Source organism: Carboxylicivirga mesophila (assembly GCF_018271975.1).
GTDB lineage: Bacteria > Bacteroidota > Bacteroidia > Bacteroidales > Marinilabiliaceae > Carboxylicivirga > Carboxylicivirga mesophila.
Genome location: NZ_JAGUCN010000013.1, coordinates 1 through 115,343, shown reverse-complemented (window position 1 = coordinate 115,343; position 115,343 = coordinate 1). Strand labels below are relative to the sequence as shown.

Sequence of the window (115,343 nt, the reverse complement as noted above, 5' to 3'; positions counted from 1 at the left end):
AAACTCCAAATGATGGTGTTTTTGACTGGCAGTAAGCCAATTGATGGAGAAAGGAATATTGGTGGTGGTTTTAAAGTCTGATGAAACACCAATCCTGAACGACAAACGGTATAGTTTATCAAAATAACGTTCATAATTTATCGATGGGTAGCCAAAATTATATGCTGAAGGATTCATTATAAAGCCTTCAACGTAAACCACATTGCATTTAAAACCGGATAAATCCACATTATTTTGCTCGCTATCCTGCGACCACAAATTGGCTGTTATAAGTGTAACAAGGCCAAGTGCTAGTAATCTAACTTTCATACATTCAGGTTGTTTGCTCCGAATTTTATACTTATTATACCCTTAAAGGTTACAGTTACCTACTTATTTAGTTTCTTACTAAATAATTTACTGCAGATCATGGTGTGATAAATTTGTTGGCTACAGAATAATGATTAATTTTCTTAAATAATTTATTTAATCACAAAATCATATGGCAATCAAAGAAAGGTGTGCTTGGTCAAATGGCTCTGAACTCTATCAACAATATCATGATGCAGAGTGGGGTGTTCCTTTACACGATGATAACAAGCTTTTTGAGTTTCTCATTCTTGAAGCCTTTCAGGCCGGTTTAAGCTGGTCAACCATCCTCAATAAACGCGAAGCATTTCGTGCGGCTTTTGATGGCTTTGATGCTGTTATAATAGCTAACTATGGTGAAGATAAGGTACAGCAATTACTGCAAAATAAAGGAATTATACGTAACCGCTTAAAAATTAATGCGGCCATTAAAAACGCCCAGGTATTTTTGAAAATTCAAAAGCAATACGGCTCGTTTGATAAGTATATCTGGCAATTTACAAATGGCCAAACTATCCAAAATAAGTTTGTGGATGATAAAGAAATACCCGCCACCAGCAAAGAGTCTGACTCTATGAGTAATCAACTTAAAAAAGATGGGTTTTCGTTTGTGGGTAGTATCATCTGCTACGCTTATATGCAGGCAACCGGTATGGTCAATGACCATGTTACCAGCTGTTTTCGTCACAAAGAGTGCTCAGAGATGCAATAAATAAATGCCTGATAGGACAGAATAGCAGTTGTTTAGTCAGGTACAACTTGATAATTCTTTCTAATTTTAAGCCACTAACAAAATATATTTTCATGAACCAAAAAATAATTCTAGCATTATTGTTTATCGTATTTGGCTGTCAGGTGTATGCCCAGGATGCCGATTCGCTTAAAACACAGGTGTATACATTTAAGATATTCCGCGAAATTGGCAGCACCTCATGGATCCATACCCAGGAGGCTTTTGCTGAAGCAGAGGCTATGAAGGCCGATATGATTCTTTTACACATGAATACTTACGGCGGACAGGTTGTTTTTGCCGATTCTATCCGGACTAAAATTCTGAATAGTCATATTCCGGTGCATGTATTCATTGATAACAATGCAGCATCGGCCGGAGCTCTTATTTCCATTGCCTGCGATAGTATTTATATGCGGCCGGGGGCTAATATTGGGGCTGCCACAGTTGTGAATCAAAGTGGTGAGAAAATGCCTGATAAATACCAGTCGTACATGCGTTCAACCATCAGAGCCACTGCCGAGGCCCACGGAAAAGACACTTTAGTTGCAGGACAGGATACAACCTATGCATGGCGACGCGATCCACACATTGCTGAAGCTATGGTGGATGAAAGCATATATATCGAGAACATTGTTGATACTGGTAAGATTCTTACTTTTACGACCTTGGAAGCTATTGAACATGGTTTCTGTGAAGGACAGGCAAACAGCATAGATGATGTACTGAAGCAACTGAAGGTGTATGACTATGAAATTACCACATTCAAGCCTTCCTTTTATGATGGGCTGAAAGGCTTTTTGACAAGTCCAATTCTACAGGGGATTCTCATTTTGGTTATTATTGGTGGCATCTATTTTGAGCTGCAAACGCCGGGCGTTGGTTTTCCATTACTGGCAGCATCCATTGCAGCAGTTTTATATTTTTCTCCACTCTATATTGATGGACTGGCGGCCAATTGGGAGATAATTATTTTTATCATCGGGCTGGTGCTCATCGGACTTGAAGTGTTTGTAATTCCGGGTTTTGGAGTAGCAGGCGTTTCTGGTATCATCCTGGTGATGGGTGGGTTGACTTTAAGCTTGTTGGATAATGATTTATTTAACTTCGATGGAGTAGGTTTCAATAAGCTGTTGGAAGCTTTAGGAATTGTGCTCTCTGGTTTATTTGGTTCGTTACTGGGGATTATTTATCTCAGCAAAAAGCTACTGTCATCACCTACCTTTGGTGCAAGGATTGCGTTGCAAACCGAAGAAAATGTGGAGCTGGGCTATATTGGTGTTGAAGCATCACTAAAGAGCTTTGTAGGTTGCGAAGCTGAAGCCTACACAACCTTAAGGCCTTCAGGAAAAATTACTATTGACGATGAACAATATGATGCAGTGGCTGAATCGGGTTACATCGAAAAAGGAACAAAAGTAAAGGTTGTGCGCTTTTTACACGGGCAACTTTATGTAATGACAATTAAATGAGGGAGGCATTTGGCTGATTGCCCTCAAAACATTAATATTGTATAAGTATAAAATTTAAAAAAAATGAATAATCAACTGTTTCTTAAGTATTGGTGGCGTTGCTCTGCTTTTATCAAGGTGGAACAGTAGGTGTATACGATAAAGAATAAGTAATGGCCACAGGATTCCACCTGTGGCCTTTTTTATTATAAATGATTATTAACCAATAGTTTTAGTTTAGGTTAAAATAACTAGAACTTTAATAAAAGTAACAAATGGACAAATCATTATTGGCCAATGAAGTAATGCCTAATGGAGAGGGCTTTTTTGGTGAGTACGGTGGCCGTTTTGTGCCGCCAATGCTGGAGCCCATTATGCGGGAGATTACCGAGGCTTATGAAAAAATTAAGGATGATCCGGTTTTTAAGGAAGAATTGTATTACCTGCAAAAACACTACACAGGCCGCCCATCGCCGGTATTCCATGCCAAAAACCTTTCTGAAAAACTGGGTGGTGCGCAAATCTATCTTAAGCGCGAAGATTTAAATCATACAGGAGCACACAAAATTAACCATTGCTTGGGCGAAGCTTTGCTGGCCAAGCGCATGGGAAAAAAGAAAATCATAGCCGAAACGGGTGCCGGGCAGCACGGAGTGGCTCTGGCTACAGCTGCAGCATTGGTAGGACTGGAGTGTGATATTTATATGGGGGAAGTAGATATCTATAAAGAGCATCCTAATGTGGTTAGAATGCGCATTTTAGGTGCCAATGTCATTCCTGCAACACATGGGTTGAAAACCCTTAAAGAAGCTGTTGATACAGCATTTGAAGCATATCTGAAAGATCCTGTTAATCAATTATATGCTATCGGTTCGGTGGTGGGACCACATCCATTTCCAATGATGGTGCGTGATTTTCAGGCGGTAATAGGGCGCGAAGCCAAAGAGCAGTTTCGTGAAATGACCGGAAGTCTGCCGGATAATCTTGTGGCATGCGTGGGTGGTGGCTCCAATGCCATTGGCCTGTTCACTGCCTTTCTGGATGATGAAACTGTGAGTATCTATGGTGTTGAGCCTTCTGGTACCAGCTTTGAAACGGGTGATCATGCAGCCACGCTTACATTAGGTAAACCTGGTATGATTCATGGGTTTAAGTGCTACCTGCTGCAGGATGAAAATGGAGACCCTGCGCCTGTCAATACTGTGGCATCAGGATTAGACTATCCGGGGGTGGGGCCACAACACTCTTACCTGAAGGATATTGATCGGGTTTGCTATGAAACAATTAATGATAAGGAAGCCATTGACGCCTTTATGAAACTGGCACGTCAGGAAGGCATCATTCCTGCTCTTGAGAGTTCACATGCAGTAGCTTACGCCATGAAATTGGCTAAAACATTACCTAAAGACCAAACGATACTTGTCAATTTATCCGGGCGAGGAGATAAAGATATCGATTATGTGGTGGAGAAGTTTGGAAAAGATTATGGCATAGAAGAGTAGTAGCTAACTATATTATATGCTCTAACCTGTCAGGTCTTAATTACCTGACAGGTTTTTTGATTTTATTTCGCAAATCGGTAAGCCAGTTTAATACCCAATGTTCCCGAGATAATATCTCTCAAGTCATTTCTTGTATAGACCGAATAGAAAATTGAAGGCTGAAAATTGTTCAATGAATAATGAGCACTTACATTGATAGCATCAAACATCCGGTCTCTAAATTCATGAGACCTGCGATATCTATATGCATCTGTTTCAGTATGAGTTAGCTTAATAATCCCATTGTAGTCAAGACCAAAAGCAAATGATTTAATTTTATAACCAGTCCTAAGCGCATAGCTAAAATATAGGTCATTATCATCTCCAACATAATCCGATTTGCCAATTAAAAGTTGCGCACCACCACTCAATGAGTAAAACCATCCAGTCTCGGGATTTGATGCATATGTTACTTTAGTTGCAATAGTAGTAACATCATAAAGGTATTTTTGATATTCACACAAATTAGTACCAGCTGCAATACTCAACGGATCATACTTATGAGGAGCAGTTGGCAGGTAAAGTTGCAAATCAAGGCTAAGTACGCGGCTTTTTTGTTGATAGTGATTTGTATTTACGCCAATCATTATATTCCCTATAAAATTGTCTTTTAAAGTAGTTGTTTTTGCTCCAGCATAACCTCCATAACCACCATCATAGCTATATGAATTATCAAGGTCGTATTTTGAAAAAATAATCGGTATAGACGCTTGTATATTCCATCTGTTATTGATTGGATAAGATAGTGTAAGATCATAATTACCATTCAACAATCCTTGGTTATCTGCTGATTCATAAAACGGATGCAGATATCTCAATTCTAATCTTGCAACAGAATCTGGTGGTGTAAATAGCTGTGCAGATTGTCCTTTAATAGAAACGGGCAGTAGTGATAAAAAAATGCCCAATGACAGGAGATGTGGAAGTTTGTTCATAAATTAATTGTTTGGTTAGCATGCGAGCGAAAATACAAATTAATTATACAATTAATTTCCTTTCTATTCAGTCAAGTATTATGTTCGTTGAAGTACAAATTTTTGCTGTATAAAATTGAGTAAGGATAGTTGCCATATTTTACCTTTTACTGAAGCTATGCTTCCGGATTTGTTACCAATTGCCTGTCAGGGACTTGGAGAAGGTTATTTTGTTAGCCAGTTAAAGCATTTGAAAGAACACTATACTCTTGACATTAACTGTGTTTTTAAGGCCGATAAACTAATTGGTTTTAGTTTGGCCTATCAGTGTACTATTGAGGGTGCTTTATGTGATTATGGGCTTGATGTTTCTTCTTATGCCGATCGGGACAGGCAGGTGTATGTGCTAAAATCAATGGTTATTGAAGAAAGTTATCAGCGGCAGGGATATGGTACAGAGCTTATGAAGAGTGCTTTGAATAAGGCTATAGCTAATCAGTTGGATGCAATTATTTTAGCAGGATGGAAAAGTGTCGAGGGAACAAATATCGAGCATCTGATGGATGACTTTGGTTTTGAAGTAATTTGTGAGATACAAGATTTCTGGCATGCAGAAAGTATCATTAACCAATATCAGTGTCCTGTTTGTGGCTGCCCATGTAATTGCACGGCAATTATCTACTCAAAGGATTTGAAGATGTAGTTTTTCGTAGTGATTTACTTACTTTTGCACTTTTAATAATAAAGCTGTGCATTTTAATCCCTATAACATAGATTTGCCAATTACTGACGTAATTGGCGATGTAAAAAAACACTTATCGGCGTCAAATACCTTGATTGTTAATGCACCTCCTGGTGCTGGCAAGAGTACCTTATTGCCACTAGTTTTACTTGAAGAGATTTGGCTTAAGGGTCAAAAAATCATCATGTTAGAACCTCGTCGCCTGGCCGCAAAAACCATTGCCATGCGCATGGCCGCATTATTAGGCGAAAAGGTGGGGCAACGAGTAGGCTATCGCATACGTTTTGATAATTGTATCGGTGAAAGTACACAACTGGAAGTGGTTACCGAGGGGATACTGACCCGCATGCTGCAGCAGGATAATGCACTGGAAGGTGTGGGACTGGTCATTTTTGATGAGTTCCATGAGCGGAGTTTGTTTGCAGATACCGCTGTAGCCCTGGCCAGAGAAGCCCAGCAGGTATTGCGTACTGATCTGCGCCTGATGATTATGTCGGCCACCCTTGACATGCCACAATTGACCCAATTACTTAAGGCGCCCTCTGTTGTAAGCCAGGGAAGACAATTTCCTGTGGAAATCCAATATGGTGATGATAGTGACTTAATGCTCTTACCGGAATTGACGGCTAAAACGGTGTCAAAAGCCGTGAAGGAGCAAACCGGGGATATTTTAGTATTTTTACCAGGAGAAGCCGAAATAAAAGCATGCGAAACATTACTAAAACGCTCTCATCCTGTTATATCTGTTCATCCGCTCTATGGTCAGCTACCACCCAATAAGCAGTATGCTGCTATTATGCCACACAAAGAGGGAAAACGTAAGATAATACTGGCTACTTCAATTGCTGAAACCAGCTTAACCATTGAAGGTATTAGCGTGGTAGTGGATTGTGGTTTTAGCCGCACCTTGCGCTTTAATCCTAATTCAGGCTTATCAAAGTTAGAAACCGTTGATATAACACTGGATTCAGCTGATCAGCGGGCTGGGAGGGCCGGACGCCTTGGCCCCGGGGTGTGTTACCGTATGTGGACCAAAGCAACACACAATCGGCTGCAGGCTCATCGTAAGCCTGAGATTGAGGAGGCAGATTTAGCTACTTTAGTCTTGGAGATGGCGCGTTGGGGTGTTAATGATATCAATCGTCTTACCTGGCTGTCGCCACCTCCTAAAGGGCATGTAGCCCAGGCAAGGGAATTATTGCATCAGCTTGAGGCCCTGGAAAATAATCGCATTACTGAACATGGCAAGGCGATGCATGGTTTGCCTTGTCATCCTCGATTGGCACACATGCTCTTATTGGCTGAAGAAGAGGGTTTAACAGCTCTTGCTTGCGACATTGCAGCACTGTTGGAAGAGCGTGATCCCTTAGGGAAAGAAGCTGGCATTGATATCAATACACGCATTGAGGCTTTGAGACGCTTCAGACGTGGTGAGCTGAAAAACAAAAAGCTTAAGCGCATTGCCAAAATTGCTGAACAATACAGGAAGATCCTTAAAGTTGAAGAAGAAAATAACGCGGTAGATCCATACGAAACAGGCTTGTTGCTGGTATTTGCTTACCCTGAGCGTATTGCACATGCCAAGCCGGGGAATAATGCACAATTTAAACTGTCGAATGGGAGCATTGCGGCAGCTGGTCATCAGGATGATTTGGCGCACGAAGCCTGGTTGGCTATCGCCAATGTAAATGCCCGTGATGGTGTGGGCAAGATCTTTCTGGCTTCGCCTTTAAATCCGCAAGATCTGGCTCCAATGGTGAAATCAATGGAATCCATTACCTGGGATACTAAAAACGGTGGGTTTAAAGCAGTTACAGAATTACGAATAGGTAGTATCATACTGCAAAGTAAACTTTTACATGATTTTGATGAGGAATTAAAAATCAGTGCTATATGCGATGCCTTAAAGCAGGAGGGAAGCTGGCTCCTTAATTTTAGTAAAGAGGTGGAGCAATGGCAGAATCGTGTTCTGAGCCTGAAACATTGGGATAAATTGCATCATTGGCCAGATGTTGCTACAGAAACATTATTGATGACCTGTGAAGACTGGTTAAGTCCTTATCTTCATGATGTTAAAAAGCCGGCCGATTTAAAGAAGATTGATCTTAAACGTGTGCTGCAGCATAACCTGAGCTATGAACTGCAAGGTTTGCTTGATGAGCTGGCTCCGGAGCGTATTAAGGTACCCAGTGGTTCCAATATCAAACTGGAATATAGAGTTAATGCGGAGGCGCCTATATTAGCCGTACGCTTGCAGGAAGTATTTGGTATGCTTGATACGCCAAGAGTTTGCGGTAATCAGGTAAATGTGTTGATGCACCTGCTATCGCCTGGTTTTAAACCGGTACAAATTACCAATGACTTAAATAGCTTTTGGAATAAGGCCTATTTTGAGGTGAAAAAGGAGCTTAAAGCAAGGTATCCCAAACACCACTGGCCCGATAATCCTATGGAAGCAGATGCAGTAAGAGGGGTAAAACGCAAATAATTCTGAATAGTCATCATTATTTTTTCTGTTCACAATTTGATTTATTCAAAATCATTCATTTACTTTGAATTTCAAAGAACTTTTAAAATGAATACACAAGAGCATTTAAACCAGTTGACTGAAATCAAATCCTTAATGGAACGTTCCAGCCGTTGTTTATCATTGAGTGGCTTATCAGGTGTTGCAGCTGGCAGTGTGGCTATTTTGTGTGGTAGCTATGCCTGGTGGTATATTGGCAATGGCACCTTCGCTTCACCTGTTACCGTCACCAACCATTTTTTAGCTCTGCCTGTTAACAGTCAAACATTCCTCCACCTGCTTATGGTTGCTGCGTTTACATTGGTATTTGCCATTGGTTCTGCATTTTTCTTTACGTGGCAAAATAGTCAGAAGAAAGGGCTTAAGATATGGGATGCATCTACCAAAAACTTTTTGATTAACTTATTTTTGCCTCTGATAGCAGGCGGTTTATTTAGCCTGGCTTTAATTTATCATGGCGAATTATATCTGCTTGCATCTGCCACATTGGTGTTTTATGGTCTGGCCCTATTAAATGCCAGTCGTTATACGCACAAGGAAATTCGTTATTTGGGTATTTCCGAAATCATATTGGGATTAGTGAGTATGTATTTTATAGGCTATGGTATACTATTTTGGTTGGTTGGTTTTGGTTTATTGCACATCGTATATGGCCTGCTGATGTATGCCAAACATGAAAAAGTATAACTGACTGAATTGGGATAATGAAGCATATAATTGATAATTTAAGCAAACTATTTGACAGTCGTTTACGTCTGGGTATCATGGCCGTATTAATGGTCAATGACAAGGTCGACTTCAATGCTTTAAAAGAGTATTTGGATGCCTCAGACGGCAACCTGGCCAGTCATATCAAAGCACTTGAAAAGCACGACTTGATTATTGTGCACAAACAGTTTGTTGGACGTAAACCAAAAACCAGTTATGAAGCCACTCCATTGGGGCGTCAGTTGTTTCAGAAACATCTCGATGGCCTCAATAATTTAATTAGTAATGTAAAGCAATAATTTTTTTTATTCATACACTTTGAAATACAAAGTACTTTTAAATTATATATCGATGAAAACAAAACTTACTTTGGCACAGCAAATAGGGCTGACTATGATGTCCCTAAGTATGCTCATTTATTATTGGGTACCACAGAGCCAGAATACACTTAATGGATGGTCCTTAATCAATTATGCACTTGCCGTAGCTTACTTTTTTATTTCCTTCTTTGACAAACCGGCCAATTCCAACATATTCAGGCTGGTCAGACCACGCATGAACTGGCACATATTACTGTCCTTACTGCTAGTTAGTTGTTTTACGCTTAATAAGGATGTGCATGTTTTTGCCAAGGCACCACTTTGGTTGGAGTTGGGATTGATTCCTTTGCTGATTGCGTTTGTATTAACAGCGTATCCCAATGCTTTACAAAATTATATGAGGAAGGTTTTGTGGTTTTTGTCAGGAGTATTGTTTCTGATAATACTATATTATTCGATTGTTCTTTTGCCAACCATGCTGCTTGCGGTTTTTGGCCTTATTTTGCTGGGCATATCCATACACCTGGCGGTACCGATGATCATACTGATTACCCAATTGCGATATGTACTGGCCGGTAAATCACCCAATCGAATGCCTGGTTGGTTCTGGACAGGCTTTTTGTCAGCCGTACTGGTCGTTGGGATTTATATTGGATTATTTGCCTACCAGAGTGAGAAAATTACCAGTGCCCAGGGAGACATCATATTGAATGAAAACCTGGAGTTACCTGAGTGGGTGCAGTATGCTCAAAAATGCGAATCATCCTTTTGGGCCAGACGGGTTATTGGATTAGGACTGCTGTATGAAAAGTTTTCAGATGACTGGTGGGGCTTCGATTTTAACCGTGGTTCGTTCTCTGAAATACGTGTACACGATCCTTTGGTGGCCTTGGCCGGTGCGAGGGTAGGCGATCTAAATTTAAGCAAGGAGGAGAAGGTGAAAATCCTATCAACCAGCGCTGATACAAGGCATTATGCATATGAGAAACTGTGGTCAGGACGTGATTTACGGATAAACAAGAAAATAACGGATATGCGCGTTTATCCAGCGTACCGTTTGGCATACTCCGAACAAACATTTTGGATTGAAAATACCCATCATAATGAATGGAGTCAGCAGGAGGCCCTGCTAACCTTTTACTTGCCAGAGGGTGCGGTAGCTTCGTCACTGTCACTGTGGATAAATGGTAAAGAGGAGCAGTCGCGCCTCACAACCAGAAAAAAAGCAGCAACAGCCTATCGTCAGGTGGTTGGTGTTGAGAGTCGTGATCCGGTTGTGTTGCACTGGCAGGAGGGCAACCGGCTGACTGCTACGATTTTTCCCTGCACACCCGCTGAGCCTAGGCGTGTAAAGGTGGGTATTACCATACCGATGGCAGTTGATAATGGATCACTGGTGCTTGAAAACATGCAAATGGCAGGGCCTGACAATAGTGGTGCAACAGAGATGGTGCATCTAAAAATAGTAGGCGATTCAGAACGTCCAAAGGTACCAAGCGGATTTAAGCTAAAAGCAGCCAACCAATACCTCTACAGCGGACGCCCACTGAATAGCTGGCAAGTGAAAATCCCGCTGCAACCCCTAAGTAAAAAACACTTTGCGTTTAGCAACCAAAGTTATTGTCTGGAAACACTCACTGGCGAAACAAACTTCAATCCATCAGCTATCTATCTCGATGTAAACAGCCAATGGACATTGGAAGAGATGGAATTATTTCTTTTATCGGCACAGGACAGACCGGTGTATGTTTACACTGACCGGTTTCAGCAGTTGGAGCTCGCATCGCTTGATTCGATATATCAACAATTGGCCCGGTGTACTTTTAGTGTATTCCCGGTGCATAAGCTGAGCAATGCCAGCGGGGCATTATTGATTACGAAGGGCCAAAAGAATGCGCCCATTCCTTCGGAATTAACTGGTTCTGAGTTTTATGATGATTTAACCGCATCGTTGAGGCATTACCAGCAGCCAATAGCCTGTTTGGTAGTGGATGGTATGAAGTCAGACTATATTGCGAGTCTTGAGCAGTACAAATTATTGAATTGTCAGGTTTTAACGACGAGGCAGGCGAAAGAGCGCAGTATTGAATCCTGGTATAAATGCTATCCTGAGAGCGAGAATGCAGTTATCCTGGCTAATTCTGAAATGATGATTGTAAAAAGTCCGATTGCATCAGCACAAGCAGTAGATACCGGTGCTCCCTCACACTTGTTACGCTTATATAATTATCATGCGATCATTCAGCAAGCCGGCCATTTGTTTTTAAATAATGCGGATGAAATAGGCGACAATATTTACGAATTGTGCGATGAAGCTTTTGTTGTATCACCGATATCGAGCTTAATAGTGCTTGAGACGCTGCAGGATTACGAACGTTTTGATATTGACGAGAGTACCAATAGTTTGAAAAATGCCAGTCTGAAGGACTCAGGCGCTGTACCCGAACCCCATGAATGGGCACTGATAGCGGTTGTTCTGGCAGTCATTACATTGATGTATTTTAAATTTAAGTTGTAATATGATCTATCGTTTTGTCAGGCAGCTGGCCTTAGTACTGTGCGTTAATCATCCAGGTTTGTGCATCAAGCTGGCTAATACCATGGAAACCATGAGGCATCTTTGGCTAAAGGCATTAAAAATAAGCCATTACAAGGCTTATATGCTGATTGGTTTGCTAATACTGGCTGCCACACCTGTATTTGCTAATTATGGAGGGTTAAGTTTAGAGCAAATACTCTTTTTTGTCACCTTACCATTAACACTAGGTAACAACAGGGCGAGGCGATATACGGAATTTACGTTTGTAGCATCAGCCTTGTTTTTAGGTCTGTTTTACCTGACACATGTATATAGCATTTTTTATATGGGTTTTACCCTTTCTATACTACTCGCTTTAATGCTAACACCTAAACAACCGGGCCTGTTGTCCTATGTATTGGCGGGTATAAGTACTCCTGCTTTCCAGTATTTGTTTCAGGTGTTTAGCTTTTCAATACGTTTATTTTTAACCCGTCTGGCAGGCAAGGTATTAGCTCTTATATTTCCGGCCATCGAATTAGCCGGAAATAGCCTGGTGATGGATGGCGTGAGTTTTACTGTTGCTCCGGAGTGTATGGGACTTAATATGCTTTCTGCGGCTCTAATTGTGGCGATTAGTTCCTTGGCCTATATGGCCCGGCGATTTAATAAACGTATTGGTATTTTCCTTTGTATACTGTTTCTGCTGGCAACCTTGCTATTGGTGATAGGTGGTAACATTTCACGCATCATCCTTACAGTACTTTTCCGGGCCATGCCCGGCACCATTATACACGAGATTATTGGCCTGTTGGTATTTAGCATCAATATTTGCTTGCCTCTGGTTATGTTGGCTGTTTATATGCGGCCGTTGTATAGTGAGAAAAGGCATGAGGCGCCTGTCATCAAGCAAGTCACCTTTCGAAAGGTATTTTTTCTATTTCTACTGGTAGCAGGATCAGCCTTGGTGCGCCAAAATCATGTTCACAGCCAAGCTGGAACACCATCTCTTCACTTACCTGATATGCAACAAAGCATTACAAAAGATGGTGTAGTGAAGTACAGCAACAACCATGCTTTAGTGTATGTAAAGCCTCCGGCATTTTTCCTGGGTGCCGATCATCATCCGTTTATTTGCTGGCGCGGTAGTGGTTATCAAATAGCTAATGAAAATATGGTGCAAATCAATCATCATGAGGTATTCACTTTTGAATTACACAAGGAAGGAGAACCGGTGTTGTATTCGTGCTGGTGGTATACCAATGGCCTTCAGCATACCTGTAGTCAGTTTACATGGAGAATGGCAGCTATAAAAGGGGATGCAGCCTTTAGTGTGATTAATGTATCGGCCCCAAGCAGGGAGGCTTGTTTGACAATTACGAAGCAGCTGCTTAATTAACTGGTCTGAAATGGAAGCGAGTAATTAGAGTCAATGTCATTAAGTTAGGAGTCTCCCTCACACTCACCCTTTGCTTCCCTAAAGGGAACAACGCGCAGGGTAAGCCCCTTTAGGGGTTTGGGGTAGTATCTGGAAGTGATTAACGGCACGAAAACCCCTTAAATTAATGACATTGGTAATTAGAGTAGGCATGCAAATGCTTATAGAATACAAGCAGCGGAAATGAAATTATTTCGTGCATTAATAGTATATTCGTTTGATTCATACTAATTCTTGTCTAAAGATATGGCCAGGTTTTTAAAAGCAAAAAAAGAAGCAATTGGATTATCACCTTATGAGTTAAGGTTTCTGGGAGAGCAAAAACTTGATTTTGTCAAGTTGCGGCTCATTAATTACAGTGAAAACCAGTTAGAAGAACGGGAGCTGGCCTCAATATCAGAAATTAAGGACTTTCAGTCTGAAGAAGCTGTTTCGTGGGTTAATATTGATGGATTGCACGATACCAGGGTGCTGGAGGAGCTGATTGCTGAATTGAAGATAGATAAACTGGTGGTGGCGGATGTCCTGGATACGCACCGCCGACCTAAGCTGCAGGAATACGACAATTGCCTGTATGTATCGGTTAAAATGCTGCAGTTTGATGATGACGAAGACCAAATAACATCAGAAAATCTCGTGTTGGTTTTCAATAATAATTTGCTCATATCTTTTCAGGAGCGAGTGGGAGACGTGTTTAACCCTATAAGAGAGCGCTTACGCAAAAATAAAAAGCGTATTCGTAGTGCTAATGCTGATTATCTGGCGTTTGCCCTGTTGGATGTTGTGATTGACAATTACCTGCACATCATCAGCCGTCTGGGCGAAAAGATTGAGGATCTGGATGATGAGCTCATCGAAAAACCATCATCCGATAGTCTGGTGAAAATTAATACCTACAAGGTGGAAATCAGTTATTTACGCAAAATAATAAAGCCCTGCCGTGAGATGATTCAAAACCTCTGCAGGTTAGATTCAGAGCTGATTGATGACAGTATTCAGGTGCATCTGGATGAACTGAGGCATAATATTGAGTTGGCCAATGAAGCAGTTGATAACTACCGCGATATCTTATCTGATCAACTGAATATATTTCATACCACGGTGGCCTATAAACTTAATGATGTACTGAAAATGCTGACCATCTTTTCGGTAATTTTCATTCCCATTACTTTTATTGCAGGGGTGTATGGTACAAATTTCGACCACATACCCGAGTTGCATTATCAATACAGCTATTTTATCATGTGGGGCGTCATTATTATAACAGTGCTGGTAATGCTTTGGTATTTTAAGCGCAAGAAGTGGCTGTAGTGGCTGTTATGCAAGGACTAATTTATTGATTACACCACTCTTCGTTCAATGTCGCCAGGCAGATGTGCCAGTACTTCGTAGTTTAACTCATCACTGATATTACTAAAAGCAGACACTTTTATTTCTAGATCTCCTTGTTTACCGATGATAACAACTTCATCCCCCTCTGCCACATCCGGTACGTTCGTAATGTCAACAATAATCATATTCATATTAACCAAGCCAATAACACTGCAACGGTGGCCGCTGATAAGCACACGCCCTTTATTACTAAGTGAGCGACTGTAACCACATGCATAACCAATGGGAACCAAAGCCGTTTTAATATCCGATTGAGCCAGGTAGTATATGCCATAGCCAATAAATTCGCCAGTTATAACATTCTTAATAGCCATAACACGGCTCTTCCAGCTAAGAATGCGTTGAAGCGGATCCTCTTTGGTCTTTTGGTTTTGTATATAGTGAATAAAAGTTTCAGCACTAGACCAAAAGCCATACTGCATAATGCCAATACGCACCAAATCGAATCGGGCTTTAGGAAAGACGAAAGTAGCAGCCGAATTGGCCACGTGCTTATAGCGGGGAGTCAGCTGCTCGTTTTCCAGCATAGCCAGCATTTTACTATATTTTTTGAGTTGCTTTTGTATGCGCAGGTGATTAGAGATGCTTTCGGCGCCCGACAGATGGGTGCAAAAGCCGGCCAACTCAAAATGCTTGGGATCTGCCTTTATTATGGAGATGGCTTTTTTTAGCTCTTTCATATTCAGGCCCGAACGATTCATGCCCGTTTCTGCTTCCAGGTGTATCTTAGCACTACATTTTTGAGCTTTTGCTACATTAAATGTCAGCTGCAAGCGTTCAAGTGAAAAGACAAAAAACTCAAAGCCGTAATTAATAGCTCGTGCTAGGTCTTCATTTCCAATCCAACCCATTATTAATATGGTAGGAGCTAATTTTGTACATTGCCTTACTCTGAGTGCCTCATCGAAACTAAATACCGAAAAATGATCCACACCAGCTTCCTCTAACACTGGCACCAGGTGTTCAATACCATGGCCGTAAGCATTGGCCTTTACTACTGATGATAACTTGACTTTCGAACCAATTTTCTTTTTCAGAAATTGGATATTGTTTTTTACAGCTTCTGAGTCTAATGTCATCAATGAGGTTTTATTCATCTTTAAAGGTTTAGTTTTTTGTAAATCGATTTAAATATTTTGATTCCTGTAGAAAGTATATCGTCAGGAAAATTAAAATCAGGATTATGCAAGGCAGGCTGATCAACTCCAGAACCAAGACCAAAGAAGCCACCTTTAATATGCTCGGTATAGTAGCCAAAGTCTTCGGACCATTTAAAGGGCTGTTCTAAATGGCTGACCTCCAGGTTGTGGTCTTTGGCAGCCTGTTCGATCAGTCTTACGCATTCGGTGTGATTAACAGTGGCCGGAAACACCTCAGAAAAGCTGAACTCAGAGGTTAGCTGCTCATCTTTGGCAATTTTTTCGATGCGCGAGATGGCTTCCTGTGTTAGAATGTCCATATCCGCGTTTTCAAAAGCACGCAAGGTGATGCGTATTTCGGCCTCACCCGGCGAAGTACCAAAGGCTATCTCGCCTAGCTTGATATGAATAATTGTTAATAATATCAGGTTTTTAAAAAGCTCATTTTGCTCGCGCAAAAGGTGCATCGATTCAATGATGCGGGCCAGGGCGCCAGCCGGGCTTAGGCCGTTTTCCGGCTCGGCAGCATGCGATGTTTTTCCCGTCAGTTTAACGGTCATTCCCTGCGAGGCCGCCGAAAAACTACCAGGCCTAACAAGTACCTGATGCAGCGGATAGCCGGGGATATTATGCAGGGCAAAGATGTAATCAGGCTTAAGTTGCCTGAAAGCCTCGCTTTCCATTACATCGCGTGCCCCCTGTTCAACTTCTTCGGCAGGTTGAAACAGCAGCCCAACTTGTCCTTTGAGAGGTCTCTGTTTGGCTATCTGTTGGGCCAGTCCGGCCAAAATAGCCATATGTCCATCGTGCCCGCATAGGTGGGCCACACCTGGTGTCTGCGAGTTATATGGTAAGATGTTTGTTTCGCGGATGGGCAAGGCATCTAATTCGGCACGGAAAACAACTGTTGGGCCGGTCTCAGAACCTTTAAACAGAAAGATTTTACCTGTTGAGCCAGAATTATAAATGGCATCAGGCTGCAGTTCTTGTATAAATTTGCTAATATATGCAGCCGTTTCAAACTCCTGGTTCGAAAGCTCAGGATGTTGATGTAGATACTGACGCAGGCCAATAATATTAGTCATTGTCATGTGTGTTTAATTTTCAGATTCATAATGATTTGTCTATTGCTGTCATTGATAAATGACTGGTGAACTTACCTACGTGAATGGGTGACTTTATAGCTTTACCTACCACTTTATGGCAGGTAATTAATTAACATTACCGATTAATCAGGCCATCCATAGAAACAAGAAGTTTAAAACCTGTATAAAAAGCTAAAGCAATAAACAAAGATCATGATGGTATTCCTCCACCAATGAGTTTGGAAGATAGTAAAATAGAGAGTGAATCACAAAATGTAGTGCCAGGAAAAGGGAGATTCTAAATTTTCACTGAAATTTCTTTATTTCCAAGAGATTTAAATATGCATAATGATGTAATATGATCACACTATTAGAACAAACACAACGTGATGGAAACTATTGGTTTGTGTTTATGGGTGTCTATATTCTGATGCTTAAAATATTCTGTCTATCTTGATTAGAACCCAAGGCTCAGCTGGCTGCTAACTATGTAATATTCGCAACATTGTTATTAGATAGTTGATTGGCATATCCCAATGAAATTTATAATATTACAATGTATTACCCCGTGATCTGGTATGCATCTTAATCAGAAAAAATAGAATATGTCTGTATCTTATTGATGTGTTCAATACAATTGTTTTGAAGCGGGTTTTTAGCATACCGATGGCTATCTATTAGGCTTTAATAGTGCCATCAATTCCTATTTAGAACTAATGTGAAATACTATAAGTGTGTTATTATGAATTTAAAAAGTGTTTTTGTCAGCGTTTATCTGTTGCTAAGCATTCAATTGAAAGGTAATAATAAGCCAATGCTGTTGAAAAAATCGATAGTGCTATTGTTAATGGCTTTTCATACAGTCACTGGCTATGCCCAATCTGAGGATTTAGGCAACAAATCTATTGTGACGAGTGCTGAAGAAGAACAAAGCCAAAAACCACAGGAAAAGAAAGATATCAGTATCCTGAAACTGACCAGTAATGGATCCTGGTGTTGGTTCTCAGGGCCAAGGGCCATCTACCTTGATAACGATCGAAACGAGCTTATTACGGGCTGGATTACCAGTAATGGCTGCCTCGAAGCAGGCTTGTTAAATTACAATACAGGCAAGGTGCAATTCCAAAGAGTTGAATCAAAACTTGATAAGGACGATCATGCTAACCCTGGATTTGCTGAGCTGTCCAATCATGATATATTGATGGCTTATTCAAAGCATTTTGATCACAAAGTGCGCATCAACAAAACACCTGCTCCGTTAGAGACGCTGCAGTTTGGCCGAACCATCGAACACAACATCTACGATGCTGAAGAACTGGAACGCTATCCTAACAAGAGAGTGACCTATGCCAATCCTTTCCGATTGGAAAAGGAGAATAACCGCATCTACTGTTTTGGCCGCTGGACCGGTTATAAGCCCAATATCACCTGGTCGGATGATAACGGGCAGACCTTTGTCAAGAGTAAAGTGTTTATCACCAACATCCCCTTTGATAGTAATAACCGCCCTTATGTATGCTACTATACCGATGGTCAATCAAAGATTCACATCTTGTTTACCGATGGACATCCGCGCAACGAGCCCCTCAATTCGGTGTATTATGCCTGCTACGAAAAGGGGGCCTTCTGGCAAGCCGATGGCACTAAGATTTGTGATATGAACAACATCCCTTTTGAACCAGAGGATGCTACCCTGGTTTACAAAGCCACCAAAGAGAACGGCAGAGCCTGGATATACGACCTGAGTGTTGATAAAGAAGGTCACCCGGTAATATTATATGCCCGTTACCCCGAGGAAACGGCTCACTTCTATCATTATGCCGTTTTTGATGGCTGTCATTGGATTGATAACCGGATGTGTCATGCCGGCAAATGGTTTCCGCAAACACCCAAAGGCCAGGTGGAGCCCGAACCACACTATTCGGCAGGTATGTCGCTTCATCCTCTCCAGCCTGGAATCGTTTACTTGTCGCGCGATGTGGAAGGCACGTTCGAGATTGAGAAATGGGTAACAAGCGATAGGGGAAAAAACTGGGAAAACAAGGCCATTACCCAGAATTCAAAGTATGACAATGTGCGCCCCCTTGTACCTAAAAATATGAAAACTGATGATCCTGCTGTTGTTCTGTGGATGGTCGCTAAGAAATACAGACATTATACCGATTATAAAACACGCATAAATTACCTTATCGATGAAGAAAACTAAAAATCAACGGCTTGATATGCTGAATTTAGGCGCAGTGGGCTTTCTGCTAACACTCTTACTATTAATCAACGCCTGCACCAGTCCAAAACAAAAGTTTACAGAGGATAATCTGGCATTTGCGCAAATGCAGCTGAATGCAGCCTTAAACGCGATGAAAGAAGACAGTGTGGTAGGAAAGTTTCCACGCTCGGTCAAAAAAGATGGTTCCATTGCCTATGTTGGTCCGTATGACTGGACTAGCGGTTTTTTCCCCGGCAGCCTCTGGTACCTCTACGAGCTTAACGGTGACGCGCACTGGCAACAAGAAGCCATCCTAACCACCGAATGGCTGGATAAAATACAATACTACACCGGTAATCATGATGTGGGTTTCATGATTAATTGCAGCTACGGAAACGCTTTGCGATTGACCGGCAATACTGCCTATCAGCAGGTATTGATCAATGCGGCGGAGTCGTTGTCAACCCGCTTCAGTCCGGTGACTGGAGTCATCAAATCGTGGGGAGGTGGCAAAACACGCGATGGTCATGTGTGGCAGTATCCGGTTATTATCGATAACATGATGAATCTTGAATTATTGTTTAAGGCTTCTGAGCTGTCAGGCAACAATAAGTACCGCAACATCGCTATTCAGCATGCCAATACCACTATAAATAACCATTTTAGAGAGGACTACAGCAGTTACCACGTGCTCGATTACGATACCATTACGGGAGAGGTGAGAGGACGTTACACCCATCAGGGCTATTCACATGAGTCGTCGTGGGCCAGGGGGCAGGCCTGGGGGCTGTATGGCTTCACCATAACGCACCGGGCCACAGGTGACGAGAGTTACCTGAAGCAGGCCGAGCATATTGCCGATTATATCATCAACCACCCGAATCTGCCCGATGACAGGGTGCCATCATGGGATTACCATGTTAAAGATGCCGCCTATGCACCTTCGTGGGTGGCTGAGATGCCACAGCAGGAAGAGCCGAGCCGAGATGCTTCTGCAGCTGCCATTACGTGTTCTGCATTGTTTGAGCTAAGTCAGGTAAGCGACAAGGGTGATGTCTATTATGCATTTGCAAAAGAGTTGCTTCATAACCTGTCGGATCATTACAGGTCGGTTGACAATCCATACTTTATATTGGAGCACAGTGTGGGATACATGGCTGCCAATTCAGAAGTGGATGTGCCGCTCAATTATGCCGACTATTACTTTTTAGAAGCTTTGATTCGTTATAAGCATTTAAACAACTAGTTTAGAGGTTTTTACTTGTTGAATTGTATTGCAAAAAACCCCTTCGAACAGTGTTTGTCGAAGGGTTTTTTTATATTTAGGGATTAAAGCAATTGTTCATGGCAAAAAAGCCTGAATAATGTAAACTGTCGCTTTTGTCAAACCTATCTTACTTCTTTAGCGTGCAATTCAATTGGAGAAGTCTGTTTTAAAGATTGCTGCATAACAACCTGACATCTAAGACTACCTGGAAGCAATCTTAACCGGTTCGGCTTCCGATATAAGCTTAGGAATTGTCTGCCTCACAGCTTCTTTTTCATCCTTATCCAAATCAATGTATTCCTTACCAAAGGTGCTGATTGCAAAATCGTTGCGCATTTCATTAAATGCCCTGATAAGCTCATTCTGCACCATCAGGTAAACCTGGTATTTGGTGTCGTTGGCTGTTTGTAATGAGATAACACCTTTGCTTACCTGACGTTGCCCCAGCAGTGTAATTTTCCTTGTCTCCTTATCTGATAGTTCAGGCAGGTTGTTTGGATTCAATATAAACGCCTTAGTGGCTTCAGTCAGATGGGCAATATCCATTTCCTGTTTTTCTACCATCAGTTGGTTATTGGCATTCACCAGTATTTCAAATACATTTCGTTCGTTCTTCGCTTTATTATCAATAGGTGGTTCTTCTTCATAGGGCGGTAAAATAGTTCCAAGTCCCTTATCAGAATCCATGGTGGTGGTTACCAAAAAAAAGATGAGTAGTAAAAATGCAATGTCGGCCATTGAGCCGGCATTAACTTCCTGGGATTCTCGTCGTGCCATAATTGTCAATTTTTGAAGTGAATAATAATTGACCCTGCGTTTTATGGCTTCGAATAAGACAATTGTAAGATAGAAAAAAAATAGTAATGCTCATCATTATTATACATAAAAAAAATGAGGTGGTTTTAATTTTCTGCTTTAACGGTCAACAGATACTTTGATACAGCCCATCCGGTAGCCAGATAAAACTGATCTCAGAGCAATTTTATACCTGTTTGATGGCACCGAATTCAACGGCAGGAGTTCCGTTTTTACCATTTTTTGGCGTAACTTGACTTTTTGCCGCATTGAAAACTGGCATAAATTGCCTCTTGAATAAAAAACACTGAGTATGAAAATAGCAGTAACAACAGCAAGTGGTAACCTGGGAGCGTCTGTTATTAAACGACTCAAACAGGAGATAGGGGCTGAACAAGTCATTGGTATTGCCCGCACACCGGGCAGAGCTGAGCCATTGGATGTTGAAATACGAAAAGGTGATTATAATAACAAACAAGAGCTGAAGGCTGCCTTGAACGGCGTTGAAACCGTGCTGCTGGTATCAGGTATGGAACTGCCTGATAAGCGCATACAGCAGCATCGTAACGTCATTGAAGCAGCTAAAGCGAATGGTGTCCGCAAAATTGTTTATACCAGCATTTATGGGCCTGAAACTGGCAACGCTTTTAGTCCGGTTGTAGCCAGTAATCGCCAGACAGAAGAAGATATTAAACAATCTGGTTTGCAATGGACTATTGGCCGCAACGGTATTTACATCGAACCTGATTTGGAATACATTGAGCACTATATCAGAGAGGGTGGCATCATTAATTGTGCAGCCGAAGGTAAATGCGGTTATACATCACGTGCTGAACTGGCCTGTGCCTATTATCATTTGTTATGCAATGATGAGCTGAATGGAGCCATCTACAACCTGTTTGGCGATGCTGTTAACCAGCAGCAATTAGCCGATGCCATTAATAAAGCCTTTCAGCTAAATTTATTCTACAAAAGTATTTCGGTTGATGAATACGTGAAGGAGCGAAAGGCGGCATTAGGCGACTTTCTTGGTACAGTCATCGGTGGCATATATGAAGGAATTAGGACAGGTGATTTTGATGGAATATCCGACTACCAGAAAGTAACCAGGCGTAACCATAAAACACTGGATGAAATGATTCAGGCCTATATAAAGCAATCTCACTAAATATCTTTTATAATGACTCATTACCCGGAAGTATCAACACAAGAACTAACAGAACTCATCGGAAAACCTAATGTGCATATTGTAGATGTGCGCCAGGCCGACGCATACAATGGCTGGCCACTAAATGGTGAAGTACGCGGAGGACACATCAAGGGAGCAAGATCTTTACCCTTGAAATGGACCAGCTATATGGATTGGATTGAAATTGTTAGAGCTAAAGGGATATTACCACATCACACCCTTGTGTTATACAGTTATCATGATGATAACAGCATACAGGTGGCCGAATTGTTTGCGAAAGCTGGTTACACGCATATTCATATTTATAAAAACCTTGTAAAGGAATGGACAACAAATACAAGCCTTCCTATGGATGCTTTACCTCGCTATCAGCAGCTAGTGCCGGCATCGTGGGTTAAGCAGGTGGTTGATTGTAATACACCTGCCGGACTGAAGTCGGACAATGTAGTAATTGTGCATGCACATTACCGTAACCGCGATGCATATTTGTCGGGACATATTCCTGGAGCCATAGATATGGATACTTTGGCATTGGAGGCGCCCGAAACATGGAACAGGCGGTTGCCGGAGGAGCTGAAAAAAGCATTTGAATCTCATGGTATTACAGCAGATACTACGGTTGTGGTTTATGGTAAATTTATGTGGCCCGATAATATGGATGAATTTCCGGGAAGTGCGGCCGGGCATTTGGGAGCTATTCGCTGTTGCGCTATTATGCTGTATGCAGGTGTTAAAGATGTACGCGTGTTGAACGGTGGTTTTCAGTCATGGAAAGATGCAGGTTATGAAATCAGTACCGATGATGTGCCTAAACGTGCCGTGGCTGATTTTGGTGCTGAAATACCGGCCAATCCACATTTTTTTGTTGATACACCTCAAGCTAAAGAGATGATTGCCGATGCCGATGCCGATATTGTTTCGGTACGCAGCTGGGAGGAGTACATTGGCAAAGTGAGCGGCTATAATTACATCGAAAAGAAAGGGCGAATACCTGGTTCGATCTTTGGCAACTGTGGCTCCGATGCCTACCATATGGAGAATTACCGCAATCTGGACCATACAATCAGGGAGGCCGGTGAGATAAGTAATATTTGGCGGGAGGCCGGTATAGTAGCAGACAAGCGACTGGCCTTTTATTGCGGAACTGGCTGGCGTGGAAGTGAGGCCTTTTATAATGCCTGGCTGATGGGCTGGCCCACCGTATCGGTGTACGATGGCGGTTGGTTTGAGTGGAGTAACGCTCCTGATAATCCTTGCGAAACAGGTATTCCAGGTAAAAACTAATCTGCCTATGAATTATTTAGACGAGAACATTATTAAGATAGGTGAGCTTGAGATTGTTAATTACCTCCCTAAAAAAGGGATTGATACAGCCCGACAGGAAATTATTGAGGGCTTAACGGCATCTCCAAAATATATTTCACCCAAGTACTTTTACGATCAAGCAGGGTCGGAACTTTTTGAAGCGATTACAAGGCTGGATGAGTATTATCCCACACGATGTGAGATGGAGATACTGTCTACGCTTATTAATCAGCTGGAAATCGATCTTTATGATTTAGATATTATTGAGTTGGGGAGTGGTGATTCTTCCAAAATTAAAACACTGATCGGGCCAATTCCACCACACATTCTTTCAACCATTAACTATTATCCGGTTGATATTAGCCAGTCAGCCATCACAAAATCAATTGAAGATATTAGTCAGCTTCATAACTTTAAAAGCATTACGGGCATTGTAACTGATTTTCTGCACTCCTTCGATTATATGCCGCGCCGCCGGCATCGCTTGTTCTGCTTTCTGGGTAGTACCATTGGCAATCTTTCACCAGCCGAAGCCAACGACTTCATGCAAAAGATAGGCGAGGTGATGGATGGAGGCGATGCTTTATTGTTAGGGGTTGATATGGTGAAGGATATAACGGTTGTTGAAAAGGCCTATAACGATACCAAAGGCGTCACCGCTGCTTTCAACAAGAATATCCTAAAGGTGGTCAACCGGCATGTTGATGCCAGTTTTGAAGTGCATGATTTTGAACATTGGGCTTTCTATAATAAGGATGAACAGCGTATTGAAATGCATTTGAAAGCTCAGAAAGATATTAATGTTCAATTGAGAGCCGCCAACCAAGTGATTCAACTAAAAAAGGGAGAGACCATTCATAGCGAAAACTCACATAAGTTTACAGAGAACCACTTAGAAGCACTAGGCCATCATGGCGGTATGCAAGTCAAGAAAGTATTTACCGATGCCAAAGGGTGGTTTAGTCTGGCTTATTACTTAAAGTCTTAAAGCTATTGATCTTGAGAATTAGCACCTGCTTTATGGCCTTAGCATGTCGTTAGTAGGATATCGGCAGGTGTCAATTCAATACAAAAAGCCTTGTTACACTTAGCATCTGATGATAATTATTGGATTCTTGCAAAAAAAGACTACTTTTGCGCCCCATGACGCATAGTTTGCACGAACAAAATAACGAACGAGTTTTTACCGCATTTAATTTAGTATTCAAAAAACAGCTGGATAGATTCATTCCACCTGCACTTATCTGATACTTGTTTGAATCAACTAACATGGGTTTCTGACAACCCGTGTTTCGTCATTTATATTCAATTTATATTTATTTCTAAATAAAATTTTATGTATTTAAAATTTAGGATGGTCATGGTGTGCGCACTATTACCAATTGTTACTGTATTGGCTCAGGATAAACCTGAAGTAACCATTGGCGGTGCTTTACGCTATAATTACAATTACTCATCGTGGAAAGAGGGACATCAAAAAAGAGGAGGAGATTTTGGACTGGATGTGTTCAGGTTAAATGCTAAAGCCAACTATAAAAAGCTGAGTCTTGATGCAGAGTACCGTCTGTATTCTACTGACTTTGGCGGTGGCATGCTCAAGCATGGTTATGTGGGTTATGAACTGAATGATAACAGCAACCTGCAATTGGGATTAACCCAGGTACCATTTGGTATATTGCCTTACAACTCAAATAGTTTCTTTTTTAGTATGAACTACTATGTGGGTTTAGAAGATGACTACGATATGGGTATCAAGTACTCGTATCGAAAAAACAACTGGGAACTGGATCTGGGGTTCTTTAAAAATGCTGAGGAACTGCGTTTTGGTTCCAACACCGATACCGATCCCAGCCGCTACTCTTACGATGTAGGCTCCATTGTGATTGATGGCGAAACGGTGCTGCGCAATAAGGAGGTGAACCAGCTTAACGGCCGCGTAGGCTATAACTGGGGCAGCGATGCGGTGGCTCATCATGTCGGAACTTCAGCGCAATACGGTGGACTTTATAACCTGGATACTGAAGAGTTGGGTAATCATTATGCCTTTGAAGGGCATTATCAGCTAAAGGTTAATCGCTTTGGTTTAAAGGCCGGGGTAGCCTATTACAAGTACAATGCTGAAAACCCGCTGGAGCAGGGCAAGGACTTAATCGCTTTTGTGGCTTACGGAGCCTCCTATATGGTGGCAGCAGAAGCATACACCTATACAGCAGGCGCATCCTATACGCTACCGGTTAACTGGGAGCACATCTCAAGTTTTACCTTCTACAACGATTTTGGCATGCTTGATAAATGCAACGACGGTTTTGAAGATGCATTTATGAATGTAACAGGAGTGATGGTAAGCGCTGGTCCTATTTACACCTACATCGACTATGCAATGGGTAAAAACCAGCCTTGGCTAAGCCCTGAGTGGACCAATGGTTTGGGAGCCGGTAATCCGGATGCTGAGTGGGAGGCCCGTTTTAATATTAACATAGGCTATTATTTCTAATATGGATGCAGGAGATATTAAAATTGAAGTAAAAGAGCTGAGCCTGATTTTTGGGAAGAAAAAGGCGCAGGCTCTGAAGATGCTGGAGCAGGGAGCAGGTAAGGCCGAGATACTTGAGAAAACCAGGTGCACTGTGGGTGTAAACAAAGCCAACCTGCAGATTAAAACCGGTGAGATATTTGTGATTATGGGGCTGTCAGGAAGTGGTAAATCAACCTTGTTGCGTTGTCTGAACCGTTTGATTTCCCCTACAGCCGGTGATGTGATTGTCAATAAGGTGAACATTACCAAAGAAGATAACAAGGCATTACTCGAAACCCGACGTATCGAAATGAGTATGGTGTTTCAGAAGTTTGCCTTGCTGCCGCACCGCACGGTACTTGAAAATGCAGCTTTTGGGCTGGAGATACGTGGTGAAGACAAAGAACAGCGCTTACAGGTGGCACAGGAGGCTTTGGAGAGTGTGGGATTAAAAGGCTTTGAAAACCAGTTGCCATCGCAGCTTTCTGGTGGTATGCAGCAGCGCGTGGGCCTGGCCCGTGCACTGGCCAACAACCCGGAGGTTCTGTTGATGGATGAAGCCTTTTCGGCACTCGACCCATTGATTAAATCGGATATGCAGGATGAGCTGATTGAGCTGCAGGAGAAGCTTAAAAAGACCATCGTGTTTATTACGCACGATCTGGATGAGGCGATTAAACTGGGCGATCGCATTGCCATTATGAAAGATGGGGTCATCGAACAAATTGGCACTGCAGAAGATATTCTAAAGAAGCCTGCCAGCGATTACGTCAAAGCCTTTGTGGAGAAGGTCGATCGTAAAGCCATCATCACAGCCGGCTCATTAATGTTTAGGAAACCTAATACCGTAACGTTAGAGAAGGACGGGCCCGAATCGGTGCTGCGTAAAATCCGAGAGTCGGCGTTTGAGGTGTTGCCGGTCATTAACAAAAATAAGGTATTTGAGGGCTTCATCTGGCTGCCCGAGGTGCTGAAGGCTAAAAAGCAGAATGCCGAGAGCATCAAAGACTTCATCACCACAACATGCCCGAGTGTGTACCCTGAAGTAACTGTTGAGGAGATGTTACCGCTTATCACCAACACAAAATCATCCATTGCTGTTGTGGATGAAGCTACCGGGCGTTTGCTGGGGGTAGTGACGCAAACCTCGTTGGTTATTGAATCAACGCGTTTTAATAAAGAGGAAATTGTTGAACTGAAAGAGCAAGCAAGCGAGCAGTAATATGGAAAAGATAATAAATATAGGCGAGTACATTGAGTTAGCTGTTGATTGGCTAACTGATAATTTTGCACCGGTATTTGATCTGATAAAGAATGTTGGCAACACCAGCATCGAAGGCATTGAATGGCTGTTGGTAACCACACCGTTTTATGTGGTTATAGCCCTTATTGGCTTGTTGGCTTTGTTCAAAGCAGGGCGTGGGGTGGCCATTTTCTCGGCTTGCGGTCTGTTGCTGATTTACTTGATGGGTTTCTGGGTAGAGACCATGGAGTCGATGGCACTGATTGTCTTCTCAACAGTCATTGCTTTGGTACAGGCCTTGCCATTGGGTATATGGGCTGCCAAGAGTGAACGCGTGGAGCGTATCATTCGCCCGGTATTGGACTTGATGCAAACCATGCCGGCCTTTGTTTACCTGATACCGGCCGTTTTGTTCTTTAGTATTGGTAAGCTACCGGGCGCTTTTGCAACTGTTATTTTTGCCATGCCACCAGCTGTGCGACTTACTGCACTGGGTATTAAACAGGTGCCGGCAGATATCAAAGAGGCGGCCAGAGCTTTTGGTGCGACGAATAAGCAAATTTTATTTAAGGTGGAACTTCCGCTAGCCCTCAATACCATTTTAGCAGGGGTGAACCAAACCATTATGATGGCCCTGTCGATGGTGGTGATTGCCGGTATGATTGCTGCTGGTGGACTGGGCGAAAAAGTGCTGGAGGGGATTAATAACCTGGATATTGGATTGGGATTTGAGAGCGGACTGGCAGTGGTGATACTGGCCATTGTGCTGGATCGCATCACGCAGGCACTGGGACAATCCAACAAGAAAAAAGTCGTTTCACTTTCTAACATTTTTAAACGCAAATAATTAAACTATTTAATATGAAAAGTATACAAATTGGCTTAATGATGGCACTTGCAGTAATGCTATTTAGCTGCAATGGCGCCAAAAAATCAGACGATACCAAAAATATTACTATAGGCTATGTGGATGGCTGGGCCGAAGGGGTGGCCATGACGCATATTACCAAGGTGGTATTGGAACAAAATGGCTATAAAGTAGAAACGCAAAAGGCGGCTGTCGACCTTATTTTTGCCTCGATGGCCAATGGCGATACGGATGTATTTATGGATACCTGGTTGCCAGTTACACATGGAAGCAAGGTGGCTAAGTTCGAAGGTAAAATCGAAGGCGTTGGCGTTACCTATGGCAATGCTAAGATTGGCCTGGCGGTGCCTGCATATGTAGATATTAATTCCATTGAAGAGCTGAATGCGCATGCTGACAAGTTTGACGGCCGAATTGTGGGCATTGAAAAAGGGGCCGGCATCACAGCGAAAACAGATGTGGCTGTTGAAGAATACGCACTGCAATTGAAGCACATGAATTCGTCGAGCATTGCCATGCTAAGCGAATTGAAGAAATCTATTGACAAGCAAAAGTGGGTGGTAGTGACTGCCTGGGCGCCTCACTGGGTATTTGGTCGTTATGAGTTAAAGTTTCTTGAGGATCCCAAAGGTGTTTACGGGCAGGCCGAAAACATCGAAACCTATGCGCGCAAGGGTTTTAAGGAAGACGACCCGTTTGCGGCTAACTACTTTGCCAAATTTAAGCTGGATGAAGCTCAGATGGGACAGATGCTGATGTTTATGGAAGAATATAAAGATCAGGCAGAAGGTGCCAAGCAATGGGTGGCTCAAAATAAAGAACTGGTGAATAGCTGGTTGAAGCAATAAAAGCCATTAAATCAATGCATTAAGGGTGCTAATCAGCTTTGGTTGGCGCCCTTTTTTATTTCTGTTACAATGCTTCTGGTTCTTTAACGACCGATGCAGGGGCAATAATAGGTTCGGCCAGAAGCGTTGTGCTTAAGTTTGCCAGTCTTTGGCGTTCTACTTTCACCTGCTTCATGTGCCCAAGGTTCATCGATAGATAGACAATTGGTTTGAACCAGTTGCCCAATAGTCGCTTTAGTACTGATGTTCTGCTATAGAATTGCTTTCTGGCTTTTGTTTTTCCACGTTGCAGTTCTATAGGTGTCATATGTTTAGGGGTAAATACAACCGTATTGTGGTCATAAAACTTCCAGTCTGTTGTGATGAGACGGTTCTCGCTTTTGAGTTGCTCATAAACCCGGGTGCCCGGATAGGGCGTTAGCACGTTGAAAGAGACTGTACTAACTTTATTATCTATCAGGAATTGTACTGTTTCATCAAATATTTCTTTGGTGTCGTCATCAAAGCCAAATACAATGGATGCATGGATAAGAATTTTCATCTTATTGATTTTCTTGAAGGCACGTTTCAAATCATTGATCTCCTTAAACGATTTACGCATAGATTGGAGTTGCTTCACAGAAACACTTTCGATACCCAAAAAAAGCGACTGACAACCACTTTCTGCGGCCAGTTGTATCAGCTCGTCATCGCCAACCAAAATAGAAATGGAGGCCTGACCAACCCATTTGATTTTTAATGGTTTGATGGCCTTGAAAAGAGCTTTGGCATAGTTTGGGTTACCAATGATGTTATCATCTAAAAAAATAAAAACCTTGGCCTTCGATTCCTTGATATCACGTACCACATTCTCAACTGAGATATGACGTATTTTACTTCCAAAAAGGTTGGTAACACAACAAAAGTCGCAATTATAGGGGCAGCCGCGTGTAGTCATTATCGGAATGATATTGAACAAACGCTTCTGCGTTATTTTTCTGAAATCCTTACGCACATATTTTTCCAGGTTAGGTGCCGGGTTGTGATAAGTTGGTTTCAAAGCCTTGTTTTCAAAATCAGTGAGCAAGGTTTCCCAAACACCCTCGGCTTCGCCTATAACTACTACATCGGCATGCTGTAAGGCTTCATCGGGTAATAAAGTGGGGTGTACTCCGCCCAATATGACTGTTTTGCCCCTTGCTTTAAAAGCTTGGCATAGCTGGTAGGCGCGCGGTGCATTGGCCGTCATGCAGCTTATGGCGACTAAGTCACAGTTCTGATCCAGATCCACTGTTTCTGCTTCCTCTTCAATCACCTTTACTGTAAAGCGGGCAGGCGTTAAACCTTCAAGTATGTAGAGCGCCAACTGAGGTATCATCAGGCCTTTGTTCGTTCTTTTTTGAGCATCTACAGTGGGTGAAATCAAGAGGATGGTCATTATCAATGGTTTTAAATGTTGGAGAAATATCCTTATAAGGTACGAATATTTTAGAGTACAGTCATATTATTGATTAACTTCACATTCAATTAAATAGTTATCAGCCAATCTTCAATGGCTAATCAAAAATCATAACCTTATGAATACAAACCTGGCAGTACTAATCGATGGTGACAATATCCCATCAGCCAACGTCAAAGAAATGATGGAGGAAATTGCAAAATACGGCAACCCAACTATTAAACGAATATATGGCGATTGGACAAAACCAGATTTGAATAAATGGAAGAAGGTACTGTTGGAGAATGCCATCACACCAATACAGCAGTATGCCTATACGGCTGGTAAGAATGCCACCGATTCGGCCATGATTATTGATGCTATGGATATCCTTTACTCTGAGAAAGTCAACGGCTTTTGCCTGGTGTCCAGCGATAGCGATTTCACCAAACTGGCTACCCGCCTGAGAGAAGCCGGATTGCTGGTGATTGGGATGGGAGAGAAAAAGACGCCAACACCCTTTATTGTTGCATGCGATAAGTTCATCTACATCGAAATTCTTAAATCCAGGGCCAAGGAAAAAGAGGATGAAGACGATAAGGAGGATGAAAAAGAAACGTTTGATAAAATTACCTCAAAGGAAATTAAGCTGATAGCGGCAACCATCACCGACCTGTCTGATGACGACGGCTGGGCATTTTTAGGTGATGTAGGCAGCTTATTGCAAAAGAAACGCCCCAACTTTGACCCGCGTAACTATGGGTTTCAGAAGTTGACTCCGCTGATTGACTCCATCAATCGATTTGAGATAGAGCAGAGGGATAGCCCCAATAGCCGACACAAATTGATCTATGTGAAGAACAAGCTAAAGAAACACATAAAAAAATAAGGTGGCACAGGCGGTAATGATTAAAACGTATGGCAAACTGCTGCTAGGCTTATAATAAAATGCGCAATGCTTTGTAAAGACTCATCAGGTAGTGTTATTTTCCAAAAAATCATCTTCGCCGGGACTTTTAACCATGGTCAGAAAATCCCATATCTCATTTAATATGAGCTGTTCTTCAACCTTCGGTGGCTTATTGCCATCAAGGTATTGCACTTCAGCAACACTTTTAAAGAATTTATCAAAATTGGCATAATAGCCCTCTGCGCGCTTAAAGCGAACAAAAACACGCGGAAAACTTAGCTTGATAACAAAATCATAACCGGGGAAAAACAAATTGTTCGTGCCCAGATAGTAGTTTTTAAATTTTTCAGGAATCATATTGTACTTTTTCAGATTATTAAAAATCACAGTAGTGTGGCGATTGGTTTGAGCATGACAGTTGTGTGTTGCTATCCACTTAGTTAAAGATGTCGAAACGTTATTTGAGTTGACTTTGTATAACAGCTTATGCTCAAAGTTTTAGTAGACTGGAAACCGGCACCAGATACAAGTTAGTGAATTATAGTTGAAACAGGCAAAATATTAAGGTACAACAGTCTATATTAACTGGCGAAAGCTTGGTGAATGACCATCTGAAAATACCAGAAATTATGCATCTTTATGGGCCATTAAATATCACGTACAGACCAATGGCAATAATATGGATATATAACAGCATGAGATTAAAACCATTAATATTTGCAGCACTTGCGGCCTTGTTTTTCGCCTGTGTGTCGCCTTTGGAGCAGAAGTATTACGACGAGACCGCCGAAAAATACCTCGCAGCAATAAAAGTTGAGCTCGATTCGGCTGATTATGCCTTACTGGAAAGCGCATTGCTTCGATTAAAAGCAGAAAACAAGCGCCTGATAGATGTTACCTATGCCGATATATTATCGCAAGGGAAGGAGTGGGCGGCAGAGCAGCAGAGAATGGAAGCAGAGGAAGCCATTAGGGCAGAGGCAGCCAGGCAAGAGGCTTTGAAAACTGCGCGACTCAACCAGGTAGTAGAGGTGGTGTGTCTCGAAAAAGGGTATGAGGAGTCGCACTATCGGAATCAGCTAACATTTAAATTCCTCATCAGAAATAAGTCAGACAAAGGCATTACTGCCGTTATTGGCGATGTGTCGTTCAATGGGGTGTTTGATGAGCCTAACACCATCTATTTTCATTACGATCAGTCCATTAGTGCAGGGCATGAGGCAATATGGAACAACAGCACCGACTACATTGACTTCATGGGGATACACGACGACCTTAAAAACAAAAACCTGAAGGACTTAAACTATACCTGGAAACCCCGGCACATAATTTTTGATGACGGAACACTGCTGGAATAGTGCACTAATACTAAGCCAACAAGTGCCAGCCAATGGCATATTTTAGAAGCCTACAAAAAGGTTAAAACAGGAGCTGTTTAAAAAGTAAGCTTGGTTTTGATGCAAACCTAGCTTGGTCTTAAGTCATACCTGACTAGGTTTCAGGTAAAATCACGCTAGCTTTTCTTTCTTTCTGAAAAAACTCGTTTTGAGCCCGCATCAGTAAAAAGTAATTGTTTGGAAGCGATAAATAATTCATATAGATTTGATATGGTTTATGTTGTGACTACAAAATATGGTAGATAGTATTTAGACTAATTGTGTGTATTTGAACGAAATTCTAATAAAGAGAAATAACATGAGAAATACTAAATCTGCACTTGTTCTAAAACCATTGTTTATTATTTCGGTTTTAACCTTGTTGATAAATGATCATATTCTAAAAGGCTTATACAGCAATTGGATAACAGGAAAACTATCGGATTTTGCAGGTGTTTTTATTCTTACAGTTCTTATTTCATTTATATTTCCTCAACTTAAAAAATACGCATGTACAATTACAGCTATTTGGTTTATTTTTTGGAAAAGCCCCTTGTCTGATGGTTTGATTGATATAATAAATACAAATCCATTCTGGAGGTTTGGTCGAGTTGTGGACTATACAGATTATATTGCTCTGAGCATTTTACCTGCTGCCAAAACATATATAGAAAGAGACACAAAGATCTATTATTGTCGCCGATTATCTTTAATAAGATCATTCGCTTTAGGAGTTGCCCTTATAGCCTTAACATCAACATCATATTTGGGAACTTGCTATTCAGCAGAAGGTACTGTCTACATAGGAAAAACATACGATTTAAAAGTTCCAAAAGATACTGTACTTAAAAGGCTGGAAAAACTTGGTTACCAAACTCGTTTTATCCCTAAGGATTCAACTAATGGTTACTATTCAATTGAAAATATTATAGTTGAAACAAATGATAGAAAATTATGCCAGAATATTGATACAATAAAACAATTGACGTTCTTCTTTCATTCCTTAGGCGTAGGAAATGAGAAAATGTCTATAATGGAAGTTACTTTTTCGGATACTTTACAAATAACTGATTGGAGAAGATTAAAAGTTTTATCAAGGAAGTACAATAGAATTACAAAAGACTTATTCGCGAAAGAAATAACAAAATAATAAACCAACACACAATAAGTATGTCTTCAGACCGGTTTAATTCAAAGTTTGAACATCACGAGTAATTCAGGATTAGCCACAACAGGTTCAAAATTGACATCTATGGGATTGATATTAGTAGGGTAAGTCTTTTGATATCATTACCAGCCATATAAGACTCAATTCATATAGTCAAAATGACCATTAACACGCTGAAGGAACTCATGACCGCAAAAAAAAGAAACAATCATTACAATCTTCTATGAAGTTTGCTCCTTACTTTTAGTCTCAAATTTTAGTATAACATAGTATGAAAATAGAACATTTAGCCCTTTGGACAAAAGACCTTGAAGCTGTAAAAAAGTTTTATATCAGGTATTTTGGGATGCAGTGCAGTGAGAAATACACAAATACCAAAAAGAATTTTTATTCCTATTTTTTATCATTTCAGGGAGCTGAAACCAGAATAGAAATTATGAGCCGACCTGATATTGAAGAATCGGACAGGCCACATTCAGTATCTTATGGATTAACTCATTTTTCTATATCAGTTGGTAGTATAAGTAAAGTTGATAGCTTAACAGAAAGACTTCGTAACGATGGCTATAATGTAGTAGGAGAACCACGCACTACAGGAGATGGATATTACGAAAGTATTATTGAAGATTGTGAAGGAAACTGGGTTGAAATTACAGTGTGATGCAATTGTTATGCATTCAACACCAAAATTGTCACCAATAAAATACAAAAGCCTGTAAGTTTTTTAACTTACAGGCTTTAATGTGATCCTGAAGGGATTCTTTGTATTTTTTATAATTTGCTTATTTCCAAATTACTACAAAAGCACTTAAAACCAAGGTCTCTATATAGTCTCGTCTGATGTTTTATCATTTGTAAAAATAGCAATAAGTTTTGAAAGAACTTGGTTATGTTATTGACAAAATCATTATCTTTTAAATTCTAATAGGGTATATTACAATGCTTTGTTTAGATATGAAACCGCTACTCATTATTGTTCATAAAGGTCATCGACTCAAGTAAATCTTTTACATTGATGGTAGCTATTCCGGTTGATATATCCGACATGGCATATGGAATAATTAATTGTTGATGAAGCAATAGGCCGCCGCACGAATAGATAACGTTAGGCACATAGCCTTCCCGTTCCGTTTTTGTTGGTGTTATCAGTGGTTCATCCAGTCGGGCTATCACTTTTGTAGGATTATCCAAATCAAGTAATATCGCCCCAATGGCGTATTGACGCATGGCACCAACACCATGGGTGAGCACCAGCCATCCCTTATCTGTCTCAATAGGAGACCCGCAATTGCCAATCTGTATGAATTCCCAGGGCTTTGTTGGTTCCTGAATAATCTGGGATGATTGCCAGAAGTGCAAATGATCAGAAAACATAATGTGGTTGTTCTCGCCATCCTGCCGCGATAACATCACATACTTCCCATTAATCTTTCGTGGAAACAGTGCCATTCCCTTATTCTGAACAGCTTCTCCATTCAGAGTCATCACTTTAAAGCGGAGAAAATCCTTGGTTTCAATTAACTGGGGTAGGATGCTGAACCCATTATATGCTGTATAGGTAGCATAGTAGGTCTCTTCACCATTGTCATCCTTAAACATTACAAAACGGGCATCTTCAATTCCCCTGCTTTCGTTATCCGATGATGGAAAAATGACCCGTTCTGAAATACTACTGGTTTCATCAAACTGAAGCGTATAGTTGGAGTTGGCCACCCAGTAAATGATCTCAATAACTTTATCATTGCATTCAAAATCAGTATCTAAGTATAGCACACCTATGCTCACCTTTAGCTCCTGATAAGAAAAGGTGTCCGGAATCTGGTCAAATATGCGAATACTTGTTTCATCCCAGGCGTCCAAATCCTGCAGTTTCAATTGAAACAAGTGCTTGTCATAGGCTGAGTTGTGGCACACCGAGGCTTGCTCGACATACCTGCTGGTTTCGTCAAATGAAAATGAACCATCTGTATTGATCACCCCACTGCGAAAAACAATGGAGGAAATATGGCCTTCACCCGTGGCCCGCAAGCTCATAATAAACCTCAGGCAGCCATCTACCACATATTTTTGGTTTGGATGAGCAACAATGGAAGGGTTAAATAAAGCGGCTGATTCAATGGAGTATTCCATGGTTAAATAGGCGCCAATAAGCATCCGCATATTTTGGCTTAGCTGCACGCAGGCTGGAATATACTCTGAGACTTTATTAAAATGCTTAATCAACTGGTGATCCAGATTTCTATGTCTGCTTTCAAAATCACGATACACTTTTTGTAATTCCCGCTCAACCCCGCCATTAGTAAGCTTTAGTACCCTGTTGATGATGTTATTGATACGCGTTAATTCACCTGGGATATGAGCGCGTGTGATGACGCGAGAATCGTCTCCATGGATGATTATTTTCTGCCTTTGCACTAGTTCCGAAGCGTTTTTGTCCTCAATCTTAAATACTGTCATGGCCTTGTAATGTATTTGTTAATGATTCAGAATACTTTTATAAACATCAATATACCCTTCAACCATTTTATCTTGCGAAAAATTGGAGATAGCCCACTGCTTGCAGTCCCATCGATTGATGTTTGAAGTCTTATCAACAGCAGCAACGGCTTCATCAAGCGTATTGACTAAAAAACCGGTTTTACCATCAAGTATGATCTCGGACATTGATCCTCTGTTAAAAGCGATGACTGGAGTTCCGCAAAACATAGCTTCTGCTACACTTAATCCAAACGGTTCATTGAAACTAATCGGATGTAACAGGGCAAATGCCTGCCTCAGCAACTCATCCCGCTGTTTAGGCCCTGAATTACCAACATATACAATGTCTTCGTTATTGAGATGAGGTTTAACACGGCTGTAAAAATAATCTTCATCCTGAACCAATCCAGCAATAATAAGCTTGCGTTTTGTTCTTTTTGCTATCTGAATGGCCTCGTAGGTGCCTTTTTCAGGGTGTATTCTGCCAAAGAAGAGCAAGTAATCGTCCGGAATGCTATTAAAAGTGAAATCAACCGGATTAATGCCATTGTAAACTGTGGCGATATAATTGAGTTCAGGGCTTCGATCAGCATTGCTAATCGAAACATAAAAATTATGGTTGTTGTAGCGCTTAAAAACCGGGATAATTTTAGGTGATGAAAAACCATGAATGGTAGTAACCATTGGAGTTTTGATAAGTCTGGAATAGCTCAGTGGCAAGTAATCAAAGTGATTATGGATGATATCAAAATCATTGGCTTGTTCCATCAGGAAGCTGATGTGAAGACATTCCCACACCTTGGAAGCGATCGAATCGTCCTCGCCATAAGCGGTAGGCGAGATAGATTGCAATTTAGCATTGGTATTGGAGTTACCGGTTGCGAATAAAGTCACATCCAGCCCTTTGGCAACCAAGCCTTCGGTAATGTTAGAAGCGACCTGTTCCCATGGTCCATACCTTAAGGGAGGTGTTCTCCATGCTATTGGTGATAATATGGCTATTTTCATGGGCCTGTAATTTGTTTTATTATACTATACCTAATCTCGCTTCGGCGAGATGAAAATCGTTAAGAAAATTTCATCCTCAGTTGAAAAATTTTCTTGTGTTGGCTTCATGGCTTTACGTTTTAATTCTTGAGGCAGTATCAATTAACACTCCAATTAATCAGGCATTTAATGTGTTGTTGCCAAATGTCACTTGTTACGAAACTTAACTTTATTCTACTTCGACTACTGGCTTATAAAGCTTGTCTAAGATTACTAAGACAATGATCAACCAATTCGTCAATAACGGCTGTTCCAACACACATCACCTTATCAGCGCCTCCCCAGTACAGTTTTAATGTCCCATCGGGTTCAGGTATGGCCCCACAGGTAAAAACAACATTGTGCACATAGCCGGTTATCTCATACTCTTCTTCAGGCTGTAAGATCCATTCATCGCCAACTGCAATAACAACAGATGGATCTTCAAGCTTATGCAAGGCAACTCCTAAGCGGTAAACGCATCCATCCATGGTAGGAAATACACCATGGTATATATTTAACCATCCACGCGATGTTTTGATGGGGCTTGCTCCGGGGCCTATTTTCATTTCATCCCAATGGTATTGCATTGGACGCATAATCAGTTGTGATTGACCCCAATGAATTAAATCGGGCGAATAGGATATCCAGATGGACCAGGGAGATATTTCGGAGTGCGGACGATCTAATCGGGCATAAAGGTTATTGAACTTTTCGGGGAAAATTACCACGTTCCGGTAGTCGGCTTCGGTAATAAGCGCAACGCGCTGAATATGATCAAAGTCTTTGGTCTTTGCCAGTCCAATCCTTACACCATATTGGGAGTAGGCACTGTAAGTAATTAAATACTCTCCATCTATCTTTACAATGCGAGGGTCTTCAATGCCATAAGCTTCGTATTTTTTAAACGGTTGCTCCTTTGATTGAATCATAAAGGGGTGCTTATCAACAACAAAGTTAAAGCCGTCATAACTCACTGCTTTACCCAATATGCTACGTCCATTAAATTTATGGGATCTGAAAATCATGATGTACTTATTCTCATGTTTGATCATGCCGGCATTATGCACTGTGGCAACAGGATAGGGCACATCATCTTTCTGTAAAATCGGATTGCCTGAATATCTTTTTATTAACATCTCTAATGATTTAAAGGTAAGTAGGTGCATTTCGTCGTAATTGACATCACTTAAGGCTGTAAAAATCTTCATGTGCTTTTAACACCGTTAAGTGTGAAATAAGGTAGGCCAGGGTGCTTTCGGCACCTTGGTTTCGATTGATTCCATCACGCTCTAATCCATCGCAGCATCCATGGGTCTCAAAATCATAGAGTCGCATGCGTAAATCGTTTTCGCCAAGAAACCACATAAAAGAGGTGAATAATTTGCTTAAGTATTCTTTGTTTTTGGTGAGGCTATAGGCCTGATGAAACATCAGAATTATGGCCATAGCATCAACCGGTTGCTGACTAAACATAGCTTTGCTACCGTTTTTGTTAAACCATCCATCATTGCCTATTAGAGACAGGTAGCCATCACTCAAAGTGTGCCGAATCAAAAAGTTCATAGATGCAAAGGCAACACTCCTGATGCGTTCATCGTTAAGTCTTTCAGTTGCATGCAATAGGGCAAGAGGAAGCATGGCATTATCGTAGGTTAATAACTCTTCAAACCAATTCCAGTCAGCAGAGCTATTATTATCATAATGAGTAACCAGCTTATTGGCTAATCTTCTTAATACGGCCACCATACTGTCGTTATCCGGCGAATTATTTAAATAATGGCTTATTCCTATTATCGTATTGGCAATGCTGCGAATTGATTTTAGTTCTTCAAAAATTGGTGCCGCATTAAAGAACAAGGAATGACTTGCCTGGTAATAGGAATCATTGGGTGCATTAGCCATTAAGTAGCCTAGAGCCCAAATGGTTCGGCCAAAGGAGTCTTCTGAACCTACGTTGTCTATATAGTTGCGATTGAAGCTCAGGAAGTTTCTAAAGGAGCCATCCTCGTTTTGCATGTAATGGATATAACTCAGGTACACATGACATAAATTCAGTGCCTTTTTACTTTTTTTCTGGGTGTAGGTCATGAGTGCCATTAGAAGTGCTCTGGCATTATCATCCAGGCAATAACCATCTTTCAAATTAGGTATGCCATATTTAGCATGTTGAATAATACCGGTATCATCTGTTAATCGTTTAATATGTTTAAGCGAAAAAGCTGGTATCATCAATAAGTCAAACGGCTGGTCATTATCGTCATCCTCTTTTATGCATTCCTGAATAGTGTGAACCAGCAATTCGCTGTACTTTATACCGGTTATTGGCCAGGTAATTTCCTTACCATAGTTACCTGCATTTTTTCTAAAGGTGCTCAGCTCCTCAGGGTGCTCTAATAAATTAATCAATATGTCGCCCAGTTGTTCGGAATTGCCAAAATCAAACAGAAGCCCCCGGTTATTGGCAAGCAATTCAACAGCATGCCAATAGGGTGTTGAAATAACACAAGAACCCACACCGACAGCATACGAAAGGGTTCCGCTGGTTATCTGTGCCTCGTTGTTGTAAGGTGTGATATAAATATCCGATGCATACAAGTACATAAATAGCTCATTCTGGCTCATATACTTATGCGGAATAATCACATGGCTTTCCAAACCCAAAGTTTTGACCAGTTGCCTCAGGTAGATGAGATACTCTTCTCCGGAATAGCGCAGCACATTGGGGTGGGTTTTGCCCAATACAAAGTAGAGGCTATTGGGATGCTTTTCAATTACCTTTGGCAAAGCTTTAATGGCCACATCAATACCTTTGTTTCGCCCCAAAAAACCAAAAGTGAGTATCACATTTTTATTCTGAAGCTTTAAGGCGCTTTTTGCCTTCTGATGGTCAAGTTTGTATTGTGGCACACCGTGTTCAATCAGTTCTATTTTATCCTTAGGCACTTCATAAATTTCATCCAGGAAATCAATAGCCTTTTGAGTCATTACAACTATTTTGCAAGCCTTTTTACATATCTCCTGAAGTATTAACTTCTCGCTGTAGGACGGGGTGTTAAGGATGGTGTGAAGAGTTACAACAAGAGGTATTTTCAGGCGATGTATCAATGGAAGGATATACACTCCATCCTTGCCACCAAAAATGCCGAACTCATGCTGTAAAATACAAATGTCGGTGCCACTGTGGTTTATAAATTTTGCGGCATCAATGTAATCACGCTGGTAATCCTGCCGGATAATCTGTTCCACTTCATTCGGATACGAAAGCAATTTATCTGAATTGTTTAACGCAATAATGCTAACATGGTTCTGGTGATTTGCCCCAATAATCGATTCGTAAAGGTGGCGGGTGAATGTGCCGATGCCACATTCTCGGGGTGGGTACGTTCCTATTATTGCTGTTTTCATAATCTCATTCATATCATTATAAATCGTCGATCAATTAGTTGCAACAACTAATTATTAAAGTATGAGGTTATGGAAGCGCATTTCAAACCATAACAAGTTAGTGAAATAATAATGGAATAGATATAATATAATCATCTTTTACGGGAGAATACTAATGCATATCTATTTCTGCAGATAGAGTCTTGTTCTTTTAATAGTACGATATCGAAAACTGAAAGCATTAATTCTGACAAAGGCTTTAAATTCGACGATAGATAGCCCAAAACGGCTTTATAAAAAATTCGAATATCCTTAACTTTATACTGCGACTCCCATACTTCAGTGCCTTGTTTGTATTTGCTACAGAAGGAAGGAGTGGTATGAAGTGACAACTGAAAAGCCTAATATAAACACATGAAAGTCTACATCAAAAATATGGTATGTATTCGCTGCCAGATGGTTGTTAAGAGTGAACTGGATAAGCTGGGATTGGAATATACTGATGTAAAAATTGGGGAGGCTTGTATCATCGGGCCAGTGTCTGATGAAACCTTGAAAAAATTAGATGCGGCATTAAGAAAAGCTGGGCTACAGCTTATGAGCAATAAGAAAAGCATCCTCGTTGAAAAAATAACCAATGCGATTATTGAATTGGTGCATTATACCGAAGAACAAATAAAAGTGAACCTATCGGATTACCTGAGTGAAAAACTTTGCTACGACTACACCTATCTGGCTAATCTGTTTTCGGAAGTAAAAGGCATCACCATAGAAAAGTTTTACCTGAAGCATAAAATCGAAAAAGTAAAAGAGCTCATTGTCTATGATGAACTAAACCTTTCAGAAATAGCTTACAAGATGCATTACAGCAGTGTTGCACACCTATCCAACCAGTTTAAAAAGATGACGGGCCTGACACCTTCTCATTTTAAAAAGCTTAAAAACAAGAGACGTGACACACTCGAAAATGTGTGAATTTTGCAAAATTAAACAGGAAAAATGTAATGCCTTTTTTGACTGACTATACGAAATTTGCACCAATACAATTCTCGCAGACGCAATGGTTGCATTGTTTCTGATAAACAAACCATTTGCAAGCACTAAAGCTGTGAGGATACAACTCATTGGTGGGGAATGGGATTAGCTATGAGCAGGCTAAACTATATTGATTAAAGGTGATAATGAACATTTTACTTGTATATCCGTTATATCCCGACTCCTTCTGGAGTTTTAAACATGCGCTTAAGTTTATATCTAAAAAAGCGGCGGTACCTCCACTAGGCCTCATCACTGTATCGGCCATGCTGCCACGTGAATGGTATAAAAAACTGGTTGATTTAAACATTTGTGAACTGGAAGCTAAGGACATTCTTTGGGCCGATTTCGTTTTTATTAGTGCCATGCACATTCAAAGGCAATCCGTCAATAATATCATTGCGGAGTGTGTGAAACTGGGAACAAAAATAGTGGCAGGTGGTCCGCTTTTTACTCAGGAGCATCATAACTATCCACAGATTGACCATTTTGTCTTGAATGAAGCAGAAATCACCTTACCCTTGTTTCTGGCTGATTTGGCAGATGGCCATCCCGCCAAAGTATACAAAACAGACCAATTTGCCGATCTATCGCATACGCCAAGGCCTGATTATCACCTGTTGGAAATGAAAAAGTATTTCTTCATGAATATTCAGGTTTCCCGCGGGTGCCCTTTCTCATGCGACTTTTGTGAAATCACCTCCCTTTTAGGGCATAAGGTGAGAATGAAAAAGCCGCACCAGATTATTCATGATTTGGAGGAATTATACCGCTTAGGCTGGCGTGGACCTGTTTCAATTGTGGATGATAATTTTATTGGCAACAAAAAAGAAATTAAATACCAATTACTTCCTCAGATGAGACAATGGATGCAACAGCACAATTATCCTTTTGTATTTAATATCCAGAGTTCTATTAATGTTGCCGATGATCACGAACTCATGTCATTGATGGTTGAAACTGGCATAACGTCAACTTTTATCGGCATAGAAACACCCGATGAAACATCGCTTCATACCTGCAATAAACTACAAAACAAGGGTAGAAATTTGTTGCAATCCATTACAACCATTCAAAAGACAGGGTTGACCGTTTCGGGCGGCTTTATTGTGGGATTTGACAGCGATACGCCCAGTGTCTTTCAACGGCAAATTGACTTTATCCAAAAAAGTGGTATTGTTTCGGCAATGGTGGGCTTGTTAAATGCTCCCAGGCATACACAACTATATAAGCGCTTAGAGGCAGAGAAACGTTTAACCAAGGAAACCTCAGGGAACAATACCGATTTATCAATGAACTTTATCCCTAAAATGGATTACCATCAATTGTTGGATGGATATAAAAAGATAATCGCAGCTATATATGCCACCAAGCCATACTATAAAAGAGTTCGCCAGTTATTTTTGAATTATAATTACACCTACAAACAACATCAGCGAATCAACTTGTCACTGATTGTTGCCTTTCTTAAGTCCATGTATATCATTGGCATTATTGATAAGGGGCGTATCGAATTCTGGAAATTATTAGCATGGACCTTATTTAAAAAGCCTGCCTTGTTGACCGAAGCCATCACTTTTGCTGTTTATGGCTATCATTTTAGAACGGTATATGGCCTTAACCCGGGTTAGTAAAATGTGTGAATGATGTAAATGAAACTATCTAAAGTGTAACGAATTATGCAGTTTATAGAACTACCTTTGTTTTATAAGTAAAGTAGAAAATATGTCATCCACTGAATTAGAAAAATCAAAGACTCATATTTTAATTGAGATCATTGAATATGTTCCCAACTCTGTGGTAAGTAAAACCATTATAAGAAAAACCACAGGTAATGTGAGTGTAGTGGCTATAGACACTGGCGAAGCACTTGCTGAAAAGACCTCGCCCTTTGATACCTTTATGCAGGTGATTGAAGGTCAAGCAGAGGTGGTCATTGACCATCACTCTAATTTCCTTAAAACAGGCGATGGAATAATCATACCTGCCCATACATCCCATAATGTAAAAGCCAACGAAAGGTTTAAAATGATTTCAACCTTCATAAAGAGTGGCTATGAGGATGTAGCAATTTGAAAGTCATAAAATAGTCTGTATTTTGAGGAGAATAGTCCGCTAGTTAATCAATCCTATTTTAATTTGTAGGAATCACAAATACTGGAATACTTGAGCCAAGTAACACCTTTTGAGTAACACTGCCAATAGTTGTGTTTTCAAACCATTTGCGACTATGTGAACCCATAACTATCATATATGCGTTTAACTGATTAGCAACATCAATCAATGAATCGGCACATGAGCCATTGGCTACCATAACTTCAATATTCTTATCTGCAAGATGTAACATCGCCTTTTTAAGAAATTCCTGCGAAATAGCATCAGGGTCAATTTTTTCAGGTGCAATAGGTGTGTCATCTTTTAAATGACCTGAAAAACCAATAATTACCACTTTCCCCAACGAACTGTAATAATCTGCTGTAGCTTTTACATGCACTAGCGTAACCTTCGCTTTTAAAGCCTTAGCAAGGGCATAACCTTCCTCAGCCACCTTTTGGGCGCTGGGATCAAAGTCAAGTGCAATAATAACTCGTTTCATCAGATGATAGTTTAATTGTTAATTAACCCATGCAAACAATCATAATTCGTATAGGCTTAGAAAACAAGCCGGCCTAATAAAAGGTTCCTTTTAAGAAACCCCTCATTACTAACTTAATTATTTATCACTAGGCTATGCTAATTAATTTGTTACTCGCCAAATAAGCCTCATAAATATCACTAGTGCAGCAAATGCCAACAACCAATGCACGGTTCCTGAAGAATGAAATCCAAAAAAGATAATTCCCCATATGACTATTAATAGTCCTGCTATAACATACAATAAATTTTTCATGGTATTTTGTTTAAATAAGTATGCAAACAAACCAAATCTGATTAATTCAGCAGTTGGTTCATTAAAAGATGATACAGTATAATTGACTGGTTAACCAACTAATACTTCCACGCTAAAATCAAGGTTATTTCTTTATACGTGACTTAATGGTTCATTAAAAACATCTTTATTGAAGCAATCATCTTAGCCTGATCCTTATCAGATTGTAACTTAGCCAATTTATGCTTGTGGGTATTTTCTTATATGAACAAGTAGCGAAGCAATTATTCTATAAAGCCTTATCATTACCTAATTTATAAAGAAATACCTCCTGCCATATACAAAGTTACGATCCAATTAATGGGGAGTCCTTACACAAATCCATAAATATGTTACATAATTCACACATTGGACACTCTTAAAATAACAGGAGAATATCGTAATGAAGCCTGTTCAACAGCAGCATGCGTTATTCAAAACACAATATCATCGCACCGATTTGCGAAAAAGAAGAGATACAGTGGTCAATTATGTATTGAACCTCTGAATTTTAGTTTCACATAAAACACCCATTAATAGGGTCTTTTTAATTATTTCGTCAGATAATATTGCAAGTCTTTTGATCGTGAAAATTTGGAAATGTATTGCTAAGTAATAGCATCAACCTGCTAGTTGGTATTATGAAACTCTACTGCCGCAATAGATTAGTTTTTAAATTAGCCATCCTGCTGCTTTCTACTTTTACTTGTTTCATATGGCCTAAATTCATCGAAAGGTATACAAATGGTTTGTACCAGTTGCCCACTAATCGCTTCAATACAGACGTTTTACTATAAAACTTCTTCCTGGCATTTATTTTGCCCAGTTGCAGCTCAAGGGGTGTCATGTTTTTGGGCTTAAACACAACTGTATTGTGGTCATAATACTTCCAATCAGTTGTTATTAAGCGATCTTCATTTTTCAGTTTCTCATACACTTTGGTTCCGGGATAGGGCGTTAACACATTGAATGAAACGGTGCTCACTTTGTTTCGCACCAGGAATCGAACTGTTTCCTCAAATATTTCCTTTGTGTCGTCATCAAAGCCGAAAACAATGGATGCATGGATAAGAATTCCCATCTTTTTCACTTTTTTAAAAGCGTGTTCCAGATGTTGAATTTCCTTTATCGATTTGCGCATGGATAGCAGCTGTTTTACCGATACACTTTCAATACCTAGAAAGAGTGATTGACATCCACTTTCAGCAGCCAATTGAATTAACTCATCATCACCTACTAATAAAGATATTGAAGCTTGTCCAACCCATTTAATTTTTAGCGGCTTGATAGCTCTAAAGAGCGCTTTGGCATATGCAGGGTTGCCAATGATATTATCATCCAGAAAAATAAAAACCTTGGCCTTCGATTCCTTGATATCACGAACCACATTCTCGACTGAAATATGTCGTATTTTTTGTCCGAATAAGTTAGTGACGCAACAAAAATCACAATTATAAGGGCAGCCACGGGTTGTTAATATTGGAATGATATTGAACAGTCTTTTAGATGCTATCTTTCCAAAATCTTTGCGAACATATTTCTCTAAATCAGGATTAGGGTTATGGTATTTTTGCTTCAAAGCATTGTTCTCAAAATCACTCAGAAGTGTCTCCCAAACACCTTCTGCTTCACCTATTACCACCGCATTTGCATGCAATAGTGCTTCGTCTGGAAGTATGGTAGGGTGCACACCACCCAGTATGACCGTTTTCCCTCTTTTCTGAAAAGCATCGCAAAGCTGATAGGCCCTGGGGGCATTGGCCGTCATGCAGCTTATGGCCACCAAATCACATTCATGTTCCAGGTTAAGCTCTTGTGTTTCTTCCTCTATCACCTCTACATCAAATCGTTCAGGAGTTAATCCTTCAAGTATATAAAGGGCCAGCTGAGGTATCATAAGCCCTTTGTTCGTTCTTTTTTCGGCATCTACAGTTGGTGAAATCAAGAGGATAGTCATGATAAATAGTATTAATCATTATTGTTGGATGAAGCTCGTTTTAAGTTACGAATATTTTAGAGTACAGTCATAATATTGATTAACTTCACACTCAGATAAATAGTTAACAGCCAATCTTCAATGGCTAATCAAAAATCATAACCTTATGAATACAAACCTGGCAGTACTAATTGATGGTGACAATATCCCATCAGCCAACGTCAAAGAAATGATGGAGGAAATTGCCAAATACGGCAATCCCACCATTAAACGTATATATGGGGACTGGACAAAACCAGATTTGAGTAAATGGAAAAAGGTATTGTTAGAGAATGCCATCACACCCATACAGCAGTATGCCTATACGGCTGGTAAGAATGCCACAGATTCAGCCATGATTATTGATGCCATGGATATCCTTTACTCCGAAAAAGTAAACGGGTTTTGCCTGGTATCCAGCGACAGTGATTTCACCAAACTGGCAACGCGTTTAAGAGAAGCCGGATTGCTGGTGATTGGGATGGGAGAGAAAAAGACGCCAACACCCTTTATTGTAGCATGCGATAAGTTCATCTACATCGAAATCTTAAAATCCAGGGCCAAGGAAAAAGAGGATGAAGACGATAAGGAGGATGAAAAAGAAACGTTTGATAAGATTACCTCAAAGGAAATTAAGCTGATAGCCGCCACCATCACCGACCTGTCTGATGACGATGGCTGGGCATTTTTAGGTGATGTAGGCAGCTTGTTGCAAAAGAAACGCCCAAACTTTGACCCGCGTAACTATGGGTTTCAGAAATTGACTCCACTGATTGATTCTATCAATCGATTTGAGATAGAGCAAAGGGATAGCCCCAATAGCCGGCACAAATTGATCTATGTGAAAAACAAGCTAAAAAAACATACCAAAAAATAATGTGCCACAATCCGAACACTTCAGCTGTATGGCAAATTGCCGATAGACGTATAAAGAAGTACGCATTAAATAGTGGAGGCTCATCAGGGAGTATTGTCACTCAAAAAATCATCTTCAGTTGGACTTTTTACCATGGTCAAAAAATCCCATATCTCGCTCAATATGAGCTGTTCTTCAACTTCGGGTGGTTTAATACCATCAAGGTATTGTACTTCAGCAACACTTTTAAAAAACTTCTCAAAATTGGCATAATAGCCCTCTGTGCGTATAAAGCGAACAAATACACGTGGAAAGCTTAGCTTAACAACAAACTCATATTTGGGAAAGAATAGATTGTTGGTACCCAGATAATAGTTTTTAAACTTTTCAGGAATCATAATTTCTTGTTTTTTTGAATAAGGTCAGTTGCTGAACGGTAATCGTATTAGGTGCCCATAGTATAATTACCGTTACCATTACTTATGGCAAGGTAAAGTAAATTTAAATTCGCTGCCTTGTCCCAAATTACTTTCTACCCAAATTTTACCTCCTTCAATTTCAATAAATTCTTTACAGAGTAACAAGCCTAAACCGGTTCCCGGCTCTTGTGCGGTACCATAGGTTGAGTGAATGGCTTCCTGCTTAAAAATCTTTCGCAAAGCATCTTCATGCAGACCAATTCCATTATCTTTCACAACTATTTCAATAAAATCTTTTTTTGCAAGGGCAGTAACTTCAATAGTACCATTGTTATCTGAGAACTTTATTGCATTATTTATCAAGTTTCTGAAAACTGTGGCAATCATATGCCTATCTATATAGGCAACAATATCTTTGTCGATAAAGTTATAAATGGTTATGTTTTTTTTATGAGCATTTAATTGCGCAGAATTGATGGCTTCGGCTAGAATGGGTGATATGTTGATACGCGACGGTTTAAATGGCATCTTATCGTTTTGAACATTTAACCATTCTGATAAGCTAATAAGTAATTCGTATGTTATTTTAGACGACCGGTATAACATTTTCAGGAAGCTTTCAATTTCCTCCAATGTATAACTCCGAAAATCATTAATAAGCAACTCTACCAACCCCAAAATTCCATTAAAAGGGTTTCTTAACTCATGCGCGATTATCTTGTAGAATTTATCACGGGCTTTTATTACCTCCTCAAGATCATTTATTCTGCCGTTGACAATCTTTTCAATTTTTCGTTGTTGTTCGTTGACAATTAGCTTTAGATCGGCATTTTGCTGTTCTAGTTTTTGAATATAATCATCTGTGGAAAGACTTTTCATCGAATTTAGTTTAACCTCTGTTTCGATATACTTAATAAATACCTTACTAAAAACCGAGAGCTTGAAAGTAGTGCAACAAAAACATTTAAAAACTCGTTGACTTTACAGCAAGTTAGTGAAAATATGATGGAATACTCACAAAATAACATATTATACAGGCTACTTATCTTTGAAAACTGGTGTATTTCCAAATATTGAAGAAGCAACAAGAAAGTTAAGTGAATAAAAAGAAACCTTTAGCTCTCATTAAGAATTAATTAATTTCAATATTATTGCAACAAAGGTCAATAAGCCAATAAAAGTCACCCACCTTTTATTACATGCTTCATCAAATTTATTATGGGCCATGATTTGATACAAAAGAGTTCGGCATAAACGCGCCAAAATCAATCAAAGACATTTTACTTTCCATCGCACAAGCCCGACAGCAAAAAACTTGCTATTATTGCGTGCCGCAAAATACAAGCCCTTTGCTCTGTCCGCTCAAAATATCTTTGAATTTATTTTTCTTTCCATCGCACCATGCTATTTATTCCGCTTCCTTTTGCTAAACCATGACCTTTAAAATAGGGTGGCTTACGCATGTAAAAAAGCCTTAATGTATGTATAAAAAAGAGAAGTAGACGAAAAATTAATCAGAGGAAATCTCTAAATAGATATTAGTGTCTGTCTCTTAAGCGAAGCTATTAGCAAGTTTATGTTTTGGTGCGACCAAAACTTTAAAATGCATCCCGTCGGTCTAATGTTTTTAAGATGCAAGATGTGTTTTTCGGTACCCAAAAACCATATACTTGCTCTCCGAGAGGCACTAAAAAAACCTCGCCATTTGTTATCTAAACGACGAGGTACAAATCCAAACTGTTTTTACAGAAGCGTTTTCAGTTTCTTCATATCCATACTGATTTTCGAATCGATTATTTTCCCATAAATCTGAGTTGTCTTTAGTGAATTATGTCCGAGCATTTTAGAAACTGTTTCGATGGGAACTCCATTCGCTAAAGTAATAGAGGCAGCGAATGTATGTCGGGCCACATGCATCGAGAGTTTCTTGTTGATTTGACAGATATCCGCAATCTCTTTTAAATAGGCATTCATCTTTTGATTGGAGTTAATGGGTAATAACCTACCTTTCTCACTATTAATCGGGTAATCTTTATACTTCTCAATGATACTTTTTGCTTTAGATAGCAACGGAATACGACAACGAGTATTGGTTTTTAAGCGATCAGTAACAATCCACTCTTCACCATCATGACCACGGCTAAGATTATTTGGTGTAAGGTTCACTATGTCAGAATAAGATAGCCCTGTATAACAAGCAAATACAAACACGTCTCTTACAATGTTTATCCTCGTAAATGCAAACTGTTTGCGTTCAATTCTAGTGACCTCTTCCAGAGTCAAGTAATCCCGTTTCCCTTGAAAGCCTTTGATTTTAAAATTGACATAAGGGTTTTTTTCCAATAAATTCATGGCTATGGCATCATTCAGCACCTTTTTCAACTGTTTATGGTATTTTCCAGCTGTATGCCCGGACACCTTATGTTTGACTTTCAGCCAGGTATCAAATGAATTAATAAAGTTATAATCAATCCTATTAAGGGCAATATCTTGCCTGGTGTTCATTTCAATTAAAAAGAGTTTAAGGCGTTTGAGTGTGGTTTTGTAATGTTTGTAAGTACCGTATGAGTAACCATAACCGATTTTCTTTTCTATGGAATCAATAACAAGCTGAAAGACTTTAACCAGATAATTCTTTGGTGTACCACATAAGCGCTCTTTAATGGAGCGAATATCAAACTCTTCACCTAGTGCATCCAATTGATAGTAGGTCTCGGTCAGCTTATTGACAACCTTGGTAAGTCGGTTATTCAATAATTTAGAATTGGGATATCTGTTGCTGATTTTCTGTCCCGTTTTATCCCAACTGTCAAATGAAATAAAAACTCCGGTCGACAACTCGATACGTTTGCCATCCAAAGTAGCTCTGAGGTAAACAGGGTAGGTTCCATCACTTCTTTGTTTTGCCTTTTTTAAAAGGAGGTTTGTTGTAATTCTCATAACACACAGTTTTAAAAGTTAATATCCTGTGTTTTACCTGTCTCAAGGTATTAAAGAGAATTCCCAAAACAAAACTCAAAACAGGTCAAAACACATCAATGTAAATCTCAAAACATCAGAGTGTTGACTTATTTTATCGAGACCATTAGGATGAGAGTGCAACTACTTGTAGGAAGGGTCTCGATTTAGTCTCGATAAACCTGCATTTTAATGGCTATACTTAACATTTTTATAAAATAAAAAAGCACCTAAAGTGTTCACTTTAAGTGCTTTTAGTTTGAAATAATTATTCAATCAGTGATCCTGAAGGGACTCGAACCCCTAACCTCTGCGGCCGTAACGCAGTGCTCTATCCAATTAAGCTACAGAACCATTAATTTATATTGCTTTGTTTGTGAACCATTGTTCTCAAATGCGATGCAAAGAAAGGGTATTTAGTTGAAATACGCAAACTGAAAAACCTTAAAAAATGTAATAAAACTCAATGCTGGCGCACCTTGCAGAGCAAACTAGGTGGTAGGCTGATGGTTATGATTGTGCAGAAAAAATAAAAAAAAGCTTCAGGATAGAATTAGTCTTTATGACAAGACTTGTATCAAACAATAATATGTCATTTCAGAAAGTGTCCGGCTCGGGCATCAGCCAATGAACCATAAAACCAGATTGGTTGGACGGTTAAAAATCGTTTTATGTTTGAGCGTAGCGAGTTTAAACGATTTGAGTCAAAAAACCATAGTTTTATGAGTGAAGTGGGTAAAGCCTTGATTTTCTTTGCTGCGTTTCTGGCATCAAGGCAAGAATTAAGAATCGTGAATGCGATAAAAGGGGCATGCAAAGCAATGAACAAATGAAGTCGGGTTTGGGCGAAGCGCCAATTATACTATTAATTAAGATTAGCCTGATTCATGACTAAAAACTGGCTATACATCTCACAGATGCTTAACAAGTTCCTGAGACTTTCATACAAAAAATCGCACCTGCTAACAGATGCGATTTCTTATTTTATTGTTGCTTATTTTACCAGATAGTTGCTCTGTTTTCAGGCGCAATATACAAGGCAGCAGTATTATCCAGATTAAAGGCATCGTAAAACTCCTGTATATTAGGCAGTGGACCGTTCACACGGTTTTCACCCAACGAGTGTACATCAACCTTTGTCAGGCGTGCTATTTCCTTATCGCGTATGTTTTGTGCCCATACACGCGAATAGCCCAGGAAGAAACGTTGTACATCGGTGAAGCCATCAATTTTGGCAACTTCTCCTTTATCCTTACTGGCATTTTGGTAGGCCTGGTAGGCAATAGCTAATCCACCCAGGTCGGCAATGTTTTCGCCCAATGACAGCTCGCCATTAGCGAAAGTACCTGGTAACACCTCAATCTTGTTAAACTGGTCCACCAAAATTTGAGCACGCTTATTAAAACGTTCTGAATCGTCCTCGGTCCACCAGGTTTGCAGGTTACCATCTTTACCATACAGGCGTCCTTTGTCGTCAAAGCCGTGTGTCATTTCGTGGCCAATAACCACACCAATAGCTCCATAGTTAACGGCATCGTCACCATCGAGGTAAAAGAAAGGAGGTTGCAAAATAGCGGCAGGGAACACAATTTCGTTACCCACCGGACTGTAATAGGCGTTCACTGTTTGCGGGAACATGTGCCACTCTTCTTTGTCAACGGGCTGGCCAATCTTCGACATCTCAAAGTCAAAGTCAAAACGGTTACTGGCTAAAATATTATTCAGGTATGAGTCGCCACCAATGGCAAGCGCTGAATAGTCGCGCCATTTGTTTGGGTAACCAATCTTAACGCGTATAGCTGCAAGCTTTTCATGAGCCGCCTGCTTGGTTTCGTCACTCATCCATTCCAGTTGATCGATACGCTGACCAAAGGCAATGCGCAAATTCTCTACCAGATCATCCATACGCTGCTTGGCTGCCGGCGGGAAGTACTCAGCTACAAACAGCTGACCTACTGCTTCGCCCAATGCACTGCTGGTGCTGCCCAGTACTTTCTTCCAGCGTGGCTCCATGGCTTTTTGTCCCGACAAAGCTTCACCATAAAATGCAAAGTTGGCTTTCACAAAATCATCACTCAGGTAAGCTGCTGCGTTGCGAATTACTGTGGCTGATAAAAAGGCTTTCCAGGTACCCAGATCTTCTGTTTCATACATCTTGGCTATTGCCTTGATAAAAGCCGGCTGGTTCACATTGATATCGCCAGGCTCGGGCATGTTGATACCGCTTAAAAAGGCCATCCATGGAAATTCTGGAGCCATCTCCTGTAAGCCGTCAACACTTACCTTATTATAGGTAGCATGCGGATCACGGTTTTGCAGACGTGTGTTAGAGGCTTCTGCCAAAGCTGTTTCAAAGGCCAGTACAGTTTCAGCTTGCTCGGCTGCTTCGTCTTCGGCCTGGCCAGTCAAGGCAAATAGCTTGGTCAGGTAAATTGTATAAGCTTCGCGCAGCTTAACCGACGTTTCGTCATCTTCCAGGTAATAGTCGCGGTCGGGCATACCCATACCACCCTGGTAAATGCCGGCAATGGTCATCTCACTGTTTTTCTGGTCAGCCGAGGCATAAAAATAGAAGAGAGGTGAGATCTGTTGTGCCTGTAATTCACTAATTATATCGACCAATGCCTCTTTAGAGTCAATGGCTACAATCTTATCAAGTAAGGGCTTAATAGGCTGATAGCCGGCCTTGTTGATGGCAATGGTATCCATACCGGCATTGTAAAAATCACCAATCTTTTGTGCGAGGCTTCCGTTTTCAGCTTCTTCAGCAGCAGCTTTCTCCACAATGGTTCTTACTTTTTCTTTACTTTCCTCAGCCAGCTTATCAAAACTGCCAAAACGGCTCTTATCATCGGGCAGCGGGTGTTGTTTCATCCAGCCACCGTTGGCATACAGGTAAAAATTTTCTCCGGGATTAACGCTCAGATCCATGTCTTCGGCAGAAAATACCGGCTTGACTGGTGCTTTAGCGCTTTGTTTTGTTTGGCAGGCCCCAACGGTTAAACCCAGGGCACAGGCCAACATCACAGACATTTTTTGCATAGATGTTACTTTAGTTGTTATTAGTATGATTTTGAATCTATCGTGCTTTTTTGAGCATGCCAAATTAAGTCAATAGCCACCAGACCACAAAAGAATTTGGTATGATTGATCACAGTAATTTTTGAAAGTCTGATGTGGTCATATCGTCTTAACTTGATGATTACCTGCAGGCTTATTAAACACAGAGACAGTTTTTAACACAATTTGAAGAAAAACGGATAAACAAATCTGAATTATCCTTGTTTAGCAAGGTGTATTTTGTAATGTAGAGATTGCAATTTGGCCAAAACAATTTGGTAAAAAAGATTGTTTTAAAGTCGATATTTAGATTTAATATAAATAAGAAATTTGAGTTAAAAGTAATACAAAGAATAAATAACGATAAGCATATGTCAACATTTGAAATTTTAATGCCGAAAATGGGCGAGAGTGTCGAAGAGGCAACCATTACCAAGTGGTTTGTTTCTGAAGGTGACACCATTCAGGAGGATGATGTGTTATTGGAGATTGCTACCGATAAGGTTGATTCTGAAATTCCGTCGCCTGTTGCCGGAACAGTAAAAGAGATTAAATACCAGGTGGATGATGTGGTGGCTGTTGGCCTGCCTGTAGCGGTTATCCTGTTAGAAGGTGCCGAAGATACTGAGGAAGAAGCTCCTGCAGCAAGCGCGCAACCGGCCGCTCAGGCTAGTGAAACAACTCAGGTAGCAGCTCCGGTTGCTGAAACCGCAGATGTTAAATCCATTAACGCCGATTCTGATCGCTTCTATTCACCATTGGTGCGCAGCATGGCCAGTCAGGAAGGGATTGGTGCTGATGAGTTAGAGAAGATTCCGGGCACCGGCAAAGATGGCCGCGTCACAAAAGCTGATATGCAGAATTACATTGCCAGCCGTGGACAACAAGCGCCTCAGCCGGTAGCTGTAACGCCTGCACAGCCAGCTACTCAGGCTGCTGCAGCTTCACAACCGTCACCGGCACCAAAAGAACATAAGGTGAATGTGTCTGTTTCGGCCAATGACGAGATTGTAGAAATGGGACGTATGCGCAAGCTGATTGCCGATCACATGGTGATGTCGAAGCAAGTATCACCGCACGTAACCAGCGTGGTGGAGGCAGATGTGACGAATATGGTACTTTGGCGCACAAAAATAAAAGATGCTTTCCAGAAGAAGTATGGTGAGAAGATTACTTACATGCCAATTATTACTGAGGCTGTGGCTAAGGCATTACGCGATTTCCCGGGGGTGAATGCCTCTGTAGATGGTGACAAAATTATCCTGCGCAAGAATGTGAACGTGGGTATGGCCGTGTCATTGCCTTCGGGTGATTTGATTGTGCCGGTCATCAAAAATGCCGATCAGAAAAACCTGGTGGGGCTAACTGGTGATGTGAATCGACTGGCTAATGAGGCACGCGCCAACAAGCTGTCTGCTGATGATATTCAGGGTGGTACATTTACCATCACCAACTTCGGTTCGTTTAAAAACATCATTGGTACACCTATTATCAATCAGCCACAGGTAGCTATTCTGGCTACGGGCTCCATCGAAAAGAAACCCGCTGTTATTGAAACACCAACGGGTGATGTGATTGGTATTTGCCACAAGATGTTCCTGTCGTTGTCCTACGATCATCGAATTGTAGATGGCGCATTGGGAGGGGCATTCCTTCGTCGCATTGGCGATTATCTGGAAGCCTTTGATATTAACACTGAGATTTAATTTATTGATACAATAGCAGTAATGAAGCTGCAACAGAAGTGGCTTCATTACTTTACTTCACACTTAAACTTTTTAATATGAGTGATATTCCTAAGATACATTCCATTAAAAAAACAGATAAGGAGACGTTGATGAAGTGGTACCGCCTGCTGTTTTTGGGCCGCACCCTCGACGAAAAGGCGCCTAACTATCTGAAGCAGGCCATTGGCTGGTCGTACCATGCACCGGCTGCAGGTCACGATGGTATTCAGCTGGCCATTGGCCAGGTGTTTGACCGTTCAAAAGATCACCTGTTTCCCTACTACCGCGATTTGATTACCAACCTCTCGGCTGGTTTAACAGCAGAGGAAATCATTTACAACGGTATTTCCAAAGATACGGATGTAGCTGGTGGTGGGCGTCATATGTCCAACCACTTTGCCAAACCGGAATGGAACATTCACAATGTATCGTCATGTACTGGTAACCATACTTTGCATGCAGTTGGAGTGGCTCGTGCCATCAAGACCTACGAGGCCAAAGGGGTGGCTTTTAGCTCACAGGGTGAGTCATCTGTATCTGAAGGTTATGTATATGAAGCGATTAATGGAGCATCGAAAGAGCAGCTGCCGGTTGTATTCGTGTTTCAGGATAATGGATATGGTATCTCTGTACCTAAAAAAGACCAGACTGCCAACCGAAAAGTTGCACGTAACTTCGAGAGTATGAAGCATCTGCGTGTGATGTACTGTAATGGTAAAGACGTATTTGATTCGATGAACACCATGCTGGAGGCCACCAAATGGGCTGAAGAAAACCAGAAACCGGTGATTGTACAGGCTAACTGTGTGCGTATTCACTCGCACTCCAACTCCGATCGTCATGAGTTGTATCGTGATGATAATGAGTTGGGTTACGTAAAAGAATACGATCCTTTGGCAAAATATCGTCGTCTGTTGTTGCGCTACGAGCGAGCCACAGAGGAAGAGCTGAAGGCCATTGAGGAAGATGTGGCGGCAGAAGTGAAGGTGGCGCACCGTAAAGGAATGGCTGCACCGCACCCAACACCCGAGTCGATTCACGACTTTGTGCTTCCAGAGCCTTATGTGTCAAGTAAATATCCTGATGGCACACACACCTTTGATGGTGAACCACAGAAGCTGATACAGGGATTAAACGAAACGCTGAAAGCTGAATTCCGCCATAACCCGGATACTTACATCTGGGGACAGGATATCGCCAACAAGGATAAAGGGGGTATTTTCAATGTGTCGAAAGGCATGCAGCAGGAGTTTGGCAAGAAGCGAGTGTTCAATGCACCTATTGCCGAGGACTTTATCATGGGTACCGCCAATGGTATGGTGCGCTTTAATAAGAATATTCGCGTGGTGGTTGAAGGCGCTGAGTTTGCCGACTACTTCTGGCCGGCCATGGAGCAGTTCGTGGAAACAACGCATGAATATTGGCGTACGAAAGGGCAGTTCTCACCAAATATTACAGTGCGCCTGGCTTCGGGTGGATACATTGGTGGTGGCCTTTATCACTCGCAAACCATTGAAGGTGCGCTGGCAACGTTCCCGGGTGTGCGTATTGTGTATCCGTCGTATGCCGATGATGCAGCCGGATTGTTGCGTACCAGTATGCGTTCCGAAGGGATGACGGTATTCCTGGAGCCCAAAGCACTCTATAACGCACCGAAGGCGGCTACACCAATTCCCGACGATTTTGAGGTGCCGTTTGGTAAAGCACGCACTCGCCGCGAGGGTAAAGACATGACCATCTTTACTTATGGTAACACCACGCACATGTGTGTGGAAGTGGCCGAGCAACTTGCCAAAGAGGGACTTGGAGAGGTGGAAGTGATTGATTTACGTTCGATTATTCCATTGGATACAGAGGCTATTTTGGCATCTGTTAAAAAGACCTCTAAAGCCTTGGTGGTGCACGAGGATAAGGTATTTGGCGGTTTTGGTGGCGAAATTGCGGCTCAAATCACGACGGATGCTTTTGAATACCTTGATGCCCCGGTTAAGCGTGTGGGATCAACATTTACCCCGGTTGGCTTTAACCGGACATTAGAAGCTGCCGTTCTGCCAAATAATGAGCGAATTATGGAGGCAGCCAAAGAACTATTAGCGTACTAATTTTAGAGTTTATTCAAATGGAGAAAACAGGTATATTCTATAGTTTCAGATCAGTAAAAACGGCTCAGCAGGTAAAAAAGATTATGAAACTGCTTGGGGGCGATGTCGATACCGTTGATGTGGATATTGCAACCACCGATGATTTCATGAAGTTTACTAATTACATTTTGGCGGTGCCGACCTGGTTTGATGGTGAATTGCCCAGCTATTGGGACGAATTCTTGCCATCTATCGAGGATGAAGATCTGAAAGGTAAAAACTTTGCCTTATTTGGTGGCGGTGATCAGAAAGGTTATCCCGAGAACTTTGTGGATGGCATTGGCCTAATGGCCGAATTTCTGGAAGAAAGAGGAGGTCAGCTTGTTGGTTTTACATCCACAGAGGGTTATACTTTTGAAGAAAGTCGTGCACAACGAGGTGAGCAGTTTGTTGGTTTGGCCCTGGATATTGAAAATCAGGCAGCTCTTAGCAACGAGCGTATTGAAAGATGGGTAGAGTCCCTGAAGAAAGAATTTAAGTAGTAGTTATCATCACTTAGATGTCAAGGATGGCTTGTATAAGTCATCCTTTTTTTATGCAAATACATGCTCAATTAACACTTTAAAGCCAATACCCACCAGTATGATTCCGCCAATCAGCTCAATTTTACTACGGAAAATACTGCCTAACTTCAGGCCAATGGTTAAGCCGCCAAAGGAAAAGATAAAGGTGGTAACACCAATAATGAGCGCAGGGTAGATAATATGCACTTCCAATAATGAAAAGCTAAAGCCAACAGCCAGGGCATCAATGCTGGTGGCGATACCAAGCAGACAAATGGTCCGGTTGCTGTATATGTTAATGCTATGAGCTTCTTCTTGATGTTGCAAAGCTTCATAAATCATCTTTCCGCCAATAATACCCAATAGAACGAAAACTACCCAATGATCGTAGCTGCTAATGATCTCCACGAAATTTAAACCAAGGCTCCAGCCGATCACCGGCATGACACCCTGAAAGAAGGCAAATATCAAACTGATGCGCAACATGGTTGATGCCTTAAAACGTTTCAGAGAAATACCGGCCGTGATTGAAACAGCAAAAGAGTCCATTGCCAATGCAGAGGCAAGAAGGATGAGCGTTAAAATTTCCATTGTTCATGTTTGTCCTGCGAAAATAATTTTTTCAGTCGACATATGAAATTGAAAAAGAAACAGGTTTAGTATTAAACAATAATTAACCGCAGGAGAATGGCATTTTTATATTGCTACTTATATTGATTCAGGAATATTAAAAACGACTTTTCAGACACCTGTAGCTTGTATTATGACAATTTGTGTCATAAAGAGTGGTTTAATTTCTACATGTTAATATGAGTAACAGTAAACTGATGTATCCAAATTAACGTAAGATAAAAGGTGAATTTACATATGTGTATAGTAGTAGGGTGGGGCTGGGGTTACATAGGTAATCAAATGCATAAACCGATGTGTATACATATGTAATCAATCAGGAAAAATTCATGCATGGGATTGTTGACATTATGCACCGGATTAGTTTAGAGTTGTATCGGAACATCTGCCTTTTAAAACAACTATAAAATAGTCTCTATATTACTATAAATCAGTGCTATTAAACGTTCAAATAAAGTATAGCATTAATACACTGGAGGAAAACTGTGCATATTTATACACAAACCACTTATAATCATCATTAATTAGGGCTTATATCGCTCAAATCCTGTTAGTTAATGCGTTTAATTGATGTAGTTGTTTGCTTAATGCCTAAGTGCCTATCTAATAGAGGTAAATAAATTGATAGCTTGTTGTATTTAAGGTGTTTTAAATGCTCATTTTGCGTGATATTCAGAGTATATTATGCTCTATAAAATATTGTATAATAGTTATTAATGGCGTATTAATTAAATCATGACATCATAAGCAATCTGTGCTAGACATTCATATTGATAGAAACCGGTCTTTATAGAGGGATAAATGGAAGATAAGTGCAGTTTTATAACGGATACATTTGTAGATTACATGAAGATGATTTACATTTGTGCTGTTACAGAAAGTGAATGTTGTAACCATGAATTACTGGTACTATCGGTTAGGTTTGTAAACGACTATATACTAGAGTAACCTAAATTAAGCTTGTAAACAAATGAAAGAACGTATTGAGGCCATTATAAAACACGAACGCTTAACGCCGTCATTATTCGCTGATGCCATTGGTGTGCAACGTTCAGGCATATCACATATTTTATCAGGTCGTAACAAGCCCAGCCTTGACTTTCTTAATAAACTACTGGGGCGTTTTCCTCATATTAGTGGTGATTGGCTGATTACTGGCCAAGGAACCATGCTTAAAAACGCTGTTTCACCCCCCAAAGAGGAGGCACAGTTACAAATGCCTATGGCTGGGGAACAGGTTGAAGAAAATCCTAAAAAGAGCTTTAAATTGCCTAAAAAGGAGGTGAAGGAAGAAGAGTTACCAGCCTATAAGCCTCTAGAAAAGCCTCAAACTGCCCAGAATCTGGCACAAACCGTGGCTGCAGTTGATGGTAAAAGCATTGAACGCATCATCGTTTTTTATGTAGATAAGAGCTTTGTTGAATATCGTCCTGAATAGGCTGTCTGTACTGTTTTTGATAGCCATTTAAGCACTTAAAGGGAAATAATAGCATGTATGTTGTTTAAACGCGTGTTGTGGTTTAAACATATCTTATCCATCGTCTTTTCTAATGATAATAGACGCCTATTTATGTACCTTATCAAAATGTAACTAGGAGGATTCGTATTAATTACTCAGTTTTGTGTATCTTTGTCCAATTTTGGGATTGTTACAAATGTAAACGGCAATCTTTTTACTTATGCAATATTAATTGTAATAAAGATACATGAAGAAGTACATCGATGATTTTAAGGTCATTAAAAATGAACGCTTAAATTACGAGTATGTCATCTTAACGCTGCAGCATCCTGGTAAATTACCGGCGATGATGCCAGGTCAGTTTGTCGAAGTGCGGGTGGATAATGGGCCAAATACCTTCCTCCGACGACCTATTTCCATTCATGACATTGATGAAGCAAATAACACCATGAAACTGCTGGTACAGGAGATTGGTGAAGGCACCAGGTTGATGGGACAGCTTAAAGAAGGTGACAATTGTAACTTAGTTTACCCGCTGGGTAATTCCTTTTCACTGCCTGAGAAGCCACGCGTTTTGCTGGTAGGTGGCGGTTGCGGAATAGCGCCTTTATTATTTATGGGTCGCCATTTAAAGGCCAATGGTATTGAACCACAGTTCCTGCTGGGAGCACGCACAGAGGAAGGCCTGATTGCTTTAGAGGCTTTCAGAGCATTGGGGCAGGTGCACACCACCACCGAAGATGGTTCAGTAGGTACTAAAGGCTACGTGATTCACCACCCGGTGATGCGCACACATGAACCGGAGATTGATATGATTTATACGTGTGGGCCGGAAGCAATGATGAAGGTGGTAGCCAAATATGCACGTAACCATAACATTACATGTGAAGTGTCGCTCGAAAATCATATGGCTTGTGGTTTTGGGGCTTGTTTATGCTGTGTGGCTGACACCATTGACGGGCATAAATGTACTTGTACGGATGGTCCTGTTTTTGACTCAACTTATTTGAAATGGTAGATTTACAGATAGATTTAAACGGATTACAGCTAAAAAATCCGGTGATGACAGCGTCCGGAACCTTCGGCTATGGTGAAGAGTTCATGGATTTTTTCGATATCAGCTGTTTGGGCGGTGTATTAGTAAAAGGTACTACACTGGAACACCGCGAGGGCAATGCTTATCCGCGTATGGCTGAAACACCACAAGGGATGTTAAACGCTGTAGGCTTGCAAAATAAAGGCGTACACTACTTTGCCGATCACATATACCCACGCATTAAAGATTACGATACGCACATGCTGGTGAATGTATCTGGTTCAACCATTGAAGACTATATCAAGACAGCAGAGGTGGTGAATGAACTGGATAAGATTCCTGGTATTGAGCTGAATATTTCGTGCCCGAATGTGAAGGAAGGCGGGATGGCCTTTGGTACCAGCTGTCCATCTGCTGTATCGGTGGTGGAAGCAGTGCGTAAGGTATATAAGAAGCACCTGATGGTGAAACTATCACCAAATGTAACGAACATAGCGGAGATTGGTGCTGCTGTGGAAGGGGCTGGTGCCGATTCCATCTCACTGATTAATACCCTGCTGGGCATGGCCGTTAATGCAAAGACCCGTAAGCCGGTATTGAGCACTGTAACGGGAGGTTTATCCGGTCCTGCAGTGAAGCCTGTTGCTTTACGCATGGTGTGGCAGGTATCACAGGTGGTAAAGGTGCCGATTGTAGGTATGGGGGGTATCATGAATGCCACTGATGCAGTTGAATTTATGCTGGCAGGAGCCTCTGCCATTCAGGTGGGTACGGCCAATTTTATCGATCCTTGTGTAACTGCTAAGATCGTTGAAGGGCTGGAGCAATACTGTCAGGAGCATGGCTTTGATAGGGTCAGTGACCTGGTTGGTGCTTTAGAGGTGTAAACCTTTCAACTATTTATAGATATTAAGCTCACTTTATAGTGGGCTTTTTTTTGTGCGAAGCTAATTTACAAAAGTAAACAACACTCATAGTCCTGTATCTGCAACTCCAATTACAATTGTAAACTAATAATAGGTTAGGCGTACCTCTCTGTTTGGCATTTTAAAGCAGTTAGTATAGCAAGTTGTGGTTACATTTGGCAATTATTTAATAGGAGTATAATAGCTTGTTTTAAGCTCACAAAAGGATGCTGCGCTCTTTATAGTTTTTTAATAGGCCAATGTAAATACCTCTGCTAATAGCTTATATAGTAGCCAAAGTCTATAAACAAAAAAAGCCCCGTCAAACGGAGCTTGTTGGTGACTCAGCAGGGATTCGAACCCTGGACCCACGCCTTAAAAGGGCGTTGCTCTACCAGCTGAGCTACTGAGTCATCCTTTGCTTTTGCGATTGCAAATATAGACCTTATGAGGCATATGCACAAGTTTTGTTTAAGATTAATCAAGATGAACATTCATGCTGAATAATCAAACTTTTTACCCACTGGCACTTAAGAAGTGATTATTTTTATTGCGTAGGTTAATTATGGGTTTAAAATAGCGCCTGATAACGGGCCAGCGCTCCGGGTACTGCTCTAATAGCTGTAATATTCGCACCCTGTTTTTTCGCAATGCATCGGAGATGGCAGGTGCTGATATGGGCTTTTGCATAGTCGCTCCAACATCTGCACTGGTAATGGACTGCCCTTGCTGCTGCAAATACGCTGCAGCATCCTCCAGGCGGTCTAGTATCAACATGGCCCTGTTTTGTTGGTTAGTGGCTAAAGGAGCCTTTGATAATTGTTGATGAACTGACTGTTGGGCTAGTTGAATGTAGCTTGCCTCAATCATCAATTCATCACCTGTAGCTGGATTATAAAGTTTACATATGTAATGTATACATTTGTCAATTGCATCTTTACATGCCTCGTAAGTGTGTTCGCCTGAAAGGAGTTTAGCCCGGCCTTGTTCTGACAAAACATAATTAACGCCATCTCTTCGACTTGATTCAAGTAAGTATGTATCTAACCAGTTGTTTTTCCACTCTTTTAAGGCCTCTGTTTGCTTGGTATTATCTAATTGATTGGCATTCAGTAAGCTCCTGGTGGCTTCCTTAAAGCTCTCTGATTCTTCACGTACAGAATAATAATTGTCAAGGGCAATGTTGGCAAACTGACTGGCCATTTGGCCTATAATGGCCTTATGCGAAGTCTCCAATTTGCTTTGATTACCCGAAATACCAAAATTACTGCAGTCATTCCTGAAAAACAGATACGATAAAATTGTTGTCTCGCGTTTATTGGTGCGCACCAATAAAACCAAATAATGCGACTCTGAGAATAAATCGAGTTGATTAAGCTTTATGGCATCCTGGCTGACAAATGGCAATAATTCGGGCCGCAACCATTGATGGCTTATCTTTTCTTTCGAGATGCTTTTTAGTTTTTGCCTGGCCTCATCGCTGATATTAAGAGGAGAAATGATACCATGCATTTGTTGATGCCATTCCAGACCTTCCACTTGCTTATCGCTTTCATAGAAGGTTAATATTCGATCTAGGCCACTTAAGAAACGCTGCCACTGCTGCATTAAAAAAGCTGCAGGATGTGTGTGTATGGTATTTGTGGCAGGTGCGTTTCGCATTAATTGATTCTTTGACTAACAAAGGTATAAAACTTAAGTATAAAGTTAAGTAATTGCTTAAGTTATTAAGTCGTCTTAAGCTACTTTTTTTGTAATAAAAAATGCTTAATAAGTTTATAAAGGTCTAATATATAGAAGATATTTGAAATCATATTGGTTTACTGTTTTAGTGTTGTACTAGAAAAAATAAGTAATAAATTAAGTAATTATGGTTTCGTATCAAGTATTCATTGAAAGACTGGCTGACTGGTTTATGCAGTTATTTTTGGATCCAGGTTATTTTAATGACACGGAGACTGAAGCTAGCGGGCATCGTGTCATAGCAAAGACCAAGAAGGTCATTATTGGATTAAAAAAGCCCATATTGGAATTCATCAATGATTCCAAAGAAGAAAGTAAAAAGAGAAGTAAACATGCTTTGCACAACTGCCAAGATGTTATAAGAATAGTGCCAGAATTGATGGTGCAGTCATTGTGTAGCCAGGCCCTTATGGCTCGGTGGCTATACTAAAAAGTCACCTACCTGAGTAGATGACCTTTCACTAAACATTAGATGCTGGAAATATCATTAGTTAAATACTTCCTGCTCTCCTATATAGCCTTCCTGTATAACAGTCATCCTTATATTTTGGCTATTAACAACACTGGCTTTCAAAAGAATGGCTGGCACCAGACGTTTGCCGTTATTAACGGTGATATTCATATTGGAAGGAGCCTCGCCATCAGAAATTTTAATGGCGGCATTGGCAGCTGCAAAGGCTAAGGATTCAATAGGTTTGTAAATGGTGATTGTTTGATTGCCGGCCACAATATTGCGCACCGCCATGATATCGGCATCCTGCCCGGCCAGCAGAACTTTACCGGCTTTATTGTGCTCTTTGAGGGCAGTGATGGCACCAGAAGCTAAGGCGTCATTGCCACAGATAATTGCATCTACCTCATTTTTGTCTTTTAAATAGGTGCTTAAGATGCGATAGGCCTCGTCGGGCAGCCAATAATTGCTGAATTCATCCAGAACAACGTTAATGTCACCCTTATCCACCAGAGGCTGCAAAACATTCATCCAACCCAAACGCAACAAATAGGCATTGTAATCACTGGTTGGACCGCTGATTAAGAGGTAATTACCTTTGGGAGCTATTTTTGTCAGGTAATTAGCCTGTAGTTCACCAATATTAATATTGTCAGTTGAAATATAATAGTCCAGGTTACAGTTCTTAATCAGGCGATCGTATGATATAACAGGAATATAGTTTTTGTGGGCCAGCTTGACTATTTCGCCGGCTTTTTCTAAATCAACCGGCACTACCACCAATACGTCCACGCCTTCATCAATAAGCTTTTGTGCTTGTTCCATCTGTTTATCTGGATCTGAGTCTGCTACTTCAACATAAGGAATGCCACCCAGCTCCTTCACCTTTTCTTCAAACAAGGCCTTATCTTTATTCCAGCGTTCTATTTCAAGGCTATCCATTAAAAAGCCTACTTTGGGTTTCATCTCACAGGATGAAAGGATGAACATCCCCAGAAGGCAAACTGTTAACACATATTTTAAGGCATTGATTGAAAGCCATAATGGCGTGTTTGAATGGTGTTTTGCCACTATCCTGGCAGGTAGCTGACCATCTCTATTGGGAAGGGTATCAACGGCCATGTCTTGTGTTTTGACGATTCTTTTCATACCGGATATTTTTGAGGTGGATAAATTTGTATTTAATTTACAACAAATGCCGGTCAAAGTAAAGTTCAGAGCTGGCTATTATCTTGAAAATATGATTTAAAAAAGAATAAATGTTAATTGAAAATCAACATTATAGAACGGTTTGGTATGATGATACAACCAGACAGGTGGCCATGATCAATCAGAATAAGCTGCCTTTTGAGTTTGAGGTCGTGCATTTTAACACCTATCAGGAAACTGCTGAGGCTATTCGAAACATGACAGTGAGAGGTGCAGGTGCTATTGGAGCAGCAGCCGGATTTGCTATGGCACAAGTTTTTGAAACCACTGAAGACATGCATATGATTCAGGAGGCTCGTGAATATATTGAAGCGACACGTCCAACGGCTGTTAATTTGTTCTATGCCACCGAAAAGGTATTTAACGCTGGTAAGGAGCAAAGGAACTTAGCTATGGTTGTAGCACAAGAGATTGCTGATGAGGATGCGGAGGGGTGTCGGCTAATTGGAGAATACGGGAATACCCTCATTCAGCCATCCGGACGAATACTGACTCACTGTAATGCCGGCTGGCTGGCCTTTGTGGATTACGGTTCGGCACTGTCACCGGTATATGCGGCGCATAATGCCGGCAAGCAACCTTTCGTATATGTAGATGAAACACGCCCAAGAGGTCAGGGGGCTCGTCTGACGGCCTATGAATTGGGACAAAACAAGGTGGAGCATCGGATTATAGCAGACAATGCGGCTGCCTACTATATGGCTAAGGGTGATATTGATATGGTGATAACCGGAGCCGATAGGATTACGGCCAATGGTGATGTGGCTAATAAAATAGGTACCCTTGAAAAAGCCATTCTGGCAAAGGAATTTGGTATTCCGTTTTATGTAGCAGCTCCATTCAGCACGTTTGATTTTAATACACCTTCCGGTGATAGAATTGTAATTGAGGAAAGGAGCGATGAGGAATTGCTCTATCATGAAGGGCCTGATGATAACAATATCATACGCAAGATTCGCATGGCCGCTCCCGGTTCATCTGGACTTAATCCGGCTTTCGATGTTACCCCTAATCGCTATATAACCGGTTTTATCACCAATCGTGGTATCATTCGTCCTGATGAGTTAAAGGGATACCAATAAAAAATAAGTAGTTTTACAATACATATACTTATAAATTAATAAAAAAATAGGGATTGTAATTTTGATTTAAATTATATATCCCTATTTTTGCAATGAAATCACTCATTCGTGACCAAAATAAAGATGAATTATATTATTACAAATATTACTACTTCTACAACTACCCCTTGGGGGGTATAGCTTATTATTTCATCCGGTCAATTCATTTTTTTTATTTATAAGTTTTTCAACCTAATCTGCTAATGGTTAGGCATCGATTATTTTGATTTTGTAAAGCTCACTATATGAAAGTTTTAAAATTTGGTGGTACTTCTATGGGCAGTGCATCCGCTATCCGAAAAGTACAAGAGGTTGTAAAAAGCCAGTCGGAGCCTGTGGTTGTGGTCGTCTCTGCTGTTGGAGGAGTTACTGATAAACTGGTGCTTGCTGCCAATACAGCAGTAAAGGGCGAGGATTACCAGAATATACTTGAAGAGGTGGTTCAAATTCACTCCTCAGTAGCACAGGATTTATTTGATGACAAGTGTCAGGCACAGCTATATAGCACATGTGAGAATGTATGGCAAGAGTTAAGGCAAGTGCTCCAGGGGGTTTTTTTAACGCGTGAATTAAGCACCAAAAGTTACGATACAATAGTAGGTATTGGTGAGCGCCTATCATCCGTTTTTTTAAGCCAGTTGATGGACGGTGCCAAACTGTTTGATAGTCGTCTCTTTATCACTACTGAGGCGAATGGCAAAGGGCATCATGTCAAATACAATGAAACTATGCAAGCTATTGGCGAGCTGAAGTTTTCATTAGGTAAAGTGAATGTCTTTCCTGGTTTTATTGCAGCCAATGCCGTTGGCGAAAACACGACGCTTGGCAGGGGAGGTTCAGACTATTCTGCGGCTTTACTGGCTGCAGGCCTGGAGGCAAATGTTCTGGAGATATGGACGGATGTTGATGGTTTTATGTCGGCCGATCCGCGAGTAATAAAACGGGCCTACTGCATAGAACACCTGAGTTATGCAGAAGCGATGGAACTGTCGCATTTTGGTGCTAAGGTGATTTATCCGCCAACTATCATTCCGGCTTTACAAAAACAAATCCCTATTAAAGTTAAAAATACATTTAATGCTTCGGCAAGAGGCACTTTAATTGATGATCAGAAGGATGAACAACAACGTGTTAAAGGTCTGTCGTCCATTAAAGATGTGGCATTATTAACTCTGCAGGGCAATGGTATGATTGGGATCACTGGTATTTCGATGCGCATGTTTAGTGCCCTTGCCAGTCATAATATTAATATTATCCTTATCTCCCAGGCATCCAGCGAAAGCAGTATTAGTGTGGTACTGGCTTCTGAGGATGTAGAAGTGGCCAGGTTGGCATTAATAAAGGAATTTGACAAAGAGATTGCCCGCCGCGAAATTAATGGTGTTTCTATTGATAAAGAAATGGCGGTGGTGGCCATTGTTGGAGAGGGCATGAAGCATGCGCCAGGTGTGTCGGGCAAATTGTTTAGTGATATAGGCCGCAATGGTATTAATATATACGCTATTGCCCAGGGGGCTTCTGAACTGAATATTTCGTTTGTGATCCATGCACGCGATCTGCGAAAGTGCCTCAATGTCGTGCATGAGTCTTTTTTCCTGAGTGCTTATCAGGCCATTCACCTGTACCTTGTAGGTGTTGGTACAGTAGGTAAGAACCTGCTGCAGAAAATCACACGTCAATCAGAGCGCTTATTAAAAACCGAGCATCTAAGCATACGTTTAGCTGGATTGGCCAACTCAAAGCAGATGATATTTAATGATCGTGGACTGGAATTGGAATCGGCCCTTGAAGTACTTAAGGAGGCTAGTCCGGGAACAATTGATCAGTTTGTGGAGCAAATTATTGCCAACAACCACTCAAACAGTGTATTTGTAGACTGTACTGCCAGTGCACTGGTGGCAGAAAAGTACCAGCGATTGCTGGAAAATAATGTATCTGTGGTGACCGCCAATAAGATTGCCGGCTCATCAAGTTACGCGCGTTATGAGCAACTAAAGAAAACAGCCCGTCAGAAAGGGGTGAAGTACTTGTTTGAAACGAATGTGGGAGCTGGCTTACCAATCATTAACACCATCAATGGTATGGTGCAGAGTGGCGATCGCATACTGCAGCTGGAAGCAGTGCTGTCGGGCACTTTGAATTATATCGTCAATAATGTCAGCGCAGATCGTCCTCTGTCAGAGGTAGTACTCGAGGCTAAAGAACTGGGCTATAGTGAGCCTGATCCGCGTATTGATCTGAAAGGAACAGATGTACTGCGTAAACTGTTGATTCTGGCACGCGAGAGTGAGTATGCCCTTGAGGAGCAACACGTAGAGATCAAACCATTTGTGCCTGCCGAGTATTTTACAGATGAATCTGTTGATGGATTCCTGCAACGCTTGAAGGCCTATGATGATGCCTTTGAAGCGATGCGCGCCGGAGCTGCCGCAAAAGGGAAAGTCATTCGCTATGCGGCCTCACTCAAAGAGGGACGTGCCCGGGTGGGATTTATTGAGGTGGATGCACATCATCCGTTTTATAACCTCGCAGATAGCAATAATAAAGTGATTCTCAGATCAGATTATTATTACGAACATCCCATGGAGATAAAAGGCTACGGGGCCGGAGCAGACGTGACAGCTGCCGGTGTTTTTGCCGATATTATTAAAGTAGTGAACCTTTAACCTTAAACGAAATAAACACATGAAACATCTTGTAATACTGGCAGATGGCTTTGCCGATCAACCAATTGAACGCCTGAATGGCAAAACGCCGATGATGGTCGCTAATACACCTCATATCGATCAGCTTTGTGAGAAATCGGGTTGTGGTTACCTGAAAACGGTGCCAGATTCATTGCATCCGGGCAGCGAAGTGGCCAATATGACCATTATGGGCTATGATGCTGAAAAATACTATCAGGGCCGAGGCGTGTTGGAAGCGGCAGCTCTTGGGATTGATATAGAACCCAATGATCTGGTTTTTCGCTGCAATCTGGTGACCGTGGAAGCGGCTAAGCTGCTCAACCATTCTGCCGGCCATATTGAAACAGAAGAAGCCCGGGAATTAATCAATGCCTTGAATGAGTATTTGGGCACTGAGCGTGTTAAATTTTATGCCGGTGTAAGCTATCGTCATGTGATGGTGATAAAGGGTGGAAAAAATGGCGTAGAATGTACGCCACCCCACGATGTGCCTGGTGAGTTTGTTGAAACGGTGTTACCCAAGCCCTTTGAAAGTAATGATACCGTTAAACTGCTGCGCCAGCTGATGTTTGCTTCCAATGAGCTGTTGAGTGCTCATCCGGTTAATGTGCGCAGGCGTGCTAAAGGACTGCCCGTTGCCAACATGATATGGCCATGGTCGCCTGGTTTCAAGCCTGCCATGCCCACCTTAAAGGAGCTTTATGGCATTGAGCAGGGAGTGGTGATATCGGCTGTTGACCTGATTCATGGGTTAGGCCGGCTGGGAGGACTGCAATCTGTTTTTGTAGAAGGAGCAACAGGTTTGTATACTACGAACTATACGGGCAAAGCACAAGCTGCTCTAAAAGCATTAAAGGAAGGGGCCGACTATGTGTTTCTGCATATTGAAGCACCTGATGAAGCTGGTCATGAAGGTGATGTGGAGTTGAAAATCAAAACCCTGGAGGATATTGATCAGAAAGTGGTGAAGCTGGTGTTGGAATATCTAAGTAAGGATGGCGAAGATGTGAGTGTGGCTTTTCTGCCCGATCACCCTACACCATGCGAGATCAGAACACACACGCGCGACCATGTGCCGTTTATGATCTATCGACCAGGCTTGGCACCTGATAAGGTGAAGGAATATAATGAAGAATCGGTAAGCAATGGTGTATTTGGTTTTATCGATCAAACAGAATTTATGCAGGTATTATTATCCGGAAAAAAGTAAACAATGCAATATTACAGTACAAATAATCCATCTGTTAAGAGTGACTTAAAGAATGCCGTTATTAATGGTTTGGCACTTGATAAAGGCCTGTTTATGCCAGAAGTTATCCCGGTTTTACCGGATGATTTCTGGAAAGCTTTGCCAGATATGCCATTGGGCGAAATAGGCTTCGAAACCTTAAAGCACTTCTTTTGTCCTGAAATACCCGAAGATGACTTCAGGCAACTAACAACAGAAGCATTTAATTTTCCCATTCCGTTGGTGCCGGTCACCGATAGAATTGGTTCACTGGAATTATTTCATGGGCCTACCTTAGCCTTTAAAGATATAGGTGCTCGTTTCCTGGCACGTGTTATGGCGCGTTTTACCAAAGACACAGGTGCAGAAGTGAATGTGTTGGTGGCTACATCGGGTGATACGGGGAGTGCTGTGGCCAATGGCTTCCTGGGTGTAGAAGGGGTGAACGTATTTGTACTTTATCCAAAAGGATTAGTGTCGGATGTACAGGAAAAGCAATTCACCACACTGGGCCAAAATATTACAGCCATAGAGGTGGATGGAACTTTTGACGACTGTCAACGTCTGGTTAAAACGGCTTTCATGGATGATGAGCTCAAGAAAAGTATGCAGCTGACATCGGCCAACTCTATTAATCTGGCGCGTTTTTTGCCGCAGATGGTTTATTATTTTTCAGCTTATGCACAGGCGCTTAAGCAAGGGAACAAAGAGGTCATGTTGTGTGTGCCTAGTGGTAATTTCGGTAATTTAACTGCCGGATTAATTGCTTACAAGATGGGATTGCCTGTCAAGCGATTTGTGGCTGCCACCAACTGTAACGATATTGTTCCAAAATATCTGGATACGGGTAATTATCAACCCGCCCCGAGCATTGCCACACCGGCCAACGCCATGGATGTAGGTGATCCCAGCAACTTTATCCGGATTCAGGAGTTGTTTAATCGTAATTTATCGGATATAAAAGCGGTTGTCGAAGGTGTGAAAGTGGATAATGATACAATTTATTCAACCATTCGTTCGGTATTCAATGAGTCTGGTTATGTACTTGATCCGCACGGTGCCATTGGCTATCATGCTATCAAAGAAAAATTGGAGACTACGGACTACGGCATATTCCTGGCAACTGCTCACCCGGCTAAGTTTCCCGAAACGGTGGAAGAGATGATTCAGCAAAAGGTGGAACAACCCGAGCGCCTCAAGGCATTTTTAGATGGCCAAAAGCGAGTAGAAAGCGCCTCAGCTGACTATAAGGATTTGGTGAAAATCCTGCTGACTTACGCCTGACGTAAGTAGGCATCTGTTAAAAAATCCTGCTAATCTTTAATATATTTTTAAAAAAAAACTATTTTTACGACCGTTGAAATCAATTGTATCAATAAAATAGATTAAAAGAATTTTATTATGAAGTATTTAGCAACTTTATCTCTTGTGTTAATGGTAGCTTTCGGAGCTTTTGCTCAGGAAGAAAGTGCGGCAGAATTGAAAAATCAGGGGAATGAAGCTTTAAGAGCGAAAAATTACAAAGGAGCGTTGGAGTTATTTGAAAAAGCAATTGCATCATGGGGTGAAGAACCAATGGATGAAGCCATGGTTTACAATGCAGCTACCTGTGCTCGTAAAATAAAAAATTACGATAAGGCCATTAACCTTTACGGTGAGTCTAAGAAATTAAACTACAAAGCAGACGTTTCTACCTATTACATTGCTTCAGCATTGAAGAGTTCTGATAAAGATGCAGAAATGGAAAAAGTGCTGTTAGCGGGTATCGAAGAGTATGGCACAAGCAAGTATGTGGCACATATGAAAAAGATGTTGGCTGGTTACTATGTGAAAGAAAGTAACGAACTTTACACCAAAGGACAAGGCATCTTAAATACACGTGTTGATGGTAACCGTGATGAGTGGGATGCTATTAAAGAAAAAGCTAAAGTTGTTTTGGATGAAGCAGCTGATTTAGCTAAAAAAGCTTTGGAGTATGATGCAGCTAATAAAAATGCACAAGCCATCTTAAGCGGAATTGACACTTTCCTGGCTAGCTAAGAAAGAATTAAAATAGTTGAAAGCGGCAGTCTGATTAGGCTGCCGCTTTTTTTTGGTATCATTCTTGGTGAATTTCTAACTAACTCAGTTATTTTTGTAGCTCAACCCCTAAAAACAAGATGTAAATGAAACAACTGTTATCAGTGCTGTTACTCACCGGCTTTGTGGGTGCACTATTCGCGCAAAATGCGGATGTAATGAAGAGCGATGCCATCATGCAGGAGAGTCAGATGCAATACCTGGCTGCTGCCGAATTGTATGAAAAAGCTGCTCAGCTCTATGAATCAGACGGTAATACTGATGCATTCTCCTGGTTTAAAGCTGGTCAAAACTATGTTAAGGCTAAGGACTATCAAAAGGCTGTGACCATGCTGGATAAGGCGCAGACAAGCGGTTATTCAGAGGCAGAATTATATCTGTCTATGGGTGATGCATTTGCCGGCACAAAGCAATTTGATAATGCAGAAAAGGCTTTGATTGATGGGCGCAATCAGTTTGCAGCTCAAAAGGCTGAATTCACCAAGAAGCTAGGCTATCTGTACTTTAACTCTGCGCAATATGAAAAAGCGGTGACATCCTTAAGTGAAGCTATCAGCGAGGAGCCTGGTAATTACATGTATCACTACCTCCTAGGTTCATCTTATGAACGCTTGAAGGATTATGCTATGGCTACAGAGGAGCTTGAAAAAGTGGTGGCTTTAGAGCCCAATCATAAAAACAGTATTAAGAAGCTGGGGGTGATCTACTTTAAGCAAACTGACTATCTCTATAGTAAAGAAACTAAACGCTATGAGGCTATGAAAAATCCGAGTCGGGTAGATTACCACACTTCAACAAAAAAGCTGGAGGAGATTGCTAAAGGGTATAATAAAGCATTACCATACCTGGAGCAGGCACACCAACTTTCGCCAAAGGACAAGGCTATAATCAGCTGTTTAAGTATTGCATACAGACGATTGAAAATGGAGGAGAAGGCCAGTCAGATGGCGGCCCTGTTGAAATAATCCAGGAATTACATAAAAAAAAGCTGCCCACTGGCAGCTTTTTTTATGTAGTAAATAGAGGTCTCTATTCCTCTTTTTTCTTCGATAGTTCAATAATGGCGGTGGTTATTTTTTCTTCTTTATCGTCATAATCCACCTTAATAATATCACCTTCTGATACGGACGCCTGAATTATAACCTCGGCCATTTCGTCTTCCAGGTATTTCTGGATAGCACGCTTAAGAGGTCGGGCACCATACTGAACGTCGTAACCTTTTGTGGCGATAAAGTCTTTGGCTTTATCAGACAGCTCCAGTTTGTATCCCAAAGCCTCAACCCGGTCATACAATCCTTTCAGTTCAATATCAATGATCTTGTGAATATCCTCTTTTTCCAGGTTATTGAAGATGATAACATCATCAATACGATTAATAAATTCAGGCGCGAATGCTTTTTTCAGAGCCTTCTCGATAACACCTTTAGCATGATCGCGATCAGAAATACTGCTGGCAGGAGTAAAACCAACTCCACGGCCAAAGTCTTTCAGTTCACGCGTACCAATATTCGATGTCATGATGATGATGGTATTCTTAAAGTCCACTTTTCGACCTAAACTGTCGGTCAAACGGCCTTCATCCAGCACCTGAAGCAGTAAATTGAAGACGTCTGGGTGTGCTTTCTCAATTTCATCTAAAAGTACCACTGCATAAGGGCGACGACGAACCTTTTCGGTTAGTTGACCACCCTCTTCGTACCCAACGTATCCCGGAGGGGCACCTACTAATCGCGACACGGAGAATTTCTCCATGTATTCACTCATATCAATGCGAATAAGTGCGTCGGTTGTATCAAAAAGATACTTGGCCAGCACTTTTGCCAGGTGGGTTTTACCAACACCGGTTGGCCCTAAAAAGACAAATGAGCCAATGGGGCGATTCGGATCTTTCAGTCCGGCACGGTTACGTTGTATGGCTTTTACAATCTTTTCAATGGCCGTATTCTGACCAATGACAGAGCCATTTAATTCTTTACCCATCTTCAAGAGGCGGAAGCCTTCGGCCTGGGCAACGCGCTGTACCGGAATACCTGTCATCATGGCTACTACTTCTGCCACTTTTTCAGCATCCACGCTCTCACGGTGCTGAAGCAGTTCTTCTTCCCACTTGCTTTTAGCACTATCCAGCTCTTCCAGCAATTCCTTTTCTTTGTCACGGAAGCTGGCCGCCAGCTCAAAATTTTGTGCTTTTACGGCTTTAATCTTGTTCTCCTTAACTTCGTCGATATTATTCTCAATCGTCAGGATGGTTTCGGGCACAACAATATTAGAAATGTGCACACGCGAACCTGCTTCATCTAAAGCATCAATGGCTTTATCGGGCAGATGTCTGTCAGAGATATAACGCTCAGTCAGCTTAACACAGGCCTCCACAGCTTCGGGCGTATAGCTTACATTGTGGTGGTCTTCGTATTTCTCCCTGATATTATTCAATATCTCAACGGTTTCTTCAATCGTCGTAGGTTCCACCATTACTTTTTGGAATCGACGCTCCAGGGCACCATCTTTTTCAATGTGCTGACGATATTCATCCAGCGTGGTGGCACCAATGCATTGTATCTCACCACGCGCCAGCGCAGGCTTCAACATATTGGCTGCATCCAGTGAGCCGGTGGCACCACCAGCACCTACAATGGTGTGTATCTCATCGATAAACAGGATAATGTTCGGATTGCGGCTTAATTCGTTAAGAATGGCCTTCATGCGTTCCTCAAATTGCCCCCGGTATTTGGTACCAGCAACAATAGAAGCCAAATCAAGGGTTACCACACGTTTATCAAATAGTACTCTGGATACCTTCTTTTCGTTGATACGTAAAGCCAGGCCTTCAGCAATAGCCGATTTACCAACACCCGGCTCACCAATCAAAATGGGGTTGTTCTTTTTGCGGCGACTTAATATTTGCGCCAGTCGTTCAATTTCTTTTTCTCTGCCTACGATGGGATCCAGACGGTTTTCTTCTGCAGCTTTGGTGATGTCAATGCCAAAGTTATCAAGTACCGGTGTGTCTGAACCTGTTTTGGCACCAGCTTTACTGCCTTCGCCACCCGAACCGGAGCCGGAGCCGGAAAAGGGGCTATCCTGATCGTCATCCTCCGGATAGTCGGCCTTGGCCAGGGGAGCTTCTTGCTCAAGCATTTCTTTAACCCGCTGGTAATTAATATTTTCTTCTGCCATAATTTCCCATATTATACTGCTCTTTTCTTTCAGAAGAGCGATTAGTAAATGGCCTGTATTAACACGCTTACTTTTTAAGGCTTTAGCTTCGAGGTGAACCAGTTTTAACACTCGTTCGGCTGATTGTAATAAGGGCAGGTTATCGCTTTGGATGGCCTCTTTTTCTTTCAGGTGCTCATCCAACGCTTGTTTGATGCGCGGAATATCGGCATTCAGCCGTTGCATTATTTCCATGGCAACACCTTCACCATCACGCAAAATGCCAAGCATCAGGTGTTCTGGCGATATGAAATGGTTACCCAACCTTTCAGCTTCTTCCTTACTGTATGAGATCACGTCCTTAATACGTGGCGAAAAGTTTAAATCCATATAATTGTTTGAATCTATTTATTACAAAACAAGCTGCCGCGCCTCTTGTTTGGCCGACAGGTAAAAAAAATGAACAAGAATCGTGCAATAAGCGAAAGAACAGCCAAAGAACTGTAAAACCTGACAATTGTGCAGCTTCTTGTCAATGGATGAATTTAATTATTCTCCCCGCAATAATCAAAAAATGTTGAAAACATTCCTGCGGTGAGCCTGCTTTTTGCCTGTTGATAAAATGTGTTAATAATCGTTTTTCCATCTAATCGAAATTACTTAAATTAGTGCGTTCAAAAAATGGCTGGTACAAGCCATTTTTTATTGTAATAGATTATATAAAAACAAACTCATAAATGACTGAAGGAGAAAAAATAATAAAAATCAACATTGAGGAAGAGATGAAGTCAGCCTACATCGATTATTCGATGTCGGTGATTGTTTCGCGTGCCTTACCTGATGTTCGTGATGGAATGAAACCGGTTCACCGCCGCGTTTTGTATGGGATGAGTGAGCTGGGATTAGCAGCCAATAAGCCGTATAAAAAATCTGCCAGAATTGTAGGAGAGGTGCTGGGTAAGTTCCACCCACACGGCGATTCATCGGTTTATTTTGCCATGGTAAGGATGGCTCAGGACTGGTCATTGCGCTATCCTTTGGTTGATGGACAAGGAAACTTCGGATCGGTTGATGGAGATAGCCCGGCGGCGATGCGTTATACTGAGGCGCGTTTAAATAAGCTGGCGGAAGAAATGTTGGTGGATATTGAGAAAAACACCGTTGATTTTCAATTGAATTTTGATGACTCTATTCAGGAGCCAACTGTTTTACCTACACGCATTCCTAACCTCTTAGTCAATGGGGCATCCGGTATTGCAGTGGGTATGGCTACGAATATGCCGCCGCATAACTTGCGCGACACGATTGACGCCACCATTGCTTACATCAACAACAATGACATCGAAATTGATGAGTTGATTGATATTGTTAAGGCCCCTGACTTCCCAACGGGAGGTACTATATATGGTTACCAGGGTGTTAAAGATGCCTTTAACACTGGTAAAGGACGTGTGGTGATCCGTGCCAAAACAGATATTGAGATGGAAGGCAACGGTCGTGAGAAGATTATCATTTCAGAGATACCATACATGGTGAATAAGGCCGAGCTGATCATGAAGATTGCCGACCTGGTGAATGATAAAAAGATCGATGGCATTTCCAATGTGAATGATGAGTCAGACCGTCAGGGTATGCGCATTGTGATTGACTTGAAGAAGGATGCAATTGCCAATGTGGTGCTGAACCATTTATATAAGTATACGGCCATGCAAACCTCTTTTGGGGTCAATAATATTGCATTGGTAAATGGTCGTCCACAATTATTGAATCTTAAGGGATTAATCAAGTGTTTTGTAGAGCACCGTCACGAAGTTGTGACACGCCGTACACAATACGAATTGGAGCAGGCCGAGAAACGCGCTCACATCCTGGAAGGATTGATTATTGCCAGTGATAATATTGATGAAGTGATCAAAATTATCAGAGCTGCTAAAACGCCTGATGAAGCACGTGAGAACCTCATTAAACGCTTTGAACTAACAGATATACAGGCACGCGCCATTGTAGAAATGCGCCTGCGTCAGTTAACCGGACTGGAGCAGGATAAGCTGCGTGCAGAGTACGAAGAGTTGATGAAGGAGATTGCCCACCTGAAAGATATATTGGCCAACTTTGAACTGCGCATGAGCATTATCAAAGAGGAGCTGGAAGAGGTCAAGGCTAAGTATGGCGATGAGCGTCGTACAGATATAGTTTACAGTTCTGAAGAGTTTAACCCGGAAGATTTCTACGCTGATGAAGAAATGATCATTACCATTTCTCATCTGGGTTATATGAAGCGCACGCCACTAGCTGAGTTCAAGACGCAAAACAGAGGTGGTGTTGGTTCAAAAGGTTCAACCACCAGGGATGAAGACTTTATTGAGCACATCTATCCGGCTTCTATGCACAATACCATGCTGTTCTTCACTAAGAAAGGCCGTTGTTTCTGGCTGAAAGTATATGAAATACCGGAAGGCACAAAGAATTCAAAGGGTAGAGCCATTCAAAATCTGCTGAACATCGATCCGGATGATACGGTGAAGGCATTTATCAAGGTGAAGAAGCTGAATGATGAGGATTACATCAATTCGCACTACATCATGATGGGTACCAAAAAAGGTGTGGTTAAGAAGTCATTACTGAAAGATTACTCTCGTCCACGTGTAAATGGGGTGAATGCCATTACCATTAAAGAGAACGATGAGCTGTTGCAGGCCCGTCTCACCAATGGACAGTCGGAAATATTGATGGCGACACGCTCAGGTAGAGCCATTCGTTTTAACGAAACACAGGCCCGATGCATCGGTCGTACAGGTGCAGGCGTGCGAGGTATAACACTGGCTTCAGAGCATGACGAAGTGGTTGGCATGGTTTGTGTGAAAGATACAGAAGCTGAAGATATTCTGGTGGTGTCTGAAAAAGGATATGGAAAACGTTCCAAAACGGAAGATTACCGGGTTACCAACCGCGGTGGTAAAGGGGTAAAAACCATGAATATCAGTGAGAAAACCGGTGAATTGATCACGATTAAAAACGTGACTGATGATAACGATTTAATGATTATTAATAGATCGGGTATTGCTATTCGATTGTCAGTTAGTGAGATGCGAGTAATGGGGCGTGCTACTCAGGGCGTTCGATTAATCAACCTGAGCAAGAAGCAGGATGAAATCGCATCGGTAGCTAAAGTTACTTCAGAAGCCGCCATTGAACAGGAAGCTTTTGAGCAAGAGGATAACGATGACGTGGTAACCGAAAATACTAAGGAACAAACTAACGAATGAGGATAAATACTATATTTGCCTCACAAAATCAATCTAAAACTTTTTGAAATGAAAAGATTAGCGCTATTTGCAATTTTAATTTTCAGTATCTCAGCTGTATTTGCCCAAAAAGGTAAAGTATCAGCTGCCAGTGGTTATTTGGACACAAATGACGTAGATGCTGCAAAAAAGGCAATTGACCAGGCTATTGAGCATGAGAAATCAAAGGACTGGCCTAAAACATACATTATTGCTGCCAAAGTTTATACTGAATTGTCTAAGTCCGGGCAGGACGCTGATGGCATCAAAAAAGCAGTGGACTTCTACAAGAAAGCCATTGAGCTTGACCAAAAAGGCGATGCTAAAGGTAAAGGAATCGGTAAATATGAGAAAGAAATTAAGCTTCAGTTGACATTCTTCAAGCCTGACTTAACTAACTCGGGTATCGAAGGGTTCAATACAGAAAATTTCGAACAGGCTTTATTTGCTTTTGAAAACGTATTGTACATCAATGCTTTACCAATGTTCCAGGAAGAAGCCCCAGGTATTGATACTGCTATCGTATATAACTGCGCATTAGCCGCTTACAATGCCAAGGACTGGAACAGAGCTGAACAGTATTTCAACCAGTCAATTGACTTAGGTTACGGTGGTGGTGATGCTGTATTGTTGTTGGATCAGGTGTTTGATGCATCTGGAGACAGTACGAAAGTAGCTGAAAACCTGCAACGTGGTTTCCAAAAGTACCCAGAAGATGAGCGCATTTTAACAACACTGATTCAGTACTACCTGGATGCTCAGCAGAATGATGCTGCTTTAGAATACCTGAATACAGCAATCGAAAAGGATCCTGAGAATCCATCATTCTACTATGCGCGCGGTGTTCTGTATGAGAACATTGATAAAGATGAAGCCATTAAGAACTATGAAAAGTGTTTAGAAATTGACAGTAAGTTCTTCAATGCGCTTTATAACATTGGTGTTATCTATTATAACAAAGGTGTTGAGCAGCAGAATGTTGCCAATGACAAGACGACCACAAAAGAATTCAATGCAGCAATGGAAGTGGCTAACGAATTCTGGGAAAAATCATTACCATACATGGAAAGTGCTCATGAAGTTCAACCGGAAGAAGCAGCAGTTTTGGAAACTTTAAAAGGTTTATATTACCGCTTTGAGAGAATGGACAAGTACAACGAGGTAAAAGCTAAGATTGACGCTTTAAATTAATAAAGAAGGTAGCCGGTTTAATCGCCGGCTATTTTTTTACATCTAAAAATAACATAATATCAATCTCATGACTTTTTTTAGTCTGGAGACCCTGAAAACACAAGTGCTAATCGGTACACGACATTGCACAGACCGCATAAACACAAGTAAACCCGTTCTTATTTAGAACGGGTTTAAATTTATATTTACTATTTTCGTATTGACCTAGTGTTTTAGGTTAAAAGAAAAATTATGTCACGCCCCGAAACGTCGGGGCATTTTTTTTTAGTAGCGTTTGGCTTTATAGCCATAAGCAATTACATGACAATCCGTTGCATCTAACTTACAACAAAGAATGTTTTCAAATTCATGACGGGTACCCGCTACCATTCCTTCAGCACCAAAGTTTTCCATAGTACTACCACCATTGTTTGGGTCATCATACGAAGTAATATAAAGAAATGAATCGTTACTGCTACCAGCAGTAACAACGGCTTTACTTATCATTACTAATTCACCTAAACCACCTACAGTATTTGATGTATAAGCACCATCCGACTTTTTTATCTTATAAAAAGGTTCAACATGTACTCTATCAGTTCCAAAGTACTGACGAGCGAATTGTTTAAAATCCTCCTGGCTAATTACTACCATATCATTATTTTTTTGAGGTTCGACATATTTTTTTGTACATCCAACGAATGCCACTAGAAACAAGGTGTACAAGCACAACAACCAATATGTTTTTAATTTCGCTGATAATTTGAATAAGTGTTTCATCGTTGAAAATTGTTAATATTGTAGAGGAGGCGAATAATTCACCTCCAAATACAAAGAATTTATTTATAAAATTTCTAATCATGATTTTGAACTTTATTACACCATCACCCGAAAGCATAGGCATTTATAAAACCTTAATTATTTTCTGTCTTATTGCCTTGTTTATCGGATTTAGGATAGGAGCACATTATGAAAGATGGAAATTAAAAAGAAAGAGATAGACCTGACTTAGCCCAAATGTTACGCATTTGGGTTTTTTCTTCTCTACTCAATTCCTTATTAAACCATCCAAATAAGTCTAACGAATACCCCCCAAAGAAAGCACCGCCTAACGCGTATCCTTTATTTCCAAAAGCATCATAAACCTTAACTAATTCATCACCATTTAAAGGTTTAAGAATAGTAAACATTAAATACTCATCAGTACCAGGAGCAGCCATAGCAGAATACAGAGTTTCAGCAATTGAAAGATACTTATCGACCTTTGTTGAATAACCACCAATAGACTTTACCAAACTCTTAACCTTATCTAGCGGGATGAAAAACAGAAGTGGGAGCAAAAGCACCCACCAATGTTTTTTTAAGATGTTAATCAATGTTTTGCCAAGCTTCATCATACAATGATTTTTCAAGGTTATACAAAGATTCAATTTTACACATGGCCTTAACAACTGGATAAAGTTCTTCACTATTCCAGTTCAAATGCTCATCACGTTCATAGCCCGACTCATTGACAACAAACTGAATATATGATTCAGTATCATTCTCATGCGATGGTGCCCAAGTGCTAACAATTTTGGCAATTGTGTTTTTACCATCACGTTGGTATAATGTTCGCATATTGCGCAAGCCAGCACGTACACCCAACATCATAGAATCAAACTCTTCAAAATCTGGGTCATCATCCTTTACAGATTCACCACGCCATTTTATTTCAGTTTGGCGGAGGTTTAAAGGATTATTGTTTCTAATACCTCTTGTTTGGTCGCTACCAGTATAAGGTACTTTTTTCAGTTCTTGTTGTTCCCTCCAAAGAGGATATAAAAAGAACACAGCAACAGGAGCAACAACAACAACAAGGGCGAGAAGTAGCCAAACATACCACTTTACTTTTTTAAGATTCAACATCATTCACCTCCTTTTCCTTGTTTACACCGTCCCAAGCTTCCTTAAAAGCTTGCAAACCTTGGTTTAAGGCATCCATGAACTTAAAGAACTTCTGTACTTTAGTGATGCCAGTTCCTATTTTATCAATCCATCTCCACATAATTACCTACGCTTTACGAATGTTCCAAAATAGTTTTTAGCAGGATTGGCCACCATCTGCAAATCTGGAATAGTCAGCTTTTTACTATTCACATTGTAAAATGCTGTGAAAGTCTTTTTTCCATCAGGAAACTGAACCGATGCGACCCACTTATCAGAGTTAGGACTCTTAGTTTTCGACTTTTCACACGGAACAGCCACAAACGAGATAAAACCACGCCCACGAGATTTATTCCAACCAGTAATACACGGACGGCCTTTTTTATCCTGACCAAGTTTACAACCTGATTTTTTACGAGGTTGCGAATGATACGCAGGGCGATAATTGTTAGCCACATACGACTGACCATTGTAACCCTGATTGTATTGGGGCGGTAAATAACCGCCCGGCATGTTATAATTTCTTGGCATGATTAAACCCTCCACTTTTTACGGCCAGTTCCTTTACTCAAGAAGTAAATAAGACCCAGTACAACAATTCCACCAGTATAGAAATACCAATACTTCTTTACATGTTCCCAAACCTGTAACAGCTTTGCTTTGATTTTATCCATCGTATTACTACCTGATGGATTCAAAGCTTCACGCGATGGGGCAGTAGTAGCGCTTGCAATCGGTAAGTTCATACCTGTTTGGGTTTTCACTTCTTTCTGTATACCTAGAGCAATGGCATTACCTACCTCTTTAGCAAGGGTTGGATTGCTTATACTAGTTGCAGTTGACTTTAAGACTGTTTGTGCAATCTTATCAGCCTTAACAATTCCATCCCTTACAGCAGCATCGCCCATACTACCAACCAAAGCCCCGCCAATATCCTCAACAGCCACTTTAGCAATAGGGCCAACAACAGGCACAGAGTAGGCAATTTTTTTCACACCATTCAGCAACTTACTTGATAATCCACCACTTGCCTTGTCAATTCCTCGTCCAATTTTGTCGAAGAATCCTTTCTTTCCGAAAATCTTTTTGAATAATCCCATAATTGAAACCCTCCTTAAATTTTATCAATCATGAAAAACTGGTAAGTATTACCATTGGTCTCGATTTCCAATTCTTTGATATCAGAGATTGACACCAAGTAATACTTATCGTAACCATACTTTACAGTAGTACCTACTTTCACGATATCATTTTCGAGGTTTGCAATGGCTTGCAACTCAACAGGCGAGTATTCCATAGTTACGTTATCGTTAGCCCAAACTTTCAGGTTAACTAATCCAGTAACAGGCAAGGCCAATAAATCAGAATCCATGACACCGTACTTTTTCAAATCCTCACCAGCAGGAATAGTAAAGCGTTCATATTTGAATGCCTTATCGGTAAGATTGTTTTCTTCCAAACCGTAAATATCATACTGCTTTGTTCCATCAAGAGAACCCATCTCGATTTCTAGATACTTATCAGTATCAAGTTTCAAACCACCGTTTGCAATCAACACAACGGCCAATGAATCACCAGCAGCAATTGACATAAAGCCCTCCAATTGTGATGAAATTTCACCCATTGTAATAATAGGAGTTCTGGCACAAATACTTTCATTCTCACCAGTGGCAGAGTTCAAACGCTTAATTTCAATTGTCTCATTCGCTAAAGCGGTATTTGCTTTAACTACAATACCCATGATAGGTTTGTGTACGCGTAGGCCATCTATTTCAGATTGACCAGTAAATGATTTAATTTTCATGCTTTTCTGTTTTTGTTATTATTAGTTTTTAAAAGCATGAGCAAAAAAAAAGCACCCCATAGGAGCGCTTTTACCATTGTTTACTAATGTTATCTTTATTTGACCTTTTTTAGCCTGTTTTTGCCACTTTATAAAGCTTAATTACTTGTTTACATTCGTCAACTGTTAATCCCTCATACTTGGCCAAATGAAGCAAAAGAATGCGCTTTTTATTCTTTGGTAATTCCAGAGCGCTTATAATTTCTTGCTTCCTATGTAATGCAGTTGGTTTACTACAATTGTAAAATATCTGTAAATCCTTTACGGTTAATTCCATGACTTAAAGGGTTAAAGTGAACTTTTAAAATGAACTTTTAAAGTAAACTAGGTGTAATTTAAGGTTAAAAGATTCTCATCATCAATTCTTCAACACTTTGTTTTTCGTTGATGACTTCGCCAGTCTCATGATTAACAGCGGTGATGTACACCGCTTTTATAATATTACCGCGCTCAACAAATTGTTTTAATATTCTCAAGCAAGCTTGCATTCCATTCACTTCAAATGTGAAAAGCTTATTAATATACATGCCTTGAAAATTGGCATAGAAATGAATTTTGTTTGCTACATACATAGTTGTAATTGTTTAGGTTCGTTATTTATTATTTGCTTAATTTCTTGTTTTACAGCTTGATTAAATTCAATGACTTTTTGCTTGACAGGGGAGAACAGTTCCCTACAATATTGGGCAAACTCTTCAGGGATGGTTTTATAACCTTTATACTTTAATTGGTCGATAGGCACACCAAGCATTAAAGCATGTTCAGACTCATAAACTTTATTTGTGTCCTGGTACCGCTTTATCATATCTGCAAACTCTTCAATGTATGTCATATCATCAGCAGCCACCAGTAAAAGATTTTTCATTTTACTAACTGATTGACTTGAAAACCAGATACGACCATCAACTTTTAAATTTTCCTTTGCTATTCCTTTATGTTCTTTGCTCATATACTTGCCAACATAGGCAGCTATATTTCCAACCTTTCGTAGGTTTTCTATATCTGTACTGTTTGGATTCATCCAATTAGCAGCGCAACCAGCTTTATAAGCTTTTCTTATGCGTTGCTTATCTTTTTCACTGGGCTTTCCTTTGATTTCTTTCAATCTCATATCCCTATAATCAGACCATGAAAGCGCATTCATTTTTTTGTGATACTCATACACGTAATGCAGCTTGTTAATAATTCTATTCCAAATGGTTCTAACTTCTTTCGCATCTATATACTTATCCAGTAGGATATGAAAATGTAATTGCCCTTGACCTTGCTTTTCTGCTTTCCATATGAATTTTTCAACCTCATACTTCGCCCTGATTTCTGTCAAAAACTGCTTGAGACATTTGTCTTTAATTTCCTTATCAGAATGAACTTGTTTACTGGGTAGTGTTAAAGTCAGGAAAGTAATTTTCTCTTTACCCTTTCCAGAGTTTACGATATTTGGATCTACACTATACAGAAACCAATACACCGCACGCTCTAAAGCTTTTTGCCCTTTCTTGCTGATAAATCCTTTTTCCTTGTTTTCGCAAGGTGGCTTAATTCCAGTATTCCACGTTTTAAAGTTTCCATTGAAATCCATCAAGCGGGTATAAGCGGTCACGGCGGTAGGGGATACGGATAGACATGGCATCCGTATAAGTCCGTTATCTAAATAAACTGGTTCTAAATCCATTACATAAGGTTTTTGAAGTTGTGGGCGTATTGACAAGCCAACCAAAAAGAGGGGTAAACCCTCTTTTTATTTACAATTCTTCAATGTCAAGAATATCTTCATCAAAAGTTATTATTACCAAATCAACCACAAGAACCCTTTTATCTAGTTGTAACCAACTTTTACATTTAATTCTTGTATAACTGCAATATTCACCGCCATTTACATCTACTTGCACAATCAACGTTTTCATACTTCTTAGTCTTTTATTATCAGTTATCAGGTGTATACACTTTAAGCTCACTAATAACCTCTTGTCTATGCTTTATCTTTCTTGCTTGTTCAAGTATTTCACTTTTAGCCATTGTATTGTGAAATACAAATTGATTAGCTTTCCCAACATAAACAGTTACATTCTGACCGTCTTTTAAACAGCTTAGTAATGCTGCTAGAATCTCTACTAATACTCTTTTCATTTTACTTTATTTTAGGGTATAAAAAAAAAGGTAGTTAAACTACCTTAGCCATGTTAATAGATTCTATATCAGTATATCTGGCACGCTCAAAGATGCGTACCGCTTTCATTTGCTCAAATTCGTTTAAAGATGTTTCGATTAAATTAATTTCACGCTGATAGGATGATAGCTGATATTTTAAAGACGTCAATTTCTGACGTTCAGCCAACACATTTAGATTAGCACATATATTTCTCAAAGCATAACAGACATAGTAAAAAGCAGAGAAAACAATGTAATTACCATTGTTTGTGCTACCCATCCAAATAGCCTTTTCTAATGATTTATGAATAGCGTTTATAAAATCATTTATATCTCTTTCAGCTTGATATACATCGGCCTGACGTTTTCCAGAGTTAGGACTGAACAACAAATAATTTTGTCTATACGTCAAAATCACATTAGTAAATATGTGATTACTAAAATTCAATTGTTCGGTAAGATACTTTGATGTTTTTACCAGAAATGCTTTAGCTTGCCGTTCTTGCTTAAACTCATATTCGTGACCATTGCCCAAACGAACAATGTATTTGTCATCAACAAAGGAGTAATATTTTAAATCAATCTTTTTCAACGTTCGGATAACTAAGTTTTGTTATCCCGATTCACACACGGCAAAGCTAGTTGTAATCGGGTGACAGTAAATTGACACCACAATTATAATATTTATAAAAATAACATAATATCAAATATAAGACAGGGTGTTGGTGTTTTAGCAAAAGCCAAATAATATGCATCAACATAAAGACATTGTAATAAATGTAATAAAACCTGTATGGCGTTTTATTAAAGCCTCTGAGAATTGAATATATCATGTGTATCTGCATAAATGCACGTACGCGCTAATCTCAACGAATTTTAAACGACTTAAATCCTTAAGAGTATTTGGTAAACAGCGAATTAAGTGCAGGCAGATTTTCCCAAACAAATTTACAGTTTAAGCAGATATAGATAATTGTGTCAGTTTTAGTCACCGCATCTGAACAGGTTCCCGCACAGAACAGTTCATTTGAAAGAATACTAAACTTAATTTAAAAGAAAGCCGCTGAGTAAACGTTATTAAACAGCGGCTCAGGTTGTAGAATCCGGGAAAAGATAAAGTTTGGAGCAATTTAGGTATTTGCAATATATTTTATCTTAGTATAAATACCTACCTAATAAAAGATATAGAAGTCTGATTAGTCAATGATGTCGCAATATTTATAAGCTCTTCCCATTAAAATAGTTACCCATATCTAACCACATATCATTATGTTAATACCCAACTGTTTAGGTTTAAATCTTGTGTAGTATTGTTTTCGGCAAAGTACCATTGCTTGAAAAGTGCCTGGACAAAATTATACCGGTTACAATTCAAAATGCACCTTTAGTTGGTATCACTCCAAAAAGCTCGACGAATATGTATCGGCATTATACCAGTGCATCATAATATTTAAATGGTATCAATTGGTGTAATCGATATATGACAAAGCACCTTTTTTGCGCGTAATTGGCATAACAATCACCAATATTTAGTGATTTTTCATCCTTAATAAGGCCTATAATTTATTAACAAAGCCTTTCAAAATCTACATTTTTATTAAATTCGCATATAATCTAGAGAGAGGTTTTGGACAAATACCAGAAATTGCAATTAATTACCTATTATATATTGGCGGCTGCCCTATCTAAGTTAGTTCATGTAAGTATAACGAGCTTACATAAGTACTCTGGCAGGCTGGTTGCTGGTCAATACGCCTATCAGTTTCAACCAACTGTCCATTACCAGGTCACTACTTCAGAAAACCGTTCAGTAAGCGCTAACAGAGCTGGCTGGCAACATACACCAATTCGATAACAAAAGAGTGTGCTATTAGGGTAACCAATGGCATTTTTTGGTGTATAACAGAAGTTGAATTGCCTGTATTCTCTGGAATCTTACTTAAATGATGTTGGGCTTGGTCTCAACCTCATTAGTGGTTTAAATGTTTCTTTAGAGGAAACCGCTTAGCCACGTGCATATCAACTAGTAGTTGACTCACACAGTGTGACTGAGGAGGCGAAGCTGTATCATCTTGAATGCATTCGGCAGGCCATTAGTGAAGAGTGAAGAGTGAAGAGATAAAAGTGATGAGTGATAAGCTCTATTACATCAATTATGAATCTCAATAATCACCATAATCTGTGGTAAATAATTATTAAAGCTGCCAATCAGTAATCATTATAATCTGCGTCATTCCTTTGAACGGAACAGATCCTGTGGACAAAAAGTGAAGAGAGAAAAATTAAAAGTGATGAGTAATAAGCTTTATGGCATCAATTACGAATCTCAGTAATCACATTAATCTGTGGTTAAAAAGAGTGAAAAATTAAAATGCATAACGGTAAAAATTCATAGCATACTCAACTCTTCAGCCAATAAACAATTCAACAATATTCAACTCGCAGCTACCGCACGACTCCGATCGTGTGGGCGACGAAATAAGTTTGCAGACTACAATGGAATTCATTAATACCCAAATACAAGACCTGACATTGATTAAACCAAGCGTTTTTGGCGACAACCGCGGCTATTTCCTTGAATCATTCAACCAGGAGAAGTTTAGCCAACACATTGGTGATGTCAACTTTGTACAGGTCAACGAATCCAAATCAGCCTATGGGGTGCTGCGGGGCTTGCACTATCAGAAACCACCTTATTCACAGGCCAAGCTGGTACGCTGCATTGAAGGGAAAGTTTTGGATGTGGTGGTGGATTTACGTCACCTCTCTCCTACCTATGGTCAGCATTTAAGTTTTGAACTTAGCGGTGAGAATAAGCACCAACTGTTTATCCCAAGGGGATTTGCCCATGGGTTTGTGGTTTTGAGCGAAACGGCTATCTTCAGTTACATGGTGGATAATAAATATGCTCCTGACTTTGATAGTGGTATCGCCTGGAATGACAAAGACCTGAATATTGACTGGCAACTGCCCATTGAGGAAATCATTCTCTCTGAAAAAGATAAAGCACTAAAGCCATTGAAAGAAACGGTGATTCCAACAATGTGAAAAAGTTTCTAGTTGCTGGTATTCTTGTTTCAGATTATCACATCATAGATGAATCAAGCAACTAATAACCAGCAACCAGATTATGAGTAGCTATAAAGACCTTGATATTTACAAATTGGCTTTTCGACTTTGCCTAAAAGTACATGAACTGAGTTTAAATTTGCCAAGGTTTGAATTGTATGAACAGGGTAGTCAGGTAAGACGATCATCAAAGAGTATTAAAGACCAAATTGCAGAAGGTTATGGAAGAAGGATGTATAAATCTGACTTCATAAAGTTTTTAATTTACGCACAAGCGTCAAATGATGAGTGTCTTAATCAGATAGAAACAATTAATGCCTTATATACAGATATTAGTGGTTGGAAAGAATTAATATCAGAATACGAAATGCTTGGGAAGAAAATCAATAAGTTCATTCAATACGTAGAAAACAATTGGAAATCGCCAAAATAACCAACAACTAGTAACCAGCAACCAGCAACCAGAAACAAGCAACTAATCATGAACAACATCCACCCCACCAACATCTATCTCAACCGCGATGATAAAGAGCAATACCTGAAGCAAAAAGCCAAGGTCATTTGGATTACTGGCCTGTCTGGTTCGGGAAAAAGCACACTGGCACATGGGCTGGAGCGCCGACTGGCTGAACGTGGTTATCTGACTCAGGTGCTGGATGGTGATAACATCCGTACAGGCATCAACAATAATTTAGGCTTTACAGAGGAAGACCGCACCGAAAATATCCGACGCATTGCGGAGATTAATAAGCTCTTCCTCAACTGTGGCATCATCACCATCAACGCCTTCATCTCTCCCACCAATGATATACGCCAAATGGCACGTGAGATAATTGGTGATGTGGATTTTATAGAGATTTTTGTGGATGCATCCTTTGACACCTGTGCACAACGTGACCCCAAAGGTTTGTATAAGAAAGCACTGGCCGGACAAATCAAAAACTTCACCGGACTGGATGCGCCCTTTGACAGACCTGATAATGCGGAAGTAACCATCAACACCGATGAATTAAGCATTGAAGAAGGCATTGAGAAAGCGTATAGCTATGTAAAAAGTGAAGTAAGGTGGTAGTAAGCGCGCTTCGCTTTAGCTCATTAGAGCGCCTTCGGCTTTTAGAAAGGAGTAGTAGTAAGCTACAGACTTTCCCCCTTGGAGAAGGGTGCTTGGTACTAAAGAAAATTGAGTTGTACAACATTTGGGGGATTGAATAGTCGCATCAACACTTCAACTTTTAAACAATTCAACAATATTTAGCCCGCAGCTACCGTACGACTCCGATCGTGGGGGCGACGTAATAAAACTATAATGCTAGAAGCTATATGGAACAAGCAATGAGAAGTGAGAGACTAGAGCACCTTCGGCTTGTAGCACACCAGCAAAGAGTGAAGAGTTAATAGTGATGAGTAATAAGCTTTATGGCATCAATTTCAAATCTCAATAATCACATTAATCTGTGGTAAATAATTATAAAAGCTGGCAATCAGTAGTCCTTTTAATCTGCTTAATTCCGTTGTACGGAACAAGTCCTGTGGACTAAACCTAACCAAGCCGTCATTCAATGCTCCACTTGGGGAGCTGGCCGAAGGCCTGAGGGGGGGATAAATAGTTCGAAGTCCGCTGGTCGGAGTCCGAAAACAAAGATCAGAAATGAGAAAACAGACCGCATCGCTTCCAGAAAGCACAAACAACTTAACAGATAAACTATTCAACTCCTAAACTTTTCAACTAGGGATGAGCGATGAGAAGTGAGACTCTGTTGCTTGATCAATATTTTCATTTATAGTAATTTACCGGATATACTAACAAAAACTGCGATGCATACCATAAAACTAAAAATACATGACAAAGCCTATAAGCATTTTATTTGGCTGTTAAGCAAGTTTAGCAAGGATGAGATAGAGGTTATCAGTGAAGATGAAGCCTTTCTAAAAATACAGGCAGAACTTCAGGCTGAGCTCAATGAAATAAATGAAGGAACAGTTAAATATTATACCATTGATGAATTAGAAGAACGACTGGAAAGCAAAATAAGGAGAAATGAAGATAGTCTTTACCCTGTGTAATAAAGTATGTTTTATACCTATGTACTATATAGTTTGAAAGACGGGATGTTCTATACCGGTTATACATCAAATCTTGATTTAAGAATGAAAGCCCATAATAATGGTGAAGTGTATTCTACCAGGAACCGGCTGCCATTAAAACTTATTTATTTCGAATCTTGTTTAAACCAACAAGATGCTACACATCGAGAAAAGTACCTAAAAACAACATATGGTAAGAGATACATACGAAATAGATTAAAAAATTATTTGAATAGTGATAGTATTACACAGGGTTAATTAATTTATTCTAAAGCTTGAACACCAAGTCGAATACATAGCTGTTGATAGCCCGGCGAGAGCTCGAAAATTCAAATCTGAACTGATTCAACAATTAAAACAAATACCAAAGAACCCTTACCAATACAGAGCTTCAATATACTTTGAAGATAAAAGAATAAGGGATATTATTTTCAAGGGTTATACAATTGTATTTCGCATCAATAACAATACGATTGAAGTGTTTGGCTTCGTTAAGTACCAAAACAAATTGGACTAATGAAGTACAGACATTCAATGCTACTGCATGACTCCGATCGTGTGGGCGACGTAATAAAACACTACACCAAAATAAACCAGATAGAACAAGCGATGAGAATTGAGAGACGGCACCTTCGGCTTGTAGCACATTAGCAAAGAGTGATAAGTTGAAAGTGATGAGTGATAAGCTCTATTATATCAATTTTGAATCCCAATAATCACATTAATTGTGGTAAATAATTATAAAAGCTGCCAATCATTAATCCTTTTAATCTGCTTAATTCCGCTGTACGGAACAAGTTCTGTGGACTAAACCTAACGAAGCAGTCAATCAATGCTCCACTTGGGGAGCTGGCCGAAGGCCTGAGGGGGGATAAATAGTCCGAAGTCCGCTGGCTGGAGTCCGAAAAGAAAGATCAGAAATGAGACACCAGGCCGCTTCGCTTTTAAAATAAAAATTCAACTAAACAAATAAACTCTTAAACTTAAGAGATGAGCGGTGAGTAAAAGATAAGTAATATAATGAGGCCTGAAAGGCCGCCATATATCTGCATAGGTCGCAGGCCTATGATTAAGAAAGCACCACATTTAGAGTGCTGAAGGCACGATAGATAAATGAAAAGTGAAGAACGGTAAAATTAATAGTCGCTTCAACTCTTCAACAACTAAACAAATTAACAAGAACTAATTCGCGTACATTCGCGCAATTCGTAGTATAAAATAATGGAAAAATACGATTTAATTATACGCCCCAAACGCCATGCGTTCGACATCAATTTTAAGGAGATATGGCAGTACCGCGACCTGCTCCGCATGTTTGTGAAGCGGGACATCATCACGGTGTATAAGCAGACCATTCTGGGACCTATCTGGTTTGTGGTACAACCCATTATGACGACCCTGATTTACATGGTGGTATTTGGTCGCATCGCCCAAATCAGTACCGATGGCACACCGCAGATATTGTTTTACCTGGGCGGTATCACCATCTGGAACTATTTCCAGGAGAGCTTTAACACTACCGCCAAAACCTTTACCGAAAACGCCAATATCTTTGGGAAGGTGTATTTCCCAAGGCTCATCATGCCCTTTGCCAAGGTCACCAGTGGATTGATTAAATTTGGTATCCAGTTCGCCTTTTTTATGGCGGTGTACCTCTATTACCTCTTCACACAGGAGGGGGCTGTACAACCCAACTGGAGCATAGCTTTACTGCCCGTTTACATTTTACTGATGGCCATGTTTGGTTTGGGCACCGGTATCATCTTTACCAGCTGGACCACCAAGTATCGCGACCTGACCTTTTTATTAACATTTGGTGTACAATTATTGATGTATGCCTCACCGGTCATTTACCCGGTCAGCTCCATACCCGAAGGCACCATGCGCGACATATTGCTGCTTAACCCCTTTACCCCTATCCTCGAAGGCTTTAAATACGCCTTTTTAGGTGCCGGACACTTTAGCTGGACCAGCCTGGGCTATAGTGCTGCCGTGGCCACAGTCATCCTGTTTTTAGGCATTATCATCTTCCATAAAACAGAGCGTAACTTTATTGACACAGTCTAAATGAATCCGCGAAACAACGTTCAGCGAAGCTAATTATAAAATGGATTTACAAGATGTAAAATAGAAAACCACGAATTAGACGAATTAAACGAATTTAAAAGAACTGCTAGCAGTTCTGATAAAACAGCTGCGCTGTTTTCAATTCGCTCAATTCGTTAAATTCGCGGTAAAAAAAATTGCAAAACAATTAAAAAGTGATATACAAAGACGAGGCATATAAGATTGTAGGTGCTGCAATGAAAGTGCATCGGGAGTTAGGTTGTGGATTTCTCGAGCAAGTTTACCAGGAAGCTCTTGAAGTTGAGTTAAGCAAACAAGGTATTCCATTTGAACGTGAAGCACCGCTATCAATAACCTACGATGGCGTAATACTCAACAAACAATATTTTGCTGACTTTACTTGCTATGATAAAATAATAGTAGAATTAAAAGCAGTAAAAGAATTGGACAACATTCATGAAGCACAAGTTTTCAATTACTTAAAAGCAACTGGTTACAGGCTTGGTTTGCTTATTAACTTCGGTGAAACATCGTTAGAATACAAGCGTATTATCAAATAAAAATTAAACCACGAATGACACCAAACAAACTGCGCAAGCAGTTTCAATTCGTATAATTCGTTAAATTCGTGGTTTCAAACAACTGCGAAGCAGTAAAAAGAATAGAAGTAATACATGTCAAAGACAGTTATCAAGATAGAGAATCTCTCTAAGATATATCGACTAGGTGAAGTAGGAACAGGCACCCTCTCCCACGATTTGAACCGTTTCGTTCGTATGAACCCACGTGTAGGTTCTGCTAAGCTTTTACAAAGCTAAGTCTCCCTATCACGGGGCACGTCATCCTTGCCCAGGAAACCATTATAACAAAAATGCGTAAGCATTTAATAATTCGTATAATTCGCTAAATTCGTGGTTCCCTAAACAACTGCGAAGCAGTAAAAGAATAGAAGTAATACATGTCAAAGACAGTAATCAAAATAGAAAACCTTAGTAAAATCTACCGTTTAGGTGAAGTTGGTACTGGCACCTTATCGCACGATTTAAACAGGTTTGTCAGAATGAATATTTTAGGGCAAGACGACCCTTACGCCAAGGTAGGCCATGTAAACGACCGCACCCAGAAGGCCGAGAAAGGCGAACTGGTGGCTGCTCTGCGCGATATCAACCTCGAAGTAAAGGAAGGCGAAGTGCTCGGGATCATCGGGAAGAACGGTGCCGGTAAGAGCACATTGCTAAAGCTCCTCTCCCGTGTCACCTCTCCTACTACAGGCAGCATTAAGGTTAAAGGCCGACTGGCTTCCTTATTAGAAGTAGGTACCGGCTTTCACCCCGAGATGACGGGCCGCGAGAACATCTACATGAACGGCACCATTATGGGCATGCGCAAGTGGGAGATCGACCGTAAGCTCGACGAGATTGTGGAGTTTGCCGGCGTGGCCAAATACCTCGACACCCCCACCAAGCGTTACTCTAGCGGTATGACGGTGCGCCTGGGCTTTGCCATTGCGGCCCACCTGGAGCCCGAAATACTGGTGGTGGACGAAGTACTGGCCGTGGGCGATGCCGAGTTTCAGAAAAAAGCCATTGGCAAGATGCAGGATGTGAGTCAGAATCAAGGAAGGACGGTGTTGTTTGTAAGCCATAATATGGCAAGTATTCAAAACCTATGCACCCGTGTATACATCTTAGAGAAAGGACAGTACTATTACGATGGGGATACTGATGCTGGGATTCAAAAGTATCTAAATAATAGAGTGTCTAATACTGAAACTAAATTATCAGAGCGTTCTGATAGCAGTGGCAATTGCTTATTAATGTTCGAAAAGGTTATAATAAAAAATAATGGACATGAAGGCATTAACTTGCAATCGGGATGTAATGCAGAGTTTGATATTTATTACTCTATTAAGGAGACATTAGAAGAAGTTGTTTTTCGTATGATTATAGTTGACAACCAGGATGTTGTCAGATTTGTGTGTAACAATTACCATTCTTCACGACCAATAACACGTATTACTGAAGATGGAAAGATAACATTGCAGATAAAAAACTTGCCACTTCCCGAGGGAAAATATTATTTTCACTTACTTTCGGTTTCAAAAAATACAAAACTTCATGATATTGAATTTGCAGGTTCCATAGTTGTTGAAAGAGGAGATTTCTATGGAACAGGTAAAATTCCTACATTTAAATCGGGTCTATTTATTAATCATAACTGGATATCATATTAAACACTAGAATTTTGATGGATCAATATAATACATTTCTTTGGCTGCATCTTAGAAAATGTGGAGGACAAAGCTTTCGAAAATCCTTTTCTCCACCATATATACAATCAGATCGTGAAGATCCGATACCATTTATTGCTTTACCAAAAGAACAATGGAATGATGCTCTAAATAATCATCGGATTCCTTTAGGTGGATATGACTACAAACGTCTTTTATTTGCCAAAAAATTTCTATATGATGAAGAAGAGTTTAATAATCTGTACAAATTTACTATAGTTAGAAATCCTTATGATCGAGCAGTTTCGTTATGGAGATATTTAATGAATACTAGAGAAGCACATAAACTTCCAGGAAGTAGGATGCGGATAATATTGAAGCATAGTTTTAGTAAATTTTTATCTCATATTCCATACTTTATGGAATCGAAAGTTTCAAGAAGTTTTGCCACACATGTTGCTCCACAATGGGATGATCTGACTGATATGAATAATAATTTATTAGTAAATGAATACTTTAGGATTGAAAATATTAATCAAGGTATTACAATCCTTAACCAAAAGTTAAACACTAATATTACTGAGTTTTCACATATTAATAAATCTTTGCGTAATTCCTATCAAAAGCACTATTCCAAGAAAACTCTAAAGCAAGTAGAAGCACTATATGCTTCAGATATCGAGAACCTAGATTACGAGTTCTAATTAGCTTTCAATATTTCCTTCTTATTTCATGCAAAAGTTAATAAAGAATCTTACAATCTTTTTGTTACCACTCTTGATTATATTGGGTTTAGTCGAATTAAAAAGTAGGCTGAATAATACATTTTATGCAAAAAAAGAATATATCGATTATAACAAAGACTCATTAGAAGTTCTAATATTAGGCTCTTCACAAACTTGGCGGGCAATTAATCCTAAGTTTATAAAATCAAAATGTGCACCTTTAGCTCACGGCGGAAGTGCACTAAATATTGATTATCTGTTATTGAGAAAGTACATTAAAGAGCTGCCCCTTTTAAAAGTAGTTCTTATTGAAACTTCATACCATACTCTTGAAAATTACTGTGACTCTTCTTGGAATAAAAATCATTTATTCTACATTTATTATGATATAAATAATTACAATTCTGAGCCACCGATGAAAGACAATTTATTAATAACAGCTAATTTTTCTCAATATTTTAAAAAATTTTGGACAAATAATATATTTCCTGAGTTTGGGAAATATAATAAATATGGTTTTATAACATCAGCCATAGATAACTTAGATGTCGGTAAATATGATTCATTGTTCCTTGCAAAGAGACACTGCGAGGAAAATATTGTCTTATTTAAAAAGAATGCAAGAATACTTGATGAAATGATAAATATTTGTTTACAACATGACATCAGTGTAATTTTGTTTTCCCCACCAAAGCATTTCAATTATAATAAAAACAATGTACTAAATAAGCTAAAAAGAAGAAATGCTACCTTAAAAAAATACGAGAATGTTGTTGGCATACATATTCTGAATTTAGAAAATAAATATGAAGACAATATAGATATCTTTTACAATGAGGATCACCTAAATGTTTATGGTGCTGAAAAAGTCTCAAGAATAGTTGATTCTCTTACTAATAAAATAATTAATGAAAATATTATAAACAATAACTAATGCTCTTTAACTCCATAGATTTTGTTGTATTTCTCCCTATTGTATTCTTCTTCTATTGGTTATTAAGGGAAAAATTAAAGCTGCAGAATATATTAATTGTCATTGCCAGTTATCTCTTTTATGGTTGGTGGGATTGGCGTTTTTTAACCTTAATTGCTTTTAGTACTGCTTTAGATTATAGAATCGGTCTACAGTTAAGTAAAACAGATAATCCGCGTAATCGTAAACTATTATTATGGTGTAGTATAGTTATTAATCTTGGTTTTCTTGGCTTTTTCAAATACTATAATTTCTTTCTCGACAACTTTGTAACAGCTTTCTCATTTTTGGGCAACCCCATTAATGGACAGTCGTTAAATATAATTTTACCTGTCGGTATCAGCTTCTATACTTTTCAGACTTTAAGCTATACAATTGATGTTTATAAGCGTAAGTTGACACCAACTAATGATTTTGTAGCTTTTGCGGCTTTTGTCAGCTTTTTTCCTCAACTGGTAGCGGGCCCAATTGAACGAGCCACACATCTGCTTCCTCAATTTTATAGTCAAAGGCAGTTGGAATATAGACAGGCAGTTAATGGCCTGCGTCAAATATTGTGGGGATTCTTTAAGAAATTAGTCATTGCCGATAATTGTGCCAAATATGCCAATGAAATATTTGATATGTCTAACCAGTATGGAGGTACGACATTATTATTGGGTGCAATATTTTTTGCATTTCAAATTTATGGTGATTTCTCAGGTTATTCTGATATTGCCATTGGTACAGCTCGACTTTTTGGTTTTAAATTAATGCAAAACTTTGCATTTCCATATTTCTCACGCGATATGGCCGAGTTTTGGAGGCGATGGCACATATCATTAAGCACATGGTTCCGTGATTATGTGTATATTCCTCTTGGAGGAAGTCGTGTTAATAAACGATTTGCTATACGTAATACCTTTATTATCTTTATTGTTAGTGGTTTTTGGCATGGCGCTAACTGGACATTTATTGCATGGGGATTACTCAATGCACTATATTTTTTGCCCCTATTATTAAGTGGTAATAATCGAAAGAATCTTAATCCAGTAGCAGACAAAAGAATATTACCAAGTGTAAAGGAATTGTTTCAGATAATATTAACATTTGCACTAACATCTCTTGCCTGGGTTTTCTTTAGGGCGGAAAATATTCAGCATGCTTCAGATTACCTCACTCACCTATTTGGGGGACTATATTTAAAACAGAATTTGGTTGATACATATGTTTTAATTTTTTATAAAGCCGGTTATTTAATAGTGCTCTTAATGGTGTTTATTATATTAGAGTGGCTGGGACGCAATAGTAAATTCGCTATTGAGCATCTACTTATTAGGCAAAACAGATTTGTAAGGTGGACATTTTATTATTGCATTATCATTGTGATAGCCTTTTATATGCCTACAACTGAATCACCCTTTATTTATTTTCAGTTCTAGTAATGATACAATTACTTAAAAAGTTATTTTACTTTGCTTGTTTCTTACCGGCGTTTTATTTGGCCGGGCTAATGTTCTTTGGTGACTACGCTCCCAATATTAAAACTAATTTAAGTAATTATGGATATACAGCTAAACGATTAAGCGAAGCAGATACTATCTCAAAAGTTGATATTATTTTTGTAGGTTCATCTCACACCTATCGAGGTTTTGATACACGTTTGTTCGAAATAGCAGGCTATAAAACCTTTAATTTGGGCACGAGCAACCAAACACATATTCAAACACAAATGTTGCTCAAGCAGTACATCAGAAAACTAAATCCTAAGTTGGTTGTTTATGAGGTGTATCCGGGTACGCTTCAAAATGATGGTGTTGAATCATCGCTTGACCTAATAGCTCATCGAAAAACCTCTTTTGAAATGTTTAAAATGGTTACACAAGTTAATCACTTACTGACATATAATTCTTTTTTTTACAAGCTATTAATGCCTTCGGAAGCAAAAAAAGATAATGATATTAATATCAGCAATGATTCAACTGATCATTACATTAATGGAGGCTTTGTGGAGCGAGAAAATACTAACAATACTATTTTCAACAACCAACCTTATAGTTTTACTATTAGTAAAAAACAATTAAAAGCATTTAAGCTAAACCTATTGTTTCTTAAACAGCAAGAAATACCTTTTTTATTAGTTATGGCACCAGTTACCAAAACAAAATTTAATAACATTACAAATCGTCTGGAAATCGATTCATTGTACACTGGTTTGGGTGATTATATCAATTATAACTACAGTATTTTAGGACTAAATGATACAATAGATTTTTATGATGCCCATCACTTGAACCAATCCGGTGTAATCAAATTTAACCAACAATTATTAAAGGATCTGAATGAGTTCAGTTTTGAATAAACCTTCTGCTCTATTCATTATGCCAAACCTTAGTCCGGGGGGTATACAAAAACAAGTGGTTCTACTAGCCAGATATCTTAAAAAAGGTCTAGGATTTAATGTTCACATATGGGGTACAAATACATTAAGTGATGATTATGTTGGAAAGCTGAGAAGCGAAGGTTTTATTATTGCAAAGCACAGCGAGATCATAAATTTTCGTTCAGAAGCTTATGCCAAGCTATCTTTCATAGATAAAATGAAGCAATGGCAACAACTAATTAAGGACATACGAGCAACAAAAGCACATGTTATCTTCCCTTATACACCAGCTATCGACGAAGTTGTTAATAAGATTTGGATGTTAACAACAGCCAAACTAACATTCAGCTTTGAGCGTGGAGGACATTTAAATCCTACTGCAAAAAAAATGTCATCTCTTGAATGTATAAGCAGACTGTATAAACCGGTATATGTTGCCAATTCAGAACATGGTAGAAAAGCATTATCAATTATGCAAGCAGTACCACCTCATAATATTCATGTGATACGTAATGCTTATATTCCTTCTGCTGATAACTCCATTGAAGATTGGCAGAAAGATTCAGAAAAATATGATGAAACGCTGGTTATAACAATGATTGCTAATTTTTTTAATGAGAAGGACCATATTACAGTCATTAATGCAGTAAAGGAGTTAAGTAAGAAATACCAGTTTATGCTGCTGTTGGCAGGTAAAGGTAGCGGACAATATTGTGAGCAAAACTATCTGAAAAGTAGTGCCTTAGTTGAACAACTTGGGCTTCAGAATGTGGTTTCTTTTCTTGGAAATGTTAATAATATCAATGCTTTACTCAAGGTTACAGATATAGGATTGTTGAGTAGTAGAACTGAAGGTTGTCCTAATGCAATTCTTGAATACATGGGTGCCTCATTACCTGTGATTGGTACAAATATACCAGGAATTAGAGAAGTAGTATCAAACGATAATCTCCCGTTCTTATACGAGACGGGAAATGTAAATGATTGTGCTAACAAACTTGAGAAATTAATTAGTAATGAAGGAATAAGAAAAGAATTGGGCCAAAACAATCTCAAGCATATTCAGGCGAATTTTACGCCTGAAAATATGTATATTAGATATAAAACATTACTGAAGAATAAGATACCTGATATCAATGAGTCTTAGAAAAGAATTAGTTTCAATTATCATTCCAGTTTACAATAGACCACTTGAATTAAAACGCGCCATTCAAAGTGTTCTAAATCAAACGTATCAAAATTTTGAAATTTTAGTGGTTGATGATGGCTCCGAAGAAGATCTAAAATTGGTATGCGATAGCTTTAATGATAAACGCATTCTTTTTTTTAGAAACGAAAAGCACATTAATGCCAACGTTGCTCGCAATCGTGGCATCCAAGAAGCTAAAGGTGAGTATATTGCAATGCTCGATTCCGATGATGAATTTCTCCCTTTACACCTAGAGCGGAGATTGCAGAAGATTAAAGAATGGAATTGTGATGGAATCTTTGGTAGTGCCGTAATTACACTAAAAGATGAAACACGCCTTGTACTTAGTAGACAGCCACTACTCGGTGAACAAATGATAGATTATCTGTTAGGTTCAGGAAGTGCTACTACACCATCTCATTTTTATAAAAGTGAGTGTGCAAAAAAGGTTCTTTGGGATGAATTACTATATAGGCATCAAGACTTTGATTTTACAGTTAGATTTGCAGCTTCTTATAGTTTTATGAGTGACTATGAACCAACAGTTCTGATTAATTGGCAAAATTCAACAGGTAAACTTATTGATCTTGACTCATGTGTATATTTTATTTCAAAGCATTTAGATTATATCAAGCCTCGCATCTTTAATAGTTATGCAATGCAACAAATTGAAATAGCCAAGAAGCAAAAGGATGAAAAAATCCTTAACTTCTTTAAGAATGAATTAATTAAGCGGGTTAATCATCTTTCAATTGTTGATTGGTTTACTATATATGAACCCAAAAACAACGTTCAGAAATTTAGTTCATTACTAATGTATTTTATCACTCTAACCAAAGTTCTAATAGCCCAGAAATAGGTAAATAAAACACATCAATTTCTATATGAATTCATTTGTTTTTATCATTCCGAGGACACCTAAACAATTTAGAACCACAGTCCGTGAAAAACTATGGTTAAATACTATTAAATCTTTAAATAAGCAATCGTATACGAATTGGTTAGCTTTAGTAATTGATGATTTTAATAAAAAGGAAGGCAATATTGAGTTTATTAACTCCCCTGCCATAAAAAAAGGCGATAAAATTCAGTATGCCTTGCAGCTTATTGCGGGATGGGATGTAAAACCGGACTATATTATTCGACTCGACGACGACGATATTATAGCCCCGTATGTATTAGAAAAACTGAGCAATAAATCTTTTGATATAGCAACAGATAGATACCATACTTATTACGAATTAAGAAGCGGTTTGTTTTGTCAAGGCATTAAAAACTGGTATCCCAACACAGTAGCACATAAGTATGAACATGCGATCACCATTATGCCGGATGGACGCCCTCTTTTAGATCAGGATCATTCTGTAGTTTGGCACAATTACTATAAGAACAAAAACACTTTATTTCTCCCCAAAGACAGTCCTTTCTACGTACGTGTATTATCTCCAACATCCATAACAAGCATGGAAAATAGCAAGTACAACAAGTATGTATTATCATTTGGCTATTGGAAAAATTCAAGTAAGCTAAGTTCTATATTACCAGTTAAAAGTATCAAAAACTATTCTTCGGTAAAAAAAAGAATCCAAATTACACTTAATTACAAAAACCTTATTAAACTCTTCAGGTAAAATGAATAAGCTTTGCCTTTATACATTACAATTCCCATATGGACTTGGAGAACAATTTCTGGAAACAGAAATCAAATACCTTGCAGAAGAGTTTAATCAGGTTTTTATATTTCCAGCCCAAAGTGGTGACACAAAAAGGGATTTACCTAAAAATGTCAAGGTTATTGATGTTGACTTCGAGGGCTATTCTTCTATTAAAGGATTGTTATCTCTAGGAATGTGGTTTATTAAAGCTGGGCATGATGTATTAGTTAGAAAAAATAAGATTTTCTTATTGAGTTCTTTAATGCGGTTGCATTACCAGGCTCAGCAATTATATATTTATTTGAACTTAAATAAACTAACGTCGAATACTATTCATTATACCTATTGGATGGACGATTGGACCACAATATTGTCTATACTTAAAAGTAAAAATAAGATATCGGTTTTAGTATCCCGGGCCCACGGGTTTGATCTTTATAACGAAAGGCATGAATCAGGATTTATACCGTTCCGGAGTTTTCAACTACAATGCATCAATTGGCTATATTTAATTTCACAAAATGGATTTAATTACTTAAAAGAAAGACACCCCGAGCATACAAGTAAGATGAAAATTTCTTATTTGGGTACTTATAAATTAGAAGACACTCAAGTGAAACCGATAATGAGGTATGAGTATGTCGTTGTAAGCTGTTCAAGAGTAGTTAACTTAAAAAGATTGGATTTGATTATTAAATCCCTGTCACAAATCTCAACATTACCAATTAAGTGGATACATTTTGGAGATGGTGAGCAATTAGGTAAGATCAAATCGCTTGCAAAAGAAATGTTACCCTCAAACGTTACTGCAGAGTTTAAGGGAATGGTTTCCAATACCGAAGTCCTTAAATATTATTCAGAAAATCAAATTGATTGTTTTATTAATTTATCTAATTCAGAAGGCTTACCAGTTAGTATTATGGAAGCTATATCATATGGTATACCAGTGTTGGCAACAAATGTGGGAGGAACAAATGAAATTGTTAATGAGAAAACAGGGTGCTTAATAGATGTAAAAACAGAATCTGAGGAGATAGCCAGGCAAATTGAAATTTTGCTTAATGGACAGTCAAGGAATGAGGTATACAGAAAAGAGGTTTATGCATATTGGAAAGATAATTTTTGTGCTGCAACCAATTACAAACAATTTGTAAAGGATTTAAAAACCATCTTTTGATGCTAATTTCAATTGTGATACCATGCTACAATGTAGAGCAATATATTGAAGAATGTATTCGCTCCTGTTATGCGCAAAGCTATTCTAATATTGAGGTAATCGCTGTAGACAATAATTCAACAGATAAAACACTTTACAAATTAAAGGAATTACAGTTCAGTTATCCCGAATTAATCATCTTACAAGAAAAAATACCTGGTGCTCCGGCAGCTCGCAACAAAGGTATGCATGTTGCTAAAGGCGAATGGATCCAGTTTTTAGATGCAGACGACTTATTAAAACCAAATAAGATTGAACATCAGGTGACCTTAATTCAAAGGGATGCTTCTTTTATGGCTACTGCTTATCTTAAACGACCATTAAAAGGTAATGAGTCTGAAGTTTATTTTAATCCAAAAGATATAATCAAGGGGCTTTTTAATACCAATCTTGGGATAACAAGTAGTAATCTATGGAATAAACGCTTTCTTATAGAAGTTAACGGGTGGAATGAATCGCTAAAAAGCAGCCAGGAAGCTAATTTGATGTTTCGCTTATTACAGATTAATGAAAACATCATCATTGATTCGGAGCCATTAACCATTGTGCAGGAGCGTGAATCCGGTCAGATCAGCCAGGGTAATCCGGTTAAAAAGTGGACACAATATATCAAATTGCGATTAGAAATAATTGATTGGCTTAAAAATGAGCAACTTGAATATTTCAATAGAAACAAGAATTATTTTTATTCAATATTACTAACCAACATCAGAAATATTGCGGCACATAATTTACCACTGGCCGTTTCATTAATAAAAAACCATATTCCTCGCTATTTCTTCCCCTCTACTATCAATGGGCATCTTTCTATTTATTCATTCTTATATTTCTTATTTGGATTTAAGTTTACCGAGAAACTTTACAAAACTTTAAGGAAAGCATGAAACCAGAGCCTTTAGTATCCATACTTATCCCACTTTACAATTCTGAACGTTACATTTCAGAAACTATTCAGTCTTGTTTATCACAAACTTACCGGAACATTGAAATCATTATAGTGGATGATGGTTCTACAGATAGCAGTTACACTATTGCCAAAAAGTATGAATCCTGGCAAGTCAGAGTTTTTAAGCAAGTCAACAGTGGAGCTTGTGCGGCGCGCAACCTGGCCTTTGAGCATTGTAAAGGCGATTATATCCAGTATTTGGATGCCGATGATATACTTTCTCCTAATAAGATTGAGGACCAGCTAAGGTTAATCGCTGACAAAGATAATGCTGTAGCCTCCTGTTCGTGGCAGTATTTTAAACAGTCCATTGGCGACAAAAAAACGCCCGGTCAGATTATTGATAAAGATTATCTTAACCCGGTTAATTGGCTAATTGATAGCTGGAATGGTAAAGGAATGGCACAAACCGCCTGCTGGTTGACACCACGCAGTTTAATTGAGAAAGCAGGCCCATGGAACGAGACTCTTAAAATAAATCAGGATGGGGAGTTTTTTTGCAGGGTTCTTTTAAATGCTTCAAGAATCAAGTTTTCTGTCAATGGCATGGTTTATTATCGCATTGGTCTTAGCCATAGTGTAAGCCGCACCAATAGTTATGAAAAACTAAGTTCGCAGCTCTATTCATTCAAATTATACGAGGAACATTTGTATGAAAAATATAATGAATTAACTGTCGATCTAAAGAATGCTCTTCACTGTGTCTTTTCAGACTATTACATACGTACCATTTTATCATACCCAGATTTAGCTGAACAATCGCTTATTAATATTAAATCATTAGGGTTTAATTTTATTAAACCACAAGGTGGCAAGTATTTTAAATTGGCATGTACACTAATAGGGCTAAAAGCAACACTTAAACTTAGAAATTGGATTCAACAAGCATGAGAATATTTGTTAATGGTAATTCCCTTAAAGCATATACCTCTGGTACGCCCCAGCGCGGGTTAATACATGCTCTGTGCCGATTGCGACCACGTGATGAATTTCATATTTTCTTAAGTAACGATACCGAAGCAAAAGTGTTATCTCGATATTGGTATGCACTAGAACAGTTAGGTAATGTATACATCCATCACACTTGTGCATCGCAGAAAAAAATCAACCTAAAAAAGTTGGTAGGAATAAAAAGTTATCAATCCGATAACCATTTCGACTTTTACCTGAGCCCGGGCATGCCCGAATACTTTAACCGAAGACAACAGCCTAGTATTTCAACCATTGCCGACCTATCCAGCTTGAATGCCCCGGGCACAAGTAGCTTGAAGTGGCATGGCAATCGCATTTTTAAGAACACTTTAAAATGGAGTGTCAATAGCAATAGCCAGATAGGTGCTATATCTGATTTTACACTTTCTGAGTTGAGCGAAAAGTTTCCGGCCTTGCAATCCCGATTCTTCACCCTTTATAATGGCATTGAGGATATTTGGCTGGATGAGCAATTCAAAAGCAATGAACTAACAAATAGTTATAAAGGGCAGGACTATTGGATTTGGTGGGGCTTTGGTAGCAATCGCAAAAATCTTCATCGTTTAGTTGAGGCCTACCTGTCAGCTCATAAGCAGCATAATACGCTGCCAAGGCTTCTGTTAGTTGGTAAAATAGCTGACGAGCTAGATGTATTGAAGGCAAAAATTAATAGTAGTCAGCAAATTGATTTAATTCCTTTTCAGGATGCTTTAATTTTAAAAACGCTGGTCAGAAATAGCCGTGGACTCCTCTTCCCTTCTTTATATGAAGGCTTTGGCTTACCCATTATCGAGACTTATGCGCAGGGACGGCCCGTATTATATGGTAACTGCACATCTATGCCTGAGATTGCATCTGAATTTGGCGTGGCGGTTGATCCCCTCGATATTGAATCAATAAAGGCAGGACTAATGGCCATGCAGACATTTGATATATCGCAAGAGTATGAGCAGCAAGTAAAAAAATATGCCTCACAGTTTACCTATGTCAATGCTGCTCAGCAATTATCCAATCGTATTGATGAATTAATCTCGCACTAAATGGAATTATCCGTTATTATACCTACACTTGGTCGTAAAGAAGAGCTATACAATACTTTAACTGATTTGGGCAAACAAGAGCTGAATCATCAAAGTTGGGAGTGCTTATTAATTGTTCAATCCGAAACTGACATTCGACGCTTGGAAGCCATTGCCGATCAGTATCAGATAAATTTGCGCGTCTTTTATTCATCAGCGCCCAATGCAAGTTTGGCACGTAATATAGGTTTATTAGAAGCACAGGGTAATATCGTCCTTTTTTTGGATGATGACCTGATTATCGAGAATACAGATTTCTTACAGGCTCATCTAGCTAATTACAATGATGAACATTTACCAGGCGTGTTTGGTCAGGTAACCGATCCCGGTGTACCGGTCAGACTAACACGCCACAAATTGAGCCATCACCCACGTGTGGGATGGTTGTTCTTCCCTCCTAACTTTAACGACAACTGTAAAATACTTAATGGAGGTGCAGGCAATCTATCGGTTCGTAAAGATTGGGCCATCGATATTGGTGGCATGGATTATCTTTTTGAGAAAGGTGCTCATCGTGAAGAAAGTGATTTCTGTTTACGCCTAACAAAAAAATATGGCCTGCTTAATTTTGATGCGCATGCAACAGTTATACATCTGGGTGCTGCCGGCGGAGGATGCCGCAACTGGGGCAAAAATGAAGGCATTCACCCCATTCATCATGTGTTTGGTGAGTGGTATTTTATATTAAGAGGATTGTTTCAGCATAAAACCATCAAATGGTATGATTTACACTACCATTTAGGCGTGCTTTTTTTTCGTCAGGTATGGAACCCGGCCAACCGGCAACATATGGTAAGTATCCCTAAAGCCATTGTCCGTAGCATCAAAGGCTTTAGCATGGCTTTGCAAAGAGTGAGAAGGACTCAGAGTAGCCTCTTACCGCCTGATTATAACTACCAGAAACTTTTGGAATATGCCATTTGAACAGATTTCCAAACTAGGTCTTTTAGTATTCCTGATACTGGGCTTTTATTACTATCAGAGTAATAAGCTATATGCCCTGTTTGGTTTGCTGGTTATTTCATTTGGTTTAAATGCCTTTACAGCTCTGGCAGGTACCTTATGGTTTCCCTATAAAGTGGTGATGTTTGCCACTACTTTGTTTGTTTTTAATCGCGGCGGCAATAACCGGGAGGTTACCGGCCTGTTACAACCGTATTATATACTGATAATTTTATCAGTTGTGGTGGCATGGGTAACTGCACCAAGTGTACCCGGTGTCACCTTTCTTCAGGGACCTACCATGCGTCCAATTGTTCAGGCCTATACCTATGTAACCATGGCCTTAACCGTACCGTTTATTGTGGCCATAATCACTACTAAGGCACGTCTGCAATGGAGCCTGAAGCTCTACTATCTGCTAAGTGAAATAATTATTGCGATTGGTCTGATCCATTTTGTTTTTATTACTCTGGGCTTGCCCTTTATACCGATTCTACGTCCTGGTGGTGCAGCCAATGAATTTGCCGGATTTGGTATCGAAGGCATGTTTATCAATCGTATCTATGGACTATCTGGCGAACCCAAGACCTTGGCCACTTTCATCTTACCCTATATTTTTATTAGTTTTTACAATTACATCGAAGGCAATTACAATAGAAATAAGCAATTCCATTTAATCGCTTTGCTTATCTCCTTTATTGTGATGGTCTATACCTTTTCATCGGCCATTCTTATCTCAACCGGTCTTGGATTAATCATTATACCTTATTTGTTCCGGCATCGGTTTGGTTCTCGCATATTACAATATTCGATGATCCTGGGGATTGTTGGTTACCTGTTTTCACAGTCGGGGGACTCCTTTACCGCTAACTCCAACCAGATAAGCTACAATGAAGAAAAGAGCTTAAACATGATGGATGTGTTATATGAGCGCTCTTTTGGCCGTGTTGAAGAAGAAAAAGATGAACGCTTTGAATCAGTAGCATTAAACTACATAACAGAGAATGCTCCTGAGTTTTTACTTACAGGATTTGGTTTAGGGATGTACAACTATCACCTCCCTTTGCCCAAGCATGGTCGCGGTGTAGAGCCCATTGATTCGGGATGGGTAGTGATCTTAATGGATTTGGGCATTTTGGGTTTTCTCTTCTTCTTCTCTGTTTATAGGTATGTCAACAGGTTAAAGAATTATAATAAAACCTACAACGATGTCATTTTAAATAGCTATTTGATTGGTACGGTCGTTGGTTTTTTAACCCACATTGGCAACAATGGGCTATACCAGATTTTCTTATTTCTTGGGCTTTCAGTGGCCGCCTATAGAGTCATTCAACAGCAGGATATAGCTCGTTAGTTTAACATTATTATAATCTCTTTGGATAGTTATAAACCTCTTTGCACCCACATTTAATAATATCTCTATCTTAATATCCAATTACCTATACCTTAAACCCTATACCCTGTACCCTAGATCATTCTAATAATCGTTTCCACCCACCTTTCCGGTGTCCAGCTCATCCCTTTCTCAAAAGAAGCGGTAGCCATATCCCTAAGTTCACTATCTTTGGCTTGCATCATCTTTTTCAGCGCTTTCTTCAGAGCCTCTTTACTCCCTTGCTTAAAAATGTATCCATTTTCCCCATCATTTAAGAACATGGTAACAGAGCCTACAGCAGAAGATATCACCATGGGAAAGCCAGCTACTGCCATCTCATGTGTGACTACACCCCAAGGTTCAAAGTCAGATGGTAAGACAAATACACCCGTGGACTTCAGGTATCGATGCATATCAGTAGGTTGTACAAAACCATGATGATGGATATTGTCATGAATGGGCCTTTGGTCGAACAATTCACCCGTACCCAGACAATGTAATTCCCAGCCGGTAAATCCCTCCTCTATTAATTCAAGGAATGATTCAAACAACTTATCTATACCTTTCTGTGGAATATATCGTCCTACATATAACAGACGCTTCGGAATAGCATGGCCAACCTTTATTTTTTCCAGCCCCAGCGGTTCAAACACCTTGGTATCGGCACTGTAAAAGCCGGTTTCCACTTTTTTGAAACCCAGTCTTTGGGCGTATGCTTTCTGTGGCTCCCCCGGCACCCATGCCTGACTAAAGGCACTGTGCAGCTTAAAAGGTGCTGCCAGGCAAGCCAATCGCTGTTTTAAACTTCCATGCCACTGGTTATCCATCGACATGACTGTTGGAATTTTCCCTCTGTAGCGCTTGCATACATTGACATAGCCCTTGTCTACCCATCCGCTACAGATAATAATATCCGGTTCAACAACGTCCACCAGCTCCATTAAACTTATATCATTATACGCATCCCGCTCATAAATACTAATGCGCTCATCAATGTCAAACTGAAAAGGCGCCTCTTTATTCACTGGCCAGCGTACCACATGTACGCTAATATTTTTCTGCGTAGCCAACTCATTAATGCAAGCCACAAAATAACCTGCCAGTTCAGTATATAGAAATAGTATGTTTTTTTTCATTTTTTTTTATTGAGGAGTTGAGTAGTTTATTATTTGATAAATCGAGTAATTGATGAAATGATGAAGCGAGGAGTTGAGTAATTAGTTAATTATCAGTTTAACGCTTCCTCAATTTTCAATTACTCACTTTAAACAGTTCAACTATATTTAACGCTCTTATATAAGGCATTAATCTTATTGCTTAACTCACTGCTATCAACTCTTAGTTCTTGTAATTGTTTATTCATTAATAAACCCGAGATCAAGAGAAATAATTAATTGGTTAACCACCTCCATTAATGACGAATAACTTATTTGGAAAAAACGTGCTTTATCATCTTTTAATAACCGAGCATTTCCCTCTGCTAGGTTTGACGGTATTGAAACAGCCGCACGTCTAATCTGACTGACCAAACCAAATTTTTCCTCGTCAGGAAAATCAGCTGTTACCTTATATATTTTTGCTACAAACTGCCGGCTTAATTGCCAGACCTCCAGTTTTTCAAAAGCAAAGGTGTACATATTTTTGTTTTTTATCTTAATAAATTATTAATTTGAGTAATTGATTAATCGAGGAGGTTTAAAGTATTATCTACTCAATTTTTCAATTCTACAGTTTCTCAACTACTCAGTTTTATCAGTTACTCATTATTCATCCACTCCTCCAACACCACCAGCGGCCATATACGCGAAAAGGTCACTACCGGATCATCCTTTTTAAACCGCTGCCATAGACTCAACACCGACGCTTCATTAAAATAGTCTCGCTTAGCTAAACTTCTTAGGCGCTCATCTGCAAAGCTGTTTAGCTCATTCTTCAACCAATGCCTCCAGGGAAATGTAAAGCCCATCTTTGGCCGGTTAACAATGTAATCAGGCAATAAATCGGGCATACTATCCACCATTAGTTTTTTAGGTGTTGCAGGATATTTAATAGGATCCGGTAAACTCAACATGTATTCCACCAGTTCATGATCCAGGAATGGCACCCTTACCTCCAGGGCATGAGCCATACTCATTTGATCACTATCCCGTAACAGTACATTCTGCATGTAGGTGCAAAGTTCACCAATGGATACATTACTTAACACATGCTGAGAAACATGGCTGATTAAGTCCTGTAAATAGAAGGCTGGTTGATGTTCAGGCAGTCCATCACGGCTTAGTAAGTCCTTCAACTGTTCATCCATTAAGGACTGACGTGATACAGAAAAGACCTTGGCAAACTGGTAATCTGGCATGGATAATAGGGCTTTCATCTTAGTGGATGCAACCCCTGGTTTAACTTTACATAGCAGCTCTCCCATCCCTTTTCGTATGGCATTAGGCATCTTCCATAGCCATTGCTTACTATGGAGGGCAAGCATGCGTTTAAAAATGGCATAGCCGGCAAAAAGTTCGTCGCCTCCCAGTCCGGATAAGGCCATAGTCACCCCTGCTTCTTTGGTTACCTTAGACACCAGCCAGGTATTGGGTCCATCCCCGCTGGGGTGATCCATCCCTTTTAAGGCGACGGGTAAACAGTTAAGTAAATCATTGGGGGATAATTTGATCTCGGTATGGTCGGTGCCATTGAGTTGGGCGATGTACCGCGCGTACTTTGCTTCACTGAAAGCTTCTTCGGCAAATGAGATATTAAAAGTCTTGACCGGGGCGTTGGATACTTTTGTCATGGCGCCCACAATAGCACTTGAATCAATACCACCCGACAAAAAGGCACCAAATGGCACATCGGCTATCAATCGGCGCTGAACGGATTTAAAGAATAATTCTCGCACCTCTTCTTTCACCTGCTCATAGCTTACAACATTAGCTTGAGGTTTAATCTGCGGCCTCCAGTATTCTTTAACCACAGGTTGATCGCCGGCCTTATAAATCAGTAAGTGACCTGCTTTTAGCATGTACACATCTTTCAATATGGTAGCTGGTGCCTGTACGGTTTGGTAGCGTAGATAATCCACCAGTCCATCCTGATCAATTCGTTTCTCAGCGATGCCCGAGGCCAGCAAGGCCCTGATTTCAGATGAGAAAACCAACTGGCTGTTTTTACAATGCCAATAGATGGGTTTAATGCCAAGCCTATCGCGCACCAGTGTCAGTTGTTGCTCCCAATGGTCCCACATGGCAATGGCAAACATACCGTTAAATCGCTGAACACAATCTGCACCCCACTTCTGCCAGGCTGCCAATATCACTTCGCTGTCAGTCGTCGATTTGAACGAATAATCCAGTTCTTTCTTTATTTCCTGATAATTGTATATTTCCCCGTTAAATACCATAGTATATCTCCCATCTGGTGTCGTCATGGGTTGATGCCCCGCAAGTGAGAGATCGATAATCATGAGGCGTCGATGGCCCAACGCTACATTTTCATTAATATAGCTTCCTTCATCTTCGGGTCCCCGATGCTGAAGAGTCTGATTCATTCTTAACAAGCGTTCTTGCTTATCCTTTATTAATGATATAATTCCGTTTATTCCACACATATTTTTATGGGTTATACCATACAAAACTTCTCCTAAACCTGTTAGTGTCACCAGACAAGACAGGTTTTAGGACAGGTTGGTATCTATAATGTTATTCAAAAAAATCATCATCAACCTTACCGGTTTGATGACAAGCCTTAAAATTATTAATATCCCCGAAATATTCATCCACGCAGGAGCTGTATATTTCATTCCCAGCATTGAGATAATCTAAATAACTACTCCAGCCATACTCCAGAGCAGAATGCACAAAGCCATGGTGTCTGGGGTTGTTATGTATGTATATGATTAGTTGCCTGAAGTAGTTGTCCGAATCAACTTGTTTCCTTCTATATGGTCGTTCAAACAATGCGCCATGCCTGTTGTACCTGGTATTGTAATACCTGGCATAAGCATTAAACAGGTGAGATAAGTGCTTGGCAGGCTGCGGCAACCTGGAATGACCTGTCTGCGTACTTGTACCAGACAGCGTTATTCCGGATGAAGCATCGTTTCCCCCTACCTCTGCTGTCACATCGTTTCCCCTTAACGCTGACGGGTCTTTGATGACGTCAGGTAGGGTCACCGTTGCCCATTTATTAATTTGTATATTATCAGCAGATAACCTGTCAGCGTCTTCAGATCTGACAGCATTGATTTTAGCATTAGCAATCTCCTCCATCGAATACTTATACCTCACATTCTCCTTGATTCGAATCAGAAAGTGAAAATGATTGGGCATCAACACCCACGCAATGGTATCCGCAATTGGTGTGATGTATTTCTCATACAATAACAGAAAACGTTGATAATCTTCTTCACGTTCAAACAAACTACAGTTATTAATACCTCGATTATAAATGTGATAATAATTACCAACTTCTATTTTATCAAAGGAATTTGCCATTGGTTATCCTTTTTGCGCTGCTTAACCTGTCAGCGAACTAGTTCCTGACAGCGTTAATGTAGCATTTAATCAAATAAGCATTTATACTGTTCCTTTAATTCCGGATTATTCACAAAGCTTTCTGCCCTTCTTCTGGCTCCTCTGCACCAGGCATCAAACTCGTCCTGCTCCATCTCAAGAAGCGCACCAAGCACCTTGCACCATTCACCACTGCCGGTCTTCGGACTCAACTCATCAACATTTCTGCTTTTTAACTCAAGAGAAACATCCCATCCACTCTTCTCATCCTCCAATCCTCGCCATGGTGTCTGATCACTAATCAACACCGGCCTACCGGCACTTAAGCTTTCCAGTATCACATGCCCAAAATTTTCGCCACGCGTAGGCATAAATAGTGCATGGTAATTTTGGATGGTGGTCCCAACCAGTTCTGCATCCACTGTTCCCTTGTGCTCCACCCTTATATTAGAAGGTAGTACACTAATCATTTCCTGACAAAGTTTCCAATAGGCATCGCTGTATATCTGTCCATATAAATCAAACTGAATGGTGCCCTCAAACTCATCCAGTTCAGCCAATCGCTCCAGGGCGAATAAAGTGTTCTTCTCCGGTGCAATACGTGCCAGGCTCACCAGCGTTAATTCTCCTTGATGTTTTTCAATAAATTTAAATTCAGGCAAAGCTTTCTTAGGCAGGTTATCAGCCACCTGCACCTTTAACCTTTGACCCAATACCCTATTTATATCCTGCTTCTCCTTTTCATTGGTAGCATGAAAAATGGTACGTTTATAAAGGCCTGCCATCTTTGCCAGTTTGAGGAACAGCTTCTTCTTCCCGCCTTTTACATCAATGGCACTGGCTGCCAGCATACCCCTGGCGGCAACAATCACCTTTGTTTGTGAGTTTCTTTTAGCGACGAGCAGTGGAAGAATCGAAAACCTCCAGGAATAAACACCATTGATATACACAATACCAGGACTTACTTCATCCAAAAGGAGCTTGTATGTATGCTTAGTCTGATGTGTCTCATCAGCGTAATAGACATACACGTTTTCTGTAAAACTTTCCCAGCTATTACTGTTGACACCTTTATAAGGTATTGTCTCTGTATAATCGGTGTTACGTGTAACAATATAAAACAGATAATCCTCCTTTAAATACTCCACCATATTGGCCATGGAGCGGACTGGCCCCCCGGCCTTATACCCTGGTAAAAACCAATCAATAAAAATCAGGATTTTTTGTCGGTGTGTTTGTTGACTCATACTGCGAAGATAGAGAAAAGGCAGAAGAAGGAAGGTAGAAGCTCGAAGAAATTAGCAGGTGTTCAGCAGTAAGCAGTAAAGAGGTGCATTAGCAGATTGGAGGGGACTTCCTCCTTGGAACATAATAGCTCGATAGAGCGGCCTGATGGCCTTTTAGCAAACTAGCATATTAGGGAGTACTTTAGCTAACCTTCTAAA

The 115,343-nt window shown here is 40.0% G+C and carries 103 protein-coding genes and 2 tRNA genes (1 of these 105 running past the window's edge); 64 read left to right on the top strand and 41 right to left on the bottom strand.

The window, feature by feature from the left end:
* A protein-coding gene (locus tag KEM09_RS12440) for a hypothetical protein (protein ID WP_212228725.1) crosses the window boundary here: on the bottom strand, positions 1-309 show its 5' portion. The gene continues 192 nt to the left of window position 1, outside the view; only the first 309 of its 501 coding nucleotides appear in the window; the start codon lies at positions 307-309; its stop codon lies off the left edge, out of view.
* Between the two features lie 172 nt (positions 310-481).
* Here KEM09_RS12440 and KEM09_RS12435 point away from each other — a divergent pair, with 172 nt between their 5' ends.
* From KEM09_RS12435 to trpB, 3 genes are all read left to right on the top strand, one after another.
* Positions 482-1,060, top strand: a complete 579-nt coding sequence (locus tag KEM09_RS12435) for a DNA-3-methyladenine glycosylase I (RefSeq protein ID WP_212228724.1) — start codon at positions 482-484, stop codon at positions 1,058-1,060.
* Positions 1,061-1,152: 92 nt separating this feature from the next.
* Entirely contained in the window at positions 1,153-2,550 is a 1,398-nt protein-coding gene (locus KEM09_RS12430; RefSeq protein ID WP_212228723.1) for an NfeD family protein, read from the top strand.
* A 254-nt stretch (positions 2,551-2,804) separates the two neighbouring features.
* Entirely contained in the window at positions 2,805-4,031 is a 1,227-nt protein-coding gene (gene trpB, locus KEM09_RS12425; RefSeq protein ID WP_212228722.1) for a tryptophan synthase subunit beta, read from the top strand.
* A 62-nt stretch (positions 4,032-4,093) separates the two neighbouring features.
* Here trpB and KEM09_RS12420 read toward each other — a convergent pair whose 3' ends face one another.
* Complete coding sequence (locus KEM09_RS12420) at positions 4,094-5,005, bottom strand: hypothetical protein (RefSeq protein WP_212228721.1); 912 nt, start codon at positions 5,003-5,005, stop codon at positions 4,094-4,096.
* A 115-nt stretch (positions 5,006-5,120) separates the two neighbouring features.
* Here KEM09_RS12420 and KEM09_RS12415 point away from each other — a divergent pair, with 115 nt between their 5' ends.
* From KEM09_RS12415 to corA, 7 genes are all read left to right on the top strand, one after another.
* On the top strand, positions 5,121-5,687 hold the full coding sequence (locus KEM09_RS12415; protein WP_212228720.1) for a GNAT family N-acetyltransferase: 567 nt from the start codon (positions 5,121-5,123) through the stop codon (positions 5,685-5,687).
* A gap of 46 nt (positions 5,688-5,733) precedes the next feature.
* On the top strand, positions 5,734-8,214 hold the full coding sequence (gene hrpB, locus KEM09_RS12410; protein ID WP_212228719.1) for an ATP-dependent helicase HrpB: 2,481 nt from the start codon (positions 5,734-5,736) through the stop codon (positions 8,212-8,214).
* Positions 8,215-8,301: 87 nt separating this feature from the next.
* Positions 8,302-8,940, top strand: coding sequence for a hypothetical protein (locus tag KEM09_RS12405; protein ID WP_212228717.1), 639 nt, complete (start codon positions 8,302-8,304; stop codon positions 8,938-8,940).
* A gap of 17 nt (positions 8,941-8,957) precedes the next feature.
* Entirely contained in the window at positions 8,958-9,260 is a 303-nt protein-coding gene (locus tag KEM09_RS12400) for a winged helix-turn-helix domain-containing protein (RefSeq protein WP_212190157.1), read from the top strand.
* Between the two features lie 52 nt (positions 9,261-9,312).
* Positions 9,313-11,799, top strand: coding sequence for an XrtN system VIT domain-containing protein (locus KEM09_RS12395; protein ID WP_212228715.1), 2,487 nt, complete (start codon positions 9,313-9,315; stop codon positions 11,797-11,799).
* A 1-nt stretch (position 11,800) separates the two neighbouring features.
* The gene (gene xrtN / locus KEM09_RS12390) at positions 11,801-13,198 is read left to right on the top strand and encodes an exosortase N (protein WP_212228713.1); all 1,398 of its coding nucleotides are present in this window, start codon (positions 11,801-11,803) and stop codon (positions 13,196-13,198) included.
* Between the two features lie 285 nt (positions 13,199-13,483).
* A complete protein-coding gene (gene corA / locus KEM09_RS12385) occupies positions 13,484-14,548 on the top strand; it encodes a magnesium/cobalt transporter CorA (RefSeq protein WP_212228712.1) in 1,065 nt (354 codons plus the stop codon).
* A gap of 29 nt (positions 14,549-14,577) precedes the next feature.
* Here the strand turns inward: corA and alr are convergent, their stop codons facing one another.
* Positions 14,578-15,726 (bottom strand): alanine racemase, encoded by a 1,149-nt coding sequence (gene alr, locus KEM09_RS12380; protein WP_212228710.1) that lies wholly within the window; start codon positions 15,724-15,726, stop codon positions 14,578-14,580.
* 2 nt (positions 15,727-15,728) lie between these two features.
* Positions 15,729-16,853 carry an amidohydrolase gene (locus KEM09_RS12375; protein ID WP_212228709.1) on the bottom strand — a complete coding sequence of 375 codons (1,125 nt, stop codon included), beginning with the start codon at positions 16,851-16,853 and terminating at the stop codon, positions 15,729-15,731.
* 742 nt (positions 16,854-17,595) lie between these two features.
* Between KEM09_RS12375 and KEM09_RS12370 the strand changes: the two genes are divergently transcribed.
* Both KEM09_RS12370 and KEM09_RS12365 read left to right on the top strand, forming a co-directional pair.
* The gene (locus KEM09_RS12370; RefSeq protein WP_212228708.1) at positions 17,596-19,059 is read left to right on the top strand and encodes a BNR-4 repeat-containing protein; all 1,464 of its coding nucleotides are present in this window, start codon (positions 17,596-17,598) and stop codon (positions 19,057-19,059) included.
* Entirely contained in the window at positions 19,046-20,305 is a 1,260-nt protein-coding gene (locus KEM09_RS12365) for a glycoside hydrolase family 88 protein (protein WP_212228707.1), read from the top strand. The genes KEM09_RS12370 and KEM09_RS12365 overlap by 14 nt, the downstream gene beginning before the upstream one ends.
* Before the next feature lie 222 nt (positions 20,306-20,527).
* Here KEM09_RS12365 and KEM09_RS12360 read toward each other — a convergent pair whose 3' ends face one another.
* Entirely contained in the window at positions 20,528-21,103 is a 576-nt protein-coding gene (locus tag KEM09_RS12360; RefSeq protein WP_212228706.1) for an ExbD/TolR family protein, read from the bottom strand.
* A 331-nt stretch (positions 21,104-21,434) separates the two neighbouring features.
* On the opposite strand from KEM09_RS12360, the gene KEM09_RS12355 reads away from it, so the two are divergent.
* The 7 genes from KEM09_RS12355 to KEM09_RS12325 all read left to right on the top strand — a co-directional run bounded on the left by KEM09_RS12355 (position 21,435) and on the right by KEM09_RS12325 (position 29,089).
* Positions 21,435-22,289, top strand: coding sequence for an NAD(P)H-binding protein (locus KEM09_RS12355; RefSeq protein ID WP_212228705.1), 855 nt, complete (start codon positions 21,435-21,437; stop codon positions 22,287-22,289).
* Positions 22,290-22,301: 12 nt separating this feature from the next.
* Entirely contained in the window at positions 22,302-23,594 is a 1,293-nt protein-coding gene (locus KEM09_RS12350; protein ID WP_212228704.1) for a rhodanese-like domain-containing protein, read from the top strand.
* A 7-nt stretch (positions 23,595-23,601) separates the two neighbouring features.
* Positions 23,602-24,603 (top strand): L-histidine N(alpha)-methyltransferase, encoded by a 1,002-nt coding sequence (egtD, locus tag KEM09_RS12345; RefSeq protein WP_212228703.1) that lies wholly within the window; start codon positions 23,602-23,604, stop codon positions 24,601-24,603.
* Positions 24,604-24,951: 348 nt separating this feature from the next.
* Positions 24,952-26,109, top strand: a complete 1,158-nt coding sequence (locus KEM09_RS12340) for a TonB-dependent receptor (protein WP_212228702.1) — start codon at positions 24,952-24,954, stop codon at positions 26,107-26,109.
* A gap of 1 nt (position 26,110) precedes the next feature.
* Positions 26,111-27,352 carry a quaternary amine ABC transporter ATP-binding protein gene (locus KEM09_RS12335; protein WP_212228701.1) on the top strand — a complete coding sequence of 414 codons (1,242 nt, stop codon included), beginning with the start codon at positions 26,111-26,113 and terminating at the stop codon, positions 27,350-27,352.
* 1 nt (position 27,353) lies between these two features.
* Entirely contained in the window at positions 27,354-28,220 is an 867-nt protein-coding gene (locus KEM09_RS12330; protein WP_212228700.1) for an ABC transporter permease, read from the top strand.
* Between the two features lie 14 nt (positions 28,221-28,234).
* Positions 28,235-29,089, top strand: a complete 855-nt coding sequence (locus tag KEM09_RS12325; protein WP_212228699.1) for a glycine betaine ABC transporter substrate-binding protein — start codon at positions 28,235-28,237, stop codon at positions 29,087-29,089.
* A gap of 64 nt (positions 29,090-29,153) precedes the next feature.
* On the opposite strand, the gene KEM09_RS12320 is transcribed toward KEM09_RS12325, so the two are convergent.
* Positions 29,154-30,506 (bottom strand): B12-binding domain-containing radical SAM protein, encoded by a 1,353-nt coding sequence (locus KEM09_RS12320; RefSeq protein ID WP_212228698.1) that lies wholly within the window; start codon positions 30,504-30,506, stop codon positions 29,154-29,156.
* Between the two features lie 139 nt (positions 30,507-30,645).
* Between KEM09_RS12320 and KEM09_RS12315 the strand changes: the two genes are divergently transcribed.
* Positions 30,646-31,395, top strand: coding sequence for an NYN domain-containing protein (locus KEM09_RS12315; protein ID WP_212228697.1), 750 nt, complete (start codon positions 30,646-30,648; stop codon positions 31,393-31,395).
* Between the two features lie 84 nt (positions 31,396-31,479).
* Here KEM09_RS12315 and KEM09_RS12310 read toward each other — a convergent pair whose 3' ends face one another.
* On the bottom strand, positions 31,480-31,773 hold the full coding sequence (locus KEM09_RS12310) for a hypothetical protein (protein ID WP_212228696.1): 294 nt from the start codon (positions 31,771-31,773) through the stop codon (positions 31,480-31,482).
* 338 nt (positions 31,774-32,111) lie between these two features.
* Here KEM09_RS12310 and KEM09_RS12305 point away from each other — a divergent pair, with 338 nt between their 5' ends.
* The 3 genes from KEM09_RS12305 (at position 32,112) to KEM09_RS12295 (ending at position 34,621) form a co-directional block, all read left to right on the top strand.
* Positions 32,112-32,774 (top strand): hypothetical protein, encoded by a 663-nt coding sequence (locus KEM09_RS12305; RefSeq protein WP_212228694.1) that lies wholly within the window; start codon positions 32,112-32,114, stop codon positions 32,772-32,774.
* Positions 32,775-33,111: 337 nt separating this feature from the next.
* The gene (locus KEM09_RS12300; protein WP_212228692.1) at positions 33,112-33,942 is read left to right on the top strand and encodes a hypothetical protein; all 831 of its coding nucleotides are present in this window, start codon (positions 33,112-33,114) and stop codon (positions 33,940-33,942) included.
* 289 nt (positions 33,943-34,231) lie between these two features.
* A complete protein-coding gene (locus tag KEM09_RS12295; RefSeq protein ID WP_212228690.1) occupies positions 34,232-34,621 on the top strand; it encodes a VOC family protein in 390 nt (129 codons plus the stop codon).
* Positions 34,622-34,923: 302 nt separating this feature from the next.
* On the opposite strand, the gene KEM09_RS12290 is transcribed toward KEM09_RS12295, so the two are convergent.
* From KEM09_RS12290 to KEM09_RS12275, 4 genes are all read right to left on the bottom strand, one after another.
* Positions 34,924-36,417: a glycoside hydrolase family 130 protein gene (locus KEM09_RS12290; protein ID WP_212228688.1), complete on the bottom strand. Its 1,494-nt coding sequence runs from the start codon at positions 36,415-36,417 to the stop codon at positions 34,924-34,926.
* 18 nt (positions 36,418-36,435) lie between these two features.
* Positions 36,436-37,446: a glycosyltransferase family 4 protein gene (locus KEM09_RS12285; protein ID WP_212228687.1), complete on the bottom strand. Its 1,011-nt coding sequence runs from the start codon at positions 37,444-37,446 to the stop codon at positions 36,436-36,438.
* Positions 37,447-37,676: 230 nt separating this feature from the next.
* Positions 37,677-38,675, bottom strand: coding sequence for a glycoside hydrolase family 130 protein (locus KEM09_RS12280; RefSeq protein WP_244824985.1), 999 nt, complete (start codon positions 38,673-38,675; stop codon positions 37,677-37,679).
* On the bottom strand, positions 38,650-40,872 hold the full coding sequence (locus tag KEM09_RS12275) for a glycosyltransferase family 4 protein (protein ID WP_212228686.1): 2,223 nt from the start codon (positions 40,870-40,872) through the stop codon (positions 38,650-38,652). The genes KEM09_RS12280 and KEM09_RS12275 overlap by 26 nt, the downstream gene beginning before the upstream one ends.
* Before the next feature lie 393 nt (positions 40,873-41,265).
* On the opposite strand from KEM09_RS12275, the gene KEM09_RS12270 reads away from it, so the two are divergent.
* From KEM09_RS12270 to KEM09_RS12260, 3 genes are all read left to right on the top strand, one after another.
* A complete protein-coding gene (locus tag KEM09_RS12270) occupies positions 41,266-41,826 on the top strand; it encodes a helix-turn-helix domain-containing protein (protein WP_244824984.1) in 561 nt (186 codons plus the stop codon).
* 206 nt (positions 41,827-42,032) lie between these two features.
* Positions 42,033-43,517 (top strand): B12-binding domain-containing radical SAM protein, encoded by a 1,485-nt coding sequence (locus KEM09_RS12265; RefSeq protein WP_212228685.1) that lies wholly within the window; start codon positions 42,033-42,035, stop codon positions 43,515-43,517.
* Positions 43,518-43,611: 94 nt separating this feature from the next.
* A complete protein-coding gene (locus tag KEM09_RS12260; protein WP_212228684.1) occupies positions 43,612-43,962 on the top strand; it encodes a cupin domain-containing protein in 351 nt (116 codons plus the stop codon).
* A 58-nt stretch (positions 43,963-44,020) separates the two neighbouring features.
* Here KEM09_RS12260 and KEM09_RS12255 read toward each other — a convergent pair whose 3' ends face one another.
* Together KEM09_RS12255 and KEM09_RS12250 are read right to left on the bottom strand one after the other, a co-directional pair.
* Positions 44,021-44,482: a universal stress protein gene (locus KEM09_RS12255; RefSeq protein WP_212228683.1), complete on the bottom strand. Its 462-nt coding sequence runs from the start codon at positions 44,480-44,482 to the stop codon at positions 44,021-44,023.
* A 961-nt stretch (positions 44,483-45,443) separates the two neighbouring features.
* A complete protein-coding gene (locus tag KEM09_RS12250) occupies positions 45,444-46,751 on the bottom strand; it encodes a B12-binding domain-containing radical SAM protein (protein WP_212228682.1) in 1,308 nt (435 codons plus the stop codon).
* A gap of 145 nt (positions 46,752-46,896) precedes the next feature.
* On the opposite strand from KEM09_RS12250, the gene KEM09_RS12245 reads away from it, so the two are divergent.
* Positions 46,897-47,646 carry an NYN domain-containing protein gene (locus tag KEM09_RS12245; RefSeq protein WP_212228681.1) on the top strand — a complete coding sequence of 250 codons (750 nt, stop codon included), beginning with the start codon at positions 46,897-46,899 and terminating at the stop codon, positions 47,644-47,646.
* Positions 47,647-47,729: 83 nt separating this feature from the next.
* Here the strand turns inward: KEM09_RS12245 and KEM09_RS12240 are convergent, their stop codons facing one another.
* The 5 genes from KEM09_RS12240 to KEM09_RS12220 all read right to left on the bottom strand — a co-directional run bounded on the left by KEM09_RS12240 (position 47,730) and on the right by KEM09_RS12220 (position 54,044).
* On the bottom strand, positions 47,730-48,023 hold the full coding sequence (locus KEM09_RS12240) for a hypothetical protein (RefSeq protein WP_212228680.1): 294 nt from the start codon (positions 48,021-48,023) through the stop codon (positions 47,730-47,732).
* Positions 48,024-48,101: 78 nt separating this feature from the next.
* Complete coding sequence (locus KEM09_RS12235; RefSeq protein WP_212228679.1) at positions 48,102-48,923, bottom strand: sensor histidine kinase; 822 nt, start codon at positions 48,921-48,923, stop codon at positions 48,102-48,104.
* Positions 48,924-49,787: 864 nt separating this feature from the next.
* Positions 49,788-50,984 carry a site-specific integrase gene (locus KEM09_RS12230; protein ID WP_212228678.1) on the bottom strand — a complete coding sequence of 399 codons (1,197 nt, stop codon included), beginning with the start codon at positions 50,982-50,984 and terminating at the stop codon, positions 49,788-49,790.
* 298 nt (positions 50,985-51,282) lie between these two features.
* Positions 51,283-51,356: transfer RNA gene (locus KEM09_RS12225), tRNA-Arg, on the bottom strand.
* 645 nt (positions 51,357-52,001) lie between these two features.
* Positions 52,002-54,044: a M13 family metallopeptidase gene (locus tag KEM09_RS12220; RefSeq protein WP_244824983.1), complete on the bottom strand. Its 2,043-nt coding sequence runs from the start codon at positions 54,042-54,044 to the stop codon at positions 52,002-52,004.
* A 389-nt stretch (positions 54,045-54,433) separates the two neighbouring features.
* Between KEM09_RS12220 and KEM09_RS12215 the strand changes: the two genes are divergently transcribed.
* The 3 genes from KEM09_RS12215 to KEM09_RS12205 all read left to right on the top strand — a co-directional run bounded on the left by KEM09_RS12215 (position 54,434) and on the right by KEM09_RS12205 (position 58,412).
* The gene (locus tag KEM09_RS12215; protein WP_212228677.1) at positions 54,434-55,768 is read left to right on the top strand and encodes a dihydrolipoamide acetyltransferase family protein; all 1,335 of its coding nucleotides are present in this window, start codon (positions 54,434-54,436) and stop codon (positions 55,766-55,768) included.
* A 77-nt stretch (positions 55,769-55,845) separates the two neighbouring features.
* On the top strand, positions 55,846-57,891 hold the full coding sequence (locus KEM09_RS12210) for an alpha-ketoacid dehydrogenase subunit alpha/beta (protein ID WP_212228676.1): 2,046 nt from the start codon (positions 55,846-55,848) through the stop codon (positions 57,889-57,891).
* 17 nt (positions 57,892-57,908) lie between these two features.
* Complete coding sequence (locus tag KEM09_RS12205) at positions 57,909-58,412, top strand: flavodoxin (RefSeq protein WP_212228674.1); 504 nt, start codon at positions 57,909-57,911, stop codon at positions 58,410-58,412.
* Between the two features lie 51 nt (positions 58,413-58,463).
* Here KEM09_RS12205 and KEM09_RS12200 read toward each other — a convergent pair whose 3' ends face one another.
* Positions 58,464-59,024 (bottom strand): manganese efflux pump MntP, encoded by a 561-nt coding sequence (locus KEM09_RS12200; protein ID WP_212228672.1) that lies wholly within the window; start codon positions 59,022-59,024, stop codon positions 58,464-58,466.
* A gap of 1,009 nt (positions 59,025-60,033) precedes the next feature.
* Here KEM09_RS12200 and KEM09_RS12195 point away from each other — a divergent pair.
* The 3 genes from KEM09_RS12195 (at position 60,034) to KEM09_RS12185 (ending at position 62,445) form a co-directional block, all read left to right on the top strand.
* Entirely contained in the window at positions 60,034-60,501 is a 468-nt protein-coding gene (locus tag KEM09_RS12195) for a helix-turn-helix domain-containing protein (protein WP_212228670.1), read from the top strand.
* A 268-nt stretch (positions 60,502-60,769) separates the two neighbouring features.
* Complete coding sequence (locus tag KEM09_RS12190; protein WP_212228669.1) at positions 60,770-61,540, top strand: dihydroorotate dehydrogenase electron transfer subunit; 771 nt, start codon at positions 60,770-60,772, stop codon at positions 61,538-61,540.
* Positions 61,534-62,445: a dihydroorotate dehydrogenase gene (locus KEM09_RS12185; protein WP_212228668.1), complete on the top strand. Its 912-nt coding sequence runs from the start codon at positions 61,534-61,536 to the stop codon at positions 62,443-62,445. Before KEM09_RS12190 ends, KEM09_RS12185 begins: the two co-directional genes overlap by 7 nt.
* Positions 62,446-62,800: 355 nt before the next feature.
* Here KEM09_RS12185 and KEM09_RS12180 read toward each other — a convergent pair.
* Both KEM09_RS12180 and KEM09_RS12175 read right to left on the bottom strand, forming a co-directional pair.
* Positions 62,801-62,876: transfer RNA gene (locus tag KEM09_RS12180), tRNA-Lys, on the bottom strand.
* Positions 62,877-62,979: 103 nt separating this feature from the next.
* Positions 62,980-64,125, bottom strand: a complete 1,146-nt coding sequence (locus KEM09_RS12175) for a hypothetical protein (protein WP_212228667.1) — start codon at positions 64,123-64,125, stop codon at positions 62,980-62,982.
* A 208-nt stretch (positions 64,126-64,333) separates the two neighbouring features.
* On the opposite strand from KEM09_RS12175, the gene KEM09_RS12170 reads away from it, so the two are divergent.
* Positions 64,334-64,636: a hypothetical protein gene (locus KEM09_RS12170; protein ID WP_212228666.1), complete on the top strand. Its 303-nt coding sequence runs from the start codon at positions 64,334-64,336 to the stop codon at positions 64,634-64,636.
* 57 nt (positions 64,637-64,693) lie between these two features.
* On the opposite strand, the gene KEM09_RS12165 is transcribed toward KEM09_RS12170, so the two are convergent.
* Complete coding sequence (locus KEM09_RS12165; RefSeq protein WP_244824982.1) at positions 64,694-65,806, bottom strand: substrate-binding domain-containing protein; 1,113 nt, start codon at positions 65,804-65,806, stop codon at positions 64,694-64,696.
* A gap of 110 nt (positions 65,807-65,916) precedes the next feature.
* On the opposite strand from KEM09_RS12165, the gene mtnA reads away from it, so the two are divergent.
* From mtnA to KEM09_RS12135, 6 genes are all read left to right on the top strand, one after another.
* Positions 65,917-66,948 (top strand): S-methyl-5-thioribose-1-phosphate isomerase, encoded by a 1,032-nt coding sequence (gene mtnA, locus KEM09_RS12160; protein WP_212228665.1) that lies wholly within the window; start codon positions 65,917-65,919, stop codon positions 66,946-66,948.
* A gap of 284 nt (positions 66,949-67,232) precedes the next feature.
* Complete coding sequence (gene thrA, locus KEM09_RS12155) at positions 67,233-69,653, top strand: bifunctional aspartate kinase/homoserine dehydrogenase I (protein WP_212228664.1); 2,421 nt, start codon at positions 67,233-67,235, stop codon at positions 69,651-69,653.
* Between the two features lie 19 nt (positions 69,654-69,672).
* Positions 69,673-70,884: a cofactor-independent phosphoglycerate mutase gene (locus tag KEM09_RS12150; RefSeq protein ID WP_212228663.1), complete on the top strand. Its 1,212-nt coding sequence runs from the start codon at positions 69,673-69,675 to the stop codon at positions 70,882-70,884.
* Between the two features lie 3 nt (positions 70,885-70,887).
* The gene (gene thrC / locus KEM09_RS12145; RefSeq protein ID WP_212228662.1) at positions 70,888-72,186 is read left to right on the top strand and encodes a threonine synthase; all 1,299 of its coding nucleotides are present in this window, start codon (positions 70,888-70,890) and stop codon (positions 72,184-72,186) included.
* Between the two features lie 117 nt (positions 72,187-72,303).
* Positions 72,304-72,942, top strand: a complete 639-nt coding sequence (locus tag KEM09_RS12140) for a tetratricopeptide repeat protein (RefSeq protein WP_212228660.1) — start codon at positions 72,304-72,306, stop codon at positions 72,940-72,942.
* 125 nt (positions 72,943-73,067) lie between these two features.
* A complete protein-coding gene (locus KEM09_RS12135) occupies positions 73,068-73,946 on the top strand; it encodes a tetratricopeptide repeat protein (protein WP_212228657.1) in 879 nt (292 codons plus the stop codon).
* 64 nt (positions 73,947-74,010) lie between these two features.
* On the opposite strand, the gene KEM09_RS12130 is transcribed toward KEM09_RS12135, so the two are convergent.
* Positions 74,011-76,527, bottom strand: a complete 2,517-nt coding sequence (locus KEM09_RS12130; RefSeq protein ID WP_212228655.1) for an ATP-dependent Clp protease ATP-binding subunit — start codon at positions 76,525-76,527, stop codon at positions 74,011-74,013.
* A 347-nt stretch (positions 76,528-76,874) separates the two neighbouring features.
* Here KEM09_RS12130 and gyrA point away from each other — a divergent pair, with 347 nt between their 5' ends.
* Positions 76,875-79,403 carry a DNA gyrase subunit A gene (gene gyrA / locus KEM09_RS12125; protein WP_212228653.1) on the top strand — a complete coding sequence of 843 codons (2,529 nt, stop codon included), beginning with the start codon at positions 76,875-76,877 and terminating at the stop codon, positions 79,401-79,403.
* A gap of 48 nt (positions 79,404-79,451) precedes the next feature.
* Positions 79,452-80,612 carry a tetratricopeptide repeat protein gene (locus KEM09_RS12120; protein ID WP_212228651.1) on the top strand — a complete coding sequence of 387 codons (1,161 nt, stop codon included), beginning with the start codon at positions 79,452-79,454 and terminating at the stop codon, positions 80,610-80,612.
* Between the two features lie 264 nt (positions 80,613-80,876).
* On the opposite strand, the gene KEM09_RS12115 is transcribed toward KEM09_RS12120, so the two are convergent.
* The 13 genes from KEM09_RS12115 to KEM09_RS12055 all read right to left on the bottom strand — a co-directional run bounded on the left by KEM09_RS12115 (position 80,877) and on the right by KEM09_RS12055 (position 87,100).
* Entirely contained in the window at positions 80,877-81,245 is a 369-nt protein-coding gene (locus KEM09_RS12115; protein WP_212228649.1) for a hypothetical protein, read from the bottom strand.
* Between the two features lie 329 nt (positions 81,246-81,574).
* Entirely contained in the window at positions 81,575-81,988 is a 414-nt protein-coding gene (locus tag KEM09_RS12110; protein ID WP_212228647.1) for a hypothetical protein, read from the bottom strand.
* Positions 81,960-82,502 carry a hypothetical protein gene (locus KEM09_RS12105; RefSeq protein WP_212228645.1) on the bottom strand — a complete coding sequence of 181 codons (543 nt, stop codon included), beginning with the start codon at positions 82,500-82,502 and terminating at the stop codon, positions 81,960-81,962. Before KEM09_RS12105 ends, KEM09_RS12110 begins: the two co-directional genes overlap by 29 nt.
* Complete coding sequence (locus KEM09_RS12100) at positions 82,486-82,638, bottom strand: hypothetical protein (protein ID WP_212228644.1); 153 nt, start codon at positions 82,636-82,638, stop codon at positions 82,486-82,488. Before KEM09_RS12100 ends, KEM09_RS12105 begins: the two co-directional genes overlap by 17 nt.
* Positions 82,639-82,640: 2 nt before the next feature.
* Positions 82,641-83,048, bottom strand: a complete 408-nt coding sequence (locus KEM09_RS12095; protein WP_212228642.1) for a hypothetical protein — start codon at positions 83,046-83,048, stop codon at positions 82,641-82,643.
* Between the two features lie 2 nt (positions 83,049-83,050).
* The gene (locus KEM09_RS12090; RefSeq protein WP_212228640.1) at positions 83,051-83,617 is read right to left on the bottom strand and encodes a hypothetical protein; all 567 of its coding nucleotides are present in this window, start codon (positions 83,615-83,617) and stop codon (positions 83,051-83,053) included.
* A gap of 14 nt (positions 83,618-83,631) precedes the next feature.
* Positions 83,632-84,321, bottom strand: a complete 690-nt coding sequence (locus KEM09_RS12085) for a hypothetical protein (protein WP_212228638.1) — start codon at positions 84,319-84,321, stop codon at positions 83,632-83,634.
* A gap of 109 nt (positions 84,322-84,430) precedes the next feature.
* The gene (locus KEM09_RS12080; protein ID WP_212228636.1) at positions 84,431-84,637 is read right to left on the bottom strand and encodes a hypothetical protein; all 207 of its coding nucleotides are present in this window, start codon (positions 84,635-84,637) and stop codon (positions 84,431-84,433) included.
* Positions 84,638-84,701: 64 nt separating this feature from the next.
* Positions 84,702-84,932, bottom strand: coding sequence for a hypothetical protein (locus KEM09_RS12075; protein WP_212228634.1), 231 nt, complete (start codon positions 84,930-84,932; stop codon positions 84,702-84,704).
* Positions 84,923-86,032: a rolling circle replication-associated protein gene (locus tag KEM09_RS12070; RefSeq protein WP_212228632.1), complete on the bottom strand. Its 1,110-nt coding sequence runs from the start codon at positions 86,030-86,032 to the stop codon at positions 84,923-84,925. The genes KEM09_RS12075 and KEM09_RS12070 overlap by 10 nt, the downstream gene beginning before the upstream one ends.
* A 70-nt stretch (positions 86,033-86,102) precedes the next feature.
* Positions 86,103-86,264, bottom strand: a complete 162-nt coding sequence (locus tag KEM09_RS12065) for a hypothetical protein (protein WP_212228630.1) — start codon at positions 86,262-86,264, stop codon at positions 86,103-86,105.
* Positions 86,265-86,283: 19 nt separating this feature from the next.
* A complete protein-coding gene (locus KEM09_RS12060) occupies positions 86,284-86,487 on the bottom strand; it encodes a hypothetical protein (protein WP_212228628.1) in 204 nt (67 codons plus the stop codon).
* A 34-nt stretch (positions 86,488-86,521) separates the two neighbouring features.
* Positions 86,522-87,100 (bottom strand): hypothetical protein, encoded by a 579-nt coding sequence (locus KEM09_RS12055; RefSeq protein ID WP_212228626.1) that lies wholly within the window; start codon positions 87,098-87,100, stop codon positions 86,522-86,524.
* A 1,904-nt stretch (positions 87,101-89,004) separates the two neighbouring features.
* On the opposite strand from KEM09_RS12055, the gene rfbC reads away from it, so the two are divergent.
* From rfbC to KEM09_RS11945, 22 genes are all read left to right on the top strand, one after another.
* Complete coding sequence (gene rfbC / locus KEM09_RS12050) at positions 89,005-89,556, top strand: dTDP-4-dehydrorhamnose 3,5-epimerase (RefSeq protein ID WP_212228625.1); 552 nt, start codon at positions 89,005-89,007, stop codon at positions 89,554-89,556.
* Between the two features lie 82 nt (positions 89,557-89,638).
* A complete protein-coding gene (locus tag KEM09_RS12045) occupies positions 89,639-90,010 on the top strand; it encodes a four helix bundle protein (protein WP_212228623.1) in 372 nt (123 codons plus the stop codon).
* Positions 90,011-90,058: 48 nt separating this feature from the next.
* On the top strand, positions 90,059-90,649 hold the full coding sequence (gene cysC, locus KEM09_RS12040) for an adenylyl-sulfate kinase (protein ID WP_212228621.1): 591 nt from the start codon (positions 90,059-90,061) through the stop codon (positions 90,647-90,649).
* Between the two features lie 743 nt (positions 90,650-91,392).
* The gene (locus tag KEM09_RS12035; RefSeq protein WP_212228619.1) at positions 91,393-91,641 is read left to right on the top strand and encodes a hypothetical protein; all 249 of its coding nucleotides are present in this window, start codon (positions 91,393-91,395) and stop codon (positions 91,639-91,641) included.
* 6 nt (positions 91,642-91,647) lie between these two features.
* Positions 91,648-91,920 (top strand): GIY-YIG nuclease family protein, encoded by a 273-nt coding sequence (locus KEM09_RS22135; RefSeq protein ID WP_212228618.1) that lies wholly within the window; start codon positions 91,648-91,650, stop codon positions 91,918-91,920.
* Positions 91,921-91,927: 7 nt separating this feature from the next.
* The gene (locus KEM09_RS22130; protein WP_212228790.1) at positions 91,928-92,179 is read left to right on the top strand and encodes a type II toxin-antitoxin system RelE/ParE family toxin; all 252 of its coding nucleotides are present in this window, start codon (positions 91,928-91,930) and stop codon (positions 92,177-92,179) included.
* Positions 92,180-92,883: 704 nt separating this feature from the next.
* Positions 92,884-93,729 carry an ABC transporter permease gene (locus KEM09_RS12020; protein ID WP_244824981.1) on the top strand — a complete coding sequence of 282 codons (846 nt, stop codon included), beginning with the start codon at positions 92,884-92,886 and terminating at the stop codon, positions 93,727-93,729.
* A gap of 194 nt (positions 93,730-93,923) precedes the next feature.
* Positions 93,924-94,289, top strand: a complete 366-nt coding sequence (locus KEM09_RS12015; RefSeq protein WP_342344006.1) for a GxxExxY protein — start codon at positions 93,924-93,926, stop codon at positions 94,287-94,289.
* Between the two features lie 398 nt (positions 94,290-94,687).
* Positions 94,688-95,962 (top strand): ABC transporter ATP-binding protein, encoded by a 1,275-nt coding sequence (locus tag KEM09_RS12010; RefSeq protein ID WP_212228617.1) that lies wholly within the window; start codon positions 94,688-94,690, stop codon positions 95,960-95,962.
* 14 nt (positions 95,963-95,976) lie between these two features.
* A complete protein-coding gene (locus KEM09_RS12005; RefSeq protein WP_212228616.1) occupies positions 95,977-96,663 on the top strand; it encodes a sulfotransferase family 2 domain-containing protein in 687 nt (228 codons plus the stop codon).
* Between the two features lie 28 nt (positions 96,664-96,691).
* Positions 96,692-97,618: a hypothetical protein gene (locus KEM09_RS12000; protein WP_212228615.1), complete on the top strand. Its 927-nt coding sequence runs from the start codon at positions 96,692-96,694 to the stop codon at positions 97,616-97,618.
* Entirely contained in the window at positions 97,618-99,078 is a 1,461-nt protein-coding gene (locus KEM09_RS11995; RefSeq protein WP_212228614.1) for an MBOAT family O-acyltransferase, read from the top strand. Before KEM09_RS12000 ends, KEM09_RS11995 begins: the two co-directional genes overlap by 1 nt.
* Positions 99,079-99,080: 2 nt before the next feature.
* Positions 99,081-99,998: a hypothetical protein gene (locus KEM09_RS11990; protein ID WP_212228613.1), complete on the top strand. Its 918-nt coding sequence runs from the start codon at positions 99,081-99,083 to the stop codon at positions 99,996-99,998.
* Positions 99,979-101,166: a glycosyltransferase family 4 protein gene (locus KEM09_RS11985; RefSeq protein ID WP_212228611.1), complete on the top strand. Its 1,188-nt coding sequence runs from the start codon at positions 99,979-99,981 to the stop codon at positions 101,164-101,166. The genes KEM09_RS11990 and KEM09_RS11985 overlap by 20 nt, the downstream gene beginning before the upstream one ends.
* Positions 101,156-102,067 carry a glycosyltransferase family 2 protein gene (locus tag KEM09_RS11980; RefSeq protein WP_212228610.1) on the top strand — a complete coding sequence of 304 codons (912 nt, stop codon included), beginning with the start codon at positions 101,156-101,158 and terminating at the stop codon, positions 102,065-102,067. Before KEM09_RS11985 ends, KEM09_RS11980 begins: the two co-directional genes overlap by 11 nt.
* 25 nt (positions 102,068-102,092) lie before the next feature.
* A complete protein-coding gene (locus KEM09_RS11975) occupies positions 102,093-102,839 on the top strand; it encodes a hypothetical protein (RefSeq protein ID WP_212228609.1) in 747 nt (248 codons plus the stop codon).
* Between the two features lies 1 nt (position 102,840).
* The gene (locus tag KEM09_RS11970) at positions 102,841-104,040 is read left to right on the top strand and encodes a glycosyltransferase (RefSeq protein ID WP_212228608.1); all 1,200 of its coding nucleotides are present in this window, start codon (positions 102,841-102,843) and stop codon (positions 104,038-104,040) included.
* A complete protein-coding gene (locus tag KEM09_RS11965; protein WP_212228607.1) occupies positions 104,040-104,963 on the top strand; it encodes a glycosyltransferase family 2 protein in 924 nt (307 codons plus the stop codon). The genes KEM09_RS11970 and KEM09_RS11965 overlap by 1 nt, the downstream gene beginning before the upstream one ends.
* Entirely contained in the window at positions 104,960-105,916 is a 957-nt protein-coding gene (locus KEM09_RS11960) for a glycosyltransferase family 2 protein (protein WP_212228606.1), read from the top strand. The genes KEM09_RS11965 and KEM09_RS11960 overlap by 4 nt, the downstream gene beginning before the upstream one ends.
* Positions 105,913-107,037, top strand: a complete 1,125-nt coding sequence (locus KEM09_RS11955; RefSeq protein WP_212228605.1) for a glycosyltransferase family 4 protein — start codon at positions 105,913-105,915, stop codon at positions 107,035-107,037. Before KEM09_RS11960 ends, KEM09_RS11955 begins: the two co-directional genes overlap by 4 nt.
* Positions 107,038-108,000 (top strand): glycosyltransferase family 2 protein, encoded by a 963-nt coding sequence (locus tag KEM09_RS11950; RefSeq protein ID WP_212228604.1) that lies wholly within the window; start codon positions 107,038-107,040, stop codon positions 107,998-108,000.
* The gene (locus KEM09_RS11945; RefSeq protein WP_212228603.1) at positions 107,990-109,372 is read left to right on the top strand and encodes an O-antigen ligase family protein; all 1,383 of its coding nucleotides are present in this window, start codon (positions 107,990-107,992) and stop codon (positions 109,370-109,372) included. Before KEM09_RS11950 ends, KEM09_RS11945 begins: the two co-directional genes overlap by 11 nt.
* A 113-nt stretch (positions 109,373-109,485) precedes the next feature.
* Here the strand turns inward: KEM09_RS11945 and KEM09_RS11940 are convergent, their stop codons facing one another.
* The 5 genes from KEM09_RS11940 to KEM09_RS11920 all read right to left on the bottom strand — a co-directional run bounded on the left by KEM09_RS11940 (position 109,486) and on the right by KEM09_RS11920 (position 115,145).
* Positions 109,486-110,529: a glycosyltransferase family 4 protein gene (locus KEM09_RS11940; protein ID WP_212228601.1), complete on the bottom strand. Its 1,044-nt coding sequence runs from the start codon at positions 110,527-110,529 to the stop codon at positions 109,486-109,488.
* Between the two features lie 219 nt (positions 110,530-110,748).
* Positions 110,749-111,030, bottom strand: coding sequence for a four helix bundle protein (locus KEM09_RS11935; RefSeq protein WP_212228597.1), 282 nt, complete (start codon positions 111,028-111,030; stop codon positions 110,749-110,751).
* Between the two features lie 119 nt (positions 111,031-111,149).
* Positions 111,150-112,994: an asparagine synthase (glutamine-hydrolyzing) gene (gene asnB / locus KEM09_RS11930; RefSeq protein WP_212228596.1), complete on the bottom strand. Its 1,845-nt coding sequence runs from the start codon at positions 112,992-112,994 to the stop codon at positions 111,150-111,152.
* Positions 112,995-113,085: 91 nt separating this feature from the next.
* Positions 113,086-113,880, bottom strand: a complete 795-nt coding sequence (locus KEM09_RS11925; protein ID WP_212228591.1) for a transposase — start codon at positions 113,878-113,880, stop codon at positions 113,086-113,088.
* Positions 113,881-113,945: 65 nt separating this feature from the next.
* The gene (locus tag KEM09_RS11920; protein WP_212228589.1) at positions 113,946-115,145 is read right to left on the bottom strand and encodes a glycosyltransferase; all 1,200 of its coding nucleotides are present in this window, start codon (positions 115,143-115,145) and stop codon (positions 113,946-113,948) included.
* Positions 115,146-115,343: the final 198 nt, after the last annotated feature.

What these genes read in the sequence shown, in the direction of transcription:
- KEM09_RS12235 (WP_212228679.1), bottom strand. Translation starts at nt 48,923, where the DNA reads ATGAAAAGTCTTTCCACAGATGATTATATTCAAAAACTAGAACAGCAA.
- KEM09_RS12325 (WP_212228699.1), top strand. Translation starts at nt 28,235, where the DNA reads ATGAAAAGTATACAAATTGGCTTAATGATGGCACTTGCAGTAATGCTA.
- KEM09_RS12085 (WP_212228638.1), bottom strand. Translation starts at nt 84,321, where the DNA reads ATGAAAATTAAATCATTTACTGGTCAATCTGAAATAGATGGCCTACGC.
- KEM09_RS12275 (WP_212228686.1), bottom strand. Translation starts at nt 40,872, where the DNA reads ATGAAAACAGCAATAATAGGAACGTACCCACCCCGAGAATGTGGCATC.
- egtD (WP_212228703.1), top strand. Translation starts at nt 23,602, where the DNA reads ATGAATTATTTAGACGAGAACATTATTAAGATAGGTGAGCTTGAGATT.
- KEM09_RS11950 (WP_212228604.1), top strand. Translation starts at nt 107,038, where the DNA reads ATGGAATTATCCGTTATTATACCTACACTTGGTCGTAAAGAAGAGCTA.
- KEM09_RS11925 (WP_212228591.1), bottom strand. Translation starts at nt 113,880, where the DNA reads ATGGCAAATTCCTTTGATAAAATAGAAGTTGGTAATTATTATCACATT.
- KEM09_RS12020 (WP_244824981.1), top strand. Translation starts at nt 92,884, where the DNA reads ATGGAAAAATACGATTTAATTATACGCCCCAAACGCCATGCGTTCGAC.
- KEM09_RS12045 (WP_212228623.1), top strand. Translation starts at nt 89,639, where the DNA reads ATGAGTAGCTATAAAGACCTTGATATTTACAAATTGGCTTTTCGACTT.
- KEM09_RS12280 (WP_244824985.1), bottom strand. Translation starts at nt 38,675, where the DNA reads ATGAAGATTTTTACAGCCTTAAGTGATGTCAATTACGACGAAATGCAC.
- KEM09_RS12230 (WP_212228678.1), bottom strand. Translation starts at nt 50,984, where the DNA reads ATGAGAATTACAACAAACCTCCTTTTAAAAAAGGCAAAACAAAGAAGT.
- KEM09_RS11985 (WP_212228611.1), top strand. Translation starts at nt 99,979, where the DNA reads ATGAGTTCAGTTTTGAATAAACCTTCTGCTCTATTCATTATGCCAAAC.
- KEM09_RS12220 (WP_244824983.1), bottom strand. Translation starts at nt 54,044, where the DNA reads ATGCAAAAAATGTCTGTGATGTTGGCCTGTGCCCTGGGTTTAACCGTT.
- KEM09_RS12115 (WP_212228649.1), bottom strand. Translation starts at nt 81,245, where the DNA reads ATGGTAGTAATTAGCCAGGAGGATTTTAAACAATTCGCTCGTCAGTAC.
- KEM09_RS11980 (WP_212228610.1), top strand. Translation starts at nt 101,156, where the DNA reads ATGAGTCTTAGAAAAGAATTAGTTTCAATTATCATTCCAGTTTACAAT.
- KEM09_RS12350 (WP_212228704.1), top strand. Translation starts at nt 22,302, where the DNA reads ATGACTCATTACCCGGAAGTATCAACACAAGAACTAACAGAACTCATC.
- KEM09_RS11960 (WP_212228606.1), top strand. Translation starts at nt 104,960, where the DNA reads ATGAAACCAGAGCCTTTAGTATCCATACTTATCCCACTTTACAATTCT.
- KEM09_RS12395 (WP_212228715.1), top strand. Translation starts at nt 9,313, where the DNA reads ATGAAAACAAAACTTACTTTGGCACAGCAAATAGGGCTGACTATGATG.
- KEM09_RS12090 (WP_212228640.1), bottom strand. Translation starts at nt 83,617, where the DNA reads ATGGGATTATTCAAAAAGATTTTCGGAAAGAAAGGATTCTTCGACAAA.
- KEM09_RS11995 (WP_212228614.1), top strand. Translation starts at nt 97,618, where the DNA reads ATGCTCTTTAACTCCATAGATTTTGTTGTATTTCTCCCTATTGTATTC.
- KEM09_RS11970 (WP_212228608.1), top strand. Translation starts at nt 102,841, where the DNA reads ATGAATAAGCTTTGCCTTTATACATTACAATTCCCATATGGACTTGGA.
- KEM09_RS12400 (WP_212190157.1), top strand. Translation starts at nt 8,958, where the DNA reads ATGAAGCATATAATTGATAATTTAAGCAAACTATTTGACAGTCGTTTA.
- KEM09_RS12170 (WP_212228666.1), top strand. Translation starts at nt 64,334, where the DNA reads ATGGTTTCGTATCAAGTATTCATTGAAAGACTGGCTGACTGGTTTATG.
- KEM09_RS12365 (WP_212228707.1), top strand. Translation starts at nt 19,046, where the DNA reads ATGAAGAAAACTAAAAATCAACGGCTTGATATGCTGAATTTAGGCGCA.
- KEM09_RS12405 (WP_212228717.1), top strand. Translation starts at nt 8,302, where the DNA reads ATGAATACACAAGAGCATTTAAACCAGTTGACTGAAATCAAATCCTTA.
- KEM09_RS12060 (WP_212228628.1), bottom strand. Translation starts at nt 86,487, where the DNA reads ATGAAAAGAGTATTAGTAGAGATTCTAGCAGCATTACTAAGCTGTTTA.
- KEM09_RS12340 (WP_212228702.1), top strand. Translation starts at nt 24,952, where the DNA reads ATGTATTTAAAATTTAGGATGGTCATGGTGTGCGCACTATTACCAATT.
- KEM09_RS11975 (WP_212228609.1), top strand. Translation starts at nt 102,093, where the DNA reads ATGAATTCATTTGTTTTTATCATTCCGAGGACACCTAAACAATTTAGA.
- KEM09_RS12205 (WP_212228674.1), top strand. Translation starts at nt 57,909, where the DNA reads ATGGAGAAAACAGGTATATTCTATAGTTTCAGATCAGTAAAAACGGCT.
- KEM09_RS12195 (WP_212228670.1), top strand. Translation starts at nt 60,034, where the DNA reads ATGAAAGAACGTATTGAGGCCATTATAAAACACGAACGCTTAACGCCG.
- KEM09_RS12250 (WP_212228682.1), bottom strand. Translation starts at nt 46,751, where the DNA reads ATGACTATCCTCTTGATTTCACCAACTGTAGATGCCGAAAAAAGAACG.
- KEM09_RS12200 (WP_212228672.1), bottom strand. Translation starts at nt 59,024, where the DNA reads ATGGAAATTTTAACGCTCATCCTTCTTGCCTCTGCATTGGCAATGGAC.
- xrtN (WP_212228713.1), top strand. Translation starts at nt 11,801, where the DNA reads ATGATCTATCGTTTTGTCAGGCAGCTGGCCTTAGTACTGTGCGTTAAT.
- KEM09_RS12335 (WP_212228701.1), top strand. Translation starts at nt 26,111, where the DNA reads ATGGATGCAGGAGATATTAAAATTGAAGTAAAAGAGCTGAGCCTGATT.
- KEM09_RS12000 (WP_212228615.1), top strand. Translation starts at nt 96,692, where the DNA reads ATGCAAAAGTTAATAAAGAATCTTACAATCTTTTTGTTACCACTCTTG.
- rfbC (WP_212228625.1), top strand. Translation starts at nt 89,005, where the DNA reads ATGGAATTCATTAATACCCAAATACAAGACCTGACATTGATTAAACCA.
- KEM09_RS12270 (WP_244824984.1), top strand. Translation starts at nt 41,266, where the DNA reads ATGAAAGTCTACATCAAAAATATGGTATGTATTCGCTGCCAGATGGTT.
- alr (WP_212228710.1), bottom strand. Translation starts at nt 15,726, where the DNA reads ATGAATAAAACCTCATTGATGACATTAGACTCAGAAGCTGTAAAAAAC.
- KEM09_RS12130 (WP_212228655.1), bottom strand. Translation starts at nt 76,527, where the DNA reads ATGGATTTAAACTTTTCGCCACGTATTAAGGACGTGATCTCATACAGT.
- KEM09_RS12305 (WP_212228694.1), top strand. Translation starts at nt 32,112, where the DNA reads ATGAGATTAAAACCATTAATATTTGCAGCACTTGCGGCCTTGTTTTTC.
- KEM09_RS12065 (WP_212228630.1), bottom strand. Translation starts at nt 86,264, where the DNA reads ATGAAAACGTTGATTGTGCAAGTAGATGTAAATGGCGGTGAATATTGC.
- KEM09_RS12370 (WP_212228708.1), top strand. Translation starts at nt 17,596, where the DNA reads ATGAATTTAAAAAGTGTTTTTGTCAGCGTTTATCTGTTGCTAAGCATT.
- KEM09_RS12120 (WP_212228651.1), top strand. Translation starts at nt 79,452, where the DNA reads ATGAAAAGATTAGCGCTATTTGCAATTTTAATTTTCAGTATCTCAGCT.
- KEM09_RS12310 (WP_212228696.1), bottom strand. Translation starts at nt 31,773, where the DNA reads ATGATTCCTGAAAAATTTAAAAACTACTATCTGGGCACGAACAATTTG.
- KEM09_RS12435 (WP_212228724.1), top strand. Translation starts at nt 482, where the DNA reads ATGGCAATCAAAGAAAGGTGTGCTTGGTCAAATGGCTCTGAACTCTAT.
- KEM09_RS12105 (WP_212228645.1), bottom strand. Translation starts at nt 82,502, where the DNA reads ATGATGTTGAATCTTAAAAAAGTAAAGTGGTATGTTTGGCTACTTCTC.
- KEM09_RS11965 (WP_212228607.1), top strand. Translation starts at nt 104,040, where the DNA reads ATGCTAATTTCAATTGTGATACCATGCTACAATGTAGAGCAATATATT.
- KEM09_RS12005 (WP_212228616.1), top strand. Translation starts at nt 95,977, where the DNA reads ATGGATCAATATAATACATTTCTTTGGCTGCATCTTAGAAAATGTGGA.
- KEM09_RS12140 (WP_212228660.1), top strand. Translation starts at nt 72,304, where the DNA reads ATGAAGTATTTAGCAACTTTATCTCTTGTGTTAATGGTAGCTTTCGGA.
- KEM09_RS11990 (WP_212228613.1), top strand. Translation starts at nt 99,081, where the DNA reads ATGATACAATTACTTAAAAAGTTATTTTACTTTGCTTGTTTCTTACCG.
- KEM09_RS12420 (WP_212228721.1), bottom strand. Translation starts at nt 5,005, where the DNA reads ATGAACAAACTTCCACATCTCCTGTCATTGGGCATTTTTTTATCACTA.
- KEM09_RS11945 (WP_212228603.1), top strand. Translation starts at nt 107,990, where the DNA reads ATGCCATTTGAACAGATTTCCAAACTAGGTCTTTTAGTATTCCTGATA.
- KEM09_RS12290 (WP_212228688.1), bottom strand. Translation starts at nt 36,417, where the DNA reads ATGACAGTATTTAAGATTGAGGACAAAAACGCTTCGGAACTAGTGCAA.
- KEM09_RS12240 (WP_212228680.1), bottom strand. Translation starts at nt 48,023, where the DNA reads ATGATTCCTGAAAAGTTTAAAAACTATTATCTGGGTACCAACAATCTA.
- trpB (WP_212228722.1), top strand. Translation starts at nt 2,805, where the DNA reads ATGGACAAATCATTATTGGCCAATGAAGTAATGCCTAATGGAGAGGGC.
- KEM09_RS12320 (WP_212228698.1), bottom strand. Translation starts at nt 30,506, where the DNA reads ATGACCATCCTCTTGATTTCACCCACTGTAGATGCTCAAAAAAGAACG.
- KEM09_RS12355 (WP_212228705.1), top strand. Translation starts at nt 21,435, where the DNA reads ATGAAAATAGCAGTAACAACAGCAAGTGGTAACCTGGGAGCGTCTGTT.
- KEM09_RS22135 (WP_212228618.1), top strand. Translation starts at nt 91,648, where the DNA reads ATGTTTTATACCTATGTACTATATAGTTTGAAAGACGGGATGTTCTAT.
- KEM09_RS12110 (WP_212228647.1), bottom strand. Translation starts at nt 81,988, where the DNA reads ATGATGAAGCTTGGCAAAACATTGATTAACATCTTAAAAAAACATTGG.
- KEM09_RS12300 (WP_212228692.1), top strand. Translation starts at nt 33,112, where the DNA reads ATGAGAAATACTAAATCTGCACTTGTTCTAAAACCATTGTTTATTATT.
- KEM09_RS11920 (WP_212228589.1), bottom strand. Translation starts at nt 115,145, where the DNA reads ATGAGTCAACAAACACACCGACAAAAAATCCTGATTTTTATTGATTGG.
- KEM09_RS12430 (WP_212228723.1), top strand. Translation starts at nt 1,153, where the DNA reads ATGAACCAAAAAATAATTCTAGCATTATTGTTTATCGTATTTGGCTGT.
- KEM09_RS12255 (WP_212228683.1), bottom strand. Translation starts at nt 44,482, where the DNA reads ATGAAACGAGTTATTATTGCACTTGACTTTGATCCCAGCGCCCAAAAG.
- KEM09_RS12330 (WP_212228700.1), top strand. Translation starts at nt 27,354, where the DNA reads ATGGAAAAGATAATAAATATAGGCGAGTACATTGAGTTAGCTGTTGAT.
- KEM09_RS12245 (WP_212228681.1), top strand. Translation starts at nt 46,897, where the DNA reads ATGAATACAAACCTGGCAGTACTAATTGATGGTGACAATATCCCATCA.
- KEM09_RS12285 (WP_212228687.1), bottom strand. Translation starts at nt 37,446, where the DNA reads ATGAAAATAGCCATATTATCACCAATAGCATGGAGAACACCTCCCTTA.
- KEM09_RS12260 (WP_212228684.1), top strand. Translation starts at nt 43,612, where the DNA reads ATGTCATCCACTGAATTAGAAAAATCAAAGACTCATATTTTAATTGAG.
- KEM09_RS12265 (WP_212228685.1), top strand. Translation starts at nt 42,033, where the DNA reads ATGAACATTTTACTTGTATATCCGTTATATCCCGACTCCTTCTGGAGT.
- KEM09_RS12210 (WP_212228676.1), top strand. Translation starts at nt 55,846, where the DNA reads ATGAGTGATATTCCTAAGATACATTCCATTAAAAAAACAGATAAGGAG.
- KEM09_RS12070 (WP_212228632.1), bottom strand. Translation starts at nt 86,032, where the DNA reads ATGGATTTAGAACCAGTTTATTTAGATAACGGACTTATACGGATGCCA.
- KEM09_RS12165 (WP_244824982.1), bottom strand. Translation starts at nt 65,806, where the DNA reads ATGAAAAGAATCGTCAAAACACAAGACATGGCCGTTGATACCCTTCCC.
- thrA (WP_212228664.1), top strand. Translation starts at nt 67,233, where the DNA reads ATGAAAGTTTTAAAATTTGGTGGTACTTCTATGGGCAGTGCATCCGCT.
- asnB (WP_212228596.1), bottom strand. Translation starts at nt 112,994, where the DNA reads ATGTGTGGAATAAACGGAATTATATCATTAATAAAGGATAAGCAAGAA.
- KEM09_RS12080 (WP_212228636.1), bottom strand. Translation starts at nt 84,637, where the DNA reads ATGGAATTAACCGTAAAGGATTTACAGATATTTTACAATTGTAGTAAA.
- KEM09_RS12100 (WP_212228644.1), bottom strand. Translation starts at nt 82,638, where the DNA reads ATGTGGAGATGGATTGATAAAATAGGAACTGGCATCACTAAAGTACAG.
- KEM09_RS12075 (WP_212228634.1), bottom strand. Translation starts at nt 84,932, where the DNA reads ATGTATGTAGCAAACAAAATTCATTTCTATGCCAATTTTCAAGGCATG.
- KEM09_RS12315 (WP_212228697.1), top strand. Translation starts at nt 30,646, where the DNA reads ATGAATACAAACCTGGCAGTACTAATCGATGGTGACAATATCCCATCA.
- KEM09_RS12010 (WP_212228617.1), top strand. Translation starts at nt 94,688, where the DNA reads ATGTCAAAGACAGTAATCAAAATAGAAAACCTTAGTAAAATCTACCGT.
- corA (WP_212228712.1), top strand. Translation starts at nt 13,484, where the DNA reads ATGGCCAGGTTTTTAAAAGCAAAAAAAGAAGCAATTGGATTATCACCT.
- KEM09_RS12375 (WP_212228709.1), bottom strand. Translation starts at nt 16,853, where the DNA reads ATGACTAATATTATTGGCCTGCGTCAGTATCTACATCAACATCCTGAG.
- KEM09_RS12035 (WP_212228619.1), top strand. Translation starts at nt 91,393, where the DNA reads ATGCATACCATAAAACTAAAAATACATGACAAAGCCTATAAGCATTTT.
- KEM09_RS12185 (WP_212228668.1), top strand. Translation starts at nt 61,534, where the DNA reads ATGGTAGATTTACAGATAGATTTAAACGGATTACAGCTAAAAAATCCG.
- KEM09_RS12360 (WP_212228706.1), bottom strand. Translation starts at nt 21,103, where the DNA reads ATGGCACGACGAGAATCCCAGGAAGTTAATGCCGGCTCAATGGCCGAC.
- KEM09_RS12215 (WP_212228677.1), top strand. Translation starts at nt 54,434, where the DNA reads ATGTCAACATTTGAAATTTTAATGCCGAAAATGGGCGAGAGTGTCGAA.
- KEM09_RS12095 (WP_212228642.1), bottom strand. Translation starts at nt 83,048, where the DNA reads ATGCCAAGAAATTATAACATGCCGGGCGGTTATTTACCGCCCCAATAC.
- thrC (WP_212228662.1), top strand. Translation starts at nt 70,888, where the DNA reads ATGCAATATTACAGTACAAATAATCCATCTGTTAAGAGTGACTTAAAG.
- KEM09_RS12295 (WP_212228690.1), top strand. Translation starts at nt 34,232, where the DNA reads ATGAAAATAGAACATTTAGCCCTTTGGACAAAAGACCTTGAAGCTGTA.
- mtnA (WP_212228665.1), top strand. Translation starts at nt 65,917, where the DNA reads ATGTTAATTGAAAATCAACATTATAGAACGGTTTGGTATGATGATACA.
- KEM09_RS11940 (WP_212228601.1), bottom strand. Translation starts at nt 110,529, where the DNA reads ATGAAAAAAAACATACTATTTCTATATACTGAACTGGCAGGTTATTTT.
- KEM09_RS11955 (WP_212228605.1), top strand. Translation starts at nt 105,913, where the DNA reads ATGAGAATATTTGTTAATGGTAATTCCCTTAAAGCATATACCTCTGGT.
- gyrA (WP_212228653.1), top strand. Translation starts at nt 76,875, where the DNA reads ATGACTGAAGGAGAAAAAATAATAAAAATCAACATTGAGGAAGAGATG.
- cysC (WP_212228621.1), top strand. Translation starts at nt 90,059, where the DNA reads ATGAACAACATCCACCCCACCAACATCTATCTCAACCGCGATGATAAA.
- KEM09_RS12190 (WP_212228669.1), top strand. Translation starts at nt 60,770, where the DNA reads ATGAAGAAGTACATCGATGATTTTAAGGTCATTAAAAATGAACGCTTA.
- KEM09_RS11935 (WP_212228597.1), bottom strand. Translation starts at nt 111,030, where the DNA reads ATGTACACCTTTGCTTTTGAAAAACTGGAGGTCTGGCAATTAAGCCGG.
- KEM09_RS12150 (WP_212228663.1), top strand. Translation starts at nt 69,673, where the DNA reads ATGAAACATCTTGTAATACTGGCAGATGGCTTTGCCGATCAACCAATT.
- KEM09_RS12175 (WP_212228667.1), bottom strand. Translation starts at nt 64,125, where the DNA reads ATGCGAAACGCACCTGCCACAAATACCATACACACACATCCTGCAGCT.
- KEM09_RS12135 (WP_212228657.1), top strand. Translation starts at nt 73,068, where the DNA reads ATGAAACAACTGTTATCAGTGCTGTTACTCACCGGCTTTGTGGGTGCA.